The sequence below is a fragment of the Gaetbulibacter sp. PBL-D1 genome (assembly GCF_050509525.1).
In the GTDB taxonomy this organism is placed as follows: Bacteria; Bacteroidota; Bacteroidia; order Flavobacteriales; family Flavobacteriaceae; genus Gaetbulibacter_B; species Gaetbulibacter_B jejuensis.
Window position 1 is genome coordinate 1 of sequence record NZ_JBNWKB010000012.1, and the last position, 109056, is coordinate 109056.

The following is a 109056-nucleotide window of genomic DNA, read 5'->3' on the forward strand; positions in this document are numbered from 1 at the left end:
ATCTTCTACTGTTACTGTTGCACTACAAGTCGATACGTTTCCGTTATTGTCTGTTACTGTTAACGTTACTGTGTTAGCACCTATATTAGTACAATCAAAACTCGTTTGGTCTAATGACAAGCTTGCTATTCCACAGGCATCGTTTGATCCATTGTCTATATCTGAAGTCGTGATGCTTCCGTTTCCTGAGGCGTCTAATACAACTGTTGCATTCTGACAAACTGCTGTTGGTGCTGTGTTATCCTGAACGGTTACTGTTGCGCTACAGGTCGATACGCTTCCGTTATTATCTGTTACTGTTAACGTTACTGTGTTGGCTCCTACATTGGAACAGTCAAATGTGTTTGGTGACACACTCATCGATGCTATCCCAAAATCATCGGTACTGCCTCCATCTACATTAGCTGCTGAAATAGAAACATTACCAGAGCTATCAAGTTGAGCAACATAATTTGTACAGATAGCGATTGGAGGATCATCTACTCTAAAGCTAGATCTATAATAGTTACTTGCATTATCAGCAAAGTGAGTTCCTGATCCTCCTCCATTATCAGTCCATGTATAATTTGATGTCGTATAAACTTCAAAATAGTAATCTCCAGAAGCTAGTCCATTGACAATATTAATGGTCTGAGTATTATCTTCCCATGTTTGTCGAGAATCAGCAAATGGAGCTAAATTAGACTCACAATTAGGGTTATCTTCTTGGTTTATAACATTAATAGTCGAAAAAGAATTAAAACCAGTAGGCATATCGGATTGTAAGTATATTCTATAATGCAGGGTAGCATTTAATATATCATCCGTATTACATTTATCGGTTTTGTTTTGAAAACCTTTTAGGATTAAATCATTACCTATGCTAAAAATACCTAAGTCAAAATTATTAAAATCATCATTTCCTGTTGTAGCTTGTAAATCATAGTATTTACCTGATGGAGTTCCATCTTCGATGATAATATAGCTTTCATAAATACCTGACTGAGACTTCACGTTTTGACATATGAAGGTAAAGAAGAAAAGTAAAGCTAATTTTAAGTATCTTTTTCTCATAAATCTGTTGTTAATTAGAAAAAATAACAAGCAGCACTATCAGAGGGAAGAAATGATGCTAATAGTTTAAATACTACCAAATTAAATTTAATGGTAGACAGTAAAAATATCTTTACTCCCTGATTTTTAAGAATTTAATCGATAAAACGCAAAAAACAACTTCCAACGTTGGTTTTCAAGCAATTATCAATAATTAAAATTAGCTTCACAGCTATACTTTAACAAGTTTCCACTTGCCTTTTTTAAACCAGATAATTCCTATAACTGCTATTAAAACTTCAGCAGCTGTAATGGATGCAAAAACACCTATTGGACCAAAATCTAGAGTAATTGCTGTGAGGTAAGCAAATGGTAATTGAAATAACCAAAAACAAACAAAATTGATATAAGTTGGTGTTTTGGTATCTCCTGCTCCATTAAATGATTGAATAACCACCATACCATATGCGTAAAATATATAACCAGCTGCCAAAACACGTAAACATAGACTACCATATTTTACAACATCAGGCTGCGTATTGAATAATTCAATGATATGAGTAGCAAATACTAAATAAATAAGGGACACTAAGCCCATGAAATAAGCTGTATAGCGTCCTGTTTTCCAAACGGATTGTTCTGCTCTATCAGGTTTTTGAGCTCCAAGATTTTGACCTACCAATGTAGCAGCAGCATTACTCATTCCCCAAGCAGGCATTAGTGTAAACATCATTACACGAATAGCAATGGTATAGCCTGCTAAAACTTCGCTACCAAATTCGCTCATAATTCGCATTAAAAACACCCAACTAGATGTACCTATTAAGAATTGACCAATTCCACCAAGAGAGACTTTTATAAGGTTGAACATGACACCTATTCGTACGACTAAATCCTTAATACCAATCTTAATTTTGCTATAACCATAAAATAAGATTACCAGTTGAAATAATACTGCTGTCCCTCTTCCTATTGTGGTTGCTATTGCTGCTCCTTCTACTCCAAAAGCAGGAATTGGTCCAAAACCAAAAATAAACATAGGGTCGAGGATAATGTTTAATCCGTTAGAGAGAATTAATGTCCACATGGCTACAGAGGCGTTTCCTGCTCCTCTAAAAATGGCATTAATAAGAAACAATAACATAATGGTTATGTTACCTCCTAACAAAACTTGAGTATAACCATAACCTTCAGCAATGAGATCTGGTTCTGCTCCCATAAGCTGTAAAATTTCTTTAGGATACAGAATTCCAATACCGCTAATAAGTATTGATACTGCTATACCAAGAATAATGACTTGAACCGCAGCTTGCGAAGCGCCTTTTATATTTTTTTCACCAACACGTCTTGCTACAACTGCTGTGGCTGCCATACTTAATCCTATAGCTACTGCATACACTAAGGTAATAACCGATTCGGTTAAACCAATAGTAGCTACTGCATTGACACTTACTTTAGAGACATACATAATATCTACCAAAGCAAAAATAGACTCCATGAGCATTTCAAGAATCATTGGAATTGATAACATGAAAACTGCTCTTCGAATACTGCCTGAGGTAAATTCTTGTTCTTTACCTGTTACAGCTATTTTAAAATATTTAAGGAATTGTTTAAGGGTAATTTTGTTTGATTGCATTTTTAATACTTTTAAATGTAAAAACTAGTCTAAGCCACTTAAGTTTAGACAAATTAAAAGCCGAAAAAGAACTTCAGCGTTATCCTGTTTTTAAATTTATGCAATCATAATACCGCAAATATGCACAAAATTTTTGAAACTACAACCCTATTTTGACTCAATCCAGCTAATTACAGACTCGTCTGTTGGCAATGTTCTCGGAGAAATAACCTTTGCTAAATGTCCATTTTCGTCGATAAGATATTTTTGAAAGTTCCAGGCAACTTCAGAATCTTCCAACCCATTTTTAGACTTTTCAGTTAAAAACGTATACACTTCATGCATGTCATCTCCTTTTACTGAAATCTTACCCATCATAGGAAATGTTACGCCATAATTTTGTTTACAAAACGATGCAATTTCAGTATTGGTTCCTGGTTCCTGTCCTCCAAAATTGTTTGCAGGAAACCCTACAATTGTAAAGTTTTTATCTTTAAATGTTTCATACAACTCTTGTAGCTGCTCGTATTGTGGCGTTAAACCACACTCACTTGCTGTATTAACAACCATAATTTTTTTTCCTTTTAAAGTTGAAAAATCAAAATCGTCTCCATAAAGATCTTTTACTGTAAATTGATAGATGTTTTCTTTTTCCATGTTTGTTTTTGATGTTTCTAAACTAGTTGATGCTACTTCGTTTGTTGTTTCTTTTTTTTCTTTACAGCTACAAACTATAACCGCAAAAATTAGTAATGCTATCTTTTTCAAAAGTTCAAATTTTTAGTAATTAATGTTGACCGTTTAAGTTAACTCTCTTTTTCTCTATAAAGGTAAAGTTTTTTTAGTTTCAAGAGTCAACACCTAGTCTTTTAACCTAGATTTTAACAGCTTGTTTTGTTCTTCCATTAAAACAGTCAAGTTTGTTAACAGTTCAATATCCTTAGGAGTTGCAACTGTTTTATCATTAGTATCATGCGATTTGTTTCTTAATCGGTTTAAGAACTTAACTACCACAAACACCGTAAAACCTATAATAAGAAAATCTAAAAAGGCTTCGCCAAAAGCACCATAGCCAATAGCAACCTCATCGGTTATTATAGTTCCTGAAGTATCCTTAACTGCTTCTTTTAAAATTATGCTTTTATTCTGAAAATTAATTCCGCCAGAAAGCAATGATAATGGTGGCATAAATACTTTCTTTACCAAAACATCTATAACTTTGTTAAACGATGCTCCTATAATGATTCCTATTGCCATATCCATCATATTTCCTTTTACAGCAAACTCTTTAAACTCTTTTATAATTTTCATTTATCTTAAATTTTAAATACTGACCGCTAAGATAATTAGATATGGTTTTACTTTTATCTATATCTTTTCAAAAACAGATAATTTATTTTATCTGATTATTAGCAGATATTTTAAATTATCCTATATTTAGCAGATAATTTTGTTTTTCTGATTAAAAAATCATAGATTTGATTATAGACATTGAAAAAAATGACAAGTATTTTAACAGGTGATATTATAAATTCTAGAGAGAGCGCACCAAATGAATGGTTAACTGCACTTAAAGAGACTTTGAGCACTTACGGAAAACAGCCAGTAGCTTGGGAAATATACAGAGGTGATAGTTTTCAACTAGAAGTTGTTCCTGAACAAGCTCTTGAAGCTGCAACTTTAATAAAAGCCACTATAAAAACTTTTAAAGCTATTGATGTTAGAATTGCTATTGGTTTAGGCGAAAAAACATACACTTCGGATAAAATAACTGAGTCTAATGGTAGTGCATTTATTAATTCTGGAGAGTGTTTTGAAACTATGAAAAATAGTACGCTTGCGTTAAAATCTGAACATGAAGATTTTGATACTACCCTAAACCTTATGTTAGAGCTTGCTCAATTAACCATGAATAGTTGGAGCCCTACGTCTTCTAAAATTATTAAAGCATCACTCAACAATCCAGAACTGAACCAAAAGCAGATTGCTAAATTACTAGGTAAGTCGCAAAGTAATATTAGCGAAGGGCTTAAACGTGGTGGATTTGATGAAATTTCAAAAATGTTAACCTATTATAAAACCCAAGTTAAAGCACTATGATATCTTTATTTATAAAACTAGTACTTGCTCATATTGTTGGAGACTTTTTATTACAACCAGAAAAATGGGTAAAGCATAAAGAAAAATTTAAACACAAATCGAAGTACTTGTATTGGCACATCTTGGTGCACTTAATTGCGTTGGTTATTATATTTCAATTCAATTTTAAATATTGGCTAGGACTATTAATAATACTGATAAGCCATTATGGTATAGATGTGATAAAACTAAATCTAAAAAACAAACTGAATACACGTTTACTGTTTGGGTTAGATCAATTAGCACACCTTTTAGTAATTGCATTGGTTGTAAACATTTATGAACCTTACAGCATAAACACAGACAGTTTCTTCTCTAGTGAATTTTTATTGTTTGTTACAGGTTTGTTAGGTGTTACTGTGGTTTCATCGGTAATTATGAAAACACTAATTTCTAAATGGCAACTAGAAGAAGACCTTAAAGGCGAGTCTTTAGAAAATGCTGGAGCATACATAGGCATGCTCGAGCGCTTGTTTGTTTTTGCCTTTATAGTAATGGATTATTGGGAAGGCATTGGGTTTTTAATTGCTGCTAAATCTGTTTTCAGGTTTGGAGATCTTTCAAAAGCTAAAGACCGTAAACTTACCGAATATATTCTTATAGGAACGCTTCTTAGTTTTGGTCTTGCTATTGCGTTTGGTATGGCTTATAAGTATATTTTAAATGCAATATGAAAAAAGTAATATCAATACTGTCGATCGCTTTGATATTTCAAAGTTGCTTAAATTTTGGTGAAGAAATTGACTATCCTATTAATTCTAATGAAGCAAAAAATGATGTTGAATCATTACTTCAGATTAATTTCTACAATAAAATATCAAATCTACACTATTACAAAAACAACACAGGTATTGATCCTTATGCATGTATAAAATTTGAGACAAGTCCAAAACTTATAGATAGCATAATAAGTCTAAAAAACTTCGAGTTGGATAATTCAAAATATGAAAGAAACTATACCTTACCTAAGTGGTTTAATCCAGAATCTATAAAAAACCCAAAACACTATTCAAATACTAATGTTGATTATAAAACAGAACATTTAATAATTGATAAATCAAAAAATATGGTTTATTACTTTTACTCAACAAGGTAAATATTTTAAAACCTAATTATTTATCCTTACAAAAACAGGCTATTTCTTATAAAACCTCACCCATTTTCTATATGCTAAAACACCTAAAACAGCAACGACACCAACAGCTATTGCAATAATTTTAAAACTAGCTATTTGTTGACCCGATTGATACGAGTGTAATCCTGATAAATAGAAATTTACCCCAAAATAAGTGAATATAATACTTGCTATTGCAATCACAGAAGACAAGTTATAAATGTATCTACTTCTAAGACCAGGAACCAAACGCATGTGAATTACAAAAGCATAAATCATAATACTAATTAAAGCCCAAGTTTCCTTTGGGTCCCAACCCCAATATCTACCCCAACTTTCGTTCGCCCACATACCTCCTAAAAAGTTTCCTATAGTAAGCATTACTAAACCAACTGTTAATGCCATTTCATTAATGATGGTTAGTTCTTTAATATTAAGGTCCATTTTAAGCTTATTCTCTTTGGTTGTAAATACCATTAACAATAAACTTACAACTCCTAACACCATACCTAAAGTAAAAGGTCCATAACTCGCCACAATAATAGCAACGTGTATCATTAACCAATAACTGTTCAATACAGGTTGAAGGTTAGCGATTGAAGGATCCATCCATTGCCAGTGTGCAATCATTAACAACATAGCTGTTACAAAAGCTGTGGCAGCAATGGTTAAATTACTCTTTCTACCGAAAATTAAACCAAACAACATGGTAGCCCAAGCTACATAAATCATAGATTCATAAGCATCACTCCAAGGTGCATGACCAGAAATGTACCAACGTGCAATAAGTCCTGCTGTGTGAAGCAAAAACAGTAATATAATTACTCCTATAAGACCTTTTACGATATAATCAATCGTCTTGTTTTTGTCTTTAAAAATCTGAACGATCAATAGCACAAATAATACAGTTGAAGCATACATGTACCAACTAAACAACTTTTTAAAGATATCGTATTTATTATATTGAATTTCGGTATGTATCTTATCATCTGAAAGCATGACTTCACTACCAAACTTCTGCTGAGTTTTCTTAATACCATCAAGTACTTGTTCTGCAATAGTATAGTCTCCAGAGGTTTTAGCGTTGTAAACATTCACCAAATAAGCATTAAGTCCATTGTTAATAAAATTAGCATACAACGAATCTTTTATAGTTTCTCTATAGCCTTCTTCTCTAAACTCTATTGGAGAAATCCATTTATTGTTTTCGTCATCTGGTACAGGAAAAATCTTTAACGAGCGTCCTTCAATTGCATTGTATAATAAGTACACACGTTGTTCGGCTTCTTTAAACTCCTTTTGGTAAGCGTTTAAATCATTTACATTAGTAATTCTATCAAGATAAGGTTGCAGTTTAAAAGCTCCTGTTTCTGTGAAAAAATCGGCTAATGCCGCATAATCTTCTTCCTTTGAAATACCTATTACACTTCTGATAGTATCTGCCTTTCTTGGTTTTAAATAAATTACAGGAACGTTGTACCAAAGCAACGGACTTTCTTGAATTGACAACATTACTTGGTTGGCATCCAAATCTTCGTAAGTATCATGTTTACTTAATTTACGAAGCATCTCAGACGCATAGGTATTCATAGGTTTCATACGTCCGCTATAATCTTGCACAACCATGTGCCCAAACAAATCGGCGTGCTCTTTTGGAGCTACATTAGCATGAAGAATAGAATCAATTTGCGCTTTTGTAGGTTTTGAATGATTATGACCATCGTTTTCAGAATGTTCTTGTCCATAACCTAACATTCCAATGCATAGTAAAAGAACCGTTAGTACTTTTGCTTTTTTCTCTTTTACTTTATTAAGCATACGACGTAAATCTCCAAAACGAGAATACTTGCTTACAATAATACCTAACAAACCTAAATACAGTAAAAAGTAACCAATATAAGTTATCCAAGTTCCCCAAAAATCGTGGTTTACTGAAAGGATGGTTCCTTTTTCATCTGGGTCAAAACTCGATTGAAAAAAACGATAACCACCATAGTTAAGGATGTGGTTCATGTAAATTCTATAATTAAAATTTTCTTTAGCTTCATCAATAACAGTTACTTCACTAGCGTATGAAGAATAGTTGTTTTCAGTTCCTGGATAACGTTCAGCAATAAAATCGTTAAGTTTAATACTAAACGGTAGTTCAATACGCTTAGAACCATATTTTACAGCAACGTCCAATCCGCCAACTTTTATTTGTTCAAAAGCATTATCACTACCTTTACCTCCTAGCACTCTTACTCGTTCAGTTTCGCCGTTTGCAGTTACTTTTAGCACTAAACCGTCTTCATCACTTTTTAAGATTTCAGGTTTTTTAACCAAATCAAAAACTCCTTTTACAACAGGTTTTGGGAATACCATTTGCATATTACCAATTATATATCTTGAACGTAACATAAGTGGCTGAATAGAATCTTTCACCAAAATTCCTGTTTGCCCTGTAGCCATTGTTAAATACTCACCTTCAAAAGGAGATTCAACAGTTAACGAACCATCTTTATAAGTAATATTTACAGCTCCTTCTTGAGGCTTGTTTAAAGAAAATAATACATTATGAATACTTTGTACTTGCCCTACCTTTAAAAAGTGATTGTGTGGTTGCCCACCACCAGATTCTACTATTTTAAGATATTCTTCTCCATTCTCGTCAGGTACAATATCTTTTTCAGCACCAGCAATAAATTTTTCAAGCTCAATGCTTACTGGCATTTCATCATAAGTAGTTGAAGCATAAAAAGTATTGTTCATTCTTGGAGAAAAGTCTACTTCGCTTTCTAAAACCCTACGTTGGTTTTGTCCATTAATTACTAAATCTCCATCAATATAAGTTGTGATATACGTTTTTTGAGATAAAAAGACATTTTCGGTATCGCCTTCGCGAATAGCCATCATGCCTTCATAACTAATATATCGAGTAACAAATGCTCCTATTAATATTAAAATAAATGCTGCATGCAGAATAAAGGTTGCCCATTTTTTCTTTTGTAGTAACTTATACCTAAAAATGTTACCTATAAAATTGATAACAAAAATTACCATAATGGCTTCAAACCACCACGCATTATAAATCAGGTTTCTGGTATATGGCGTTGGTGATGTATCTTGGCTAGCATCTAAAAAAGTACCAGTAGCCATTGCTACAGCAAAAACAATAAATAAAACAGCAGTAAGTCTAGTAGAAAAAAGGATTTTGGAGAGTATATTTTGCATGATATTAGGACTCTTTTAATAAGTCGTGCAAATTTAAGGCTTTTAGTTTATTTACAGATGTTAAAACGTACTAATCTTTTTTATGCTTTTGTCGTTCTTCAAAAATTTTAAGATGTAAAAATGTTCCCATTTTTCGCGCTCTTCTTTTGGCAACATCTGCATACTCACCTACAAATAATTCATCGATAGTTTGATACCACAAATTCAACCAAACTCCAAAATGAAGTTCTGTAATACTATGGTTATTATCTTTATCAACCTTTACATGAGCTTCCATTGGGTTACCAATGTATTTCTGCTCTAGCTTTCGAGTCATAAATAAACTTGTTTCCCAAAAAGTAGTCAATCTATCTAAGTGCTCGTCCCAATCCTTTATGGCAGTATTAAAAATTGGGCCTAAAAGATCATCTTTTCTAACCTTTGTGTAAAATGATGATACTAGCAAGTAAACATCTTCTCTGGTACCTATATCTTTTTTCATTAACTCATGTATATCCAAACATTGACAATAATTAACATGATGTTTACCACAAGAGCTACTATTAATGAGTTAAAGACAAACTTATTTTTTAATTGAGCAAATATTGCTGCATTATAGCTCATTGAAACCACAACGCACAAAGTTAATTGAAAAAAATGAAAAGATGTTGCTGTACTATTCATTAAGATAAACATAGCTGCTATTGAGCCGATACAACTTTGAAGAATTATTGAAAGTGGGATGTACAGAATATAATTGTCGTTAAAGTCTTTGAATAAATTGTTATAAGTATTCATTATAAAATATGCTTTTAGTTATTGGTACAAATTTCAATAAGTTATCTTTGTTATTTTATGATTCAAATCATAACCAATGATCCCAGTAAATATCCTAGAAAGCTATAAACCTGTTTTAAAGACTTTTGTAAAAGATGATATTATCTTCAACGAGACTGAAAGCGCACGTTTTTATTATCAGGTAAAAAAAGGAACTGTAAAAATGTTCAATCTTAACCAAGACGGCAAAGAGTTTGTTCAAGGCTTTTTTAAAGATGGACAGTCTTTTGGAGAACCTCCTTTATTTGGAGATTTCAATTATCCTGCAAGTGCAATTTGTTTGTCAGATTCAGATATATATATTCTCCCAAAAGAAACACTGATAGAGCTTTTTAAAACACATTCTGAAATTCATTTAAACTTCACAAAGCTATTGTGCAATAGAATGTTATACAAATCAAAAATCATACAAGAAGTATCCATTCATCCTCCAGAGCATCGCATCCTTACACTTTTAAATCATTTAAAAACAACCAATGGTAATAAAGGGTTATTTGAAATCACTTTAACCCGACAACAAATATCCGATTTAACAGGTTTGCGTGTAGAAACTGTTATTAGAGCTATTAAACAGTTGGAGAAAATCGGCAAATTAACCTTAAAACGACATAAAGTTTATATATAAATATCTTTATTTTAGCATTATGATTTCTGTTATAATTATTGGTGCAGGCAATGTTGCTTCACATTTTTACAAAACATTTAAAACAGCTGAAACCGTTTCGGTAACACAATGGTACAACAGACGTTTAAGTGCAATTGAAACCTATCAAAATGAAGTTGAAATTACCGACGACATTAAAGCGTTAAAACCTGCTGATGTTTACCTCATTGCTGTAAAAGACGATGCAATTTCACATTTATCTTCTCAATTGCCTTTTGAAGATAGATTGGTTGTGCATACCTCTGGAAGTATAGGTGTTCATGACCTAGACAAAAAGCTTAAAAGAGGTGTGTTTTATCCGTTACAAACTTTCACAAAAGATGCTGATGTTGATTTTTCAACAATTCCTTTATGCATAGAAACTATTAACAAAGCCGATTATCAAACTTTAAAAACACTTGGTGAAGCTATAGGTTGTAAAACCTATAAAGTTAATGGCGACCAACGTAAAGCATTACACCTAGCAGCTGTATTTGTAAATAATTTTACCAATCAGCTGTATAGAGTTGCTCATGAAATCACCGAATCTGAAGGTGTAGAATTTGAAATTTTAAAACCTTTAATTACTGAAACTGCTAAAAAAGTGCAAGATATTTCGCCTTACATGGCTCAAACTGGTCCTGCAAAACGCAATGATAAAAAAACAATAAAAAAACATTTAAAATTACTGGATAACGAGCATCATAAAGCTATTTATAAACTCTTAACAGCTTCAATACAAAAAACACATGGAAGACAAAAGTTATAAAGAATACCTAGAACATATTACCACATTTATTTTTGATGTAGATGGTGTATTAACTGATGGCACCATAACCTTAACAACTTCTGGTGAAATGCTAAGAACCATGCATACCAAAGATGGTTTTGCCATGAAAACTGCCATTGATGCTGGTTTTAATATATGCATTATTTCTGGAGGTTCCAACGAAGGCGTTCGTGTGCGTTTAGAAGGTTTGGGTATTAAAGATGTTTATCTTGGAGCTCACAACAAAATTGAACAACTTAACGAGTTCCTTAACAATAACTCTATTAAAACCGAAAATGTACTATACATGGGTGACGATATTCCTGATTATCCTGTTATGAAATTAGTAGGTTTACCTTGTTGCCCACAAGATGCAGTTCCTGAAATAAAAGGAATTTCAAAATATGTATCTCATAAAAATGGTGGTAAAGGTGCTGTAAGAGACGTTATAGAACAAGTCCTTAAAGTACAAGGAAAATGGAATACCGATTTTAGTGCTAAATACGACTAATTTTTAGTTGGCAGTATGCAGCCATCAATAAAAAATCTAACAACTAACAAAAACACACATTGAATATACTCAACCTCATCCGCTATAAAAACCTTTTAATGATTGCCATAGTGCAGCTATTAATAAAATATGCACTTTTTGAGCCTTTTGGAGTAGCGATAACTCTTAATGGATTTGGGTTTTCTTTATTAGTTATTGCAACGCTTTGTTTAGCTGCTGGCGGAAATATCATCAACGATATTTACGATAAAGAAACTGACGCAATCAACAAACCAGATAAGGTAATTGTTGGTAAAACAGTATCTGAAAAAACAGCCTACAACCTCTTTATCGCATTTAACGTTATTGGTGTAGGTGTTGGGTTTTATTTATCTCATTTAGTAGGAAGAAGCGGATTTTTTGTACTTTTTGTTGGTATTTCAGGACTACTATACCTCTATGCTAGTTATTTTAAACAACTTATTTTAGTTGGCAATCTATTGGTTTCTATATTGGTTGCTTTAAGTATTATTATTGTTGGTCTTTTTGAGCTTTTGCCTGCTATTACTCCAGAAAATCAAGCAACTCAAGTCACGTTTTTTAAAATCCTTTGGGATTATGCATTGTTTGCATTTATTATAAACCTACTGCGTGAAATGGTTAAAGACATCGAAGACATTGATGGCGACCATAAAGCAGGAATGAACACATTACCAATAGCACTTGGTCGTGAACGTGCCAAAAAAATTGTGTTTGCTTTATCCTTTGTTCCCATTGCTGCAACGGTATATTATGTAGTCACTTACTTATTTAAGCAACAACTTGTGGTTGCTTACTTTTTACTGTTCATAATTGCTCCACTAATTTATGTGAGCATAAAAATATTTACTGCAGAAACAAAAAAAGACTATCACGCTATTAGTAATATTCTTAAATTAGTAATGCTTTTCGGTATGCTATCATTATTACTGTATAAATTCATTTTAATAAATTAATGCTTAACGACTTACTCAAAAACCATAACATCATTTTAGCTTCTGGTTCTCCTAGAAGACAACAATTTTTCAAAGAATTGGGTTTGGATTTTGAAGTACGTTTAAAACCTGTTAAAGAAGAATATCCAAAGCGTTTACAGCATTTTGAAATCAGTGATTACCTGTCACAACTTAAGGCTTTACCCTTTAAAGAAGAACTTAAGGATAATGACATTTTAATAACCAGCGACACCATAGTTTGGCATAACAATACAGCTTTAGGAAAACCTAATAGTGAAGCTGAAGCGTTTAATATGATTCAATCTATGAGCAATGCAACACACGAAGTCATCACCTCTATCTGCTTTACGACTCCTACACTTCAAAAAACGGTAAATGCAATTACCAAAGTGACTTTTAAAAGTTTAACCAACGACGAAATAAACTACTATATTAATACTTGCAAACCCTTTGACAAAGCTGGAGCTTATGGCATACAGGAATGGATAGGACAAGTTGGTATTACTAAAATAGAAGGCTCTTATTTTAATGTGGTTGGGTTACCTACTCACCTACTTTATAAAACACTAAATAGTTTAGTTGAAAACTAATGGTCTTATTAGTTTTCTGTTTTATCTTTGTTTAAAGAAACCCTATTCCAATGCTTTTAGAAACTTATAAAAACGAATTAATTCAATCTGCTATTTTAATCGCTATACTATTATTTATACGATTTATTTCTGCAGTAGCAGTACGAAAAATAGGAAAGAAAAGTGGTATTAACGATGCTCGAATTCATCTCATTAACCGTTACGTAACTGCTACTTTACTAATGATTGCAGTACTTATTGAGGCCTTTATTTTTGGTGCAGAGTTTAAAGATATGGCTTTAGTATTTTCTTCGGTGTTTGCTGTAATTGGTATTGGTTTATTTGCAATATGGTCTATTTTAAGCAATATTACTTCAGGTATTATTATGTTTTTTAACTTTCCTTATAAGGTTGGTGATAAAATACAAATCCATGATAAAGATTTTCCTTTGGAAGCCATTATTGAAGACATTGCTGCGTTTCAGTTACATTTAAGGTTAGATAATGGCGATTTAGTGACTTACCCAAACAACCTTATCTTGCAAAAACCTGTAACACTAGTTAAAAAAGATGCCATTGACGATTTTCTTGATGATGGGTCAGACGCTTTATAAACTTGAAACAATTCAAACTAAATAAAAAAGAGGTTTTTTGGTTGATAGGAACAGTTCTATTTGTTCTTTTTATAAATCTACTCATTTTTGGGTTTGAAGGATTAACAACTAATTCTACTCTAAATTTAAACTTTCACGATACTTACTTAGTAATTGAAAACACTCAATTCATTTTGTTTTGCAGTTCCATAATATTCTTTGGAGTATATTTAATAAGAGCATTACGTAGGAAATTCAATAATTTAGCTGCAAATCTAATCTTGATGATTTTTACTATCCTTTTAGTTTTAGTTCTAATCGAACTAATTTCTATACTAGAGCTATTAAACCAACAATCATCAAGTTGGACAGTGTATCCTCCTTTAAGCGACCAAGAAATTGAACCAGAAGTAAAACCTAAAGAAAATGGTTTACTCTTAATATCAAACATACTTTTTGGCATCCAAATACCATTATTAATTTTTATAGGCTATTGCGGATTTAAGACTGGACAAAATTATAAACTGAATAAATAAAACCTTAAATAAAGATTACCAACTCTTCCAAATCAAACTATGGAAATCTATAAAAAAGAAGTTGAAAAGTTAATTGAATTGAGAAAGAATGATACCTTCTTGAATCACTTGTGGAATGTGCTGACGCGAGATATTAGAACAATAGGTGAAATTAGCAAAGATGAAATAAAAATTTGGAAACAAAATAGTTGGAATACAACTTTCTATCCTGTTTTTAAATTTCAGTTTAACTCAAAAAATCACCTAATTAAAATTTCAGACAAATTAAATCCAATTGGCAAAACTTTAATTGGACTTTTAATATTTGGTTTTCTATACTTTGTATTTCCAGAAAATCTAACTGAATTTAACTTTATAGGGAATTGGCCAATAATAATATTTTTAGCTGTATTCGTTTCACTCTTTACATTCTTTGCACGAATGATTTACAGGTTTGAAAAGCAAAATCAACTTGACGAAATTTACGAACTATTGGATATGGAAATTGAAGAAAGGAAAATTGAGAAAGAATGGTCTACTAAAAACACTCTAATTCGTTTATTTACTTATCCATTTTGTTTATTTTTAATTGGACTCAATGTCTTTCTAATAATTCCTAATGGAGGTTACCTATTAGCAATTGGAATATTTGGGTTTGTTGGATTTTATTTAATAGCGGATTTAAAAATGATATTTAAAAAGAATAAACATGAATAACGGATGAAAACCTATAAATACTAAAACTCACACGTTAAAGAAACATTAAAACCAGCAAATGCGCTGGTTTTCTTTTTATATTTATTGCCCACAAACCAAAAAACCATGCATAAAAAACTACTGTTTTCTTTTTTAGCAATTGCAATTTCTTCTTACTCAACGTTTGCTCAACAACCTAAAAAGCCTAATAGTTCAGAAATATACGAATCCATACAAAAACTTAATTTTTTAGCTTCGGTACTCTACGTTGCTGCGCATCCTGACGATGAAAACACACGCTTAATTTCTTATATGTCCAACCACTTAAAAGCACGTACTGCTTACCTATCCTTAACACGTGGCGATGGTGGTCAAAACTTAATTGGACCCGAAATACGCGAACTTCTTGGAGTTATTAGAACACAAGAACTTTTAACTGCTCGTCGTATTGATGGTGGCGAACAACGTTTCACCAGAGCTAACGATTTTGGGTACTCCAAACATCCTGATGAAACCCATGAAATTTGGAACAAAAACGAAGTGTTAAGCGATGTTGTACTTGCTATACGCCAATTTCAACCAGACGTTATCATTAACCGTTTTGACCATAGAAGTCCTGGTAGCACACATGGCCATCACACAAGTTCTGCAATGCTTAGTGTTGAAGCTTTTGATTTAGCAAACAACGCGTCAGTTTATCCAGAGCAATTAAAAACAGTTAGTCCATGGCAACCAAAACGTCAATTTTTTAATACTAGCTGGTGGTTTTATGGTAGTCAAGACGCTTTTGAAAAAGCCGATAAAACCAATTTATTATCCATTGATACTGGAGTGTATTTTCCGTTAAACGGATTGAGTAATCCTGAGATTGCTGCACTTAGTAGAAGTCAGCACAAATCACAAGGTTTTGGGAGTTCTGGTAGTAGAGGCGAACAAATGGAATATATCGAACTAATTAATGGTTCGTTACCAACTGACAAAACCAATATTTTTGATGGTATTGACACTTCATGGAATCGTATTAAAGGCGGAAAAGCCATTGGAGACATTCTTTATCAAGTTGAAAAAGACTACGATTTTTCAAACCCTTCGGCATCCATTCCAAAGCTTGTTGAAGCCTATACCTTAATTCAGGATTTAGAAAATGAGCATTGGAAAACTATAAAATCTGAAGAAATCAAAAACATCATTGCTAATTGTGCTGGTTTATTTCTTGAAGTTGTTGCTAATTCTAACCACGCAACAGCAAATTCTAAAGTGCCACTTTCTATTGAAATGATTAACAGAAGTGACGCAAACATTATGTTTACTGGCTTACAACTAAAAGATAGCGAAAGAAAAAAACGCCTTTATAAACGCTTTCCTTTAAAAGATAATATTGAAGAAAACCTTAAAGATACTATTCTCATTTCTTCGCGTCAACTACCAACTACACCATATTGGTTAACAAAAAAAGGTACTTTGGGCATGTACAAAGTTGAAGACAAAGCGTTAATTGGGCATCCTGAAACACCTAGAGAATATACAGCAACTTTTAAATTAGAAATCAACCAAACACCTATAGAATTTACAAGACCTATAGTTTACAAAACCAACGATCCTGTAAAAGGTGAAGTTTATAAACCTTTTGAAATTATCCCTGAAGCCTCTGCTAAAGTATCTGAAAAGGTTATCATTTTTGAAAACGATCAGCAAAAAGACATTCAGGTTGTGGTAAAATCAGGAAAAGATAATCTTGAAGGTTATGTACAAATTGCACATCCACAAGATTGGAACATTTATCCTGAAAAACAAAAAGTATCAATTGCAAATAGTGGTCAGGAGCAAACATTAGTATTTACTGTTGTACCTCCTAAAAACCAAAGCGAAGGACTAATTACGCCAATGGTTCATGTTGGTGACCAAGTATTTACTAGAGAGCTTATTGAGATTGATTACGACCATATTCCGTTTCAAACTGTATTACTTCCTAGTGAAAGTAAAATTGTAAGATTAGACATTAAAAAGAGAGGTGAAAACATCGCTTACATTGAAGGTGCAGGTGATGTAGTTCCTGAAAGCTTACAACAAATAGGTTATAATGTAGTGATACTAAAACCTGAAGACATTAACACAGAAACCTTAAGCAGGTTTGATGCTGTTGTAGTTGGTATTAGAGCTTACAACACAGTTGAAGACTTAAAATATAAACAACAAGAACTGTTTGATTATGTGGCTAATGGTGGAAACATGATTGTACAATACAATACCAGCAGAGGATTAAAAACCAACAATTTAGCACCTTACAAATTACAATTGTCTAGAGATCGTGTTACTGATGAGTTTGCTGAAGTTACGTTCTTAAACCCTGAACACCCACTTCTTAATTACCCTAATAAAATCACTACAAAAGATTTTGAAGGTTGGACTCAAGAGCGTGGGCTTTATTTTCCTAATGAATGGGCTAATGAGTTTACACCTTTGCTTTCAATGCACGACAAAGGAGAAACTGCTAAAGAAGGCAGCTTACTCGTAGCAAAGCATGGCAAAGGGTATTACATTTATACAGGATTAAGCTTTTTTAGAGAGTTTCCTGCTGGAGTTTCTGGTGCTTACCGTTTATTTGCCAATATGCTTTCTATTGGAAAAGAAGATATTTCAACCGAAGAAAGTTTAAAAAACTAATGGAACAAGACAACTACAAATGGCAAAAAATGTACACCTTAATTTTGGTAGCTAATGCCTTGTACATTTTGTTTTTCTACTTAATTACACAAGCTTACTAATTATGCAAACAATAGACTGGATTGTACTTTCATTAACCCTTTTTACTATTGTTTTATATGGTACTTGGCAAACTCGTGGTAGTAAAAATGTTGAAGATTACATAAAAGGTGGCAATACTGCACATTGGTGGACTATTGGACTCTCTGTAATGGCAACACAAGCAAGTGCTATTACGTTTTTATCAACTCCTGGTCAAGCATTTAATGATGGCATGGGCTTTGTTCAATTTTATTTTGGACTTCCTATTGCTATGGTTATTATATGCATGGTGTTTATTCCATTATACCATCGACTTAAAGTATATACAGCTTATGAGTTTTTAGAAAACAGATTTGATTTAAAAACAAGAACTCTAACAGCAATACTCTTTTTAATACAAAGAGGTTTAGCTGCAGGAATAACCATTTTTGCACCTGCTATAATCTTATCGGTTGTATTAGGTTGGAATCTGCTTTTACTCAATATCATTATTGGTGTGTTGGTAATCATCTACACAGTTACAGGTGGTACAAAAGCTGTAAACGTGACTCAAAAACACCAAATGCTAGTTATTTTCTCAGGAATGATTGTCGCTTTTATTTTAATCATCAATAAGCTACCAGAAGATATCACCTTTAGCAATGCCATAGAAATTGCAGGAGCTAGTGGCAAAATGGATGTTTTAGATTTTTCATTCGATCTTAATAACCGTTATACCTTTTGGAGTGGAATTATTGGAGGTACGTTTTTGATGCTCTCCTATTTTGGAACAGATCAAAGTCAAGTACAGCGTTATCTTTCAGGAAAATCGGTTAAAGAAATGCAATTAGGACTCATTTTTAACGGCTTGTTAAAAGTACCTATGCAATTCTTTATTCTATTGGTTGGTGTTATGGTGTTTGTGTTTTATCAGTTTAATGAAGCGCCTTTAAATTTTAACCCTTTAGCAACTGAAACCGTTTTAAATTCAGAATATGCAGAAGACTACAAGCAACTTCAAACACAGCAACAAGAACTTTTTCATGTTAAAAAGGAAGCTATTAATTCGTTTAATACTACGGGAAAGTCAATTTCAAAATCTACAATTGCCAACTTCAATACCGAAAATGACAAACTAAGAGCCGAAGCAAGAGTTTTAATTGATAAAGCTGCTGAAGCCAAAAACCTAAAGATTGAAAGTAATGATAAAGACTACATGTTTATTTCTTTTATCTTGAAGAACCTTCCTCGTGGTCTTATTGGGTTGTTGCTTGCTGTAATTTTAAGTGCTGCAATGTCTAGCACTTCTAGTGAACTCAACGCATTGGCATCTACAACAACTATCGATTTATATAAACGAAATGTAAGTGAAAAATCTGAAGCTGAAATGGTAAAAGCCTCAAAATGGTTTACTCTAGCTTGGGGATTAATGGCAATAGGTGTAGCATGTGTTGCTAATTTAGCCGAAAACCTCATTCAGTTGGTAAACATCATTGGTTCTATTTTCTACGGAAATGTGCTTGGTATTTTCTTACTTGCTTTTTTCTTTAAACACGTTAAAGGAAATGCGGTTTTTATTGCTGCATTATTAACTCAAGTTATTGTTATTGCTCTGTTTTTCTTAAACCATTTTAGCCTTATCAACCTACCGTATTTATGGTTAAATTTTGTAGGTTGCCTTATTGTTATTGTATTAGCATTAGGTATTCAATTGAATCAAAAAACACATGTCACAACAAACTAAAACCATACGCTGGGGAATTATTGGTCTTGGAAAAATAGCCAATAAATTTGCCCAAGATATTTTAACTATTGACAATTGTCAATTATATGCTGTGGCTTCCCGAAGCCAAGAAAAAGCTAACGAATTTGCTAAAACTTATAATGCCGAAAAAGCGTACAACAGTTATGAAGATTTAGCTAAAGACCCAAATATTGACGCAGTTTATATTGCGACTCCTCATGCGCTCCATAAAGAAAACACCATATTATGTCTAAAAAATAAAAAAGCGGTGTTATGCGAAAAACCTTTTGCTATGGATAAAAATGAGGTTGAAGACATGATTACAATAGCAAAAGAAAACAATGTACTACTCATGGAAGCCCTATGGACGTATTTTTTACCACATTACAAATTTGCACTTCAACACCTTGAAAATAAAACCTTTGGTAACATCACAAAATTAGAAGCTGATTTTGGTTTTAAACCAACAGTTGACATGAACTCTCGTGTGTTTAAAAAGTCGTTAGGTGGCGGAAGTCTTTTAGATATTGGTATCTATCCTATTTTTGCAGCATTGTCTACTCTAGGTCAACCAAATACCTTAGAAACCAATGCTACTTTTTTTGAAAATGGTGTAGATTCATCTTGTACAATCACTTTTGATTATGATAATTCTATAAAAGCGCATTTAAAAAGCACACTTTTAGAAAAAACACCCACTGAAGCTATATTTTATTGTGAAAACGGAATTGTAAAAATAAACAGTCGTTTTCAAGAGCCTTCGACTGTGAGTTTAATTCCTAATGAAGGCAAAGAAGAACATTTCGATTTTGGATATACTACCAACGGTTATAATTTTGAAACCATACACTTTAACCAATTACTTAGAGATGGAAAAACAGAAAGTGATGTTATGTCGTTTGAATTTAGTAAAACTCTAATTACAATGTTAGATACTGTAAGACAAAAAATAGGTTTACATTATGAATAAAAAAAAGCGCAACAATTGTTGCGCTTTTTTTAGTATTATTATTGGTTTACAATTACATTGCTCCCCATTCTTTTAATGAGTCTGTATTCATTTTCACATAATCATCATTTCCTGCTTCTTTGGCTGCAGCTAAAGATTTTTTTGCTGCTTCAATAGCTCCTTTTTTATCGCCTGCAGCAGCATAGATTAACGACTTTTTTCTTAATTGCCAAAATCTAGGAGTTTCTGTCAAAGACATTGATTTGTCTATCCACTCTTTAGCTTTATTAATATCTTTACCTTCTTCTAAATAATAAACAGCAGCTGCATAATAATCATTAGCACTTGGTCCATTCATTACTCTGTCAATAGAAGAAGTTACTTTTGTATCTGTTGGTACAGTAAACGGTACAGCAGCATAAGTTTTTTCCCAAATAAACTCTAATGCAGCACCACTATTTGATATTTGATTAACATCAATTGTATACGTTTCAACATTAAATGGTACTTCGTAAGTTTTAACAGTAGTTTTAGCTGCTACTTTAGCATCATCCCAATTTTGAGGATTTCCCCAGTTATTTGTATCAGTGTAGAAAAATACTTCCCAAGAACCTTTCATAGGCTTAACAAAAATAGCATAAGAACCAGCCTTAAGTGTTTGTCCATCAATAGTAACATCATCACTAAATGTCACCATTGTATTTTTATTAGCTCCTGCTCTCCAAAGTTTATCATAAGGTACTAAATCTCCAAAAATAGCTCTTCCTTTTACTCCTGGACGAGAATACTCTAGAGTAACATCAGTTAAACCAACCTTTTGTTCAAGCTTACTAGCAGGACTAGATTGTGGTGTTTCAATTTGAGCATTTACGCTAAATGTAAACGCAATTGCCAAAGTGAGTAGTAATAGTTTTTTCATTTTGATTAGATTTTGATTAGAATTAATGTATCGCTTTTAAAAAATTAAAATTACAAATTAGAAAGCCCTCTAGATGTTAATAAAACCTTAAATTAAAGTACAAAGCAACCATCTTGACCACAAAAAAAGACTAAACATTCTACAAACTTTTAAAGAACAAATTAACTAACAACTAGACAATTATATAATAAAAACACTATATTTAATCACAAAAAAATCTCATCATGATAAAAAAATTACTTTTAAGTAGTATACTACTTTTTCCTTCTATTTATTTCGCACAGGTAACATTTACTAATGCAACTTCAAATCTGGTAAATCCTAATTTAACAAGTGGAGTAGCCATAGGAGTTTGCGATATGAATGGAGACGGTTTAGATGACATCATTAGACTGGATGATGCTAGATATCTTCAAATAGAATACCAAAACACTAATGGAGTATTTACCAGATTAAACTACGGTAATTTAGCTGGTAGTGGTAATGAATGGGGACTTTGTATTGCCGATGTCGATGAAAATGGCTATAACGATATTTTTACAGGAGGAGCTTACAATGGCAAAAAGCTATTAATTGCAAATTCAACTGGAACAAATTACACTTCAAATTCATTAAGTGGTTCAAATATTTTCATTCAAAACCTTAATTTTATTGATATTGACAACAATGGTACAATTGATATTTTTGCTTGTCATGATGAAGGTGTTTCATCTGCTTACAATAATGATGGCAATGGCAATATGACACAAGATAATGCTGGTTTAATAAATGCTGTTTCTACGATTCCTTCTGATAATTCAGGTAATTATGGTTCTATTTGGGTTGACTATGATAATGATGGCGACCAAGACCTTTACATCTCAAAGTGTAGACTTGGAGTAAGTAACCCAAACGATGGTAGACGTGTCAACTTATTATTTCAAAATGATGGCAGCGGTAACTTTACCGAAGTTGGTGTCGCAGCTGGTTTAGTGCCTTATGCACAATCATGGTCAGCTAATTTTGAAGACATAGACAACGATGGCGATTTAGATTGCGTGTTAATAAACCATGATGTTAGCAGTATTATATACGTAAATAATGGTAACGGTACGTTTACAGATATAACTGCAACTTCTGGGATTGCTACAGAGTTAAACGATTTAGGTAGTGGAGGAATTCAGGTTATTATGGAAGATTTTGACAATGACACTTTTATTGATCTTTTTATCACTAGTAGATATGCTTCTCATGCACTATTTAAAAACAATGGCGACCTTACTTTTTCAAAAATGCCATCACCTTTTGGTTTAGGCAATGACAATATACAAAGTGCTGCTGTTGGAGACCTCAATAATGATGGTTTTATTGATGTTGTAGCTGGTTTTGCTATAGGCTATAACAGCCCAACAAACGACCCAGACATTTTATTCTACAACAATGGAAACTCTAACAATTGGAGTGAAATACGTTTACAAGGAGGCCCAAGTAATATTAATGGTATTGGAGCAAGAATAGAATTACATACCGCTACTGGTATTCAAATTAGAGAAGTACGTTCGGGTGAAAGCTACGGAACTATGAACTCACTAATGACACATTTTGGTTTAGGAACACAAACTGCAATCACTAAGATAGTTGTTAAGTGGCCTTCTGGTATCGTTGATGAGTTATTTAACCCTAACATTAATGAATCTATATTAATTATTGAAGGTGCAACACTTGGAGACAATCAATTTACTAATACTGATATTAAAATTTATCCTAATCCAACAAAAAACAATGTAACTATTGAAGGCTTAAAAGATATTACTAATGCCTCTTATTCAATCTTTGATATTTCAGGGAAAATGGTAAAAAACAATAGCATGTTTTTTAACAATGAAGCTACTATAAATTTATCTAGTTATGATAGTGGTGTATACTTTGTACATCTTAAAACTGATAGTAAAAAACTTGTTTATAAGGTTGTAAAAGAATAACCTTGTATAGATACATACAAAAAAAGGCTTCGAAATTTCGAAGCCTTTTTTATACTTATATTTTAGGTTTAGTTACCTTCTACTCTAGTAATTTTTGCACCAATTGCTCTTAAGCGTTCATCAATATTTTCATAACCTCTATCAATTTGTTCAATATTATGAATTGTAGATGTTCCTTTAGCTGATAAAGCTGCGATTAATAACGACACTCCTGCTCTAATATCTGGCGATGTCATAGTCGTTGCTTTTAATGTAGATTTAAAATCATGACCAATAACAGTTGCTCTATGTGGATCACATAGTATAATTTTCGCTCCCATATCAATCAATTTGTCCACAAAAAACAATCGGCTTTCAAACATTTTTTGGTGTACTAATACACTACCTCTAGCTTGTGTAGCCACTACCAAAACAATACTTAATAAATCTGGTGTAAACCCAGGCCATGGTGCATCAGCTACAGTAAGTATTGAACCATCAATGTAACTTTGTATTTCGTAACCATCTGTATGCGCTGGTATATGAATATCATCTCCTTGTTTTTCAACAGTAATACCTAGTTTTCTAAATACATTAGGTATTTGTCCAAGGTCATCCCAACTTACATTAGTAATGGTCAACTCACTTTTTGTCATTGCAGCAAGTCCAATCCAGCTTCCTATTTCAATCATATCAGGAAGCATTCTATGTTCAGTTCCTCCTAAGCTATCAACACCTTCAATAGTTAACATATTAGAACCTACTCCAGTTATCTTTGCTCCCATTCTATTAAGCATTTTACAAAGCTGTTGTAAATAAGGCTCACATGCTGCATTGTAAATTGTAGTAGTCCCTTCGGCTAAAACTGCAGCCATAACAATATTTGCTGTTCCTGTTACTGAAGCTTCATCTAAAAGCATATAAGTACCTTTTAGTTTTTCGGCTTCAACACCATAGAAATAGTCTTCGCGATTGTATCTAAATTTTGCACCTAAGTTTATAAAACCTTCAAAATGGGTATCTAATCTACGTCTACCAATTTTATCACCTCCCGGTTTAGGAATATATCCTTTTCCAAAACGTGCTAAAAGTGGACCTACAATCATAATTGACCCTCTTAAACCTCTACCATCTTCTTTAAACTCGGCAGATTCAAGATATTTTAAGTTAACCTCATCTGCTTTAAACGTGTAAGACCCAGAACCTATTTTGTTGATTTTTACACCTAGCTTTTTTAATAATGCGATAAGTTTATTGACATCAACTATATCTGGTATGTTATTAATAGTTACTTGCTCTGGAGTTAGTAAAACTGCGCATAAAATTTGAAGTGCTTCGTTTTTTGCGCCTTGAGGTTGTATTTTTCCTTTTAATTGGTGACCTCCTTCAATTACAAATGTACCCATGAAATGTTAGTAGCGTTTTCTGTTACGATTAGAATTACTTTTTTTGTGTCCTTGTTTTTTAGAATACTTCTTTTTACCTCTCATTAAACTTGTTGAGTCCGAAAGGTCTTCATCACTATTCTTAAGGTTTATTTTACCACCTGAAAGTTCAAATAAATGATCAAAAATTACATCGTCTTCAACTGTATCTTTGTTCCAGTTTAAGAAGCATTTTTTCATGTGGTTTGCAATGGTATAGATTAAAGCGTCTTTTAGCTCTCCTTCTTCCCATGTATTAGCAACGTCAATCATCGTCTTTATATTGTTTCCATAAAAACGATATTTAGGATGATTTTGAGGGTATGTTAAAGGCTCTGGTCTTGCTTGCAACTCATCTTTTGATGGTTGTGGATATGGCGAATCAGCATCTAGCTCAAAATCGGCCATAATAAATAATTGATCCCAAAGTTTATGTTGAAAATCTGGTACGTCTCTTAAATGAGGTTGCAAATTTCCCATTACAGATATAATGGCTTTTGAGACTTTATTGCGCTCTTCTTTTGTTGGAAGTTCTTTAGCGTAATTAATCATTTTCTGCAAGTGCCTTCCATATTCCGGAATGATTAAATGCTCACGCTCTGTATTGTATTCTAAATCGTTTATCAAAATAAGATATAGGTATTTTATTACTGTGCATGTAGTTGTTTATGCACTAGCGCAAAATACAAAAAAATAATTAGTTCTATCTTAAATTATAATGAAATTACGCCTTCTACTTTTTCGGTAACTTCCTTGTATTTTGCAATAACAGCATCAGGATCTCTCATCAATAAATTAATCGAAACACTAGTATATTTACCGTTTTTAGATTCAATAGTATTTATAACTGCTCCCATATTATCAAAAAGCGCTTCTATTTCAGCTATTTTATCTAGTTCTGATTTTACTATAAATTTATATAAATACTCTGAAGGCCAACTAGCTGTATCGTATAATTGTTCTCTTAATTTGTTATAAAATTCCTCTGTTCTTTTATCTTCTGCCATAGTTTTCATTTAAGAATGTAAAAATACATTTTGCATTACTTTATTCTGTTATATTTTTTAGGTAATTGCTGCTTCAAAAATATTATGCAATTAAACCTTTGTTTTGTTAAAAAATAATTATTTTCGACCAAAACACATTATACGCTTTATATAGCTAAAATCTTGCCAATTTGAGTACGAAAACAATTGTTATTACTGGAGGACCAGGTACAGGAAAATCTTCTATAATTAACGAACTAAAAGAAAGAGGATATACTTGCTTTGATGAAATTTCGCGTCAAGTAACACTTGAAGCTAGAAAAAATGGTGTAGAGCAACTATTTTTAACTGAACCTTTACTATTTAGCGAGCTTCTTTTAAAAGGTAGAATTAAGCAGTTTGAAGATGCAAACGCTCACAGCTCCAATACTATTTTTCTTGATAGAGGTATACCTGACATATTAGCATATATGGACTATATTGGTGACACGTATCCTGAACCCTTTATTGAGGCTTCTCAAAACCTTGTCTACAATCATGTTTTTGTTTTAGCACCTTGGCAAGAGATTTTTATTAGCGATGCTGAACGCTACGAAAACTTTGAGCAAGCAGTAGAAATACACAAACATTTACTAAACACTTACAAAAGATTCAACTACAATTTAATTGATGTTCCTTTTGGTCCTATTGAAGAAAGGGCTAACTTTATACTAGAGTTGTTAAATTTATAGTGATGCAACATCCTATAACCATACTTGAACATTATTTTAACCACACTAGTTTTAGACCACTGCAAGAAGACATCATTAATGCAGTACTAGATAATGAGGATACTTTTGTATTACTCCCTACTGGTGGAGGAAAATCTATTTGTTTTCAAATTCCTGCGCTTATTAAAGACGGTATTTGCATTGTTATTTCTCCATTAATTGCCTTAATGAAGGACCAGGTTAATGCACTTAACCAAAAAGGAATAAAAGCAATGGCTTTAACAAGTGGCATTTCTTATGACAGACTAGATACGCTTTTAGACAATTGCATTTATGGCAACTATAAGTTTTTATACTTATCTCCTGAACGTTTGCAACAACAAATTGTAAAAGATCGTATACAGCAAATGAATGTAAACCTAATTGCTGTTGATGAAGCGCATTGTATTTCGCAATGGGGAAACGACTTTAGACCTGCTTATAAAAACATAAGTATTTTAAGGCAATTACATCCTTCTGTTAATATTATTGCACTTACAGCTACTGCAAAAGCAAACGTTGTTGATGAAATTATAACCGAACTGGATTTTATTTCACCAAAAGTATTTAAAGCCTCATTTAGTCGTCCAAACATTTCGTATCAAATCATTGAAACCGAGGACAAGTATTATAAACTTGAGCAAGCTTTACAAGCCAATAAAGGATCGTCGATTGTTTATGTAAGAAATAGAAAAGCGACCGTTGAAGTAAGTGAGTTTTTAGCAAAAAAAGGATTTAGTTGTACTTTTTTTCATGGTGGTATAAATACTAAAGAAAAGCAAGACCGTTTGTACCAATGGACCAACAATGCGGTTGAAATAATGGTTGCCACAACAGCTTTTGGAATGGGAATAGACAAAGCCGATGTAAAAAATGTTATCCACTTTAATTTACCAGAGAGTCTTGAAAGTTATTATCAAGAAGCAGGTCGAGCAGGAAGAAATGGTGATGATGCTTATGCAATTTTATTAAAAACAAATGCCGATGAACAACATTTAAGAAATCAATTTTTAAAAACATTACCATCAATAGACTTTATAAAACTGGTATATAGAAAACTATGCAATTACTTTCAAATCTCTTATGGCGAAGGTGAACAAACCCAGTACCAGTTTAGTTTTGTCAATTTCTGTAAAGCTTATGACTTTAAATCTTCATTAACCTTTAACGCTTTACAAATACTAGACAGAAATAGTGTAATTAGCTTATCGCAACAATTCAATTATAAAACCAAACTACAATTTATTGTAAGTAATGCTGCGTTGTTCAATTATCTTGAAACTCATGAAAAGCAAGCTGTAATTATAAAATCTATACTTAGAACTTATGGCGGAATTTTTGAACATTTACTTAATATTAATGTTTCAATAATCGCCAAAAAAGCATCAACTACAGAAGAACACGTTCTTAAAGTATTAAGCCAACTTAAAACCGATGAGATTGTAGACTTTCAATATTCAAACACTGATTCTGAACTTACTTTTCTACAACCTAGAGAAGATGATAAAACCATAAACAGGATTGCTGCAAATATTGAAAAACAACATCAACTAAAGCACGATCAAATTGAAGCTGTTTTACACTATACAAATACTAATTCTGTATGTAAAAACATTGTATTGCTGAATTATTTTGGCGAGAAAACCTCAACTAATTGCGGAATTTGTTCAGTATGCAAATCCAAAGAAAAATCTAAACATTCAACAGATACTAAATCCGTTAAAAATGGTATTATTGTTGCTTTAAAAGAACAAGACTTGTCGTCAAGAGCATTGATAGAATTGCTTCCGTTTGATGACTCCGAAATATTACACACTTTAAAATTATTGTTGGAGCACAACATTATAAGCATTACTCCAACAAACACATATAAATTAAATTAATCTATGACTGAAAAGTTACGAATAGTATTTATGGGAACTCCAGATTTTGCAGTTGCCACTTTAAAAACTTTGGTTGAACACAATTACAATATTGTTGGTGTAATTACTGCACCAGACAAACCTGCTGGCAGAGGACGAAAATTAAACGAATCGGCAGTAAAGGTATATGCACAATCACAAAACCTTAATGTGATGCAACCTACAAATTTAAAATCTGAAGCTTTTCTAGATGAGTTAAAAGCGCTAGATGCTAACCTTCAAATTGTAGTTGCTTTTAGAATGTTACCAGAAGTGGTTTGGAGCATGCCTAAATATGGAACGTTTAATCTCCACGCATCATTACTTCCTAATTACAGAGGTGCAGCTCCAATACATTGGGCTATTATTAATGGTGAAACTAAAACTGGTGTTACCACCTTTTTTATTGATGAAAAGATTGACACAGGAGCTATGATTCTTCAAAAAGAAACAACTATTTCTCCAAACGAAACTGTAGGTCAATTACATGACAAGCTAATGAGTATTGGCAGTGAATTGGTTATTGATACTGTTAAGCAGATTGAAAATAATGAAGTTACTACAACTATTCAACCTAAAAATGATAACCTAAAAACAGCCTACAAGCTTAATAAAGACAATTGTAAGATTGACTGGACTATGCCTTTAGATGCTATTTATAACAAAATACGAGGTCTTAATCCGTTTCCTTCTGCTTGGAGCTTTTTAGAAAACAACGGAGAAACTGTTAGTGTTAAAATTTTTGAAGTTGAAAAGGAGCATACAGTACATTCAAATACTTTTGGTTCACTAAAAATTGACCATAACAGCTTAAAAGTTTCAGTCAAAGACGGTTACATTATTATTAAAGAAATTCAGCTTCCAGGAAAGCGAAAAATGGATGTAAAATCATTAATAAATGGATATTCATTTAATGACGACGCTAAAGTGCTGTAAACCCTTATATTTACTGATATATTAAAAACATCGATAAAAAGCACCTTCTTTATTAACAAATTCTCAAAGTTATTAACAAAAAATTGCATTTCCCTTGCTATTACTTGCGTGAATGGATATTCCGTATAAATTTGTACGAGGATTAACAATAACGTTTAACCCAACTATTATTTTAATAATTAAAAATTTAAATTTATGAACAAAACAGATTTAATCAATGGAATGGCAGAAAACGCTGGAATTACTAAAGCTGCTGCAAAAAAAGCATTAGATTCATTATTAATTGATATCGAAGGATCTTTACAAAAAGGTAACAGAGTTTCTTTAGTAGGATTTGGTTCTTGGTCAGTTTCTAAAAGATCTGCTAGAGAAGGAAGAAACCCTCAAACAGGACAAACAATAAAAATAAAAGCTAAAAACGTAGTAAAATTTAAAGCTGGTTCAGATTTAAATAATGCTATCAACTAGTATTTTAATTTCTTTAAAAAAAGCCCACTCCCTAAAAGTGGGCTTTTTTGTTTTATAGAGTTTCCTAGTCAAAATGTTGGTTTTTATTAAAATATGTTTTAGTTTTAATACAAAATCATTTGCCTATGATTACTTTAAAGCCCGAAAAAGGATACTTACTCATTGCCGAACCTTCTATTATTGGTGACATGTCGTTTAACAGATCAATAATTTTACTTGCTGATCATGGAGATGAAGGCTCTATTGGTTTTATTTTAAACAAGCCACTGCAATACAAACTAAAAGACTTAATAACAGACACTGACGCCAATTTTAAGATTTACAATGGTGGACCAGTAGAACAAGACAACTTATACTTTATCCATAAAGTTCCTGACTTAATACCAGACAGTATTGAGATTTCTTTAGGAATATATTGGGGAGGAGATTTTGAAGTTGTTCTAGACCTTATTAATAATAACAAGCTTAAACCCTCTGATATTAAATTCTTTTTAGGTTACTCTGGTTGGGAACCTAACCAACTAGATATGGAGTTACAATCTAACTCTTGGGTAGTTTCAATGAACATGTATAAAAATGGTATTATTGAAAAAAGCTACGATAATTTCTTTTGGAAAGAAAAAATGCTAGAGTTAGGTGGTGACTATTCTATTTGGTCCAATGCACCTGAAAACCCTAGTTACAACTAAGATAGTCTTACCTTAATATTTAATTTTTCAACCAGTAAAGTAGCTACATCAGCTGTGAAACTTTTCTTTCTATAATTGGTTATAGGCTGTATTCCTGTGATTACGTTTGTTGTAAACAGCTCATCTGCTTTTTGAAGCTCAAAAGGAGAAATTGATGCTTCTAAAAGCTCGTAATCTTCTAGTTTTGTAATTATCTCAATAAGTTGTTTTCGCATTATTCCTTTTAAGCAACCATCTTCTAGTGGTGGTGTTTTAATGGTTTTTCCTTTTACTAAAAACAAGTTTCCATTAAGTGCTTCAACTACATTTTTATTGGTATTAAGCAGTAAGCAGTTTTCAAAACTGTTTTCTTGAGCGTAAATACTTCCTAAAACATTAATAATTTTATTATTTGTTTTTATAGTATTTAGTAAACCAGGAGACATATAGTAGTCTTTAAACAAATCGACAGTATAAGGTTTTGTATCTATAGTGTAAAACTCGTTTTCTAGTTCATCAACTACAATACTGTAATTTATGTTTTTAGTAATTGGTGTATACTTACCTCCTTCTCCTCTATCAATGTTTAATCTAACGCGAGCAGCAGACTTTGCTAAACCATTTACTGAAATTGTCTTGATAATTTCCTGCTCTAAAAATTCCATTGTAAACTCCATAGGAATTTCCATACGCAGAATACGCATAGAAGCCATAAGTCTAAAATAGTGATCTTCCCAAAAAAATATTTTGGAGTGCACCACTTTTAATGTTTCAAAAAGTGCGTCTCCATACTTATAACCTCTATTTTCTAGTGTTATATTTACTTCGTTTTGGTCTAAAATAGTTCCGTTTAAATTAACCATAAAAAAATCCCGATTAAAAATCGGGACAAATATATCAATTATAAAAGTGTTTGTCTAAGCAGAACCTAAAACTTGTTTTAAATCTGAAATTTGATTATCCCAAAGCATTTTGGCTTCGTCAATTTCATCTTCTTCAGTAAAATCTGTCACAATCAAAGACACGTCTTTAGTTATTTCATCTACTTGAATTTTAATTTCAAAAAAATATGATGCTCCATCTTCATCGTCACTCATCCATCTAAATTTAATACGCTCGCCACTTTTTTTACTTAACATTTTTGCTTTCTCCTCACTACCATCCCAAATAAAGGTATATATTTCTCCTCTAGAATTTACATTATCAGCAAACCATTCAGATAATCCTGAAGGCGTTGAAATATATTGATATAACAACTGTGGAGACGCGTGAATAGGGAATTCCATTTCAAACTTAATCTTTTCGTCCATAGGTAAATTTAATTATAGTGCTCAATATATACATTAATTGTTTAGTTTAAAAACTAATTTTTAAAAAATATTTTAAGTGTATTATGTTTGTTGACATTAATTTTGTTTTTATATTTGCAGCCGCATTAGAGCAAATGGCGAGGTAGCTCAGTTGGTTAGAGCGTCGGATTCATAACCCGGAGGTCTCGAGTTCAAATCTCGATCTCGCTACAAAATGTTAAATCAAAACAAATCAACGGTTTAGTTCACACTAAACCGTTTTTTTATGTGTATTATTTATGAATTAATTACCTTAGAGTTTTCAAATGAACACGATTTAGAACACGAATTGGAACACAAAAGAAAATTTTCAACTCCTAAAATTTTTGATGCTAATGGCGATTTAAAGAAACGTTGGTACGTTTATTTCTCATATCGAGACCCAAATACAGGAAAAATGAAACGAATGAAAAACATCTATGGTGGTGTTAATAAATTCAAGACAAAAGCTGAGCGTTATAGTATTTTAAGTCTTTATCGCAAACGGCTAATTTACTTCTTAAAACAAGGCTACAATCCTTTTGAAGACAACACACAGTTATATAAAAAACATACCCAGTTCAAGAAAAAAGAAAAGGAACATATTTTAGAAGAAAAACTCATTTCGAAACCAACAGTTTCTGAAAAACAAGTTCCAGCTAAGGAAATCGGCAAAGCACCAAAGCCTAAGTCACCAAAGGTTTTAAAAGCATTTGAGCGCGCAATAGAACTCAAGACCAATGTCATCAAAGAGAAATCACTTGAAGACTATAAATCACGTATTTTTGCACTTGAAAAATGGTTAAAAAAACATCATAAAGATGTCACACATGTTGAGCATATAACTAAAAAACATATTATAGAATATCTCAACGAGGTACAACTACGTTCATCCGCTAGAAACAGAAACAATTATAAAACTGTTTTTAGTGCTATTTTTCAAGTTCTTGAAGACAATGATATCATTGAAAAGAACTTTGTAAAAAGTATTAAATCATTAAAAACTAATCCAAAACGTCACAAAACTTATACTGATAAGGAGCAAGAAGCCATTTTTAAGCACCTTAAAGATAAAGACCCTTTACTTCTACTTTATATTAAATTTATTTCTTACAATTTTCTGAGACCGTTAGAAGTGTGTAGACTTCGAATTAAGGATATTAATATTGAAGAAAAGACTTTAAAGTTTGAGGCCAAAAACAAATTGTTAAAGACAAAACTAATCCCAAGTATTTTATTTGACGAATTACCTGATCTTTCACGATTCAATCCTAATGATTTATTATTTACACCCAAACAAATTGGTGGTGATTGGGATGCAACTGAAATCAATAGAAGGACCCACTTTGGCAAACGTTTTTCAGAAATAAAAAAGGAACTAGGTTTTACTAATAACTATAGTTTGTATAGTTTTAGGCATACATATATTACAAGATTATATAGAGCTATGGTCAAGGACTCCTCACCATTTGAAGCTAAAAGTAGGTTGATGTTAATTACAGGACATAGTGCTATGGCTGCTTTAGAAAAGTATCTAAGAGACATTGACGCAGAGTTGCCAAAAGATTATTCAGATTTATTAAAGCCGTAAAAGTATGCATAGAAAAATAGAAGAACTTATTGCCAGTGTTAAACAACCACTACTCTTTTTCATACCTAAGTCTAGTATTGAGAAATTTACTTCTATAAATTTGAATAATTTTGAAACTCACGATGTATTAAATAGGCTGTATATTTTCGCAACTGATGGTCGAGTGATACAAATTAAAAATGACTATGACTATTTACAGATATTGAAAAAGGAAAAAATCCTAAAATCAAACTTGTTTGAATTAATACAATTAAAATCAACTTTAGACAAGTTAGCTTTTGATTTTTTTATCAATGAATATTACAAGGAAGTTGCAACTTGGACTTTTACCACTGAAATTATTAAAAATGAAGCTGCAAATCATGCTAAAAATTATAATATCAGTTCACAGGAATATCTAAATTACCAACATAACATATTAAAAAAGCATTGCAACGACGTAGTACAACATTTTGCAACAATTGATAACCAACCTAAGCAAACCAACCGAATATTAAACCTACCTACATTTAATAATAAATTAGTTGTAGAAAAAAGTAGTACCACAACCACCCAAAAATCATCACTTAACAAAAAAGAAGATAAAACATTAATAAAACCTACAGAACAAGAGATCGATACATTCCTATTACAAAATGTATTTAATGTGAATTTATAGCCTACCTCTAAGTAGTTGCACTACCATTACTTCCATTCTATTAGATTTTCAGTAATTAATTGGTTCCATAATTAAAAAGTTGTACAACATAACTGAGAAGTTGCACCACCACCTCAACAATTACTGCATTTACTAAATTATCGAATAAAATGCTGTACCACCAACTAACTAAATGGTTGCACAACTACAAAAGACGAGTTTATTTTTGATCGAAATTCAAGGTTAAATCGGACTGCTTACTTTTTAAATGCGCTACAACCAACATAAAAAGTTGCACTACTATATTAAAAACTACAACTTTTATTTCAAAATAAATAAAATGTTGTACTACCCGAACACAAAAACATATATTAATCAACAATTAAAATATATTTGAAGTTAACAAAACTAGTTTTTGTAACTTGAACTTACAGCTACAAAAAAATCTGATTAACAGGTAATCGATTTATTAAAATCTATTGAGAGCCAAGTTACAATTGTTTACTCCATTAATAAATATTAAAATGGTAACATATCAAAATAAAGCTTTCCATTTGATTCCTTTATTTTAACATAGATTCGGCTATGCTTATGGTAATTATCATAGAAACAGTAATGCTTGTAACCCTCATCTTCCCATTCTGGATTTTCAATTTTTAATTGTAGCTTACCATTAGATCGCTTGTATGCAGATTTAAGCATAATGGTAAAAAACTCATAGAACCTCAACTTGTTTGGAAAAGTTGTTTCTACATTTTTGGATAATAGATAATATAGGAAAATACGCGGTTTATTCTTTAAAACCGCTATAACCAAACTCTTTTTAATTAGATTAAATGAATCCACTTATTCTTTGATAATAGAAAATTTAATAAATTTAAAAGATAAGTATTATTTATAATATCAAATGAGTGGAACATTAATACAATGGGAATATAAAAAAAAGAATGATTCTTTTGGAAGTAATTTAATAAGGCTTAATAATTTAGTTGTTTTTGAAGATGATCATTCCCTATATGCTATTGACCTAGATACTAGAGAAGAAATCTGGAGTTATCGAGATGGGCATTCTGTCACATTAATGGGGAATAGACTTTTTTTCTTAGAAAAAAATTACCTGTTAGAAATTGATTTCAATTCAGGAAAAATTTTAAGTAAAAGAAAGTTCGGAGAGGAGTATTTATTGAATTTAAGAATAGTTAAAAGTACACTCTCTTTCAATACATCAAAATTTAAATATTATTTCAACATTAATGACCCTGATAAAGTAAAAAAAATCAGTGGTCCATGGGAAGGACCAGATTATAGCAAATTAAGTGAAGATTATCTTTTTGATAATGGAGGTAAATCATTACTTATTTATTCATTTAATCCCTTCAGTAAAGCCCATAAATTAAAATGTGGAAGTTCAATAACCAGTAATATTTTTTTAATTGATAATCAGGTTTATGTTGGTTGTGAAGATGGTTCAATTCATGAATTTGATTTAATATCCAATGAACATATAGTAATTAAACATAAATTTAAAAAAACAGATGATCTAGAATTCATAGATGTTCATAGACTCATCATCTCAGGTAATAAACTTATCACTTGTAGCCTACTAGGTTTTTTAACAGTAAGGGATAAATATTCAAAAAGGATATTGTGGGAATTGAATTGTGAAACTCAAATCCATTCTATTGAAATTCAGGAAGACCTTATTATAATTGGAACACCTTTTGTTTTTTATATTATAAATATTGAGAATGGTTTTATTGAATGGAAATACGAAAATTATGATCGATTTGATGGAAATTATGTTAATACTGGAGGTCTTTTGATTTGGGCTTTGGAAGACGAAAGTGAAATAATCAAATATTATAAGGTGGAGAGAAGTAAAAAATCAAGAGAGTATAGTAGAATCACATATTATAAAAACCAATTGTTTTTTCTCAACGATTATAATAAACATGAAGAAGAAGTCGTTGGATGGGACGATGAATACAATACAGCACTATATGATATGTGGGAATCTAGGCATACATCACTAGCCGCATTAGAGGTTAATTTGGAGACAGAAAATATAACTTCTGAGTAGCTTAGCTTAATATCATTTCCTTTAATCACTCGCTCTAGTTAGTGAAAGACTTAACTATTAATATGAGTGAAAGTATTATGATTACAAGGCCGAATACCCAAACATTCTTTTTAAGTGATCTTTGGTTGATTTTAGATAATTCAAATTCGGATTTTACTGTTTCACTATTTTTTTTGAGTTCATCCAGTAAGACTCTTTCTGAATTGGCAATAGATGATTGCATGTTTTGAATACCTAAATTTATGGCGCTAACGGTATTGTCTAATTTATCCAATCTGTTAGGAAAATTTACACTTTCAATTGTTTTTGTAAGGCTCTCTACCTTGTTTACAAACTCACTATATAGTGTTAGATGAGATGCTATTTCTTCACTATTCTTCTGGTGTACTTTTTGGTTTTCTTCAACATTATCATTTAAAGCGTGCTTTATCTCTTCAATAGCTTTTTCTGTGTTCTGAACCAATTTGGAATTGGCTTCTTTATTATTTAACAACTGTTCTTTAAACACGTTATCATGCCCTTGAAGCACCTTTTTATTTTCCGAAGTTAAGGCTTGTAAATGCCCTTCATATTTATCTTGAAGGTCTGACATTGCATCAATTACTGATTTACCGATTGTCTTTACTTGTTCTATCTGCTGTGATGCGCTATCTAATTTTTCAAGCTGTTCTTGTAAAGCTACAAGGCCAGCATGTAAATCGTTGGTATTTTTATCTGTCATAACCTATAAGGAATTTATTATTGAATTGTATTAGCCACTCTTTATGATAATTAAAATATAGTTGTTCTATAAAGGTATCCATAACTTTTGCAACCTCAACTGGATCGTTTGAGAATTTCATAGTTAAGTCCCTAAATCTCTCTATATTATCTATAATTTCATTAAACTCTACTCGTGGTTCTATTTTTAAAAAGGACTCCACACCTTTAAAAAATGAGGTTTTTGTTTCTTCATATAAGTTTGCATTATCACCATAGCCCAACGCAAACAATGTAAAGGCTTTCAATAGTAATAAGGCTCCATTTTCAGGATTTGAACGTAGAAGTCGTAAACAAGCCCCTCTTAAGTGTTTAATGTTATCTTTTTCTCCTCCTCTATCTATTTCAATTGCTTTGATGAACTTCCAAACCACATTGAAATCGAAATCTCTTCCAAAATTCGTGTCTTCGGATAAAGAATATGGTTCTTCTTCGCCATCCACTTCGATTGTATAATCATTTTTAGCATATTTGGAATTGAAGTATAGAAATATGAAATCTTTTAACTCTTCATTTCCATTTTCTTGCAGACCTATTTTACACGCCAATATCATATCGTCAATCGCTCTTAACCGCTTTGTTTCTACCTCACGATAAATAAAGTCTGTTAAAAATCCTAAACACTTTTGGATCTCGGTATTCCCTTTATATTCTTGTACTTTTTGTATTTCTTGTTTAGCTCTGCTTTCTGAATAGTATCGCTTTATGTATTCAAATAACGCTTCGATATACTCACCTTCATTTTTCTTGGTTACTTTTAATGTGTATGTTTTTAAATTATAATCTACCGTATAATCATCAATAACGCCAATTGACATTAACCTAAATAATGCTTTATCGGTATCGTCTTTTCTTCTTGGACTGTAAAACAGTGTTTTTCCTTTATCTACTCTATCAGCGTCTATCGTATCAATTTGTAAATCAGGTCTCTTTGCTATGAGGTTTTTAATAAATTCAGAATAATCAGAACAGTGACATTCTTGAACATTATTCTCATTTATGTTAGGATGTAAAAGTGATTGAAGCTTACGTGTTAAGCTTTGGAAATAGACTTCTTTATCTGCATATCTATTAGAGAAATTAACTTCTATAGCTGGATTTACTTCCTGACCAATTTCACAATCCACTAATCGTTTTTCAATACCTGGTTGTGCCGTACGATCCTGTGTACTGTTTAGCCAGTTAATAAGCAATTTTGAATTGTTATAATCTGGGAAGTTTGATTGAATTAAATCTTTAGCAACATCCAAAATTTGTTTTGCTTCTTCTTGTTCAAAAGTGGTGAAATTATAAGAATAATTAAATGTATTAAGGTTAATAGCACCTACTCTGTTTCTAAAATTAGTATTTACGTTTAACCAATTTTGATTAACTCTAATATAAACATCTAATTCTCCTGTAATTTCTTCAATTTCTTCGGCAAGATTAAAGGTTACTCTTTGACTTGGATAGGTAATCTTATTAAGTAGCTCAAAGATCATCACCTTTTCTTTGTCTTCTCCCTTAAATGAGTTGTTGTGAAAATAAGCAAGGTTGTCTCTATCTAAATTTTTAATAATGATTGCGTCATTAAATGCTACATTTTGAGATAAATCCTCTATGTCTAAATTTTCACATAATACTGGAATATCCTCCTTTAAAAATTGATTTCCTTTTAACAACCTTAACTTATTGAAGATTTCTTCTGATACTTTTTCTTTTATTTCATCATAAAATTCAGTTTCAAAAGACACAATTTGTTGTTGGTTAAAGAGTATGGAATTTAACGCTAATTTCCTGTCTCTTCCTGCTCTTCCTGCTTCTTGTACAAAACTCTCAATAGACCCCGGATAATTGAAATGTATGGTATAACGCACATTGGGCTTATCGATACCCATACCAAACGCTTTGGTAGCTACCATTATGCCCTGTTGATTATTAATGAATTTATATTGATTGGCAAATGATTTCGCTTCAATTTCCTTGCCTACTTTCTCTGCATCATCTGAAGAGCCCATGAACATCCCAACTTTGATGTGAGACGCCTCACGCATTATTTTATCCGCGATTCCTTTTCGTCTATCTAAAGGCACTCTAACAGGATTTCCGTTATCATCTTTAATTATTTCTCCTCTACGGTGAATTATATTACCATAATCATCATACTCATCTTGATCATACTTATCCTCTTTAAACTGGTCAGTTACCCCTTGATACCAACTTTTATGTGGGGTGAATACAATACCTGCATTTTGATATAAAACGCTATTGTTTTCTTTGGTAGGTTGAAAGAATGTAGTGGTATTAAAATTTTCAATTTTTATATTTACGTCATCCCTTTGTGATAGATCGTTTACCCTCTCCAGTGCTTTTTCTTTAAGAAAATTGATTTGGTCATTAAAACCCGATAATTTAACAGGAATCTCATCAAGTAATGCAATCAGCTTTTCTTGTTTTGCTTCTGCTATTTTATTTTTCACCCCTGTTTTTAAAGGGGTTATTGAAAACTCTAAAGATTCGCCATTAGGAAGTGTTTTTGTAAAGGTCTCTTCTCTTTCAAAATTCACCTCAACATTAACCACATTGTATTGAAGTTCGTCTCTGTTACTGTTTTCAAAACGAACAATAGCTTCCGTATCCAAATCTGCTCTTCCATTACCAGACAATTCTCTTTCAACATCTGACAGCACATCGTAAGAGGCTGTAGCTGTTAGTCCAAAAACTGGCAGTAACTTATTAGGATACTCTTTTGTTTTACAATGCTCTATTGCGTTTTTACCTAAACTTAAATACGAGGTCCTGAAATCATGTCCCCATTCTGAAACACAGTGTACCTCGTCAATGACACAATAGCTAAAAAACACTTGATTATTGTACATGGCATCAAGTGCATCCCTAAAACTTTGAATTTGTAATCTTTCTGGTGAAATGAAACTAAATATGACTTCACCATCTGTTAGCTGATTTGTTGCAATTTCTTTTTCAAACCTATCTAATTTCGAATTAATGAAATTACAGGCATCAATATTAATTTTAATTAAACTATCGAACTGATCCTGCATTAAAGATTTAATGGGATCAATTGTCATGGTAACACCTGGTTGCATCATAGAAGCCAGTTGATAGGTTAAGGATTTACCTCCTCCTGTAGGCAACAAACCTATTACGCTTTTCCCTTGTAATGCTCTATTAAGTATTGGTAGCTGTCCTTTTCTGAAGTCGTTTTTTCGAAATATATTTTGAACAAAATACTTTAAATGTTCGCAAGCTTCGTTATAATTTTCATAGACATCATTATCCAGTTTTTTTGTAAGCTTCCTATATTTAATGGTATTAGAGGTTAAAATTGTTCTTTTAGAATCAATATAATGCACACTTCTTATTTTAATCCAGTTGCTGTGTGACTGTACTTTATTGGCCTCTAACTGTGAGCGACGCAACATAGATATATCTATAAATAAGTCGAAATTTGAAGTGTTTTGAATGTCATTTTCCAAAACCACCTTTTGATTTAAGTGTAGTTTTGAGTTTTTAAACTCCTTTGTAGATATTACCGTTAGATTGATTTTTGGAAAGTGGGTTTCTCTAATCGCTTTATCGCTACTCATTTGGAATAGCTTTGTTATTGTAGTTTTAAGGTCTTTTATCGCAACTACTGCACAAGGTATGTCTCTTTCAAAAACTGCTATGTTCCACTCTTTAACCTCAACACTTAAAACTCCTGAAATTAATTGATCAACTATTGTTTTTTGAAGCCTTGCTATTGCAAATGGTGCCAATGTCTGCTCTAAAATCTCTCTCCACTCATCCTTATTTAAAGATTTATTTGCATTTTCTTCAATAAGCGTTAAATAGTCACTTATGTCTTTATTTTGTTTATGTAGCCAAGGGATAATTGTATGCTCCTGTAGATTTTCAACACGTAAGGTTTCCCAATTGTTTAACTGTGAGTTATTATCACGGTAATTGTCCAATATTTTTTGAGAAAAAGCTGCGTGGTATTTTGCTCCATCAATTTCAATTATAGCACCTATATTTTTACGATATCCCGTTTTATCCTCTCCATATTTTTTATAGGCAAATGCATTTTTATAAGGTATTTCTATTGCAAAATCAACTTGTTGCCTATTGAACTCATTTGCTCTTTCTAAAGGCACAATAGTATCTATTGCTCTTTGTGGTTGGAATACTTGATTTAAATAACTTGCTTTTTTACTGTTTAAATAATTGAATAGGAATTGTTTTTCAAAATTACTACCCAAAAGCTGTGTGTTGTAATTTGTCTCATCATACCGTAATCTTGGATCAATAAGATGCAGTGCACTGTACACCTGGTCATTATTTTTACCACTAACAGGGTTATAGGCAATAAATCCTAATTGCTTTGCTAAATTAGAGTTATCCTTTTGTTGTTGCCCATACAACTCACCAAAGGTTTCTTCAATATAAATTGAGGGTTTGGTTGGTAAGCCTCTTACAATTTGATTGTGTATAACTTTAAAATAAGCTTCATATTTAGATTCATTTATTGCTTCGGGTATGTTTGATTCTGTATCAAAGCAGGACAAGTACTCCAATAAGCCTTTTATCCTGTTGCTATCAAATTCTTTCAGTTGTTTTTGAATTCCTTCTAATATGTAGCCTGCTTTTTGTTGATGCATTCTGTTGTATTTGACAAACTAAATATATTCAAAAATAATGGATTGACTTTTTGACCTTTGGGGCTAAAAAACACAACCTTGTTGTTATCTGTATATGATTCATAAAAATACTTTTCATGATTTATAAGGAAATTCCATTTGACATAGTCTCCAAAATTCTTGACCGTTGATTTCTGTTAGCTGTTCAGAGAAAAAACTTATAATCTCTTCTTCCATTGTGCTGCTTGCTGCCATAAATTTTTCTCTAAAATTTAAATGCGGCTCTGTCGGTTTTTGGTTTTTTGTCATTGCTAAAAATATCTCTTGTGGATGATAATGGTAATGGCATCCGCTTGGGCAATTCCCTATAAATTTTGGATAGCGTGTTAAGCCTTTAAATTTTTGGTAATATGGCTTATACTTTGAAAAACACATCATGTCTGCTAAAACAGTTAGAAACAAGGCTATTCCAAAATATTCTTTTCCTTCTTTATCCAAAAAATTAAGATGCCCCATTTCTGGTGTAAGTCTCTCATATTGAATTGAGAGTGTTTGTTTATATTTTTGGTCTTCGTGAAATTTGCTTTCATCAGGAATTTCCGAAAAGAATCTATTTATATCTTCTCGAAACTGTGATTTATAGTATTTCTTAAAGTCCATTTCTGTTGTTTCCTTTTAGCTGTTCATGTATTATTTACCCAAACCTCTTACTCTTGCATCGTACAACTCGTTAAACCACATGGTTTTGAAGAGGGTGTTGATCTTGTCTTCTGTCATCTTGTTGTAAAAATCCAACTTCTTGTCAATGAAGTTTAATAACTCGGAATCTACTTCTTCACTGAACTTATCCTTGATGTTATCCTTGGAATTACCTTTGTTGAAAAATGCCATCAACTCTTCGTTAGAGTAGATGTTTTGTTTCATTCTATTAAATTCAACCTTATCTTCTTCGGTCAGCTCCAGACCATAGGTATCGTTTAACACTTTAATAATTTTTGTTAGGAAATCCAATTCATCTTCTTGGTTTGCTCCTGCTCCTCCTGGTTTTAAGCCTTCCTTTTCGCCATCCACCGATTCTAATTTTAAACTGGTGGTGTATTTGTGTTGTATTTTGTAGCTATCCAACTGTACATCGTTAATGACATCGACTGGTAAAGTGGATTTTGCATAAGGTAGCTTTTTGAGTAATGCTGTGATGAATACGTATTTCTTTTCCAATTCGACATCGGTAAAACTGATGATTTGGCTTAAAAATCTGTATAACTTTACGTAGGATTTAGCTGCCGATTTAAAATTATGCTGTTCCTCCTCATTTAAATCGTCTTCAAACCTATTGGCTATGGTTTTTAAAATGGGCTGTAGTTTTTCGAAATCGTCTTTTGGTGAGAAAAATATTTGAGCAAATGTTTCTACTTCATTTTCATAATAGAGATTGAATTTTTCGACTTCATTCAAGCTGTCATACACTGCATTGGGATCGGTGAGATTCTCTTCGAGGATATAGTTTTTACCATAGTATTCCTGAAAATCGGCTTGTATGTCCTCGGGATCGTTTACAAAATCCAATACCATGGTGGCATCTTTCCCTTTGGTTCTTCTATTAAGACGTGACAAGGTTTGTACCGTGCTGGTATTTCCCAATTTTTTATCGACAAACATGGTGTGCATCAACGGTTCGTCAAAGCCTGTTTGGAATTTATTGGCTACAATAAGAATGCGGTATTTAGGTAGTTTTAAGGCATCTACAATACTGATTCTGCCACCTAAATCGTTCATGCTCTTTTCAGTGTACTCTTCTCCAGTTTCGGCATCTTTAACGGTTCCTGAAAATGCTACCAAGGCTTCATAAGGCAATTTCATTTCGCGCATCACGTCATCGAACTTACGCTTGAAACGTACTGCATGTAAACGCGATTTGGTTACTAACATCGCTCTTGCCTTTCCTTGAATTTCATTTTGGGTCTCGGATGCAAAATGCTCTAACATGATGCGTGCTTTCTTTTCGATGGCATGATCTTGTAAATCGACATAATTGCTCAACACCCGTACTGTTTTTTTCTTTTCGTACTCTTTATCTTCGATCTCTGATCGCTTGATGAGCTTGTAATATCTTTTAAACGACATGTAGTTTTCCAAGACATCCAAAATAAAGCCCTCTTTTATGGCCTGCTCCATACTATATTTATCGAAGGGTTCTTTTTGACCGTTAACTAATGTTCCGAATAACTCTATGGTTTTGGATTTTGGTGTTGCGGTAAAGGCAAATTGTGATAAATTGGGTTGTTGTCCTTTTTTGGCTATTTCATCGGCTATGACCTCATCCAAATCTTTTTCCGGAATGTCTTTTTCGGCTGCTTCCTCCAAGCTCAATGCCTTACGCATGTGTCTTGCTACTTCTCCAGATTGTGAGCTATGGGCCTCATCTATAATAATGGCGTATTTACGATCGCTGAACTGGGTGACTACATCTGATATGACTGGGAATTTTTGAATGGTGGTGATAATAATTCTTGTGCCATGTTCAATCTCCCGTTTAAGGTCTTGGGCTGTGGTTTTTTCATCCAGATAGGCTACCATACCAGGAACATTGTCTATTTGCCTGATGTTTTCTTGTATTTGGGTGTTCAGTACACGTCTATCGGTGACTACAATCACCGAATCATAGAGTGCTTTTTGATCGGTGTAGTGTTGGTAGAAATTTGCCAAACGGTAGGCTAACCAAGTGATAGTATTGGATTTTCCCGAACCTGCCGAATGCTGAATTAGGTAATTTTTCCCTGTGCCATCTATTTTTAATTGTGCCAGTAAGCGTCTTACCGCCTTTAACTGGTGAAACCTTGGAAAGAGTAATTTGGTGGATTTTTTTTCTGCCAGTTTTTTGGTTCTTGGGTCGTAATACTTTTCGGTGTCTTCTTGAAGATTGATAAAGTTTTGCACCAAATCCATGATGGAATCTTTACGTAAAATATCTTCCCAAAGGTAGGCTGTATCGAAGCCATTGGGGTTTGTATTGCGCAAACCTTGATTAAAGGGTAAAAAGTAGGTGGATTTTCCATCTAACTTGGTGGTCATAAATACTTTTTCTGTGCCTACTGCAAAATGTACCAAACATCGTTGAAACTCCAGTAAGGGTTCCCCTTTAGGATCACGATCCTGCATGTATTGCTTAATCGCGTTGTGATGGTTTTGATTGGTTAAGGCGTTTTTTAGTTCGGCTGTAGCGACAGGAATGCCATTGATAAAAAATGCCAAATCAATTTCGTTGTTGTTTTTATTGGAATAGGCTAACTGACGAATGATAGACAGCCTATTTTCTTTATACCATTGTTCGTGCTCTGGGGTTTTATTGTTTGCAGGTTGGAAGTAGGCCAAATCAAAATGCAACCCGTTCATTTTTATACCGGCACGTAAGGTTGCCAAGGTTTTATTTACTTTAAGGCTTTTTGCTACCCGTTCCAATAGTTTGATATCGGTGGCATTGCCCAATTGTACTTCCAATTGGTTGTATTTATCGGTTTGGGATTGTTTGATAAAGGTTAGCACCTCTATTGGAATGAGTGTGGTATCCTTATCGTACTCGTTTTTTGCGACTTGATGGTATTCGTTTACGCCACCATTGTCATTAGTGGTTAAATACTGTACTATATGGTCTTCAAAATGTATTTCTTTGGTTCCTCCTGCCATGGTATTATTTGTTAATCATTTTTTTATGTTTGGTTTCCAAAGCATTGGGGCTTGCGACACTTACTTTGTCAAACAATTCTATTTTTTCCCTAAAGGATAAATGTACTTCTTCTTTGTTATCGCACCACCACTTATAAAACTCTACGGGTTTATTTTTGTAAGGTACTAATGCTTTTATGGGTTTGCCATAGCCTTTGAATTTAATTCTTAAACCTAAACCCAACGACTTTTTAAAATAATCGTAATGATTATTTTTTAGCCTGTTTGCTAAAATGTCAAATACGCTTTTATCAATAGTAAATTGATGTTTTCTTTTTTCTTTGTCAAAAGCTACAGGGTTGTGGTTTAGCCATTCGCTTACTTTCATGGTTTCTTCTTTTCCATCCACTTCTATTGTCAATAGGTTATCCATATTGTAATAGGTCTCGGAACTTGCCTTAAAAATATGGATGCTACTGTCTTTACCCTCATTCGCCTTACCTTTATTGGTTTTTGGTTTCCTTACTTTTTTTTTAAGATACTTCACGATGTCCACATTATTAGGCTGACTGGATTGGTAATTTTCCAATAAGGTATCTATATCTTCACCCAAGAAAAAGTCTTCAATAAAATTCCATCGTTCTTCATTTTCAAAGCCATTTAGGAAGAAATGATCAAAGATTTGATTACTTAAATAGTGGCGTTCCAAGGTTTTTTCCAATAAGGTATTCTTATAGAAATTATCGTTGGCATCCCGTTCTATACGTTGCGGATCGTTGATACGAATGAATACCATAGGATTTTCGCCTCCTTTAATTTCAAAAGTGCCTATCTCCAACATTTCCATAAAGTAGCCTAACCGCACATAGGTAATGGCGTTGGACTCTTTATTAGTTATGTAACGGTTTACAATGTTTTCATTGGTGTTTTCAAACAAGCGGCTAAATCGTTTTGACATGGCTGCGAAGGCCTGTAAATACCTGTTGTTAAACACACGGTATCTGTATTGGTGTTTTTCCTTTTTGCGCTGTAAAAATGCCCCTTCTTCAATGACACCCGGTTGTATCATTCTACCAGAGAATGTTGACAAGACGAACTTGGACAGTTTTTCGGATTTCACCTCGTCTTGAAGTACGGCATTTAATTTGGCCTGTAAGTCTTCTTGACTAAAGAAACCTTCCATTTGTACAAAGGCTTGTTGTAATGCTTGAAATAATCCTTCTAATTGCTGATAAGCTTTGTTATAATCTATCGTTCTTTCAAAGGATATTTTTAATTGTGGCTTTATGTCCACATTAATTTGCCTAAACAATCTGCCCAAATAAAACTCGCGTTTTAGGCTTGGAAAACTTTTATCGCTAAAGCTCTGTTGCCATATTTTATCTAAATCGACCTCTATAATTATATTGCTATGCAGTTTGGTAATCTCCCTTATGGCCGTTGGGTAATGCCTGTTTAAAATGGCAAATTCCGCTTCGCTCACGCTGGCAAATACCAGTACAAAGAGTTTTTTAGGGCGCGCAATAAGCACGTTGAACCTGTTTTTGGCCAGATAGTCTTTTTCAATCATCATTAAGGCGGTAAGTACCTTTTGATCGAGGTCTATGGCGTTTTCAAAAATATGCCCAAAATCGTCTATGGATAACAGTAAGTTTCGGGATTGGTTTTTTATATAGGCCTTGTGTATTTTTTGAAGCACTTCCCTAATCTGGTATTGCCTTAATGCCGACATACCATGCAGTGCTTTACTGAAGCGTTGGTCTTGCGTGGAATAGTTTAAGGCTGCAAAACCCTTAATGTTAGGATCACGTGCCACCCTACCAATTTCTTGTACATAGTCTGGTAACAAGCCTGATGGTGCGTGGTGGTACACCACCTGTATATCGGAAATATCAACTCCCATACCGAAAGCTTTGGTAGATACCATGACGTTGCGATCGCTATTTTTAAACTGCCTGTATGCCAATTCCTTTAAATGGGAATCCAAAGACCCGTAATAGCCTGTAGCCGTTTCGGGTTGATCGTTTAGTTCTCCAAGGATTTGTCTTATATGCTTGGTATAAGGTGTATAGACCAAGGTTTTTAAACCTACTTCGTTGATGCCTCTAATAAATTCAACCGTTTGATTGAGTTTGCTGCGCTCGTAACGGGATTCGAACCTATCGTGGTTGTTAATGACAAACTCGATATCATCCCGTTTTACCTGACCAATGAAAATATGCGGGTTTTGCATCACCAAACTATCGATGCTATCGAACACCATATCGTTAGAACCTCCGTAAATAGCCGTAGCTGTTACCGCTACCATAGGGAATTGGATGTTTTTGTACTTTCTGATCTTGCGGATGTGATTCCCCAAAAACCAGTAATCTACCCTGAAATCACGTCCCCAAGTGGTAATGAGGTGCGCTTCGTCTATAACCAATAGCCCTAAATTACGATCACCAATAAAGTGAGATACATCGTAAGACAACAAGAGTTCTGGGGACATATAGAGTATATCGATCTCGCCTTCTTTACAACTGTCTATAATGCGTTCGCGATCTATAAGGCTTAACTCACTATTAAGGTAGGCTACTTTGTTGTAATTCCTATCCGCTACAATGGCTTTTACCTGATCTTTCATTAAGGCGATAAGTGGTGAAACTACAATAGTGACATCACCTCTTTTGGATACGTGAAAAGATGGTAATTGGAACAAGAGGGATTTTCCTGCGCCTGTAGGTGCGGTAAGGAACAAATCTCTAACTTCTCTATTGTCTTTAGCGTTTTCGTACTCTTGTATGATGGTATCTACAATCAAACCTTGAGAAATGTCTATCACCTCTTTACTGGAATTGGGGTTTTTATACACCTTTAAGTTTCTAAAACTTGCTTTTTCTCCCCAATACTGCTGTAAGGCAGCTATAGTTTCCGGTAAAGGTTGATAATCTTCCTCTACGGCTACTTCGGGTAAAAAGTAGAGTGCGCCACCCAAGGTCTTTAAAAAAGCGTTTACTTTTTGCAGTACCGTTTGGTGGTGTTGGTTGGCAGGTTGTTTGGTATGTAGCTTGATATAGGCTGTGGGTGCTTTACTCCCTTGCATCACTTCATTTACAAACACATCCAACTCGTAGGCATCGGACATATCAATTACTTCATGATCGCCGTTATGGTCTTTAAGCTCCAAGGGGCTTTCGTCCTGGTGCAGGTCTATGGTTTCTAGTTGTTGGGATACCGACTTTAGGGAATAGTAATAGTTATCGCCAATTTTTAATTGCTCTGCGTGGTGCAAAGGCATGAGGTCGCTGCGTTTTTCTATGCTTTCGTTTTCTTCTTTTTCAACATATAGCGTTTTATCCAATGGGTAGAGCTGACGTAGATTGTCTTGAAGTACGACCACTCGCTCCATAAAAAAGGACGGATCTATATAGCTGAACAGATAGGTTAACTGTGCATAGGAAATGAGGTGAAACTCTTTGGGCGTGTTTAATGCCGTAAAAAACTGGGTAAACCAGGCTTTTGAAAATGTGGTATGCTGTTCTGACAGGAAAGTTGCCTTATCGGTAATGATAGCCTCGTTAAACAAACTCAAACTTTCCGCATCCAAACCTTGTACCACAACTATGGCATTGGCTTTTGCATGGTCTTGTATGCTTGTTGTTATCCTATTGTAATAGTAAGTACTCATTTATTTCTTTTATGCTTTTAATTGTTGTAACCAAAGGTTTAACTCGTGGGCCACTTCGTATAGTTCTTTTTCTATGGATTCTTTAATTAAGTTTTCCAAAAGCTGAATAATGGTTTCTGGGTTTTCAAAATACCCATAGAGGTCTCTTTTTTCCTGCATGGTCTCATAAATGTACTTTATGATGTTGCCACGTTGTATGAGTTTTTGGTGCTCCTCTCTTTTATTATTTAGCTTTTCGTGGTTGTTATAGCCAGAATACACATGACTTATTAACTCATTGCGTTGTTGCCACCCCGTTGCATTTATTTTTGAATTGGTTGCCTCCAGTTCTTTTTCTAAACCCTGAAAGGTTTTTACAAAGCGCTTTTGTATGTCTAACTCTGCTTTATCCATAGTTAACTATTAGGCTGTTGCCAACCTCTTACATCTATTTTACCGGTTACTGTTTCGCTAATGAGCGATTGACGATAGTCTTTAAGTTTTTGGATTGAGGTTTTAATTAATAACATAGAGTCGTTTAATTTGAAAATATTATCCCTTAAATAGTTCATAATTTCAGTCTGCTCTTTTTCTGGCGGGCAAGGTATTTGAACATTCATCAAAGCATCTTGTGTCAATTTTGGTTGAGCTGCGCCTTCAATGATAGGCGTATAATCTATTAACTCAAGTAACTCTGTGTAATAGTCGATGTCTCCCTTTTTTGGATGTAAAATGTGCGCGTGATTATTTACCCAATATTTACCATCAGCAATAAAAACTAATCTTTTTGATCGTGAAATAAGATTTGCTCCATCTTCACCAATTAGAATGTTCTTTCCTTCAAATAAATAATCATCAACCTTATCGATTATACCTGAAGCACCGTAATAATCATATATTTTATTTTTCATCACTCCTCTTTGAGAGGAACTTAACGGAACTCTTATATTATTAAGATTATTCAAAACATGCTTCAACTTCACCACCTCCCAATGCTTTGGAATTTCACCTAACCACTCGATGCCACTTTCTTTTAATACTACATTTTTATTTAACCCTTTGGTTACGGCTTCGTTGATGATGGCTTGTCGTTGCTCTTGTAGTTTTTGTATAAGGGTTTCTTTTTTGGCAATAAGTGCATCTATCTTACTGGTGTGGTAATCGAGATAGGCTGCGATTTGGGTTTGCTCTTGGGGTGAGGGTAAAAGCATTTTTAAGCTTTTTAACACATCGCCACTAACGTGAGGAATTCCCATACCTATAGTATTATCTTGTATATGCCTTTCACCAAGTTGTAACAAATAATTCAGATAATTAGACTCAAAATCAGAATCGGTTATATCAATCTTTGCCATTGTTGATGATAACACTCCTTTTTTGGCTTTAACAATTTCTCCTGCTTTAGAACCATCCCATAAAATCAAAATATCGCCATCATCAACCAATACTAATCCCTTTTCTTCAATAGAAGCGTATGTAGGATAATCTGTTTTATCCCTTAAAAATTCCATTGATAGATATGGCAATAAGTTCTTACCACCTTCATCATAATCTACTTTTGGTTTTCTTCCTTTGGTAATATTGCTAATCCATTTTAAATTAACACTTTTCCAATCTTCAGGAATTTTTCCAATCCATTCTACGCCACTGTCTTTGTATGTACTGTATGCCTGTTTCATTAGTTAATGAGGTCTTTTAAAAGGTTGGCAATGTCGTTTTCAATATCTACAATTTCTGCTTTAATCTCGGTTGCAGGACGTAAGGGTGTGTAGTTGTAGAAATACTTGGTAAAGTTAATTTCGTAGCCAATACGGGTTTTGTCGTAGTCTATCCATGCGTTAGGTACGTGTGGTTTTACCTCGTTTTCAAAATAGGTTTCTACGTCCTCTGTTAAGGGTACGCTCTCGGTATCCCGTTTTTTGCTATCTGGTTTTGGGTTGCCGTTACGGTCTAACACTATCTTGCCTTTTTTGTCCAACTGTGGTTGCTCTACCGTAAGTTGGTAGTAGCCAAAGAAGTCGTTGTCGAAAATTTTGGAATGCTCGTTTTCCTCGAAGTTTTGGTAGAGTTCCAATAGCTGCGCAATGTGCGCTGTGGTGATCTCGTTACGCTTGTTACCCAAGCTTTTTTTGTTGGGTTGGCAGAATAGCTGTTGCTCTTTGTCTTTTCCGTTACCATCTACTTTAATAATTTTCTTGGCATCGCCATTAATGAGCTGTACCTTGCCCTTGCGGTGTGGGGCTTTGTTGTTGGTTAAAAACCAAATGTAGGTGTTAATGCCTGTGTTGTAAAAGAGGTCTTTGGGTAGGGCTACGATACACTCCAACCAGTCGTTTTCGATGATCCAACGACGTATGTCGCTTTCGCCAGAACCTGCACTACCTGTAAACAAAGGTGAACCATTGGTTACCACGCCAATGCGTGAGCCTTCGCGTTCCATTTTAGAGAGCATGTGCTGTAGGAAGAGTAACTGCCCATCACTTATCCTTGGCGTACCTGCATAGAAGCGGCCTGCTGGGTTTAAAGCTTCATTAATGATAAATTTTTGATCTTTTTTCCAGGTGACGCCATAGGGTGGGTTCGCCATCATGTAATGGAAAGTCTTACCTTGAAAGCGGTCTTCGCTAAAGGAATTGCCGTGTTTGATGTTGTTGGCATCCTCACCCGTGATGAGGGCTTCAGACTTGGCGATGGCGTAGGACTGCTCGTTGATTTCCTGCCCGTAGGTGACAATGGATGGTTTGTGTTCGGTATTGGCACAGACCTCGTCAAGGATGAATTTTTTACCCAAGTTAACCATACCACCCGTTCCGCACGCTGGGTCAAAAATGGTACGTATGATACCCGGTTGGGATAGTTTTTCCTTTTCGTTGACGAACATAAAGTTGTTCATGATCTCGATGACATCGCGTGGGGTGAAGTGCTCCCCAGCCGTTTCGTTAGATTGCTCGTTTGAGATACGTATGAGTTCCTCGAACACGTAACCCATACCGTGGTTGTCGATGGCTTCGGTATGCAAGTCTATCTTGCAGATGGCACTTATCATTTCGTAGAGTAACTTATTTTTTACTAAGCGTGCTACAACTTTATCAAACTGAAAACTCTCTAAAATTTCTTGTACTTCTGGGTTAAAATTTTGTAAGTAGTTATTAAAGTTAATTTCTATGTATTGCGGTTCGTCTTTTAAAGACTGAAGTGTGTGTTTAGAGGTGTTGTAAAATTTTAATCCACCAGCCGCTTTACGCAATACAGGAATAAGCTTTTCTGACGCTAATTTATCGTGGAATTTTTCATAGGTATCACGTACGTTGACATTTACAGGTTGTAAAATACAATCTAACCTGCGAATGACTACAAAGGGTAATAACACATCTCCAATCTCATTTTTTTTGAAGGCATCACGTAGTACATCATCGGTGATCTGCCAAATGAATCCTACTTCTACTTTATTATTTTGGTTGCTCATTTTTAGTGTTTATTGTCTTTTATATTGTTTGACATTGCAAATATGGAAATAATGTGTGCGTTTTTGGCGCACAGAGTGTTTTAGTTAATTTAATAGTCTATTTTTAATTGTTTTATCTCCATTACAACCAAAAAGACTTCTATCTATTTGGTTTTTATTTACTGCTACATAACCCGCAATACCATTACAATGCTTACTTATCTGACCTATCAATTTTATTGCTGATTGAAAATGTTTTGTGCCTGAATTATCTAAATTTGAGAATATCTCTAAATATTCAAAATCGTTCTCTTCTTTAACTTTCTCTAAATTATTTGAATAAAAGACATCAAAACCCTTGTCTGATTTATTGACTACATAGTTACTTACAATTCTTCTTTTATGAATTTCTGATTTCGCTAAAACAAGTTCAATATTTATTGGATATTCTCGTAATTGTTTAATAGCTAATACTAACTTACCATATTCTTTTATCCACCAATCGTTAGATTTCTTTTTACTATTAGGTGCAACGACAGTGATATGATATTCAATTTCTAATTGGTCTGGTAAATACGCATTTATAAAAGGTATCAAATTAATTAAACCTCTATTCAAGCCATTATCTTCATTTGTAAAGAAATAATTATCACAAATTACAAGACTGTTAGAAAGTGGTTTGTTAAAATGGATGATGCCTTTCCATCCATCTTTTATTTCAGCATTTTTATCAAGTTCTATAAAAAAAGTTTTAGAAAATAAATCTTCTGGAACATTTGCGCTTGAAAAAACAGCCATTCCCATCTTATTTTGAACATCTATAGCTGCATCATTATCAATATCTAAAACAAAAATACCATTTGGTTTTTCTATTGTTTGAGACAAATCTTCTTTAACCTGTTCTATATAACCACCTAAAGCAACAGGAAGCTTCATTGTACCTGAACTATTATAGGCAATATAAAGAGGGTCTAACTCATTAGTAATTTTAGCATCAAGTTCTTCATCGGAAATATTTAAACATAGATGAATACCACTTTTAATAATTTTATTCCAATGAGGCATTTCTTCTTCAAACAAAACAAATTCCTCTATTTTATTGGATTCAATATAGAGTGTTATCATTGTGCTTTATTTTTGCGAAGTTCTTTAATCATTTTTAGTGTTAGACTTCCAGCTTCGTCATAAAAACCAGGGCCAAAATCTCTATTAAATTTTCCTTGACTATTATATTCCATTTGATAAGGTCCGTCTTCTTTATGGAAGTAAAAAATTGAAAAAGGGTTAGGATTCAGTTCTTGATTAGATAAATAATCATTCTCTAAAGCTAATAGTTGAGAGCGCCTAACAATATATTCAGAATGTGTTTCTACTACAAACCTTACTTTAAAGGATTGATATGCTGCTAAAAACATTTCTGTTAATTGAGACTGAAACTTAGGATGCAAATTGGCCTCTGGCTCTTCTATTAGCATCAACTTATTGGAAGTACTATTTAAAGATAATAGGGCAATTTGTAGAATAATTGTGAAAATTTGCCCCGCTCCAAAACCTTTATCGGCCAAGTCTACCCAATGTCCTTTTTCTTTAACTTGTACTTGGCTTGCAGTATTAGAAATATTGATGATTTTAAAGTCTTCACCGATATCAAATTTTTTCAACCAAGTAATTACAAAATCTCTTTCTTCTGTGCCCTCTAAATCTAAAACAGGATTATTTTGATAATCTACTAAAAGCTTGTTGATATCATAATCGCTGTTTTTGTTTAAAAAAACTCTAGATTGACTATTTCTAATTGGACTAAGGTGACTGAGGTCATATGTTAAAACATTTTCTAAATCAGTGATAAAACTCGATAATTGTTCCGATTTAGTTTTGATGTTTACTTTGCCAATTTTATCTTGACTCTCATCAATATATTTTATTAATTGTTTTTGCAGTATATTGAATAGGTTATTTTTTGTTATTTCTATTTCCTTTTTATTAAAAGTTGGCATATATACGTTGTGAGACCCTAATTCTTTTTTATATGACTTTTCTTCTGATTTAATGAGTTTTTTTAATGTATTGATCTTTCCAGTTAAAAGATTTTTTTCTTGTATTTTAGAATCTAAGTTGCTTAGTAAATTTACAAGGCTTTTTACTGTATGATAATGTTTTACAAGTTCACGAAGCTTATCTAAGTTAGACAAAGCTTTAAATGCTGTTGTTTTATAATCATCTTCCTTATAATTAACACCAATAACCGACATTATGAGTCTACTAGGGAGATGGTTGTTAATCAGCTCCTTAAAATCTAAAAAAAGAGCTTCTATTTTATCATCTACACTATGAATTTCTAATTCCAATTCTAAAACAGCGCTTCTAAAATTGTCATTGCCATCTTCAGGTGCAATCAACAGTCTGTTATCAAATTTAATTGAGTAAAATTCAATATCATTTTTTATATCTAAAAAAGCAGAGTCTGACAGTCTTTTTACTTTTAACTGCTCTAATTGTGACTTCTTAAATAATAACAAGATATCAAAGCCTAGGTTTGAATAAGAAAATCTTAGCTCTTCACTTTTCACATGCCAATTAATGGCATTTCGATAATCTATAATTTTATGTTTTTGTTGAAGTGGCCCATCAAATTTTAGTTGAAAAAGGTTTCCTGAGCTCAAGTGGTCACTTAAAATCATTAAATACTTGAGAATACTTGATTTACCTGAATTATTGGGGCCAACCAAAAAAGTTATAGGATTTAGATTTAAATCCCACTCACCTTCTACTTTTCTAAAGTTAGATATTTTTATATTTTCCATTAATTTTGTTTTAATTTATATATGGTTTAATATTGGGCGGCTTATACCGCCCAATATTAAAACTCATAAGATTGCTACTTGTCAATCTTTACAGCACCTTCACTCTCTTCAATGATTTTGAAGACTATCGGCACAATTGCAGTAGCAATTGACCAAATTAATTTTGCACTTTGCATAAAATTAATTTTTTTGTTAAGCCTACTAGATTCTTTTTTTTGGCCATTTGGCTTATACCAATATCTTAATTTCTTAAGACGTTGCAATATTAATAGTAATGTGTGCATTTATTCTGCACAGTTGTATTTTTTTATTAGTTGTTCTACTCTGCTATATATTTTATCTTTCAGTTCTATTGGCTGCAACACTTGAATTTTTTCACCATGTTGCAGGATCAAAGCTTCCAGTTCATAATTAGGAATCAGTTCCAACATTATATCGGTGAATGCATTGGTTTTATTAACCACTTTTTGTGATCCGTGTAAAGGTTTGGTTTCTATGTATGGCCATAGGCTTTCATCGATCCTCAATACTATTTTACTTGGGCTTAATTGGTTATTAAAGGTGACGCCAATAATGTCTTCAAAATATTCTTTAAAATCAATATTAGTTGTTATAAACGGGGTGTTGGCTTGTTGAATATCCTGTATTCTATCTAAAGCCAAATTGGTTATGTTATCGAAGTTTGGATTTTTGCCAAACACGAACCAACGGTTGTTGTATTGTTTTAGGTAGTAAGGATGCAACTCGAACACCATGTTGCTATTTGAAGCAAAGCTTTTGTAGGTAATGTTTAGGGGTGTTTTGTTTGTGATAGCGTGATACAGCTCCTTGATGTACTCCTTACCTTTTAGGAATTCGTTTTGGTCGAACTCGATAATTTGGTTAGCTTCTGTACCGAATTGAAAAGATGCTTCCAAACGTGTGGTCATACTTTCGATCCACTCAAACTGGGGCAAGCCTTTGAACCTATTGAGGGTAATGAGGGTTTCTTTGAGTTCCAGTGCTTCTGATTCGGTAAGCGGTTGATTATTTATAGAGAAATTGACATCACTGTAGTAATAATATACCTTTCTACCCATTTTATCTTTTTCAATGGGTGCGTTATAACCGTTCTCACTCATCATAAAAGCTATATCATCATATAGTTGTCTTTTCTGAACTCCTTCTGCATTTCCTGTAAAGTTTTCAATAGCAGATTGACAAACATTTACTAAATCATTAATAAAATACCTCTTAGATTTATTTCTAAAACATTTATCTAGTGCTTGGTATCTGATTATAGCGTGTTTTGTATTTGGCATAGATTTAAACTATAAAATTACTTAGCTCTTCCAGACGCATACACTTTGTTAAATATCTATTACATAGATTTAGTTTAATATTAAAATAACTGGTTAGTTTTAGCTCCATAAACTTTTCTGCATATTTTTGTATTATATTTTAGATGATATTATTGGTTTTAGCAATTCACTTAAGTCTATTACATAAGAAAGCACCTCAAAATGAGTCGCATTTTTTTATAAGGGAGTGTCTAAAGATAATAAAACTTTATTTACAATCATTATCACAAAAATCATTACTCACAGTTCTACACATACAAAACCAAAAAAAACTCACCTCAAAACCTTTTCCAAAGCCTTTAACTCAACACCAAGCTCATTGAACATACTAAGAATACTACTAATTTTAAGCTCTTCCTCTGTATATTCTTGTGTATTTATACTACATGTAAATTCCCAGATTTCTAAAACCTCGTCTATAGGCACACTGTAATCGTTATAGGTTTTGTTATCAGACATCAATAACAATGACCCATTAAAATCTATATTGTTCATTACGCGTTTATACACCATACCATCATTAAGTGTAACCAGTACATAGGTACGTCCTGTCTTAATTTCATTTCTATCTTCTATAAATCTACCTACAACAAAAGCTCCATCTTTCATAGGTAACATAGAATCTCCTTTTATAGGAAAAGCTCTGTGCTTTCCAGTAGGTAAAAAAGGCAACTTTATCTTTTGCAGCTGTTCAATATATTCAGGATCATCATAGCCACTTAAATATCCAGCAGATGCTTTAGCAGGAACAATTTCGATTAAATCATCACTATCAGTATCTACAGTTATAGGGAATAAAACACGTTGATTACCAATTTCAATAAATGATGCATCCTTAGATTTAGTTAAATCATTTTTCAATAGTATATCTATAGGCAATTTAAAAAAATCGGATAGTTGTATTAAAAACTCTATAGTAGGCGCTGATCTATTTTCCTCATAAGAACCAATCCTCGACCTTGATACGTTTAGATGCTCAGCTAACGCTTCTTGAGTTAACCCTTTTAGCTTTCTAAGATGACGAATATTTTTTGCTACAATTTTCATAATACTACAAATATAAGCAATAATTGCTTTAATATGTAGCTAATTTTGTGTTATGGAAAAGAATATTTTACATCTGGATTTAGATACATTTTTTGTTTCATGTGAGCGTCTTATTGATAGGCGTTTACAAAACAAACCATTATTGGTTGGTGGTACTGGAGACAGAGGAGTTGTAGCTGCTTGCAGTTATGAAACTCGACCTTTTGGTGTTCACTCTGGGATGTCTATGAAAGTTGCTAGAAGATTATGCCCTGAAGCCATAGTTATTAGAGGCAATTCTTCCATTTACACTAAATATTCGCACACAGTAACAGAAATTATAAAGGAGAGTGTTCCTGTATTTGAAAAAGCTAGCGTCGATGAGTTTTATGCAGACCTATCAGGCATGGATAAATTTTATGGCTGCTACAAATACGCCTCTGAATTACGGAAAAGAATTATTAAGGAATCTGGACTTCCAATTTCATTTGGTTTGTCAACAAATAAAATAGTCTCAAAAGTTGCAACTGGAGAAGCAAAACCTAATAATCAATTAAAAATCGATACAGGCTTTGAAAAAGAGTTTCTTGCGCCTTTATCGATTCGAAAGATACCATCTGTTGGAGAAAAGACGTATCAAGTTTTACGTAATCTAGGAGTCGATACAGTGGGTGTTGTACAACAAATGCCATTAGAAATGATGGTAAGCGCTTTGGGTGTAAATGGAAAAACGATTTGGAAACGTGCACATGGCATTGACAATCCACCTCTAATACCATTTCATGAACGAAAATCAATATCTACTGAGCGCACTTTCAACAAAGACACAATCGATATTAAAGTATTAAAGACTACAATTTTTGCAATGGCTGAAAATTTAGCCTTTCAATTGAGAAGAGGCAACAAATTAGCTGGCACTATAAGTGTAAAGATTAGATATTCAGATTTTAACACCTACAACAAACAAGTAAAAATACCGTATTCAAGTGCTGATCATATTATAATCCCTAGAGTACTTGAGCTATTTGAAAAACTATACCAGCGTCGCTTATTAATCCGATTAGTTGGTGTTAAAATTAGTGATATAGTAAGTGGTCATTATCAAATCAATCTATTTGATGATACTGAAGAAATGATTAGTCTTTATAATGCCATGGATAAAGTAAGATTGCGTTATGGAGAGTTAAGTATAATGAGAGCTTCATCTATGGGAGCTAAAACTATTGGTCGTTTTAATAATCCTTTCAGTGGTGAACCTCCAGTGTTACTGGCACATCGAAAACAATAATGTATTTAAACTGTCATACATATTATTCCTTACGTTATGGCACGTTTTCTGAAATTGAACTTTTAGAGCTTGCCAAGGAGAACAATGTTGATGCTTTAGCTCTAACAGACATCAATAACACTTCGGCATGTTTAAACTTTATTAGAAAAGCAAAAGAATTTAACATTAAGCCTGTAATAGGAATTGACTTTAGAAACGGTAACGATCAATTATTTGTAGGCATAGCTAAAAACAACGAAGGGTTTAAGGAGTTAAACCAATTTTTATCTTACCATTCTGAAAATGATATAGAGTTACCTGATGTACCTACTAAAACACTAGATAATTGTTATTTAGTCTATCCTTTTGAAAAAGTCTTACAGCTTGAAAAAAATGAGTTCAAACCTAACGAGTTTATTGGTGTTTCGATTGAAGAACTTAAAAAGTTACGCTTCTCAAAGTTGTTAAACCTCAAAAACAAGCTGGTTGTACAACAACAAGTAACCATTAGAAACAAACGTGACTTCAATGCACATCGACTGCTTCGTTCAATTGACAAGAACTGTCTATTAAGTAAGCTAGATAAATCTGAAGAATGTTTAACAACTGATAAAATGCATCAAAAAGAAAGTTTAGAAGATGCTTTTAAAGATTTTACATTCATATTAAAAAACACAAAAAAGATCCTTGATAGCTGCACAATAGACTTTTCATTTGGCAATGAAAGAGTATCACAAAATTTAAAATTGTATACAGACTCATCTGAAACTGATTTTAAGTTATTAGAGAGCTTATGTTTTAAGAACTTAAACAAACGATACACCGATCCTACAAATGAAGTTTTGAAACGATTAAATACTGAACTTCACACTATCAAAACATTAGGCTTTGTTTCCTTTTTCCTTATCAACCATGACATTGTTAATTATGCAAAAAGTAAAGGGTATTTTCATGTAGGTCGTGGTAGTGGAGCTAATAGTATTGTAGCCTATATTATAGGTATAACTGATGTTGATCCAATTGAACTCGATCTTTACTTTGAGCGTTTTATAAATCCTTTTAGAGCTTCACCTCCTGATTTTGACATTGACTTCTCTTGGAAAGATAGAGATGATGTTACCGCATATATTTTCAAGCGTTTTAACCATACAGCTTTGATGGCTACCTACAACACCTTTAAATATCGTGCAGTGGTTAGAGAATTAGGCAAAGTTTTTGGTTTACCTAAAGAAGAAATTGATAAACTTAGTAAAGGAAATTATAGGCAATCCGATTTAGACGAACTATCTCAATTGGTTTTACGTTATGGAAAATTAATAGAGGGATTTCCTAATTACCTTAGTGTACATTCTGCTGGAATAATAATTTTAGATAAGCCAGTACATTATTATTCTGCAACAGATTTACCTCCTAAAGGCTTTCCTACTGTTCAGTTTGATATGATTATTGCTGAAGATGTAGGCATTTTTAAGTTTGATATATTAGGGCAAAGAGGTTTAGCTAAAATAAAAGATGCATTAGAAATTATTAAAACCAATAGGCCTGAAATTAATAATAATATTGATATTACTAATGTTGAAGCATTTAAGATTGACAAAAACATTAATCAGCTTCTAAAAACAGGTGGTGCAATTGGAGCGTACTATGTTGAATCACCTGCTATGCGAGGTTTAATGCAACAACTCCAAACCGAAGATTACTTGGGCTTAGTGGCAGCTAGTTCTATAATAAGACCAGGTGTATCTGGTTCAGGAATGAAAGACGAATACATTAGACGCCATAGAAACCCTGAAAAACGAAAAGATGCGCATCCAATTTTATTGCAAATAATGCCAGAGACCTATGGTGTAATGGTTTATCAAGAAGATGTATTGAAGGTCGCCAATCAATTTGCAGACCTCACCCTTGGGGAAGCGGATATATTACGTCGAGGTATGAGTGGAAAATATAGATCGCGAAAAGAGTTTTTAGAAGTAGAACAAAAGTTCATTTCAAATTGTAGAAGCAAAGGGTTTGAAGATGACTTAATTTTTGAAGTTTGGAATCAAATTAAAAGTTTTGCTGGTTACGCTTTCGCTAAAGGACACTCAGCATCTTATGCTGTTGAAAGTTATCAAAGTTTGTTTTTGAAGTGCTACTACCCTTTGGAGTTTATGACTGCAGTTTTAAATAATGGTGGTGGGTTTTACAGTACAGAACATTATCTACATGAAGCTAAACAACAAGGTGCAAAGATTTGTTTGCCATGCATTAATAGAAGTGACCATCCCAATAGATTAATTGGTAGTTCCATTTATTTAGGGTTTGGGTATTTGAAAAATTTAGAGACCTATACCATACAAAGAATCTTAAGTAATAGACAATTATTTGGCGCTTATAAGTCTCTTGATGATTTTATAGATCGCGTTTCTATTAGCATTGAACAATTAACCATTCTAATACGCATTAATGCATTTAGATTTACAAAAAAACATAAAACTGAATTGTTGTGGCAAGCTATTTTTAAACTAAATGCCCAAGGTTCTAAAACCAAACAAGCTCAGCTATTTAAAATTCAGCATAAACAATTTGAGCTACCTAAATTAAAAACTGATTGGATTGAAGATGCTTATGATGAAATGGAACTACTAGGTTTTCCATTATGCAATTACTTTAATTTAGTTAGTGAACAAATACATGGTGGTATTACAGCAAGTGACATGAAAAACCACATTGGTGAAAATGTAATTATATATGGGAGCCTTGTGACTACCAGATTTAATAGAACATCACAAGGTAAATTAATGCGGCTTAGCACATTTATAGATCAAGAAGGTAAATATTTTGACGCAGTACACTTTAGTGATATTGTAGATAAATTTCCTATTAACGGTCTAGGAGTCTACATGTGTTACGGTTCAATTAAAGACCGATTTGGCTTTTATAGCATGGTTGTCGTATCAAGTAAAAAAATGGGTATAATTACCGATCCACGTAACGCATCTTTAAAACATCTTAAATCAATATAGTCATAAACTTCGCCTAATCCATTTGATTTCTTAATTTTAAGAAAAAATAAACATGTGTTTTCATACTAGTACCACTAACAAGGTTAAAAAATTAGAGAAACATTTTAAAGTAGGTGTTGTTGACCCTTCAATGGAATCTTATTTTGACAAACCTACTTATCATCACAACGGTTTTTCACACCCAAACATGCTGGTAATACCACAAGAGCGTTCGGACTTATTAGCTCCTGGGATTTGGGGTATTGTCCCTAGTTATAAAACGAAAGATGACATAAAAGATTACCACAAAGAGGCAGTCCGTTATGGAGGAGGTCTAAACGCCCGATCAGAAAAAGCATTTGATCATTTTATATACAAAAATGCCATAATGGAAAAGCGTTGTATAATTCCTGTTTCTGGTTTTTTTGAACCACATGATTATAAAGGAAAAAAATATCCTTTTTATTTCAAAAATAAGGAAGACTATCCTTTAGCATTAGCAGGTCTCTATACAGTTATTGACACATACATAACTTTTACAATTTTAACCAAAAAAGCTTCTCCTCTATTTGCTAAAATTCATAACAAAAAGAATAGACAACCTTTAATATTGGATGAAGAATTGACCCACAATTGGCTATCTGTAGATTTAAGCGAATCTGAAATCGAGGACATACTACAATTTAGTTATCCAGAAGAACAGCTTAGTGTTTTCCCTGTAAGTAAAGATTTGTTTAGCCCTAAGGTTGATAGTAATAAAAAAGAAATAATTGAAGAGGTTACTTATTCTGAGCTACCAAACCTTGCTTAATTTTTTTCAAAACATCTAACAAAATTTACTATCTTCACCCTATAAATCAGTGAACACAAACCGAACACGTTTTGAACACGATTTAACATTTTGAAATTTTTTAAACAACTGAAAATCAGAATAAAACAAGCTGATTCAAGCAATTCATAACCCGGAGGTCTCGAGTTCAAATCTCGATCTCGCTACAAAATTTTAATTATTTGTAAATAAACGGTTTAGTTCGCGCTAAACCGTTTTTTTATGTGTATTATTTATGAATTAATTACCTTAAACTTTAACGCACTTTATTTTTTATATGAAAAGGGCACGATTTTAATACTAAAGTATTTAATCAAAAACTATAAATACTGTATAGCTTAAAAATAAGATTTTTACTACATTGCGACTCAAAACGATACCGCTTAAACTTAACACGTTTTAGTTAACATTAAACCTAAATTATCAAATGAAACAAACCTACTTATCACTTGCCCTATTTTTTTATTTATTCTATGCCAACACTGTTAATGCCCAAACCGATTTAATATACCATGTTGATTCTGGAGAAGGTATATTTACTACTCACTTAGATGGTACTTCAAAAAACTCATTAGTTTCTTACACAGCTAGCTCTTCTTCTTTAGCACATGATGTTGAATTAGATGTTGCCAACAGCCATATATATGTGCTTGACTTTAATGGCAGAAACTTAATGCGATATGATCTAGATGGTAACAACTCTACACTTATTTACTCCTACTCGACAACACCAAGAGATATGGAATTAGATACCACAAACGGTATAATTTATCATACTGTAAATGGTGAAGTATTCTCAACAAATTTAGTGGGCAACAACAAAAACTCTCTTATAACATATACACCATCAGCTACTAATTTATTGGACGAACTAGAGTTGGATGTCAATAATAATCATATGTATCTTTTAGATGTTAATGGAGATCATTTAACACGATACAATTTAGATGGTAGTAATAGTACTCTTATATATAGCTATACAGGTGGTACACAATACCCTAGTGACTTTACTACAGACCTCGCTAATAATTTAATTTACCACATTAGTAGAGATTTTACCGCTGGAGAAATTTTTACAACAGATCTATTAGGGAACTCGAAAACTGTATTAACGACCTTTACTGCAGGAGCTTCGCTTTTATATGTTGATATTGAGTTAGATGTTGAAAACAACCATATGTATCTACTTTCAACAAATGGAGATTTACTGGATCGTTATAATTTAGATGGTTCTAATAAAACTACAATACAGAGTTATCCTGGTAGTTTCCCTAAAGATATTGTTATTTTTAAAGTTGATTCTACATTATCTTTAAATGACTCTGAAGTTTTTAATGAGACACTCTCTCTTTACCCAAATCCGTCAAGTGATTTTATTCAAATTATGAATATAGAATCGAAGCTTTCTTATACTATTTATAATGCATTAGGTGCAGAAATTGAAAAAGGTAGTATTACCAGTGAAGATCAAATTGATGTTCGAGGATTCGTAAATGGATTGTATTTTATAACATTTGAGAATGGGACAGCGCTTCAGTTTATAAAAAAATAAGACTTCTTTTGTCTTTTAAAGTCGAAAGCCACAACGTGTATACTAGTTGTGGCTTTTGTTTTTTATAGTTGTTTTTAAGAAGTAAGCTCTACAAATGCCCTCAGTATTACCCGCTCTAAAAAATTACGATTCAAGCTTCTTTGAGCTCATTTTAATTTTATTTTTTCCTATTAATAGAAAGTTTCTATACTATCCTAAGACAGGTGTGTTAATAGATTTTGTTGCAATAGTGTCTCTTCAATTTCTAATGTTTTAACATGCTTTACTTCACTGCTTATTTTTTACTAAATCACTGGAAGTTGTAGTAGATTAGGCATAAAAGATGGTTTGGTATTGGTGGTGACCTGGGTTTGTATTAAGGTTAATGCAAGGTAAACCCGAATAAAACCTGAATATCACCTAGAGTTAACACGCTATATATACGCTATACCTATTGATTAACTCACTAATTTTCATTACCTTAGACACTTTATGGCACGACAAAAAGGCATATTGAAAATTAGTGGTACACTAGACGGTATTAATTATTACTTCATTAAAGGTGTTGGCTATGCTAGAAAGGCAGGTGGTGGTTTTAATAGCAAAGCTATACGTACACAACCCAATATGCAGCGCGTACGTGAAAACGCTAGTGAGTTTGGGCATTGTAGTCAAGTGAAAAAGTGTTTACGATTAGCTTTAATGCCTTTTTTACATGGGTATAAGGATAGTACTTTGCATGGTAGAATGATGTCTTTACTGACCACAGTAAAAGCTCTTGATTTGGTTTCGAAACGTGGGTTTCGACGTGTTGGTATTGGGCTACAAACTGCAAAAGGGAGGACCCTTTTGCGACAGTTTGCATTTACTCCTCATCACAAGTTGCTTGAAGCTGTTACAAAATATTGTCATTTTGATTGGGCCTCACAAAAGTTATCCCTTTCTGATTTAAAGGTTAGCGATTTTAAGTCTCCTAAACCTGCTACTCACATTGGAATTAGTCTTGGCGTTATGGATTTTGACTTTGAAGGTTTGACCTCTTCATTAGAGGTTTCGCCCACACAATTTTTTGCTATTGACTCTGACTCCATCTCTTTTGAATTGATTCCTGAGGTTGTTGTTGCTCCAACATATATTGGTCTTGTGGTTCTTGGTATACGCTATTATGAAGTCATTGACAATGAGGTTTATACTTTGAATAGCCAAATTGGTGTTGGGTTGTTGGATGTTAGGGTATAGTTATATAACTGTGAAGACTTTTGTTTGAGTCTGTTTTTTTTTTATATACACTACATTCCTAGGTTTTCTTATAGTATATTTGATTTAAAGTTAAAACACAATGAATATCTTATATCTACACGGATTAAATGGTAGTTTAAAACCAGAAAAGCGCAACATACTTGAGGCTTATGGAACTGTTATTGCGCCTTCTATTGATTATCAGAATAACTCTAATGCTATTTCATGGCTTTACGACTCATATGCAGACAAAAGTATTGATGTTGTTATAGGTAGCAGCATGGGTGGATTTACTGGGTTTCACCTTAGTAAACTGATGCAAATACCAGCACTACTTTTTAATCCTGCCCTAGCCTCTAGATCTGTTGTGCAACAACTACCAAATACGCCTTCTAATAATGGAAGTACTATTTCTATGGTGCTAGGTGCAAAAGATACTGTTATAAACCCCAAAGACACACTCAATTACATTGGTGAGCATCTTAATGCAGGACAGCCTATTGCTATTAAGATTCTTCCGCTTTTAGAACATAGAATCCCTGTTGCTGTTTTTGAGGAGGCTGTTGGATTGTTTATGAAAAGATTGGATAATTGATGTGCACAAAAAAAGAAAAGCAATACTTTGTATTGCTTTTCTTTTTTTGGAAATTTTAAACTCACACATATCATTTATCCAGTCTCAAAAACAGAATATCTATTTTGATTTTTTTGGTGGGTTATAATCACGTCCTTTACCTGAAGGTTTACCTGGGTTTTTACTTGGCCAATTAGGACTTACTTTTCCTGCTTTGCTAGTTTTAGATTTAGGTTTACTCATTGTCATCCTTTTTTTAGTTATTAATTTTCTTCTCTAGAATGCCAGTATTCGTCGTTATTTGGGTTTAACTGGTTGGCGTGATTGTCTAAATCTGCTTGTGTGTAATCATAATCTTTGTTTAATGACATCGTTTTTTGTTTTAAAATTAATACTCCTTGTTTAAAGCTCTTCAATTAAGTTTTTGCTTATAGTCCAAATTTCATCTTTTTATATTTTTCTTTTTACTATTTGTGACATACAGGTTATATTTGGGATAATATTACTTTGTTTTGTGACAGACTTTTTTCTCCTACTAGTTAATCATAAAAATTAGCCTATTATTTTTGAATATGAATTATCAATACGATTACATTTCATCATCAAATGAACTTGAATCTTTACAAGAAGATTTTGCAGTTTTATTTCTTGTTTGCCTCATTATATCAATTCTTTTTATACTCTTGCTTCTAAGAAACTGGTACAACCTTTATAAGAAACGAAGTTTTAGAAAAAAATATAATTCATTAAAAACTCAATTACTACAACTACAACCAATAGAGCAACAGCTAGCTAACAAAACCACAGAGGTTTTTCAACTTGAAAAACAACTAGAAGATTATAAAGAAAAGTTTTACAATACATTAAGTGAAAAAGACAAAGAAATAGCCTTAAAAAAAGAAGAACTTGATCATCAAAAAAATGCTTATGAAAATTACTTGAGATTCAAGAACATTGAACTTAACACCACACGATTAGGAGCCCATTTTTTAAAAAATATTATTAGTCAGATATATGAAGATTTAGAGGATACTGATATTAGCTATAGCTCCTTTTTAGGATTTCATTATAGATTTGGAAAAGTATCAAGTAAGTTACCTCCACTTAAAGCACTAAAACATATATTTAAACTCTTAGACTATAACGTGAACGCTTTAAACAAAAAAGATATTCATCTTAAAGAAGAACTAGAATATATAGATATGTTTTTGGAGTTAATAAAATACTTAAAACCACACACAAGCATTGAATTTAAAAACCAGTTAACTAAAAAACGTACCAAAGACATTGTTATAAAACCCACATTGTTATTTCCTTTTATAGAAAACGCATTAAAACATGGAAGTTTAAACAATAATGACTCTTTTATTAGTATTGTTCTTAAAGAAGATGACAACAATATGTTAAGTTACAGTTTAGTAAATAGTATTGAAGAACGAGAGGATTATAAAACTACATCAAAAAACAGTTTTGGTTTAACTGCGTTAAAACAGTTATTAGATGCCTATTACCCTAATAGCGAACTTTTAAATAAACCTTTGCCTAACAATCAATACCTTTCTGAGTTAACTATAAATCTAAGCTAAATGATAAGATATATACTGGTTGATGATAATTTAAAGACCTTAGAACGTGTAAAGTCTAAAATTGATAGTATTTCACAAGCCTATGATTTACAACACATAAAAAGTTATAGCAGTTCTAAAAAAGCATTTGAAGAAGCTATACCTGAAGACTTTGACTTATTAATAGTAGATTTTGAAATGCCCGTTTATAACGGATTAGAACTTGCTCAAGAAATTGGGGTAAATAAAAAAATAATTTTTTTAACCTCTACCACTGACAACGAAAAAAAAGTCATTAACAATCTTAACACCACAGGATATTTAAGCAAACCTTTTGATGTTGAAGAATTTAAAACAATCCTTAAAAATAAAATTATAGGTAAGATACATAAAGATAGTACAACTTCTTTAAATACACCCATTACATTAAAAGTAGGTGTCAATAAGGACATTAGGTTTTTACCCGAGCAACTCTATTACATCAGCACATCAAGAAACAGAAGTGGAGAACAACCCAATAAAAATCATGTTCATTTTTATGGTAAGAATGATGAATTATTAATTAAAAACGTACGGGTTAGTATTAATGAATTAATTAAAAAAATAACGCCCTATCATTTTGAGAGAATTAACCAAAGTACTATTATAAACCTAGCCCATCTTAAAGAAAGAGATAATACAAATATTAGCCTTTATAATACACAAGAAACCTTTCATGTATCATCAAAAGAAAAATCTGGTCTTGTGAATAAAATAAGAAGACATTTAGGAATTTAATTTTTAATAATACTCCTTAACATAAATGCCTTATCAAATAAAGCCTGTTCTTTATGTAATTTATATTTCAGCAACACCTTTCTTAATAACTTTTATAGCTCTCATTCACTTAAACTTGTTTTTTTGCCAACTTGGAAATCGTACAATTCTTACTACAGCATTTATATCTTCAACAATACGTTCAGCAACTATATGTGTTTTTTATGATGTATTAAGCACATTCTAGCTTTACTAATTCCATGAAATTTTAATTAATAATTAAAACCTAACAGGTCATTATTATATCTCTTAAAATTGAGGTTAAATAATTCTTTAACATTTAATGTATTTATTCTAAATTTCAATCACCACTATTTTTTTTAAAGTTCTCTGCTTGCGAGAATATCTCTTCATAGACTTCGTCTCGTTCTACTGGTGGATAGCCATGTTCATCTAATAGCAATATCAATCCCACTTTTAATGCCGCTTTTATATCTGCTCTTTTATTCCAATCTGGAAACTTAGCCTGACCATCTACCAAATCTTTCACGGCTTTAGCTAATTCTATTAGTTTATCTTCTGGATAGGTAAAATCATACTTTCTGCATAACTCCAAAAGAATATCATAAAAGGCTTTTTCTTCAAAGTCAATTCCTAATTCATCCCCTGCATTAAATTCATCTCTAACTTGCATTATCATTTTCGTTAGGGCTTCTGCCATTTCCTCGTAAACTTCACTACGTAGCACGTCATTTTCACTACGGTCATTATATCTTGCTACCAAAGCATCCATCTTCTTGGTGAAATCTACACCTTTGACTTTGTTTACCTTTTTTATCTCTCCAATTGCTTTAGCCAATAGCTTTTGAAGTAGTTTTATTTTAGTATTTGGTAGTTTAATCTTATCTATTTTGGCTAGATAGTCGTCATCAAAAATATCTTGCTCTGCTTCCGTGCTATCCCCAAGTTTAAAGATTTCCTCTACACCATCACTTTGCAATGCATCTTTTATCATATCTCGTACTTTAGCGTTCATTTGAGCCGTATCTGGAGCATCTCCTTTAGTGAGCTTAAATACTATAGAACGTACCGCTAAATAGAAATGCGTATAATTTCTTTCTTCTTGGGTCAGTTTTTCGCTACCAGCACATATATCATAGGCTGCTTTTAGCCTTTTGACTAATCCCACAAAGCGAGTTTCAGCTTCTTTGGTTACTTGTGCAAATTCGGCTGCTAGGTTTAAGGTATTTAGTTGATCTAACGCTGTACCTTTAAAGTATTTAGAACTATCAAATTCATGGAAGAACTTCCCTAATAAATCTAAATGATTACGAACTACAATTAGGGATGCTTCTATATCTTCAAAGTTATTTTGGTCTCCTTTGCCGTACTTCGCCAAGGCTAAGTTCATTGCTTTTTTAATACCAATATAATCTACTACTAAGCCTTTATTCTTGCCTGCAAATTTTCGGTTAACTCTAGAAATCGTTTGTATTAAGTTGTGTTGCTGAATTGGCTTATAGATATAAATACTATCCAAAAACGGCACATCAAAACCAGTGAGCCACATATCTACTACTAGCGCTATTTTAAAGTTGGACTTTTCGTTTTTAAATTGACGGTCTAACTCTTTTCGATACTCTTTAGTACCCAACATATTATAAAAGTCCTCTTCATCATCCTTACCACGTGTCATAATCATTTTAACACGTTCCATAGGCTTTATTTCCTTCTTATCTTTATCGGTTAGTTCTGCTCCCTCTTCGGCTTGCCTTATCTCTGCCCATTCTGGTCTGAGAGCAATTAAGTTTTTATATAACTCATAGGCAATTGGACGTGTTGGACACACAAACATTGCCTTACCTTTTACCGTAGCTCCTTCTTCTACTCTATTCTCATAATGGTTTACAAAATCTACAGCTATTTTTTGTAGCACATCTGGGTCTCCCAAAATAGCATTCATATTTGCCGATTGCTTTTTGCTTTCCTCTATTTGATATTCATTAGCGCCAGCTTCGGCAGCTCCCTCATAGTATTGTTCAATTTTTTGAAGTTCACTATTATTTAAAATCACTTTGGCTGCTCTACCTTCGTAAACAATTCTTACTGTAATTTCATCCTTAACCGATTCGGTCATGGTGTAAGCATCAACCACCTTACCAAACACATCTAAAGTCGCATCTATTGGTGTTCCCGTAAACCCTACATAGGTGGCATTAGGTAAAGAATCGTGCAAGTATTTAGCAAAGCCATAGGTTTTTTGAACACCTTTTTCAGTAATCTTAATTTTTTGATCCAGATTGGTTTGACTTCTATGGGCTTCATCAGAAATACATATCACATTTGTTCGTTCCGTAAGCAAATCCAAGTCTTCAGTAAACTTGTGTATAGTAGTTAAAAACACACCACCAGATTCACAGCCTTGCAATAGCTCGCGTAAATGGCTTCTACTTTCTACACTTACAACACCATTATCACCTACAAAGTTTTTAGCATTCGTAAATTGTGCTGAAAGCTGGTCGTCTAAATCGGTACGGTCTGTAATGAGTACAATGGTTGGATTTTTAAAGTACTCACTTTTCATAAGCAAGCGCGTTAAAAACAACATCGTAAAACTCTTACCGCAACCTGTGGCACCAAAATAGGTACCTCCTTTACCATTTCCTTGTGGCTTTTGAGCCAGCTTTATATTATCGTACAAGGCCCTTGCCGCATAATATTGCGGATAGCGACATACTATCTTCTCATCTTTTTTACTACTATCTGGCAAATAAATAAAGTTGCGAATAATATCTCGCAAACGGTTTTTATGTAGCATCCCTTGCACCAAGGTAAACATAGAATCTATACCATCTACTTCTTTGGCTAAACCTGCAATGCGTCGCCAAGCATAGAAAAACTCATAAGGTGCAAAAAAAGAGCCTGCTTTATTGTTAACACCATCTGAAATAACACAAAAGGTATTATATATAAACAATTGTGGAATATCTCTTTTGTAACGAGTCGTCAATTGCACATAAGCATTGTGAATGGTGGTATTTTCCTGTATGGCTGTTTTAAACTCAAACACTACCAAAGGTAAACCGTTGATATAGAGAATACCGTCTGGTATTCGTTTGTGAGAACCGACAATCTCTAGTTGGTTAACAAACTTGTAAATATTATAATCTGTACTTACCTCGTCAGCATGTAAGTAACTAGCTTCTGGTTCTGCTATAATCGTTTCTAAGTTATCACCCTGAACTTGTTTTTCTAGACCTGAATAGTCTATCAGGTTAATATAAATATCTTTTTGGGTTGGGTCTTCACGTTTTAAAATAAACCCATCAGATAACATTCGCATAAAGCGCTTATTACTTTCGTACAAGTCACTGGCAGGTAAGGTTTTTAATTGAAAAATAACACCCTCTATTTCTGTAGCCGTAATATTATACTTGGTATAACTTAGCTTTAAGAACCTGCGTAAATCATCTTCAATAATTACCTCATCATCAGCACGCTTTAGGGTATTGCCCAAATGATGCGGATACCCTTCGCTTGCCAATAACTCGGCGAATACGTTTTCTAATTGTGCTTCAGTGAATTTTTGCATTTTTTTATAAATTACAATTGCTCATAAAAGGCTTTAATTTTGGCAGCCATTAATTTACGCCTTTCTATTAGAAAATCGTTATAATCTATATGTGTGGACGTATAAATTGTGTTAGGTATGTCATTGTGCCATAAATTTTCTTCCAGGTCTTTTCTAGAATCTAGTGTACTAATATCATAAACCTTATTTAGAATTTGCTCCATAACTTTAGCCAAATAGTCATGTGGTGTCATCATACCAACTTTGATATTAGTAGCCTGTTCGGTATAAACAAAATTGGCTACTTGGTTATACTGTTTTGGCAAATAACTGTTTTTAGATAAGTACTTTTTTGGGAAAATATGATGTATGTCTCCACGCTGCTCAATTAGACTACTAATTTTCATACTTTTTGATAAAAATGCAGGCGCATTGTTATAACATTGCGCTGCTAAATACACATTGTATGCATTGTTATTAATACTAGAAGACTCTAATTGATTTACTAAAGCAAACTCCCAAAATCCTTGACCTAAATGGTTTTGTTCCATTTGTTTTAAATATACCTCTATTCCTTTTTCATTAATTTGTTTGATATCTTCATCTATCATAGATTCAGCAGACCCAGAATAACGCCCAATTAATAGAGACAACACCAACCAACGCTTTACGTAATGCTGTATTTCAGACTCTGGCATACCTTGATGACGTAATTTCAAGTATAAAGCATACGAGAAGTTCAAACTGTTTTTAGAGGATATCAATTTCTGATTGATTAGACCAGCAGACTTTATTAGCATGATAAACCGTTGGTAACTCGTTTGGTTTACCACATCCATTAATCCTTCTGATAGCATTTTGTAACTCTGTTCAGCTATTTCATTCTCATAAGTTCTGGCTTCAAAATTACGACCAGATAATAAGGCTACTAAATCACTAAACTTACCACGACTAAACTTATAGGTGTACGCCACACGAAGTACATCTATATAATCTGGCACAAACAAATCGTCACTGCCTGTAGCCATCCACTTAATAGCTTTGTAATACTCGGTATTTGCAAAGTTTGTATCGTTATCTAATATGTGTTTGTTAAAATCTTTATCTACCAACAACCTACAAAAGTAATCGACTTGCTTACGCATTTTGTTACCTTCATGTACTTCATCCGATGCAATTTTAGACATTACAAAATCGGCATTACTCAACACCACACCTTTTTGGTTGATACGAATAAAAATATCTGTAACTGTATCAATATCCAAAGAATGATCTAATTCTATGATACCAACCTGTTTGGTTTTTATCCCTTTTAGTTTTTCAATCACCTTAATTACATTCCGTTTATCAGCTTCAGGGTTTAAAGTCATATAATCATCAATGGCTTCAAATACTGAAATCTCATCATTGATGATTGGATTAATGTTGTTAATCCACTCTGGACTTTTTTCGAAAGCCTTATTTAGGACTTCAAATTTTTCGGTAAGCGGATTAAAAGCAATACGAATATTAATTTCCTTGTAGTTTTTATTTAACACCCTTTGGCCTACTACGGCAGCTGTTAAAGCCGTAATACGTTGTTGCCCATCAATAAGTACTTTTTTACCAGCTGATAATTCTCCATTTTTAAGCTTTACATCTGGGTTACGCCAAGTAATGATATAACCTACAGGATAGCCTTGATACAGAGAATCTATTAAATCTCTTACTTTAGAATTTTTCCAAACGAATGGACGTTGTATCTCTGGGATAGCAATTTCGCCAGATTTTATCCAGCTTAATAAAGTTTCTACAGGTTGTTGATGGACTGAGTATTTTGCCATGAGTCTTTATAAATTAATCATTTTTATTTACTGCCATAAAATTATGTTTCCAGATATTAATGTTTTTACCTGGATATAGATATTCTACAACTTCAATAAAAATCTTATTAAAGTCAGTTTTAATATTATGCTCAACAATTTCAGCAAACTTATCTAGGTCATTTAGGTCTATATCATATTCTTTTACCAAAAAGTGACAATGCATACCACGTGTTTGTCCTCTGAACTTATCATTAAATTGAGCATGATTCTCAAACTTTACGGATAACTCCTCCACACGATCTTTATCTTTCCTCATTAGCTCTAATATGATTTTATATCTAGGATACTTTCCTGAAACTAAATCTTGCGCATCAATAGTTATAAAGGTATCTAAGTGGTTCTCTTCATCCCAAATATTCCGCCAATTTATATCACTTCCATAAGTTTGAAGTCCAAGTTTCTCTGCAATAAGCTGATATTGTGAAATTAAGTATCCATGTCCTTCAACTATAGTGTCATACACTTTATTAACCTGAATAGCGTTATTGAAAAAGAATTTTGCTGAATTGTTCATTTTATAGGTTGTAGAAATATTTTCTATTGTGTTAAAAAAATCGGTAACATAACGTTTGTAAGCTTCATCTTTCAAACTATCAACATCAAGGATTTCTTTAACTTTAGAAATCCACTCCCAATGCGTAATGTTTATAAATTTACCCTGTACTTCAACAGGAATTGTGTGAGGCTTTAGGGTGAGTAATACCCCAACTTTTTTTGATTCATTAAGTTTAAAAAAAGTCCAATACTCTTTTAAGTCGTTATGTAGATTGTGATAAATTTTATTTTCGATAAGTATCGTATTAAGATTTAAATTGTCTTCTAATACAATATCTATTCTCCCTGTAGTTGTTGCTAACTCGGTTCTTACCTGAAATTGAGCTATTGATAGTTTTTTGGACGCCTTCTCTTCTATTAAATCGAGTAATGCATCTAAAAAAGCATGTTTTATAGGATTAATTTTACAGGATAAAAAATGCGCATACAAATTACTATTTATCGTTTCGTTATGCGATTTATTAATAATCTCTAAAAATCCAACATTCTGCTTTACAGTAGGTATCTCATTTTGGTTAAGAAAGGTTTGTAGTTGATAATCTAGCAGTTCTACAGCTTTTTGACTTATAATGTTTTTTGACATCAAATAATATATTTTTTACTACTTACTTAACTTTAAAATGTTTTCTAACTTGGTAAAAGTGCTTATAAAACCATCTTCATTAAGCTTATTAATTATCACTTGACTTAAACTCCTTATATCCTTTTGTTCTAATTGATAACTCTTTACAGCAAAATGTGCATAAACCTTATTTTTAGATTTATAAAAACTCTCATTGTCTTTTCCAGACAAGGTGATACCTCTATAAATTTCTTTATCCTTTAGCGCTTTTCCTTTTAACTCTATAATTAATTTTAAAGTCCTTTCCTCTTTTAACAAGCCATTATAAACTATGGTAAACATCAAGTTTTTATCTATTGTAGATTCAAAGTAACTCAACTTATTACCTAATTCTCCTTTAGACTCATAGAGTCTTATATTTAAATCTTGTTCTTCAAGCGTATTAAATGCTCTTTTTACTTCGTGCTCTAGGTGTTTCCTTGCTTCAACTCTATAAGTAACTAGGTTGTTGATTTTTTGTTGGTTTTCGAAATAAAAATTAAAATCATTTTCATTCATAAGTGGTTGGCTTAAATTAATAGTGTTTTGATAAAGGTCTTTTAAAAACACCACATATTTGTCTCGTGCCTCTAATAGGTAATTACCCAAGTTGCTCATTACTTTAGAAAGCAATTGTAGATGCGTAATGTTTATAAAATGCGGATGGTTAATGCTTGATATAGTATCTATGGATAATACAACTCCTATTTTAACAGAGGCAGCCACATCATTGTAATAGACATCTAAATCGTTATTAAGATGATGATAAACCTTATTTTCAATTATAATGGCTTGGTCTGTGTTTTGTAGTAGTATATCTATACGCTTTTGGTCGCTCACACTAAACTCAGTAAGTACTTCAAAATTTACAAATGTTTCTATTTGCTGATTACTCTCATTAATAACTTCCAATAAGCTACTAATAAACAAGTCATTTAATTTGTGCTCCTCGTTTACATCAAAATAAAACGCATAAATATTAGATAACACGTTCTCATAATGTGGTTGTTTGGCAATGCCTAAAAAGGTTTTGGGTTTGCTCTTTATTTTGGGTATCTCATTTTGGTTGAGAAAGGTTTGTAATTCAGATAAAGTAGGCTGCATTATTATTCAACTTTTTTAACAATCGCATAAGCATTATGATTATCTCTTATCTCAATCGAAACATCAATGAAAAATTTATGATTGTTTATGAAATTATCCCATGTTTCAGTTCTAATAAAAGAGCATTCACCTTCATTAATAATCGTTCCACTACATTCTCTAGTGGTTGGCTGTTTTATATTAAACATATTGTTTTTAAGAATGTTAAACAACTGTCCTGTATGATGTGTAGTACTATTACAAAGTGGGTTATGGGTATAATACCAATCGTAATTACCTGTCTCATCAGGAAGTACAATACCTAAAACCGCATTCATTCTACTAATTCTATCTGCTCTAGTTATCTCTTTTAGTGAATATGACACTTCCCAAGGAATCCATTGTTCATTTTCTGACTTACTACTATCTTTCATTCCCTTTGAAATCATAACTATTGTTACACTACTCCCAAATATTTTATCTTTTAAAGTTGTTTGAATTTGAGAATTAGTGAAATCTTCAAGACTTTCACCATCCTTTTCCCCTAAATTTATATTATCTCTTCCAATAGTTTCCTGTAATTTATTAACATAGTCTCTTACCCTTGTAAGTCTTTTGTTAAAAATCATTTTACCGTCTATCTCTTCATAATAATAATCCTGAAGCTTTGCCACTTTTACATCTTTATACTTATAGGACACAAATATTTTTCTTCCCATATATTACAATTTATCTATTAAAAAATCTTGGAACACAGACGAGAACGCATAATCATGTAGAAATCGCTCATTCATATTTATGTTGTTATCATAAATCATTTTAGCCGCAGCACCTGTACTAGCTAAAGGTATAGTTATAGCTTTGGGATGAAACTCTTTAAACATACTATATTCTTGCTCAATTCCTTCCATACCACCAATAAATATACCTGCTTCAAACTTTTTGTCACCAAACATTAATTCTCGCATAAGTCTAAGGCTTGTCTCTCTTCCTCCAGATATAGGTGTTTGTATTATATTTTTGAATTTATCATTGTCTTCTGGATAATACTCTTCGAAAAATTTAGATTGATATAACAAAACATGGTCTTGTATATCCATATTTAGCTTTAACAAGACATAATTTATCAAAGGTGTAATTGACGGATGCCCACCCCAAACTAACCTATAATTAGGTAATACAGATGTACACAAAGCGAGTACTGCATCACGTATAGCTATGACATCAGCTGTTTCGTAATACTTAGCATCTCTTTCTGGTAAGGGGATACTTGCTGATAGAAAAATATTTTTTAATTCACTTTTAGCCATTTGTCAAAGTTTTTTTTCTTAATCGTCTGTACTTTCAAATACTTATTTAACCAATCTAGATGATTTAGCCACTTATCTCGTATTTTCAAATCATCATAAATAAGATGCACACTATCTACCTCGTAATCTTTTATTTCTTTAATAATTTCTTCAGATTGATTACAATTTACTGATTGAGGGATACCTACGCTTGGAATAAATATTCGTCTCTTGTTATTAGCAAGTTCTTCTGTTATGAATCGTTCTGGTTGTAGATTGATTTTTTTTCCGTGTTTTAGAGCAAAATTTGAAAACTCCGTTATTAAGCTATCTTGTCTAGATGCCAAATTTCTAGCTCTCATAGATTCTACATTACTTACCAAGTTATCAATAAAGGATTCAGTAAGTTTAGAAGTATCCCCATCATCATAAACTCCGTTTTCAAAATCAGAACTATTGAGTTGTTTCGGAATACAAACGTGAGCCATAGATTCTAATTTATGATTTGGCCACACGAATTGAATAATACCAATTTGTTTTGCACTTGCTTCTGCAATTTCTTCTTTACACCAATAACTCTCTAAAAATTTAGGTGTATTAAGCAATACTATAACATCACAATCTGTCATTCTATGCCATAACTCTTCTTGAAACGGTTCTCCTTGTTTAATGGAATGTGTATCTAGAAATACATCAAAATTATTTCTCTCCAATGCCTCATATAACTGTATTGCCACAGAAGCAGATTCTGTTCTTTTATAACTCACAAATACTTTTCTAGAAGACCTCAATAACTCAAACGCTTCTAATGCGAGATTGACTATTTTTATGTTTTTGAATGAGTTATGCAATAACCCATTTTGATTCTCTAGCACTTTGGGTATTTCGCTTTTAAATTTTTTATCTGTATAATAAACAGGCAGTATCATTGTACCGTCTTTAAGAAGTGTATCCACAATATCAAGATGTTTAAAATCTCCTCGGGTATCACCAAAGTAAATAGCAAATGAAGGTTGATTTCTCTTGTAATCATTTGAAAAATTGTGCTCGTCAATCACAATAAAAGCATCCTTATTCAATTTTAATTCTGATACTTTTTCAAAAAACAAATCAATTACCGCTTCTGACAAACCGCCTAATGTCCCTATTGTTATTAATTGATATTTGTATTTCATATTTATATATTTATATCTACCGTTTTAGTTACCTGTGTCATTTTAGCTAATAATAGACTTTGCAGCTCTTTGAGAGATAATAATTCAGTAGATATTCTTTCTAGTTTATCATCAATTATTTTTTGATTAGTTGTATACAGATTCAAAATATTCTTATTGGATATAATTATTGGGAACTCTTTTAATATTTCAGTTTTTAAATTTTTAAAAACACTACCATTACTGTTAGATAATATATCTCTTTTGTTGGCAATCAAAAATTGTAATAAATATTCTCTAGTTATATTTTTATAATCATTAAAAATTAACCAACCATCGTGGACACAAGCTTTAATTTTCATAATTCTCGGCAAACCAGGACTTGCACTATTAGAAAGGATTAACGTTTCAGGTAATACAACTCTACTCTTTGAAACACCTATCTCTTTTATAAATTGTTTTGTTTTATATAAGAATTGATTAGAGCACGCAGTTGCATCAGAAATTTTGACCCAAGGTGCTCCTTTATTTGAAATATAATCCGCAATAGGTCTTGGTGATGCACCTCGTATTATTTTAACTGCATCTTCCAACCTCTCCACGCTCCACCCTTCAGGAATCTCCTTATCCAATTCCTCATTGTATACCATTTTACCGCCAGAAGATTTGTAGCCTTTGGTGAAATCTATTTTATTGAGAGTTTCTAAAGAGACCTCTCGCTTCTCGCCTCTCGACTGCGCTCGAGGTGACGTGCTCGAGGTGACGTGCTCGAGGTGACAGTTAGGGTCTTCGACAAGCTCAGACTGACAGAGGTCTATGGGAAACTCGAAATCTACAAACCAATGTTTGTATAAGGCTTGTGCAGTTGCTTCTAGATTGGTGTTTATTTTTTCGTTGAGTTCTATGCGATAGGTTACCGTGTTGTACTCGGCTACGATTTGTTGTTGTTTTTCTATGGATGGAATAGGTAGTGTTACTTCGCAAAGTTCATCCCAATCAAACGTTTCTCTTGCAGAACCGTGAGATTTAAATCGTGCGTAGCGGTCAAACTCTGGACGCCTAAACCACATCATTAAATATTCTGGTAACAATTTATCATCATCAACAACTTCAAAAACTGTATATGCTTGAGATACTATAGCTTCATTATGTTCTTCTAACAAAGCAATTGAAATTTTATCTCCGTTTCTAGAGGTTACAGGACCATAAGCAAACTGATTTTTGCGAATAATCTTATAGTTCTTCATATTCGTCCCAATAGTATTAGCAATGGATGGCATTAAAATCTTCTTAATACTAACACCAAGTAACGTCTCTACTTTGAGTTCTGTATTTCTAATATTTACAGGCTGTATATAATCCCCAAGTTTTTTATAACTCATAGCCTAATGCTTTAAACACGTTTTGTAATTCGGTTTTAGAGGCTTCCTCTTGTTCTAGCAAGTCTTTAAGCTCAGTTTGTAAGGTTTGCATCTTGGCATGAAAATCGATGTTTTCGTCTTGGTTTACAAACTCTATATATTTACTTGGCACTAAAGAATAGTCTTTTTTAATGACTTCGTCTTTGGTTGCTGAGTAACAGTATTCTGGCACATTTTTATATGCTTCCACATCTGTTTGCCACATATGATAGGTTTTGGCAATGGCCTCTATTTGGGTGTTTGAGAATTGGATGTACTTTTTCTCAAAAGGTTCTCCTTGTTGGCGTAAATCCATAAAGAGAATCTCTTCCTCACGATTGCGGTAGTGTCGCGTTTCGGTACCTTTGTTTACGGTTTTTTCGTTTTTGTTATTATTTAAAATCCAAAGGGTTACCGAAATGTCTGTGGTATAAAACATATTTCTTGGTAAAATCACAATGGCTTCTACGAGATTGTTTTCGATTAATTTTTTACGAATCTTATATTCATCGCCTCCACCAGAGAGTGCACCGTTTGCCAAGATAAAACCAGCCACACCATTAGTGGACAGTTTGCTTACCATATTCAAAATCCAACCATAATTGGCGTTACTTTTTGGTGGCACCTCGTAACCACGCCAACGTGGGTCGTCGGTGAGTTCGTTTTCGGCTCTCCAATCTTTTTGGTTAAAGGGCGGATTTGCCATAATAAAGTCTGCCTTAAGGTCTGGGTGTTGGTCTGCTCCAAACGTATCTGCTGCTTTCTCGCCTAAATTGGCAGCAATACCACGAATGGCAAGGTTCATTTTTGCCAGTTTGTAGGTGGTATTGGTATACTCTTGTCCGTACACCGAAACTTCCTTTTTGTTACCGTGATGATTTTCTATAAACTTTATGGACTGCACAAACATACCTCCAGAACCACAAGCTGGATCGTAAATGATGCCTTGGTACGGTTCTATCATTTCGGCAATGAGGTTTACAATACTCTTTGGTGTGTAGAACTCTCCCTTTCCTTTACCTTCTTTTATAGCGAACTTGGATAGGAAATATTCATAAACACGCCCTACAATATCATTTTGTTTATCGGCAATGGTATTGATTTCGCTTATCTTATCAATCAGTGATGCGAGTTTAGTTTTGTCTAAACCTAAACGTGAAAAATAGTTATCTGGTAATGCCCCTTTAAGTGCTGGATTGTTTTTTTCTATTTGGTGTAATGCTGTATCAATTTTAAGTGCTAGGTCATCTTGTTTGGCATTGGCTTTTATGTAGCTCCAGCGACTTGTGTCTTGCAAAAAGAACACGTTTTTCATGTTGTAGAAATCTTTCATTTCTACGTACTTTTCTTTGCCTTCAGCTATGAGCTCTTTTTTGCGTTCCTCAAACTTATCGCTTGCAAATTTTAGGAAGATTAAACCTAGCACAACGTGTTTGTATTCGCTAGGTTCTATAGAACCTCTTAGTTTATCACAAGATTGCCACAGCGTTTCTTCTATGGACTTGGTTTTGGTTTGTTTAGCCATTTAGTTAAAATTGTTTCATAAAGAAAGCGCCTCGTGGTGAGTCGCTATTAATTATTAAAGGAGATTAAAGATAGAAAATTAAGGTTGGATTAAACCCTTTTAGTTAATTATATTTTGACTCCTCATCCAATTCCAAAAACCACCATTAGTATTCCAAAAATTAAAGGCAATGCAACCAGCCACCAAACCAATACTGATGTGTTACTTCTAATTTTTTCTAATTTCTCAATTTGTAGTTGTTGCGCAAATAGAATTTCCTTAAGTGTTTCATGATCATTAAAGCCAGCATACGTTTCAATAAACTTTATTCGCTTTGGTGTCATTTTAATTTTGTCTGACATTATTGAAAATTTAATTAATAACTTATTTCAAGATACAAAAATTCAAATAGGTGAATTTGAGGTTTTCCGTAAAGGCAAAGAGGTAGTTGAGATACTACCTCTTTAACATATTTTAATTTAAAATAAGAACTGTTTCAATAACTTTATCTTTGGTATTTATATTAACTTTTTGAATTTTGCCTTTTTCCAAATATTCTGTAACGCTTACAGCATCTTTTGTTGTTGACTCTAAATCAACTTTTACATATTGAGTATCGACACGCTTTAAAGAACCAGTTAAAGCATCAATTCCCCAACCGATAATTGAAATTCCATTTAAAATTGCAACTAAATTAAACTTACTGTCCATTATCACCACTCGTTCTTTATATCCATCTAGTTTAAAGTTTATATGATCATCTGCCTTAACCTTAATTTGTGTAGGCGTTGTACCCTTTTCAAAACCATTGACATAAACTTTAGCGCCTGATGGGTTAGATTCAAACAAAACATTTCTTTTAGCTCCTGTAAATATTGAAGCACAACTTGTGCATAAAATTAAAACAGACAAACTAGATACCACAAATAATTTTTTCATTTTTAGTTGATTTATAATTAATATAAACCAAAAGTAAATGGAGATATTAAGTTTACTTTACGGGTTTCCTCAATACCTAAAAAAATTAATTATTTAAATATCGTAAGACTTTTAAAAGCTAATGCTGAAAACATCTGCCATTAGCATTTTTGGTTTTACGTTTACAGCTATTCGTTAATAGTAAACTCTAAAAAAACAGGTAAATGATCTGAAATTAACCTAGCAGCCTTTAAATTGGCACAGGTTTCTACGTAATCTATTACGCCAGACTTTAAAAACTTTATATCTTTTGAAAAGTATACATTATCAATTTCATGGCTCAAATATTTATTTTTTTTACATTTCTGTTTTAATGTTGTTTTAGAGTCATTAAGAGCTGATTTAAAACCCTGCTTATACAAGCCATTCCAAACTTTATGCTTTTCACTTAGATTAAAGTCTCCAGCTATAATGAGCTTTTGGGTACTCAATCTATCTAGATAATATTGAAAATGTTCAATCTCAATTTCTGGTTGATCATTATGCTTTCTTGAATGGAAATTAACTATATAGAAGGCTATATTTTTGCTCTTTAGCTTAAACTTCGAAATAAACGGTTCTCGAATTATTTTCGACGCTAATTTAGAATCTAAATAAGGACTTCCTACAATATCTAAACGGCTAGTTTTCCATATGTATGCATAGCGTTCACTCATTTTAGCAGAAGGACTGTTTGTAGGGTTACTAATTCTATAATCCCATTTAAACCCTTTTCTATTTAAACCCTCTGCAATTTGAGCAACCTTTTGTGCTCCTGCAGGATGCTTAGCTACCACTTCTTGGATTGCAACTAAATCAAAATCCTTAACCGCATTTACAATAAAATCAATTTCATCATCACTTTTAGATTGCCCCAAATCCTGAATATTCCAAGAAACAATTTTTAATGACTCACTACTATTAAAAACTACTTTACTTTTCAGGTTAGCTTTTATACTATCACATAGTATAGCATTAGCAACAGTAGATTCAACATCTAAACTAGCCGATTGTTTACTATTTGGATTACAACCAATAAAAAAAACGAAAAGTATAAATAAAATTAAGTTGCTGTAATTGGTTTTTATCATCAGAACTTATATGTCATCAAAAATTATAATATCTTTAGTAAATCGATTATGGTCTTGCCCATTAAACCAATCTAAGCTTACCCATATTCCAATTTGATCTTTTCTACAATCTAGTTGTTTTAATTGTAGGTTGGACAAGGCTCCTTTTGGCAATAAAAATTCAGCAAATGCATGTCCATCTCCTTTATCAAATCCACCTATCATACGAGATCTTAGCCCAATTTGTCTAGCCATAGAAGCCATTAATATTGCAAAATCATCACAATCGCCAGAGTATTGACCTTTATATTTTAACGACAATGTTGCTTCTGCTGATCGCCAAGTATCTTTTCCTGTTTCTGGATCAAAAATATAATGCCAATTAGCTTTAACATGTTTTTGCATGGCAAAAATTTGTTCTATTTGTGATTTACCAGAATTTAGTTTTATGTTTAATTCCATAACCTCTTTTAAAACAAGACCTTCTACTTGAATTAAATTACCTTGTGCTTTTGGTATTCTATCCCTAACTAAATTTTTATTAATCGATTGTTTTTCTGAAGGTGTTACAATATCCTCTAATTTAACAACTTTAGGTTTTACTGTTTTATCGATTGTATTAGGTACTGGTTTTGTTTTGCTTTTAGACGCTTCTTCCTTAGCTCTAGCTATTAACTGAGATCTCCCTGAATTTGAGCAACCTACACAAGATTGAAGCATCAATACTAACGCTAAACTCATAAAAGTACAAGTTGTTTTTAATTTCTTATACATCATCTTAAAACTTGTAATCAATCTTTTCTATTTTTGGTATAATTTGAATGGAGAACCTTTTGTTGTTTTTCTCATTTGAATCTCTACAGAGCCCGTTAAATCCACTTCCGCAAATTAATACTTCAACATTTCCTCCTCTAAAATTTATACCTTCTTTGTTCCATAAATTATAAACTGATAAGGCTCGCTCATAACTTTTTGAATATCCATAATTAGAATCTAAACTAAACCTTCTATCCCATGAATTAGCCATATTTCCTTCTATTACCAGCAGGTAGCTAAATTTAGCATTTTGCGCTCTGAGACTTTCTAAAAACTTATTTATTTTATATCCAACTTGAACTACAGTTTCTTTATGTGCTTCTAATATTTCGGTTTTATCTGGCTCAAATATTTCAATACCAATTAACTCTTTGGCTACATACTTCTCACAATCATCTAGGTAAAAGAAATCCTTATCATTTTGTAATGGCTGAAATTGTTCTTCTATTTGAAGTATTTTTTTTAACTGTTCGTTCTGTGCTTCTATTTTACCTTGTTCAACCTTTAAGATTACAAAAGTTATTACATACAAAACAAGCATTAGAAAAAACAAACTCGTCATTAAGTCAGCGAAACTTACCCAAAAAAAGCCTGTTTTTTTCATTTAAAGTAATTTATATAAACATAATAACAAGCGCCTGAAATAATAACAGTATAAGTCAATATACTAAGTGTGGATACAACATTTTGAAAAACACTAGGCTTAGGAAAGTTAAGCTCAGGAATTTTAGTTTCTGATTCTACTTTAATTGGCTTAATATTAATCGCTTCAATAGCTTTAACAATTGAATTATTCCCATTAGAAATGACCTGTGTTAACTCATTTTCTAAACTTTGTAATCGTTCTTCAATTACATCTAACTTATTTAATTTACTTAACAATTCAAATTTAGGTCTTGCAGTATTAAAAGCCTCTTCAGTTTTAGCAACTTGTTTTGTCATTACTTCTGTAAACGACTCTATAGACTTGTTAAAAGCTGTAGAAAGTTTTGAGTCATATTCTGAAATAACACTATTATATGCTTCGAATTGTTTATGAGCAGAACTTGTTAATTCTTCAATTGCTCTAGACATTTTAGAATCTGTATTTGCCACAGCTTCTTTAACAGCATCTTCATAATTAACAAAAGACTTTATATGGGTATTAAAAAACTCGGTTGATTGATTACTTTTTGCAACAGTACTTTTTATATCCTCTAATATTACATTAATATTATGTGTATTTGCAACGAACACCTGTAAGTTACTTAACAGATTGCTTGTATTCAACAAAGACTTATCTAAATGCTCATAATATTTTGCAAATTCTTGAAATGACCCCATCATCCCTTGTAGTTGATTAAACACATCTAAGTTTACTGACGCAACTTTTTTAACGTCTAGCTCTTTGATTTGTTCAATTAGATCTTGTTCTCTATTTATAGCTTGGGATGAATTTTTGACCACACTATCTAATTGAGCGACTACACCAGATGTGCTTCTTGCAAACGCGTCTAATTTATTCGATAGGGTTTGAACTTCTGGAAGTTTTGACTTATTCATTTTTGGCAAAAGCTCCGATTGTAAAAAAGATAAAAATTCGTTTTTACCATTTTCTACTTTTGATTTTGCACTTTTAAATATCAAAATCGAAAATATAGTTGTAATAATTAGTCCCGTAACAGAAGCTGTCATGGCAATTTTCACACCATTTATTAGAGGTTTTATAGCTTCCAAAGCTAATGTAGCACTTTCACTCGTAGGGGTATTAAAATTAATTGCAAATAATCCAAATATTATACCCAGCATAGTTGCTGCTAAACCTATATATAACGGAGCTGGAATATTATTATCTATTTCACCTTCTTTAATCTCTACATTTCTGTCCGTTATATCCTTCAAAATATGAAAATCTATAGCTGCACTTTTATTTTTAATAAGATATGTATTAATAGAATTGCAGATCTCACTTATAACAACATTTTTCGAGTTATTTACTAGGTAAGCTATTCTAATTGTAAGGCTGTCAAATTCTACATCTTCATTAAAATTTTCATCTAAAAGTATTTCATCTACATCACCCTCATTATAAAGACTTAATGACACATCTTTAAGACCGAGAAGTGGCGGATTCTTAAAAACATTTTTATACAAAACTATTTTTTGCCATAACTTAAATGCAAAATATATTTGAAACCCTATTAAAACAAAAATTACAGCAATCTCAACTTTCTCAATTCCCTCCATCACTAAATAAATTTGATTTTTACTTTTTGTACAATGAACCAATCATCATTCTCTAGTTTTACTTCACCTGCCTCAACGACTGCTATACCTTTGGATTCTATATTAAAAGCATTTACATAAACGCATGCTTTTTCAAGATAATGGTCTGGAGAGTTTAAAGCTCTTGACAAATCTGCATCTTCTAGAAAGGTTAAATCACCAAAGACTTTAGATGGGTTTAGTTTTATCTTATATAAAGAAAATGGTGTTCTTTCTTTACTCACATCTTCGGTTGAAAATTTTCTATCTTCAAAAGGAGATGGTAAAAACAAAACTTCTGGTTTTTCTATCTTAAAATTTTGGACAACTGGTCCCTCTTCTTCTAAAAACTCTTGTTTCTCCATTTTTATCTCTTCAACTTCATTTACCCTACCAGTTTTAGGTATTTGTTTTATCTCTGTAAGTTGTTGTTTTAATTTCTTATTGGTTTTTTCAAGGGCTTCTATTTTAGTTCTATCCGTATTTTGTTCTATATTTTTGAAATGAGAATAATCTGGCTTATTATTTAATTTTTTTACTCTAGAATTAGACTTTTTGAGCATTCGAAGTAAGGTCAGATTAATAATTACAAGAACTAAAATAGCTACTATCAGTATTACCGTTTTAAGGTCAAAAAAAACATCAGTTGTACCTACGACATCCTCATTAACTTGGCCCACAATATCTAGCTGTATTAAAAATATTAGATTCATAACACTATCATTATTGATTAATTGAAGAAGCCAAATCATATAGTAAACCTGTTAAAGGAAAAAAGAATAAACTTTGAGCAACAGGTTCTTCTGGTGTAGAATCATCAGACAACCCTTTTACTCCTTGCATCAAGTAATCAAGCTGATCGTATGATTTTATTTGATTAAATAATTCTATAGATTTATTAGATAATCCAAATTCTCCTCTAAAATCTAATTCATGGATAAGATCATTAAACAAATCATAGAAATTATTAACATTTTCAATAACCCCCTCTAAATATTTTTTATCTAGATCTTTGTATGTAATAACTTCTTCTTGGGAACGAGACTTAGATTGAATTTTCGGAGTATTTCCATTACCTATATTTATCTCAATTAAATCTGTGTGTTTAATACCATCTAAATCACTGTCTATACTAAAACCACCTTTACAGGTAACTTCTTTAGGATTATCCTTAGACTTCACATCTAAATTAATTAATTCATTGCCATATACTTTATTAAAAATTGCCTCAAAAACTTTTGTTAAGCTTGAAAGCTGAGATGTTACATCTAATATTTTTAAAGTTTTTGATCCTGTTCCACTAAAAACAACGTTTCTAGGTTGATCAACACCTTTTAACTTCATCATTTCAGCGATATGATAAATTATTGAAGAATAAAACAGTAAAAAGATTATTTTAAAATCATCATCATTAGCAAGGTGTTTATTAAGATCTAAATCAAGATGTTTTTCAACTACATTCTTATTCTCTTTTAGAGAAAATAGATAGTTAATGAGATCTGTAGAAGACATATAATCGCCATAAATTCTTTTTAAAATATTTGCTTCCTCTACAAGCTTGTTTTGGTTTAAAACATTTTCAAATACATCTTTATATTTTTGAACAAAACCATTAGACTTTATATTTCCATTAAAACCATTACCAAAAATGGCATTTCCAGCAAACTTGAATGATGTAATAAATTGTGGTTTCTCATCAAAATAGACCATAACATCAGTTGTTCCGCCTCCAATGTCTATAGATATTGATGGTCTAGCTGCTGTTCTAATACCTTCTTCGTTCTTATAATGATAAAATGGTGCAATACTTTCTGGAAAACTACTTAAATTTTCTTCGTTAGTATTAAATATGGCATTAAATGACTCTGACCAAATTCTTCTAAACCTATTTAAATGGTTTGTTGTCATACTAACAGGATAAAACCATATAATTTTTGTTTTAGCCAAATCACCATTGTTTTTAAGAACTTTGTTTTTACAAAGCATTAAAATTTCTTCAATGTAATGTTTTACTTGCTTATCATTATTAGACTCATGTGACCACTTTAAATTTGTAAATGTTTTAAGGTATGGTCTGATTGGTTTTTTCTCATATTCAAAACCTATATTAGCATTTGCAAACACAAATGTTGCTAAATCATAATTAACATTAGTATTTTGAAGTAGTGCAGATCTGAATGGCATTTTTACCATCTCATCTTTACCTATTCGCTTAGGTATTATTTCTTGCATTAAATGTGATTCACCATCATCTATTACTCTAACTGCATCTGTTCTTCGAGAAGCTGAAGCTGGTAATAAAAAAGCAATCTGCTCTTCAGTATCTAAAATATCAAATGCTTTTGCACTTCCTTGCCCCTCAATAGCATATTCTATATGTGTGTTAGTGGTTCCGAAATCTATTGCGAATTTGTATGCATCTCCTCCTGTAATTGTATAATTGTTCCAAAGAGGTATAATATAGTTCTGACTTTCTCCCATATTTAAACCTATTGCATCAAAATTTTGATCTAAAATGGTTTGACTAGTGATATATGGTTGATCAGATCGCTCCTTATTTTTTTTAGGTTTTAAAGGATTTTGAGAAGTATCGTTATATAAATTAACTGAAAGCTTATTTGAATTATTAGGAAAAATATCAGCTAAACCAATGGTATAATTAAGTTTTACCTCATTACTTTTATTAAATGGATAAATACACATTGCAAGTGACTTTTCTAAAATTACCCCTTTATCTAATTGAATTGCATCTGTCACATTAGAACGTGTATTATAAATCTTTGTATAAGAAATAAAACCTTGCTTTATTGGTATGTTTAATTCTACTTGAACACTACTACCCGCAAGCTCTTTTATTTTCAATAAACTTTTATTAATAAGATCATTAACAGAAAAATACTTAAAGAAAAAAGGTTTTAACGGAATTAAAAACTGACCGTTTCCTAAGGTTAAGAATTTTGATTCATCTATACTATAAGGCAGTTTTATAATTGTATTTTCTAAAAAATCATTCATTGTTAGATAAGGATATTTATCACCCTGATCTGGTAATAACCTTTCATTTAAAGGTTTACTATCTTGATATGGCACCTTCGTATTACTATCCCATTTATCTTCTGTATATATGTATGGTAAATTCAAGGTTTCTACAGGTAAAACCAAAGGTGTAAGCTCATCAATGTTTTTACTGGATTTTATAGTAAAATCACTTGCTTTTTCTATTAATGAAGGATCTTTTTTAAACTGTTTTAATAGTAAGCTTTGAATTACTTCAACAGGTTGACCTAAGTTATTATTAAATAGTATTGGTTTAAGAGAATCTAAATAAGATGTTGCATCTTGATTCATTAATTCTCCATGTAATGATGGATTATAACTATATAATTTATCTACCGTTTTTCTTATATAGCTATTAAACTCAGGAAAATATATATTAAAATTAGGTTTTTTAGAAAGTGCTACTAAATATTTTATATAATTTGGGTCTCTCCTGTAGAGAGGTAAAAGCATATCATCTAGCATTGTATCTTGACCAAATCTTATATCGGTTCCTATTGCATCTGGTGCAGCAAAAAAGAGTGTTCTAGGTGAAGTGCCTCCAATAATTTTATGTTTGTAAAGTAATATATATATATTATTAAATTCATTAAAATTGTATTGATTACTATCTTGATCAAAGAATAACTTTAATGTATCCCCTAAGTGCTTTTGATGTTGATTTGAATTTAAAAGTGTATTAATCCCTTTATCCTTATTCCATACAATTAAGCTTAAATCATCTTGATGTTTATCATAGTTAAAAAACAACTGACCTATATCTAAAGCATCTGAAACAAGTTTGTGATTATCGCTAGCTACAGCCTTACCATTTCTTGTTATACCATCTAAATTACCATTGGCTCCAATAGCACTGAACGCAGTTCTAACTAAATCTATTCTTGCAAATGGACTAGGTATAGAAGTTGGTAATTTTTTACCATCTCCACCATCAGTAACTATATTATCTATTAATGTGGCATTTATTTTATCTGAAGTAAACCAGTCTGTATTATGAGCGCCTTCATTGTGAATTCGAAAAACTTTTTTTGCCATTACTTTTAATTTAGAATTTTCGTTATTTGTGTAGTAAGAACTTCATCCAAAATTTTCAGGAATCTTGAAGGTTCTGATTCATCATCATGTTTTTTACTTTTTGCAATTGTATGAGCTTCTTTTATTATTTGATTTGCACTCGCTTTATTCTTCTTAAAAAAACCACCTCTTTCTACATCTTTTCCTTTTACAAAATCTAGAAGCGTATCGTGTTCTTGATTATCATGATATGGTGCGAAAGAAACATCATTATCTTCCATCTCATCCATCCATTCATCAAAGTAATGTATGAACTTCAAAAAATAACTTCTGTAAAATTCTTGATTATAAAATTCTCGGCTTATCCCATTATCCTTTCTGTTGAATTCTCCTAAATTTTGAAACAAAACATCTAAAGATTTATTAAGAAATTTTGATAAAAGAACCATTTTGGAAAGAGGGGCACTTATTTGATTCTTTGACCACTGACCCAAATGGTCTAACTTTAGTTTGCTTCCTTCATGAGGTTCTATACCGAATTCTTTTATTATTGTTGAATCAATTTCAGTTAGACTGTTAAAATCTTTAGTAAAGTCTATTACAGATAAAGCTCCTGCTAGTTCAAGAAAATGGGCATTGTTTCTCTGATCACTTTTTCCTTCTGAATAAGGCATATTATTATTTGAGTAATCTCCTAAATAATAAAAAGCATTAATGCTTTCCTTATTATCAAAAATTGCATGCTGATAATAACTCAGAGCTGCTTTAGATTTACTAAAGAAAGTAGTTGAATCTATAGCTTTATTATCATCATTTGAATTAGCTACTTTAAAGTATGGTAAATAAGATATGGCGCCAATTTTTGAACTACTAATTATATTACTATTTTCAATTTCGGGTTTGTTAAGTCTTAAATTTTTCAATAATAAAGGAAAACCCGATGCTCCAGTACCACCAAATATTGAACTAATAATAAAAATTGCATCACCTGGATTAAAGGATCTGGTAAACTCTTTGTATTCTGGTGAATCGGTAAATTTATTTAAGACAATACTACCAATATTAGGATTTCCTTTAAACCCAACTGTCATGTCAGACTCTAAATTATTCTTACTAAATAACAAGTCTATAAGTGCTTGATTTTCTTTATCCAATCCATTATAATCTATAAATTCTCCAAATTTCTGACCAGTATTAGTCATACCGAACTTAAAATGATCTGAAACACTTGGAAGTTTATCATTTAATAATTGTTTTAAGGTTAGGATTTTAGTTGCAAATAACTGATTATCTTCTCCTACCGAATTGTAAATGTTTTGATATTTAGTTAGTATATCTGCTGTTCTATTTAAGTCTCCATTTGCGGCATCTGGATCAATAATAATAGGCACTAACGTATCAAAATCATTTTGAAGTTTTACACCTGAAGCAAGTAACATTGTAAGAGATTTTAAAACTCTTGATCCAGTACCTCCTATTCCGAATACATATAATTTTGCCATATTTAAAAAGGATTTTTAGTATTTGCTGCACTTAAATATTTCATTAGCACAGATAAAAGCATTGCAGTAATAACACCGTATAAAAAAGTAATAGCAGCCATTTGAATAATAAAATATTCAGGATTAATAGCATTTGGTTGGCTTGGGCTATAACTTGCAATAGACATTAGGACTTCATTATTATTATACAATAACACACAACAAACTATAAGCATCAATATACCTGAACAAACCGTTGTTAATAACCATTTAAGGCGAGGTTTTTTAATAGGATCTAATACTTTATAAAACACTAACAAACAAACAATCGATACCACTAAGTATGCAATTCCAAGTTTTTGAAAATCAAAAGCATTAAATACAGCATCTAATAAATCAGAATACAATTCGTAATTAAACCAAGGGTCGTAAAGACTAGCTACAAAATCATTGAACATTATATTTTTATTTTTAGGTTAATAGTTAAGTAATTGGATTTATTGGATTTTTTTTGATAAGCTTTTGAAATACCTTGAATCAGTTGATCAAAAGCAAAGGTTGTTTTCTCTTCCCCTTTTATTTCACAATCGTTTGTTGTTCCTGATTCCTTTATCCATTCTGGCAAATTTTTATTTAAACTAATTTCTAATTCTCCAAACAAATTAGTTTGCGCACTAACAGTTATAATATGTGTAAATTCTACTTTGTTTGCTTCTTGAATTTTATTTAGCTCTTTATAAGTCCTGCTGGTTTTTTCAACATCATCAATATTTTGTATATCTAATATTTCATAACCCATTTCTTGAGATATACTATAATTCCCTAAATCTTCTAAATAAGAATTTGGCAGGTCTGTATTTGAAAAGTCTACAGCCACTCCAAATTGAAATATGTTCTCAATATTTTCTCCCTTACTATATCTAGAAGCCTTAGATTTTTCTACATCAATTATTTCTGTAAAAAGACTACTTCCTCTTTTTGCAGGTTTGAAATGCCCTATTTTTTCTTCACCTTGAGATAAAATTGTATAAATAGGTTTGGATTGTAACGAAGACAAAAATCTTGCTTGCTCATTATACCCAGGAAGTTCTGTAACATTAACTATGTCTTGTAAAGCTTTATCTACAACTGAGCTATCACCAAATAATAGCATGTAATAAGGACGATTTTGATTAATTTTAATCGCTTTTTTACCTGGTTGACAAGTTTCAGAATAGTATATTCCTTTAAAGTTTGAAGTTAATTTTAAAACTACAGTCTCTGTATTTTTGTGTTTTAATGATTTTTGAAAAGCTTGTTCTATTTTAATTGGAACAATATCAATATTTCCATCAGTAACTGAATAAATCCCATCTGTAACAACAATACTTAAACTATTATTTTCAGATGCAGAATTTATAGCGTTTGAAAAAATAAATTGATGATCAGAATTGCTTATATCTCCTACCTTGATTTGTTTTTTATTTATCTTCTCTAAGATATTTGATTGTTGATGCTCTTTAGAGTTTACAAAGAAGAATTTATTATCATAATTTTGAATGTTACCTACAACTCTATTCATTACTTTTCGAAACTCTGTTCCTTCAAGATAACCATTCATACTTGCAGAATTTTCGAAATAGAAATTTACTTTTAAACCAACACCTTCTGATTCTTTAAAAATTGCTTTAAAACGTTCCGTTAGCCCATCTATTTTTTGAACGTCTTGATTTGATAAACGGAATTTATCTTTTTGTTCTAAATAAAATTTAAAAGTCTCACTCTCTTTTAGTGAGTCAATATTTTTAGTCCTTTTCCTTTCCTCAAGCTCTTCAACAAAAATCTCAAAGTCATTAAAATACTTGGATTTATTATTTGGAGTTGAGCAACTAAAAAACAAACAGACTAATAAAATATTTAATCGAATAGCCATAGATTTAACATTGATTATAAAATTTTCATTGGTAAAGTTATCACTACATGATATTTAAAAATTACGGTAACCCGTAAAGACCGATATAAAACATAAAAAAAGCGCACCAAAAACACGATGCGCTTTTACTCCCTATATATTAATTTAATACAAACTAATAGTAAGACAAAGTTATAGTCAAAACACTAATAAGTATTACTGTTATCCGTAACAGTCCTTAAATTAATCCTAAATCTTTAGTAATTGCTACTAAATGGATTGTATTATTGGCTTTAAATTGAACTTTTAATTTATTAAGTCTTTTTTCGATAGTACTTAAGCTATTGGGTGAGATATTTTTCGTTTTTAAATCTTCGCTAATATCATCTTGAGACCATCCTTTGGACAGAAGGTTGATAAGCTGAATATCAAACTCATCTATCTCCATATTAGCATTTGGGTGTAAGGCTCTGTCTACTTGTGGAGATAAAAACAACTGGCCTAAAGCTACAGATTTAATAGCTTCATATAACTCTTTAGAGCCATTACGATCTTTGCAGACATATCCATTAACACCATATTGATTTACCAACAGCCTTACTTTTTGAAGCTGATCTTTCATGGAATATACTATGATGCTCATGTTTGGAAAGTCTTCTCTTACTTTTTGAATGAGATCTTCTCCATTTTCCAAATTAGCATTTCGATGATCTCTTTTAAAGGACAAATCGGTTATTAGCAAATCAAATTCTGCAGTTTCTAGCTGAGCCTTTTTTAGTTTTAAATATGCTTCATCACAATACTGTGCACGTTCTATCACATTAACTCCAGCGCTTTTCAGTATTTGTGTTATACTAGAAAGAATTGCATCGTGATCGTCATTTATTAAAACTTTTTGAAACATTATGAAATATTTATTATTGCTTTAAATCCTTTATTTTCTTTGGATTCAAAAGTAATTGTTCCATTAATTGCTTGAATACGGTTTTCCGTATTTTCTAGTCCATTTCCTTTTTTTATAGTACAACCCACTCCATTGTCGCTATATTTTATTTCAAGTTTACCCTTAGTTTCCAGAAATGAAATAACTACCAAAGAAGCCTTACTATGTTTTTTCATATTAATTAATAACTCTTGTAGCACCTTGTAAACTGTGATTTTATTTATTTCAGAATATCCCTTCCATACAATGTCTTTTACACCTTTAATAATTACATTAGTATCAGTATCATTGTAACTATTCATTAACTCTATCAAACTATCTTCAAATGAGTTTTTCACATCTATGACACTGTGTTGTTTAGATATATCTCGTGCTTTATAGTATAAATTGTTTAACTCCTTTATCAGTTTACTTTTTTGTGAGTTCTCTTCCTGATTATCGAACTTTATCATTACTTGAAACACTTCATTTGCAATTTCATCATGGACTTGATTTGAAATGCGCGATTCAGTTTCGACAACCTGTAAGAGTTTGTCTTTGTTATGTTTTGTTTTTAGAAAAACGTATAAAATTAAAGATAGTAGTACTACACCAATAGCTACTAGAGAAGCAATAACGGTTTTTGACTTTTGTTTTTGTTCTTGTAACTGACTTAATAGTAGTTTTTTTTCAAAATTAGAATAATCATATTTGAGCAAAGCGAATTTATTTTTTGTCTCTTTTTCTGCTTTATTTATACTATCATTTACTTTTTTATATTGCGTAACATAAGGATCTTCACTTAATGTTATTAATAACCCTAAAGCATCTTGTTTATAGGATACTGACTTCATTTTTTCAGATATTTCAAATGCTTTCAACGCATTTTCTTTAGCCAAACTAATATTATCTGTATTAAAATAGTATTGTGCTAAATGCGCATAACTTTTATACTTAGAAACTGTATCTTTAACAAAGCTCCTCATTTTTAAAGCTTGCTTCATTAACCTTAATCCGTCATCAGTATTAGATAACTTTGAATTTATAAATCCTAAATTATCCATTACAAGCGCAATAGTTAATGTATCGTCTATTCGCTTTGTTAAATCATAAGCCTTAGACAATGCTTGTTTAGCCTCATTAAAATCATTATGTTTTTTATAAGTATTAGAAATATTATTATAGACAATAGCACTATCTTTTGCATTTACCGACAACTCTAACACCTTATTATAAAGGCTTAAAGATTTCTTTTTATTTTGTTGCTCATAATAAAGCATTCCCAAAAGATTATAAAAGCTTTTTTGATAATGTATACGATTTGGAATAGTTGAATGCTTGTTCAAAACACCTATAGCTTTAACTGATATTTGCTCGCTTTCATCATAAGCTCCCAGTTTATAATTGATACTAGACAAATAATACATGCTATTTAATTGGCTAGGTATATTGCTTTTTAATTCAGCCTTTTTTAGTCTTTCATTGAAGAATTTATACGATTGAAATACATCTGTAGCGTTTTTGGGATAGAGAACTTTATTTTGGTAAAAATATAAGCTATCCTGTGCTTGTTGTGAAAAACAGGAACTTAATCCAAGACATAAAAAGAGAAATGAAAATAGTATCTGTTTCATTCCTCTAAAATAACAACTTTTTTATTTAATCAACTGGGTCGATTGGAGGTGTTGCTATTGGGTGTATTGTACTTTTCTTTCTATTTTTTTACAACAAAACTGAGCCAAGACTAATGGTATGGGATATAGACCACTATAAAGAAGTTAAACTTAATTTAGAACTATATGATTTAAAAGATTTAAAATACTACAAACAAGAACGTATCGATCATTTTAAAAAGGTTCTTCCGGATTGTAATTATGCTTTTTTTAATGATGATGGTAGTGTAAAAATTTGGTATGGAAAAAACCGTGCTAAACAATTAGAATATTTTACTGATTTGGGATTGCATCCTGAAACTGGTAAAACCCTAAAACCCATTACAAAATACATGATAAAAACTCATATTTGTGAATAGTCTAATCTTTTCTGAGTATCGCTATAAAAGGAAACCCCACATTATAATTTGGGATTTTTATTTGATATACTAATTTATTTCTCAAGCATTATCTTTTTCTGCCTCTTTGGGTAGTACAACTACGACATCTTGATAAGTAGGTGACTGACAACTCATATACTCCATTTGTTCTTCCTATTTGAGATGTATTGAAATCGTAAGACACTCCAAATCTAAAATCAGTGTACTCCAAACCAAAAAACGCGTTTACTGAAGTTAACAAATGACTATTAGAGCTACTCCCATTTGGGTTTGAAACCGCAGTAATTGCAGCTAAAAACTGATTGACCTGAAACATCGCACCTAAATCTAAACGATTGTACTCGCCTTGTTGCATGTAATTGGTTGTCATCATTATACTATAATCGTTTAAAAAAGGAAAACGATAAGTCGCATGAAGTGAATAAAAAATATCTAACGGAAGATTTTCACCTTGTACAAAAGAAATATTAGGTCTATTAAGATGCTTTACGGAAGCCCCAAACCAATAGGCAATTCCATTATGCTCTTCTTTTTCAAAAACAATTCCTGAAGAGATATCTAAAAAGAAGACGTTGTCATTATTTAATGCTAAAGGATCTACTGATGTTGAGCTTACTGTTCCTGTATTTATATTGATTTGGTCAGCAAGAGTTAGAGAACTAAACCTAAAGTCTTTAAAACCTGCTCCTACCTCAACTGCAGGTCTAAAATACCAACCTCCATTAAGGTTAACTCTATGCGCATAATTAGCATTGATTTGATGGTGTGAATAATTGGTAAACGACTCGTGGTGTCTTAATCCACTGAGTCCAAAACCAAACCCTTGTCCTGAACCGTACTCTATAGATTTATTCCAAAAAAAGTACTGCGTGTTGATTTTTAAGTCCAAATTAGGCCATTGTGTTCTGTGTAACAGCCCTAAATGGGTTCGACCGTTATCTTCAAACCCTGAAAACGCAGGGTTTAAGGTTTCTTGCACAAAAAATGATTGTGTAAAAATAGGATCTTGTGCACGTGCAACATATCCAAATAAAAACAATAAAATAGTTAGTAGTGATTTTTTTTTCCTCATTATAACGCTCTATTTAATAAATACAAATGCACCTTGTTTTGTAACCGTATCGCCATAAAATGTTTTGGCAGAAAAGGTGTAGTAATAGTTTCCGTTTTCGGCTTCTTCTTCTTTTACTTTTCCGTCCCAACCTCTAATATCGTCTCCAGACTCTGAGTAGATAAGGCTTCCCCAAGTATCATATATGTTAATTTCTAAGGTGTTTAAGCCTACATAAACAGGTCCAAAATAATCGTTTAAAGTATCTTCATTAGGTGTAAATGCATTAGGCATTATAAGTTTATAACCAGGTTCAACAATAAGCGTTATTGTATGGGTGTATACACATCCAAACGGATAGGTTACTGTTTGCGTAACCACATAGTTTCCTACTTCTAAATAGGTATGTGTTGGATTTTCTTCAGCTGAAAAATTGCCATCTCCAAAATCCCACAGAATGCTTTCAAAATCGCCAGTTGCAGTATTTGTAAACTGTATAGGATCGCTAATAGCATACACTCCATAGTTTTCAAACCCAAAAGACGTAGTCTCGAATCCTGGGTTTCCTAAAACTGGGATGTCTACATTAAAACTATAACTGGTCGTACAACCCTGACTATCTACAACTTCTAAAAGCACTAGTCCGTTAATATCAGTAGTCATTAATTCATTGTTTGCTCCACTAACTGTACCGCTTGACCAATTGTATTGAAATGGTGGTACTCCTCCGCTTGCCATAGCTACAAATGTTTGGTTAACAGTTTGTGCTTCACAATCTACATCAGACTGTGTTTCGACTTGCAACTCCAGAGGTTCAAACCTTGTTACGTCCCAGCTTCCTTGAATTTCGCAACCATTAGCGTCAGTAACTACAACTGTGTAGGTATTTGGAGGTATGCTATCTAAATCTTCGGTAGTTGCACCATTAGACCACAACACATCAAATGGAGGCGTACCTCCTTGAATGAGTAAATTTATTGCACCACTGTTGGTATCATCACAATCAAGCGCATTAGTAATGTTGGCAGATAGTACTAAAGGATTGATATCGAAAATTGTAAAACTTTCTTGAATGACGCATGGTGTTCCATCAGTAATAGTAACTGTATACGTCCCAGGTGCTAAATTATTACGCTCCACTCCTGCTGTTGGGTCGTCATTCCAATCGACCGTAACAGGGTCAATTCCTCCAACTAAATTTAAAGCTATACTTGCATCGTTTTCTCCTGCACACGACATTTGAGTAACAACAGGGTCTATTAGAAAAACTGGAGCTTCTTCAATTTCTATCGGAACATCTCTTTGGCAGTTTTCAGCATCAGTAATTGTAATAGTATAAATTCCTGCAGAAAGGTTTGTTTGACTATTACCTGTACCAAAATTACTCCAAGCGATGTCGTAAGGCGGAACACCTCCTGAAATGTTATTGATTGTAATTGATGCATTATTATCTCCATAGCACTCTATTTCGGTAGTTGTTACATCAATATTTATTTCATCATTTTGAATAATAGTAACTTCTAAAACAGCAATACAGTTAGAACTATCTGTAACCGTTACTGTATATAAACCAGCAAATAAAGTATCAATATCTTGGTTAGTACTCGCATAACCGTTTGGTCCAACCCAAGAAAAAGTATAGTCTGGTCGACCACCTGAAGCTTCAATTGTAATCGCACCTGTATTATCTCCAAAACACAACACATTGGTTTGGTCTAGTAAACTTACCGTTAACAAAGGAGGTTCATCAATAACAAACTCTTGAGTTATTGGTCCACAGCTATTACCATCGGTTACTGTAACTTCGTACACTCCAGGACCTAAATTTGTTAGATCTTCATCCATTGAAAAAGGACCTCCATTAAGCGTCCAGTTATAGGTGTAAGGCATTGTTCCTCCTGAAATATCAATACCTATTGACCCATCATTTGCACCAAAGCAAGATATTGTATCAGGATCAAAATTGACAGCACTAAATACAAGCTCATCTGGCTCAATAATTTCAAAAGTTTCGGTATAAGGACAACCTCCATCATCTTCTATATTAAGCACATAAGTTCCTGCTTCTAGATTAAAAATATCTTCGTTAGTACTTGTAAATCCGTTAGGTCCTGACCAATCGATATTATAAGGATTTCCTGTTGAAAAAGGCACACCTCCAACAATATCGATTTCTATTGACGCATTATTAGACTCAAAGCAGGTATTATTAATAACTGTTGTAGTTACAGAAATTGAAGGATTTACAGTAACTACCACTTCAAAATCTGCTCCTACACAATTTCCTGAAATAGGTGTAACTGTATAAGTTACAGTAGAAGGATTAACTGTTGTGTTTTCTAAAAATTGTGTTATTGAAGCTACAGGCGTTAACTGCTCAGAAGCACCAACACTACTTCCTGCAGGAGTAACCGTTGGCGTAGACCAAGTATACATTGTATTTGCTGGCACTGTATCGCCATTAGTAGCATCTGGATTATGTACAAACGCGTTACCACTACAAATTAACACTGCTGCATCGCTAATATCTGGGGTTTCGTTAACAGTAATTTCAGCAACTGCAGAAATCAACTCTGAACAACCACCTGAATTAAACGTTATAATACAGTAATAAAATGTGGTTCCCACTGAAGACACATCAGGTAAATAACTTGCTGTTGTTGCTCCTGCAATAGCTGTTCCTGTTGTAGTGTCATTAACTGTATTTTCATACCATTGGTATGTTGGAGTTCCTGTTCCGCCTACGTAAGCTACTTGAAGCGTTGCTGTTGTTTCCCCTAAGCATAATACGTCAGATATTGGTTGGGTTGTAAATTGCGCGCCTGCACTAATTTCAACTTCAGCAGTATCACTTACCACCTCACAACCAGATACATCTTGCTGCACCACGCAGTAATAGTAAAACGTGCCTACAGTATCAACTGGTGGTGTGTAAGTGCTACTTGTTGCTCCTACAATTAGGGTTCCTCCTGTATTACTATTTACAGTATTTACATACCATTGATAACTCACTGTTCCTAAACCTCCATTAGCAACAACTTCTAAATTTTGTACACTGGTATTTTGACATAAACTTTGAGATGCAATAGGTTGCGTTGTTACTACAGGATCATCAACCACTACCACTTCTGCTACATCGCTTACCAAACCTGCACATCCACTTGCTGTAAACACAACCTCAACATAATAGTAATAATTTCCAGCTGTTGTATATGCTGGAGGTGTATAATTTGCCATTGTCGCACCTGCAATTGGTGTTCCTCCTGTTGTACTACTAGTAGTGTTACTAAACCATTGGTATGAAATTGTTCCTGTTCCTCCTGAAGTGACTACAGACAACTCATCTGCTAGTCCTCCAACACAAACAGATTGCGTAGCAATAGGCTCAACATCAATTTGAGAGGTATTAACGACTTCAACCAGAGCTGCATTAGACGTTATTTCATTACAACCACCAGTTGAAAACGTAATTATGACATAATAATACACCTCTCCCACAGTATCTGTTGGTGGTGTATATGTTGCTGAAGTTGCACCTGCAATAGGTGTTCCTGTTGTAGTATCGTTAACCGTATTTTGATACCATTGATAGTTTGGTGTTCCTGTTCCTTGAATGGTTACCGACAAATCATCAGGTGTTCCGTTTAAACATACCGAATTTGGTATGGGTTGATTTGTGATTAATGGTGCTGGTTCTACAGTGATTTCAAAATTTACTGGAGCTCCATTACAACCATTAATATCAGGTGTTACTGTATAAATAAGAATGATTGGATTAGCTGTGTTATTTACAAGTGTTTGAGCAGGAATTACATCAGAGGTTCCTGATGGCACATATCCTGTTAAACCTGCAGGATTGTTTGACACCCAACTGTATGTTGTAGCACTATTATCAGACGTTAAATTAATAGCTGCGGTTTCGACTCCAGAACAAATGGATTGTGTTACATTGGTATTTGTAATTGTAGGTGTTTCATTAACCGAAAAATCTTGAGTTACTGTTGTTGTACCACAACTATTAGTAACACTGAATGTTATTGTGTAGTTACCTATTGTATTATAAGCAATGGTTCCTGGGTTAAGTGTATTGGACGTTGCAGGAACACCTCCAGGAAAACTCCAACTGTAAGTGACCGTTTCAGATGCTGGAGCACAAGATACAACCGTTGCTACAGGGTTTACAGAAGCCGTACCACAACTATCAGCAACTGGATTTAAGGTCGCTGTTGGAGGTTGTTTAACTTCAACTATTTCAGAAATTGTGCTACTACCACAAGCATTAGTTGCAGTTAGTGTTATTGTATATATTCCTGCATTATCAAATTGGAACGATGGGCTTTCAGAATTTTCATCTGTACCATTAGTAAAGCTCCAGGATTCAGTAGTGCCACAGAACTCAGGTGTATAAGCTATTTCCCATAAATACGTTTCAGCACTACAAGTCATAGATGTATCTGTAGTGTTTGTAGCCGCTACTATAAATGGAGCACAACCATTATTATCATCTAAAGTAAAGTCGGCTACCAGTTCTGGTTCTACACAAATGGTTTTAATTATTTCATCGGTTTCACCACAAAAATTTTCGGCATATAAGGTAATGTCATAAGTTCCTGCTGCAGTGTAAGTATGTGACGGATTTTCATCGGTAGACGTGTTGCCATCTCCAAAATCCCAATAATATAAGGAGTTTGTCGTACAGTTTTGATTATAGCCTCCTGTTGTTAAATTAGTAAATTGAACAGGTACATCTACACAGGCAGGCGATTCAAATTCAAAATCTACATCAGGCTTACTTAATATAATAATTGGTCCTGCTGTTAAATCGGTTTGTCCGCAAGAGGTCACAATACTTAAAAAGACTGTATAGTTTGGACTTGGACAATTAGATTCAGTATAGGTATGTGGTATTGGATAATTTTGTGATGCCGCAGGATTTGAGGCATTATAAAATGTAGATGCTTCTAACTGTGTTTGCGTGTAAGTAACTTGAGTGCCATCTCCATAATTAACATAGTATACAGTGTCTGGTGGGTTAATTCCCCAAGACCCAATAGCAAAATCTATTGGAGACACAGGCAAACAAAGGTTTACTGTATTTCCAGGAATTTCAATCGCTCCTACTGGATTACTTGAGTTTTTAATTAAAATCGTTTCGGTATTTACACATCCTGTATCGCTATAACCCGTAACAATCATATTAAAAGACCCTAACTCTAAATAAGTATGCGAAAGCGGAAACGTCACGTTAGTTTCTGTTGTGCCATCTCCCCAATCAATGTCATAAGATACGATACAGCTATCTGAAGGTGAGGTATTCCCAACGTTTACAGTATATTCTGGATCTGATGTGTTATTTCCACAATTATCAAAAGGTGGACTAAATTGTGCATCTAAATCTTCAAAGCTCATATTTGGCTTTTGTTCTACACTAATGGTTTTAGAAATAGACGCTGTACATCCATTAGCATCGGTTACAGTAAGAGTTGCTGAAAAAGTAGAAAACCCACAGCCTTCAGCTACATATTCGTGAGATGGATTTTGAGCAGTTGAAGAATCTCCATCTCCAAAAGCCCAATCGTAAGTATAAGGTCCATTTCCTGTTACATTAGGCGTAAATACAACAGGTGTTCCTGAGCAAGCTCCATTGTTACTAAATGTGAAATCTACTGTAGGAGGTGTCTCGACAACTATTGTTACTGTGCCATTTTCGTTAGTTGTATCTCCATTAGCATCAGTCACTGAGATTAACTCATAAACAAACGTTCCTGCTGTTGCTGTACTTGCATTAAGAGCTACCGAATTATTGCTACCAGTTGTAGAAACCGTTAAAGACGCTCCACCATTTATAGTATATGTAAAGGTATAAGGTGTAGTTCCATTAGAGCCTGTAAATGTAACTTGCGGATTAGGACTATCGTTAAGACACACTTCAGCATCTCCTTCAATAGTAGCGTTTGGCATCATTGCATTGTTTAAACTAATTAAATCTTGATTATACAGTGACTGTGTAAAAACGTCTTTATTCATATTAAAGACACTAAATAAACAACACACTATGCAAAGCGCTATTGCAAGTAAACGGAATGTATTTTTGTTCATAAGCAAATGATATTAAATGGCTTAGAAAAAATAAATGTAGTTAAATTCTTATTAAATTTACATTTGTTGTATATTAATTTTAAGTCAATTCAACACTTTGACTATAGGTTTAATTTTTAAATTCTCACAAAACGTTTTTCGGTATCGCTATATTCAAATTCATAAATATCATACTTACCATGATTAGAATCTTTTTCAAGCTTTTGGGCCACAATCATTTTATGTCCATCGCTTCTTAGGTTAATCATACCGTGTCTTGTTAAGTAAGAATTAATCTCTTTATATTTTTTTGTGGCATCCTCTTTAAGCTCCTTTATAGCTTGTTCATTTTCGGGTGTATCAATAAAATTATTGAGTAAGTTTTCATAATCTTTTTGAGCTCGCTCCCATGTTTGGTATTTTAAAACCAGTTCTGGTATTGTAGCTGTTGAGAACTCTTTATTGGATCTAGCCAACTCAGTACTAAAAATCAAAGGTTTTTTACTATATCCTGTTTTTCCTATTGCACCTAAAGTATCAGGTCTTGGGTGACTATAGTTTTCATCGTCACCACTAGAGATTACAGTTCCTAATGCATTAACATGCTCTAAAAATTCATAATTGAACAAATGACTTCCATGATGGCACGCTTTTGCAATATCAACTTGAAGTTTATCAGACGCTTCATCACCCAAACATGCATTAATATACTCGCCAGCTTCTTCATTTATATCGCCACCTAATAGTACTTTGAGCTTTTTGTACTTTAGCTTTAATAATACTGAATGTCCGTTTTTGGTTTTTCCTTGACTACCAAAGTATGGCAATGCTTTTTTTCCGTCAATATTTGTAAGAATTGGACTTAACACTTCTAATGAAAAACTTGTATCAGAACCATCACCTACTATAAATCCGTCACTACTATTTAACCCTATAAACTCTGGGTCTTGTAGTTGATTGAGTGTTTTAAAAATAGTTTTACAATATTGTGAACCGCTGCCACTTAGGTTTTCATCATCACTCAATACACTTTTTACTTCATTATCTGAAAACAGCAACGTCGTTATGTAGTCTTTACCATCAGAAAGTTCTTCTTTTTTGCCTAATTGAGTGTTCCAGCCTTTATCAATACGCTTTGGTCTTTGAACTATGCCACTGTGATAAATTTTATCAAACTCAACCGCTGGAGCATCAAAAATTTGTGAAAACCCTAAAAAATGATCATTATCAGGATGGCTCAACAATGCTTTAAATTTAAAGGGCAACGCTGTGTTTTTATCTAAGTTAAATCGCCAATACAAATAGCGATACATATTATCGCCTTTACCAGCATCGATGAGATAATGTTCGTCATTAGGAGTGATTAAATGACACCCATCACCTTGACCTATATCTACAAAATTGACTTCTAGAACACGTTCTTTTTGAAGATCGTTAATGTGTATCCAACCTAATTTATTTCTTGATTTTACTTTAACATGATTATTAACAACTTCTAAATCGACTATACTTATATAATCACCAAAAAGAAGGTGCTGTGACCATTTTCCATCTTCATTTTCATCAGGATAAATTTTCGCATCCGGAAACGCTGCAAAAGAATAATTGGAGTTATTTTTTACATTATACTTTGAAGTATCTAATTGAGCCATAATTAATATTTTAGAGTTTAAAAATGAAGTTAACTAAACTCCATGCTATTAACCCATCATTTAAAATGACTATTAGTATATAGGGAAGGGATTATAAATTTACAAAAATCTTTTTAAGCTCCTAGTTTTGCAGATTAATTAAGTATTAAATTATCAAATCACGTTAGTATTTTAACTCAATTTCGTACTTTAATACAGTTTAACAAACCTACCCTACACTACTGATTGACAAATAATTACCTTCTTGATAATCATCGGGTAAAATTGCATTTTATCGAAGAATAGTTTTTCTCTATTTTTTTTAACAACCGTCAAAGTATAAATAAGCATTTCAACGAGTATTTTTCATGTAAGGCTATATTGGCAATAAATTTGCCCATTCCCTTTTATTTATACAATTAATAGCTATTTAACAACTAAACAATTAGCCCCATTTTTTAAAACAAAGACACATAGTTTATACAAATTATAGCTAAAATGAAAAAATATTTACTTCGCATCATTGCAATTGTAATTGCTTTGATTTCTAATTTAAGCATTGGTCAATCCAACATATACGAGAGTTATTTAATACTAGATATCAACAGTGCTGGAAACACCTTTTATAATTTACAAGCAAATACAGGAAACCAAGATTTTGATGGTTTAAATCTTGGAACTTTTACCTCATCAAATAGTTTAATACTTAATGGTGCTCAAAATCAAACTTATAAATGCTTTAGTGACAATATTTTAAATAGCTGGTTGGACTATAGGATTTATTTGATAAGTGATGCTCCTTCAGCTTTTATTCCTCACGAAATTTTATTTAACACTGATGACGGAACTTCTAATCATTGTGGCGGAAACAGTATAGATCAAACTTGGGAATCTTCAGGTGCTAATATTAATATTTTAAACGGATTACCTTCTGGTGATTATTACCTTGAAGTTTATACTAGGTCAGAATACGATACAAATAGTGACAATATTCCTGATGGAACTCACTACGCTAGTAATGGAGGCGCTAACTACAGAGCTACTTTTAGAGCAGATAATCCGCCAACAGCTAACTGTATTGCTACACTAACAGTTTATCTAGACGCTACAGGTAACGCATCAATAAACACTACTGATATTAATAATGGTTCTACTGATGACTTTGACACGCCTACTTTATCAATTGATGTCAACTCATTTGACTGTTCCAATATTGGAAGCCCTGTAATAGTTACCTTGACCGCTGAAGATTCTTTAGGTCAGACTGACACTTGCACTACAACAGTAACAGTTGTGGACACTATCAATCCTGACACACCTGCATTAACAGATATAACTGCTGAGTGTAGTACTACAGTTACAGCTCCAACTACAACCGATAACTGTGGTGCTACCATAACAGGAACAACTTCTGACGCAACAACATTCAATACTCAAGGAACGTATACTATAACTTGGAATTTTGATGATGGTAATGGAAATGATATAGATGTTATACAAAACATAGAAATCGATGATGTTACTGCTCCTGTTCCTGATGTAGCGACGCTTGCCGATGTAACGGATCAATGTGAAGTGACTGCTTTAACACCTCCTTCAGCTACTGATAACTGTGGTGGCGCTGTAACGGTAACACATAATGCGACTTTACCAATTACTGTTCAAGGTACAACTGTAGTGACTTGGACTTATGATGATGGTAACGGAAATACATCTACTCAAACCCAAAACGTGGTTATTGATGATGTTACTGCTCCTGTTCCTGATGTGGCGACGCTTGCTGATGTAACGGATGAATGCGAAGTGACTGCTTTAACACCTCCTTCAGCTACTGATAACTGTGGTGGCACTGTAACAGTAACACATAATGCCACTTTACCAATCGCTACTCAAGGTACAACTGTAGTGACTTGGACTTATGATGATGGAAACGGAAATACGTCTACTCAAACTCAAGATGTAGTTATAAATGATATTACTGCTCCTGTTCCTGATGTGGCGACGCTTGCCAATGTAACGGATGAATGTGAATTGACTGCTTTAACACCTCCTTCAGCTACTGATAACTGTGGTGGCTCTGTTTCGGTAACGCATGATGCCTCTTTACCAATTGCTACTCAAGGTACAACTGTGGTAACTTGGACTTATGACGATGGAAACGGAAATACGTCTACTCAAACTCAAAATGTAGTTATAAATGATATTACTGCTCCTGTTCCTGATGTGGCGATACTTGCTGATGTGACGGATGAATGTGAAGTGACTGCATTGACACCTCCTTCAGCTACTGATAACTGTGGTGGCACTGTTACGGTAACGCATGATGCAACTTTACCGATTACCACTCAAGGTACAACTGTAGTGACTTGGACTTATGATGATGGAAACGGAAATACGTCTACACAAACTCAAGATGTAGTTATAAATGATGTTACTGCTCCTGTTCCTGATGTGGCGACACTTGCTGATGTAACTGCTGAATGTGAAGTGACAACTTTAACACCTCCTTCAGCTACTGATAACTGTGGTGGCTCTGTTACGGTAACGCATGATGCCACTTTACCAATTACTGTTCAAGGTACAACTGTAGTGACTTGGACTTATGATGATGGAAACGGAAATACATCTATACAAACTCAAGATGTAGTTATAAATGATATTACTGCTCCTGTTCCTGATGTAGCGACGCTTGCTGATGTAACTGCTGAATGTGAAGTGACTGCTTTAACACCTCCTTCAGCTACTGATAACTGTGGTGGCTCTGTAACAGTAACACACAATGCGACTTTACCGATTACCACTCAAGGTACAACTGTAGTGACTTGGACTTATGATGATGGAAACGGAAATACATCTACTCAAACTCAAGATGTAGTTATAAATGATATTACTGCTCCTGTTCCTGATGTGGCGACACTTGCTGATGTAACTGCTGAATGTGAAGTGACTGCTTTAACACCTCCTTCAGCTACTGATAACTGTGGTGGTGCTGTAACAGTAACACATAATGCGACTTTACCGATTACCACTCAAGGTACAACTGTAGTGACTTGGACTTATGATGATGGAAACGGAAATACATCTACACAAACCCAAAACGTGGTTATTGATGATATCACTAACCCAACTATAAGCTGTCCTTCTGATATTACAACTACTAATGATGCTGGACTATGTTCTGCTATCGTAACCTATGCTGCTCCTACTGGTGCTGATAATTGTGGCTCAGTTACTATTACTCAAACTGCTGGTTTACCTTCAGGAAGCACATTTCCTGTAGGAACAACTACAAATACATTTCAAATTGAAGATACTGCTGGTAATACAACATCGTGTTCGTTTACTGTAACAGTTAATGATAATGAAAACCCAACTATAAGCTGTCCTTCTGATATTACAACTACTAATGATGCTGGACTATGTTCTGCTATCGTAACCTATGCAGCTCCTACTGGTGCTGATAATTGTGG

The 109056-nt window shown here is 32.7% G+C and carries 84 protein-coding genes, 1 tRNA gene and 3 pseudogenes; 34 read left to right on the forward strand and 54 right to left on the reverse strand.

All coding sequences use genetic code 11. From position 1 onward, the window contains the following. From ACQ0RB_RS11065 to mscL, 4 genes and pseudogenes are all read right to left on the reverse strand, one after another. Positions 1 to 1053 (reverse strand): annotated as a pseudogene (locus ACQ0RB_RS11065) (hypothetical protein); the annotation flags it as partial. A 211-nt stretch (positions 1054 to 1264) separates the two neighbouring features. Further along, complete coding sequence (locus tag ACQ0RB_RS11070; RefSeq protein ID WP_430498454.1) at positions 1265 to 2671, reverse strand: MATE family efflux transporter; 1407 nt, start codon at positions 2669 to 2671, stop codon at positions 1265 to 1267. Between the two features lie 147 nt (positions 2672 to 2818). After that, the gene (locus ACQ0RB_RS11075; protein WP_430498456.1) at positions 2819 to 3418 is read right to left on the reverse strand and encodes a glutathione peroxidase; all 600 of its coding nucleotides are present in this window, start codon (positions 3416 to 3418) and stop codon (positions 2819 to 2821) included. A 93-nt stretch (positions 3419 to 3511) separates the two neighbouring features. Beyond that, positions 3512 to 3961, reverse strand: a complete 450-nt coding sequence (gene mscL, locus ACQ0RB_RS11080) for a large conductance mechanosensitive channel protein MscL (RefSeq protein WP_430498458.1) — start codon at positions 3959 to 3961, stop codon at positions 3512 to 3514. 189 nt (positions 3962 to 4150) lie between these two features. Here mscL and ACQ0RB_RS11085 point away from each other — a divergent pair, with 189 nt between their 5' ends. The 3 genes from ACQ0RB_RS11085 to ACQ0RB_RS11095 are packed head-to-tail and all read left to right on the forward strand — an operon-like array spanning position 4151 to position 5885. Beyond that, entirely contained in the window at positions 4151 to 4750 is a 600-nt protein-coding gene (locus tag ACQ0RB_RS11085; protein ID WP_430498460.1) for a SatD family protein, read from the forward strand. Further along, positions 4747 to 5463, forward strand: coding sequence for a DUF3307 domain-containing protein (locus tag ACQ0RB_RS11090; RefSeq protein WP_430498462.1), 717 nt, complete (start codon positions 4747 to 4749; stop codon positions 5461 to 5463). Before ACQ0RB_RS11085 ends, ACQ0RB_RS11090 begins: the two co-directional genes overlap by 4 nt. Before the next feature lie 29 nt (positions 5464 to 5492). Next, the gene (locus ACQ0RB_RS11095) at positions 5493 to 5885 is read left to right on the forward strand and encodes a hypothetical protein (RefSeq protein WP_430498464.1); all 393 of its coding nucleotides are present in this window, start codon (positions 5493 to 5495) and stop codon (positions 5883 to 5885) included. Positions 5886 to 5924: 39 nt separating this feature from the next. Here the strand turns inward: ACQ0RB_RS11095 and ccsA are convergent, their stop codons facing one another. From ccsA to ACQ0RB_RS11110, 3 genes are all read right to left on the reverse strand, one after another. Then, a complete protein-coding gene (ccsA, locus tag ACQ0RB_RS11100) occupies positions 5925 to 9116 on the reverse strand; it encodes a cytochrome c biogenesis protein CcsA (RefSeq protein ID WP_430498466.1) in 3192 nt (1063 codons plus the stop codon). Between the two features lie 70 nt (positions 9117 to 9186). Next, entirely contained in the window at positions 9187 to 9597 is a 411-nt protein-coding gene (locus ACQ0RB_RS11105) for a group III truncated hemoglobin (protein ID WP_430498468.1), read from the reverse strand. Further along, positions 9597 to 9893, reverse strand: coding sequence for a hypothetical protein (locus ACQ0RB_RS11110; RefSeq protein WP_430498470.1), 297 nt, complete (start codon positions 9891 to 9893; stop codon positions 9597 to 9599). The genes ACQ0RB_RS11105 and ACQ0RB_RS11110 overlap by 1 nt, the downstream gene beginning before the upstream one ends. Before the next feature lie 76 nt (positions 9894 to 9969). Between ACQ0RB_RS11110 and ACQ0RB_RS11115 the strand changes: the two genes are divergently transcribed. From ACQ0RB_RS11115 to ACQ0RB_RS11165, 11 genes are all read left to right on the forward strand, one after another. Further along, positions 9970 to 10557 carry a Crp/Fnr family transcriptional regulator gene (locus ACQ0RB_RS11115; protein WP_430498471.1) on the forward strand — a complete coding sequence of 196 codons (588 nt, stop codon included), beginning with the start codon at positions 9970 to 9972 and terminating at the stop codon, positions 10555 to 10557. Between the two features lie 19 nt (positions 10558 to 10576). After that, positions 10577 to 11344: a Rossmann-like and DUF2520 domain-containing protein gene (locus ACQ0RB_RS11120; protein ID WP_335976347.1), complete on the forward strand. Its 768-nt coding sequence runs from the start codon at positions 10577 to 10579 to the stop codon at positions 11342 to 11344. Continuing rightward, positions 11325 to 11855 (forward strand): KdsC family phosphatase, encoded by a 531-nt coding sequence (locus ACQ0RB_RS11125; protein WP_335976350.1) that lies wholly within the window; start codon positions 11325 to 11327, stop codon positions 11853 to 11855. The genes ACQ0RB_RS11120 and ACQ0RB_RS11125 overlap by 20 nt, the downstream gene beginning before the upstream one ends. A 59-nt stretch (positions 11856 to 11914) precedes the next feature. Continuing rightward, positions 11915 to 12829, forward strand: coding sequence for a geranylgeranylglycerol-phosphate geranylgeranyltransferase (locus tag ACQ0RB_RS11130; RefSeq protein WP_262733824.1), 915 nt, complete (start codon positions 11915 to 11917; stop codon positions 12827 to 12829). Then, the gene (locus tag ACQ0RB_RS11135) at positions 12829 to 13419 is read left to right on the forward strand and encodes a Maf-like protein (RefSeq protein WP_134199928.1); all 591 of its coding nucleotides are present in this window, start codon (positions 12829 to 12831) and stop codon (positions 13417 to 13419) included. Before ACQ0RB_RS11130 ends, ACQ0RB_RS11135 begins: the two co-directional genes overlap by 1 nt. 50 nt (positions 13420 to 13469) lie before the next feature. After that, positions 13470 to 14012 carry a mechanosensitive ion channel domain-containing protein gene (locus ACQ0RB_RS11140; protein ID WP_131509063.1) on the forward strand — a complete coding sequence of 181 codons (543 nt, stop codon included), beginning with the start codon at positions 13470 to 13472 and terminating at the stop codon, positions 14010 to 14012. Between the two features lie 2 nt (positions 14013 to 14014). Then, entirely contained in the window at positions 14015 to 14527 is a 513-nt protein-coding gene (locus ACQ0RB_RS11145; protein ID WP_430498475.1) for a hypothetical protein, read from the forward strand. A 39-nt stretch (positions 14528 to 14566) separates the two neighbouring features. Then, complete coding sequence (locus ACQ0RB_RS11150) at positions 14567 to 15223, forward strand: hypothetical protein (RefSeq protein WP_343799221.1); 657 nt, start codon at positions 14567 to 14569, stop codon at positions 15221 to 15223. A gap of 105 nt (positions 15224 to 15328) precedes the next feature. Further along, positions 15329 to 17866, forward strand: a complete 2538-nt coding sequence (locus ACQ0RB_RS11155) for a PIG-L family deacetylase (RefSeq protein WP_430498477.1) — start codon at positions 15329 to 15331, stop codon at positions 17864 to 17866. 103 nt (positions 17867 to 17969) lie between these two features. After that, entirely contained in the window at positions 17970 to 19670 is a 1701-nt protein-coding gene (locus ACQ0RB_RS11160) for a sodium:solute symporter (protein ID WP_262733832.1), read from the forward strand. Continuing rightward, entirely contained in the window at positions 19654 to 20640 is a 987-nt protein-coding gene (locus tag ACQ0RB_RS11165) for a Gfo/Idh/MocA family protein (protein ID WP_430498479.1), read from the forward strand. Before ACQ0RB_RS11160 ends, ACQ0RB_RS11165 begins: the two co-directional genes overlap by 17 nt. 52 nt (positions 20641 to 20692) lie before the next feature. On the opposite strand, the gene ACQ0RB_RS11170 is transcribed toward ACQ0RB_RS11165, so the two are convergent. After that, the gene (locus tag ACQ0RB_RS11170; RefSeq protein ID WP_262733835.1) at positions 20693 to 21538 is read right to left on the reverse strand and encodes a DUF2911 domain-containing protein; all 846 of its coding nucleotides are present in this window, start codon (positions 21536 to 21538) and stop codon (positions 20693 to 20695) included. Between the two features lie 224 nt (positions 21539 to 21762). Here ACQ0RB_RS11170 and ACQ0RB_RS11175 point away from each other — a divergent pair, with 224 nt between their 5' ends. Further along, positions 21763 to 23499: an FG-GAP-like repeat-containing protein gene (locus ACQ0RB_RS11175; protein WP_430498482.1), complete on the forward strand. Its 1737-nt coding sequence runs from the start codon at positions 21763 to 21765 to the stop codon at positions 23497 to 23499. Between the two features lie 68 nt (positions 23500 to 23567). On the opposite strand, the gene murA is transcribed toward ACQ0RB_RS11175, so the two are convergent. From murA to ACQ0RB_RS11190, 3 genes are all read right to left on the reverse strand, one after another. Next, entirely contained in the window at positions 23568 to 24884 is a 1317-nt protein-coding gene (gene murA / locus ACQ0RB_RS11180; protein ID WP_129761673.1) for a UDP-N-acetylglucosamine 1-carboxyvinyltransferase, read from the reverse strand. A gap of 6 nt (positions 24885 to 24890) precedes the next feature. Next, the gene (locus ACQ0RB_RS11185) at positions 24891 to 25529 is read right to left on the reverse strand and encodes a DUF4290 domain-containing protein (protein WP_131508596.1); all 639 of its coding nucleotides are present in this window, start codon (positions 25527 to 25529) and stop codon (positions 24891 to 24893) included. A gap of 86 nt (positions 25530 to 25615) precedes the next feature. Continuing rightward, entirely contained in the window at positions 25616 to 25909 is a 294-nt protein-coding gene (locus tag ACQ0RB_RS11190; RefSeq protein WP_262733838.1) for a DUF493 family protein, read from the reverse strand. A gap of 170 nt (positions 25910 to 26079) precedes the next feature. On the opposite strand from ACQ0RB_RS11190, the gene ACQ0RB_RS11195 reads away from it, so the two are divergent. The 5 genes from ACQ0RB_RS11195 to ACQ0RB_RS11215 all read left to right on the forward strand — a co-directional run bounded on the left by ACQ0RB_RS11195 (position 26080) and on the right by ACQ0RB_RS11215 (position 30631). After that, on the forward strand, positions 26080 to 26619 hold the full coding sequence (locus ACQ0RB_RS11195; RefSeq protein ID WP_134199911.1) for an AAA family ATPase: 540 nt from the start codon (positions 26080 to 26082) through the stop codon (positions 26617 to 26619). A gap of 2 nt (positions 26620 to 26621) precedes the next feature. Beyond that, entirely contained in the window at positions 26622 to 28520 is a 1899-nt protein-coding gene (locus ACQ0RB_RS11200) for a RecQ family ATP-dependent DNA helicase (RefSeq protein ID WP_430498485.1), read from the forward strand. Positions 28521 to 28523: 3 nt separating this feature from the next. After that, entirely contained in the window at positions 28524 to 29474 is a 951-nt protein-coding gene (gene fmt, locus ACQ0RB_RS11205) for a methionyl-tRNA formyltransferase (protein ID WP_430498487.1), read from the forward strand. Positions 29475 to 29669: 195 nt separating this feature from the next. After that, positions 29670 to 29942, forward strand: a complete 273-nt coding sequence (locus ACQ0RB_RS11210; RefSeq protein ID WP_129761679.1) for an HU family DNA-binding protein — start codon at positions 29670 to 29672, stop codon at positions 29940 to 29942. Between the two features lie 125 nt (positions 29943 to 30067). Continuing rightward, positions 30068 to 30631 (forward strand): YqgE/AlgH family protein, encoded by a 564-nt coding sequence (locus ACQ0RB_RS11215; protein ID WP_129761680.1) that lies wholly within the window; start codon positions 30068 to 30070, stop codon positions 30629 to 30631. On the opposite strand, the gene ACQ0RB_RS11220 is transcribed toward ACQ0RB_RS11215, so the two are convergent. Both ACQ0RB_RS11220 and ACQ0RB_RS11225 read right to left on the reverse strand, forming a co-directional pair. Then, on the reverse strand, positions 30628 to 31473 hold the full coding sequence (locus ACQ0RB_RS11220) for an aminotransferase class IV (RefSeq protein ID WP_430498490.1): 846 nt from the start codon (positions 31471 to 31473) through the stop codon (positions 30628 to 30630). The genes ACQ0RB_RS11215 and ACQ0RB_RS11220 overlap by 4 nt on opposite strands. A gap of 54 nt (positions 31474 to 31527) precedes the next feature. Beyond that, positions 31528 to 31920: an START-like domain-containing protein gene (locus ACQ0RB_RS11225; protein WP_129761682.1), complete on the reverse strand. Its 393-nt coding sequence runs from the start codon at positions 31918 to 31920 to the stop codon at positions 31528 to 31530. Positions 31921 to 32056: 136 nt separating this feature from the next. On the opposite strand from ACQ0RB_RS11225, the gene ACQ0RB_RS11230 reads away from it, so the two are divergent. The 3 genes from ACQ0RB_RS11230 to ACQ0RB_RS11240 all read left to right on the forward strand — a co-directional run bounded on the left by ACQ0RB_RS11230 (position 32057) and on the right by ACQ0RB_RS11240 (position 34187). Continuing rightward, a tRNA-Met gene (locus ACQ0RB_RS11230) sits at positions 32057 to 32130 on the forward strand. 55 nt (positions 32131 to 32185) lie between these two features. Further along, a complete protein-coding gene (locus ACQ0RB_RS11235) occupies positions 32186 to 33529 on the forward strand; it encodes a tyrosine-type recombinase/integrase (protein ID WP_430498492.1) in 1344 nt (447 codons plus the stop codon). 4 nt (positions 33530 to 33533) lie between these two features. Beyond that, positions 33534 to 34187 (forward strand): hypothetical protein, encoded by a 654-nt coding sequence (locus ACQ0RB_RS11240; RefSeq protein ID WP_430498494.1) that lies wholly within the window; start codon positions 33534 to 33536, stop codon positions 34185 to 34187. A gap of 498 nt (positions 34188 to 34685) precedes the next feature. Here the strand turns inward: ACQ0RB_RS11240 and ACQ0RB_RS11245 are convergent, their stop codons facing one another. Further along, a complete protein-coding gene (locus ACQ0RB_RS11245; protein ID WP_430498496.1) occupies positions 34686 to 34868 on the reverse strand; it encodes a hypothetical protein in 183 nt (60 codons plus the stop codon). A gap of 205 nt (positions 34869 to 35073) precedes the next feature. On the opposite strand from ACQ0RB_RS11245, the gene ACQ0RB_RS11250 reads away from it, so the two are divergent. Further along, a complete protein-coding gene (locus ACQ0RB_RS11250; protein WP_430498498.1) occupies positions 35074 to 36246 on the forward strand; it encodes a hypothetical protein in 1173 nt (390 codons plus the stop codon). 34 nt (positions 36247 to 36280) lie between these two features. Here the strand turns inward: ACQ0RB_RS11250 and ACQ0RB_RS11255 are convergent, their stop codons facing one another. The 14 genes and pseudogenes from ACQ0RB_RS11255 to ACQ0RB_RS11320 all read right to left on the reverse strand — a co-directional run bounded on the left by ACQ0RB_RS11255 (position 36281) and on the right by ACQ0RB_RS11320 (position 57572). Then, positions 36281 to 36967: a hypothetical protein gene (locus tag ACQ0RB_RS11255; protein ID WP_430498500.1), complete on the reverse strand. Its 687-nt coding sequence runs from the start codon at positions 36965 to 36967 to the stop codon at positions 36281 to 36283. Positions 36968 to 38783: 1816 nt separating this feature from the next. Next, positions 38784 to 39038: pseudogene (locus ACQ0RB_RS11260) on the reverse strand (helicase-related protein); the annotation flags it as partial. A gap of 645 nt (positions 39039 to 39683) precedes the next feature. After that, a pseudogene (locus tag ACQ0RB_RS11265) lies at positions 39684 to 41645 on the reverse strand (DEAD/DEAH box helicase); the annotation flags it as partial. Positions 41646 to 41759: 114 nt separating this feature from the next. After that, a complete protein-coding gene (locus ACQ0RB_RS11270) occupies positions 41760 to 42284 on the reverse strand; it encodes a hypothetical protein (protein WP_430498502.1) in 525 nt (174 codons plus the stop codon). A 30-nt stretch (positions 42285 to 42314) separates the two neighbouring features. After that, complete coding sequence (locus tag ACQ0RB_RS11275; protein WP_430498504.1) at positions 42315 to 45308, reverse strand: type I restriction endonuclease subunit R; 2994 nt, start codon at positions 45306 to 45308, stop codon at positions 42315 to 42317. Positions 45309 to 45312: 4 nt separating this feature from the next. After that, a complete protein-coding gene (locus ACQ0RB_RS11280; RefSeq protein WP_430498506.1) occupies positions 45313 to 48957 on the reverse strand; it encodes a DEAD/DEAH box helicase in 3645 nt (1214 codons plus the stop codon). A gap of 9 nt (positions 48958 to 48966) precedes the next feature. After that, complete coding sequence (locus tag ACQ0RB_RS11285) at positions 48967 to 49350, reverse strand: hypothetical protein (RefSeq protein ID WP_430498508.1); 384 nt, start codon at positions 49348 to 49350, stop codon at positions 48967 to 48969. A 2-nt stretch (positions 49351 to 49352) separates the two neighbouring features. Then, complete coding sequence (locus ACQ0RB_RS11290; protein WP_430498510.1) at positions 49353 to 50615, reverse strand: restriction endonuclease subunit S; 1263 nt, start codon at positions 50613 to 50615, stop codon at positions 49353 to 49355. Next, the gene (locus tag ACQ0RB_RS11295; protein ID WP_430498512.1) at positions 50615 to 52402 is read right to left on the reverse strand and encodes a type I restriction-modification system subunit M; all 1788 of its coding nucleotides are present in this window, start codon (positions 52400 to 52402) and stop codon (positions 50615 to 50617) included. The genes ACQ0RB_RS11290 and ACQ0RB_RS11295 overlap by 1 nt, the downstream gene beginning before the upstream one ends. Before the next feature lie 84 nt (positions 52403 to 52486). After that, positions 52487 to 53506 carry a hypothetical protein gene (locus tag ACQ0RB_RS11300; protein WP_430498514.1) on the reverse strand — a complete coding sequence of 340 codons (1020 nt, stop codon included), beginning with the start codon at positions 53504 to 53506 and terminating at the stop codon, positions 52487 to 52489. Next, positions 53503 to 55185, reverse strand: coding sequence for an AAA family ATPase (locus tag ACQ0RB_RS11305; RefSeq protein ID WP_430498516.1), 1683 nt, complete (start codon positions 55183 to 55185; stop codon positions 53503 to 53505). Before ACQ0RB_RS11305 ends, ACQ0RB_RS11300 begins: the two co-directional genes overlap by 4 nt. 74 nt (positions 55186 to 55259) lie before the next feature. Next, on the reverse strand, positions 55260 to 55469 hold the full coding sequence (locus ACQ0RB_RS11310) for a hypothetical protein (RefSeq protein ID WP_430498517.1): 210 nt from the start codon (positions 55467 to 55469) through the stop codon (positions 55260 to 55262). After that, the gene (locus ACQ0RB_RS11315) at positions 55470 to 56486 is read right to left on the reverse strand and encodes a helix-turn-helix transcriptional regulator (protein ID WP_430498519.1); all 1017 of its coding nucleotides are present in this window, start codon (positions 56484 to 56486) and stop codon (positions 55470 to 55472) included. Positions 56487 to 56798: 312 nt separating this feature from the next. Further along, positions 56799 to 57572, reverse strand: a complete 774-nt coding sequence (locus tag ACQ0RB_RS11320) for an XRE family transcriptional regulator (RefSeq protein ID WP_430498521.1) — start codon at positions 57570 to 57572, stop codon at positions 56799 to 56801. A 52-nt stretch (positions 57573 to 57624) separates the two neighbouring features. On the opposite strand from ACQ0RB_RS11320, the gene dinB reads away from it, so the two are divergent. The 6 genes from dinB (at position 57625) to ACQ0RB_RS11350 (ending at position 65999) form a co-directional block, all read left to right on the forward strand. Next, positions 57625 to 58839, forward strand: a complete 1215-nt coding sequence (gene dinB, locus ACQ0RB_RS11325; RefSeq protein WP_430498523.1) for a DNA polymerase IV — start codon at positions 57625 to 57627, stop codon at positions 58837 to 58839. Beyond that, positions 58839 to 61826 (forward strand): DNA polymerase III subunit alpha, encoded by a 2988-nt coding sequence (locus ACQ0RB_RS11330; RefSeq protein ID WP_430498525.1) that lies wholly within the window; start codon positions 58839 to 58841, stop codon positions 61824 to 61826. The genes dinB and ACQ0RB_RS11330 overlap by 1 nt, the downstream gene beginning before the upstream one ends. A 52-nt stretch (positions 61827 to 61878) precedes the next feature. Next, positions 61879 to 62616 (forward strand): SOS response-associated peptidase, encoded by a 738-nt coding sequence (locus ACQ0RB_RS11335; protein WP_430498527.1) that lies wholly within the window; start codon positions 61879 to 61881, stop codon positions 62614 to 62616. Positions 62617 to 63061: 445 nt separating this feature from the next. After that, entirely contained in the window at positions 63062 to 64186 is a 1125-nt protein-coding gene (locus ACQ0RB_RS11340) for a T9SS type A sorting domain-containing protein (protein ID WP_430498529.1), read from the forward strand. A gap of 471 nt (positions 64187 to 64657) precedes the next feature. After that, positions 64658 to 65404 carry a hypothetical protein gene (locus tag ACQ0RB_RS11345; protein WP_430498531.1) on the forward strand — a complete coding sequence of 249 codons (747 nt, stop codon included), beginning with the start codon at positions 64658 to 64660 and terminating at the stop codon, positions 65402 to 65404. Positions 65405 to 65504: 100 nt separating this feature from the next. Next, complete coding sequence (locus tag ACQ0RB_RS11350; protein WP_430498532.1) at positions 65505 to 65999, forward strand: YqiA/YcfP family alpha/beta fold hydrolase; 495 nt, start codon at positions 65505 to 65507, stop codon at positions 65997 to 65999. Positions 66000 to 66098: 99 nt separating this feature from the next. Here the strand turns inward: ACQ0RB_RS11350 and ACQ0RB_RS11355 are convergent, their stop codons facing one another. Next, positions 66099 to 66221: a hypothetical protein gene (locus tag ACQ0RB_RS11355; protein ID WP_262733849.1), complete on the reverse strand. Its 123-nt coding sequence runs from the start codon at positions 66219 to 66221 to the stop codon at positions 66099 to 66101. Positions 66222 to 66550: 329 nt separating this feature from the next. Between ACQ0RB_RS11355 and ACQ0RB_RS11360 the strand changes: the two genes are divergently transcribed. Beyond that, a complete protein-coding gene (locus ACQ0RB_RS11360) occupies positions 66551 to 67564 on the forward strand; it encodes a hypothetical protein (protein ID WP_129761709.1) in 1014 nt (337 codons plus the stop codon). Continuing rightward, positions 67565 to 68320: a LytR/AlgR family response regulator transcription factor gene (locus tag ACQ0RB_RS11365; protein ID WP_430498535.1), complete on the forward strand. Its 756-nt coding sequence runs from the start codon at positions 67565 to 67567 to the stop codon at positions 68318 to 68320. It abuts the gene before it with no gap. A 340-nt stretch (positions 68321 to 68660) separates the two neighbouring features. On the opposite strand, the gene ACQ0RB_RS11370 is transcribed toward ACQ0RB_RS11365, so the two are convergent. The 22 genes from ACQ0RB_RS11370 to ACQ0RB_RS11475 all read right to left on the reverse strand — a co-directional run bounded on the left by ACQ0RB_RS11370 (position 68661) and on the right by ACQ0RB_RS11475 (position 96407). Next, on the reverse strand, positions 68661 to 71891 hold the full coding sequence (locus ACQ0RB_RS11370) for a type I restriction endonuclease subunit R (protein ID WP_430498537.1): 3231 nt from the start codon (positions 71889 to 71891) through the stop codon (positions 68661 to 68663). An 11-nt stretch (positions 71892 to 71902) separates the two neighbouring features. Next, entirely contained in the window at positions 71903 to 73693 is a 1791-nt protein-coding gene (locus ACQ0RB_RS11375; RefSeq protein ID WP_430498539.1) for a GmrSD restriction endonuclease domain-containing protein, read from the reverse strand. Between the two features lie 13 nt (positions 73694 to 73706). Beyond that, positions 73707 to 74873 (reverse strand): hypothetical protein, encoded by a 1167-nt coding sequence (locus ACQ0RB_RS11380; RefSeq protein WP_430498541.1) that lies wholly within the window; start codon positions 74871 to 74873, stop codon positions 73707 to 73709. Positions 74874 to 74891: 18 nt separating this feature from the next. After that, positions 74892 to 75995: a PD-(D/E)XK nuclease family protein gene (locus ACQ0RB_RS11385; RefSeq protein WP_430498543.1), complete on the reverse strand. Its 1104-nt coding sequence runs from the start codon at positions 75993 to 75995 to the stop codon at positions 74892 to 74894. Positions 75996 to 75997: 2 nt separating this feature from the next. After that, positions 75998 to 76693 (reverse strand): TIR domain-containing protein, encoded by a 696-nt coding sequence (locus ACQ0RB_RS11390; RefSeq protein ID WP_430498545.1) that lies wholly within the window; start codon positions 76691 to 76693, stop codon positions 75998 to 76000. A gap of 3 nt (positions 76694 to 76696) precedes the next feature. Then, positions 76697 to 77284, reverse strand: a complete 588-nt coding sequence (locus ACQ0RB_RS11395) for a hypothetical protein (protein WP_430498547.1) — start codon at positions 77282 to 77284, stop codon at positions 76697 to 76699. Then, a complete protein-coding gene (locus ACQ0RB_RS11400) occupies positions 77266 to 78438 on the reverse strand; it encodes a toll/interleukin-1 receptor domain-containing protein (RefSeq protein ID WP_430498549.1) in 1173 nt (390 codons plus the stop codon). The genes ACQ0RB_RS11395 and ACQ0RB_RS11400 overlap by 19 nt, the downstream gene beginning before the upstream one ends. A gap of 2 nt (positions 78439 to 78440) precedes the next feature. Continuing rightward, positions 78441 to 79697: a restriction endonuclease subunit S gene (locus ACQ0RB_RS11405; protein ID WP_430498551.1), complete on the reverse strand. Its 1257-nt coding sequence runs from the start codon at positions 79695 to 79697 to the stop codon at positions 78441 to 78443. A gap of 91 nt (positions 79698 to 79788) precedes the next feature. Continuing rightward, on the reverse strand, positions 79789 to 81342 hold the full coding sequence (locus ACQ0RB_RS11410; RefSeq protein WP_430498552.1) for an N-6 DNA methylase: 1554 nt from the start codon (positions 81340 to 81342) through the stop codon (positions 79789 to 79791). Between the two features lie 122 nt (positions 81343 to 81464). Next, positions 81465 to 81683 carry a hypothetical protein gene (locus ACQ0RB_RS11415; RefSeq protein WP_262733861.1) on the reverse strand — a complete coding sequence of 73 codons (219 nt, stop codon included), beginning with the start codon at positions 81681 to 81683 and terminating at the stop codon, positions 81465 to 81467. 112 nt (positions 81684 to 81795) lie between these two features. Beyond that, positions 81796 to 82260 (reverse strand): PEGA domain-containing protein, encoded by a 465-nt coding sequence (locus ACQ0RB_RS11420; protein WP_129761719.1) that lies wholly within the window; start codon positions 82258 to 82260, stop codon positions 81796 to 81798. Between the two features lie 167 nt (positions 82261 to 82427). Beyond that, positions 82428 to 83369: an endonuclease/exonuclease/phosphatase family protein gene (locus ACQ0RB_RS11425; protein WP_430498555.1), complete on the reverse strand. Its 942-nt coding sequence runs from the start codon at positions 83367 to 83369 to the stop codon at positions 82428 to 82430. 6 nt (positions 83370 to 83375) lie between these two features. Then, positions 83376 to 84089 (reverse strand): transglutaminase-like domain-containing protein, encoded by a 714-nt coding sequence (locus ACQ0RB_RS11430; protein WP_430498557.1) that lies wholly within the window; start codon positions 84087 to 84089, stop codon positions 83376 to 83378. Positions 84090 to 84126: 37 nt separating this feature from the next. Continuing rightward, positions 84127 to 84768 carry a hypothetical protein gene (locus ACQ0RB_RS11435; RefSeq protein WP_430498559.1) on the reverse strand — a complete coding sequence of 214 codons (642 nt, stop codon included), beginning with the start codon at positions 84766 to 84768 and terminating at the stop codon, positions 84127 to 84129. Beyond that, positions 84765 to 86390 (reverse strand): hypothetical protein, encoded by a 1626-nt coding sequence (locus tag ACQ0RB_RS11440; protein WP_430498561.1) that lies wholly within the window; start codon positions 86388 to 86390, stop codon positions 84765 to 84767. The genes ACQ0RB_RS11435 and ACQ0RB_RS11440 overlap by 4 nt, the downstream gene beginning before the upstream one ends. 2 nt (positions 86391 to 86392) lie before the next feature. Continuing rightward, complete coding sequence (locus tag ACQ0RB_RS11445) at positions 86393 to 87160, reverse strand: hypothetical protein (protein ID WP_430498563.1); 768 nt, start codon at positions 87158 to 87160, stop codon at positions 86393 to 86395. Continuing rightward, positions 87132 to 90500 carry a cell division protein FtsA gene (locus ACQ0RB_RS11450; protein WP_430498564.1) on the reverse strand — a complete coding sequence of 1123 codons (3369 nt, stop codon included), beginning with the start codon at positions 90498 to 90500 and terminating at the stop codon, positions 87132 to 87134. The genes ACQ0RB_RS11445 and ACQ0RB_RS11450 overlap by 29 nt, the downstream gene beginning before the upstream one ends. Positions 90501 to 90505: 5 nt before the next feature. Further along, positions 90506 to 91981, reverse strand: coding sequence for a hypothetical protein (locus tag ACQ0RB_RS11455; protein WP_430498566.1), 1476 nt, complete (start codon positions 91979 to 91981; stop codon positions 90506 to 90508). A gap of 2 nt (positions 91982 to 91983) precedes the next feature. Then, the gene (locus tag ACQ0RB_RS11460) at positions 91984 to 92418 is read right to left on the reverse strand and encodes a hypothetical protein (protein WP_430498568.1); all 435 of its coding nucleotides are present in this window, start codon (positions 92416 to 92418) and stop codon (positions 91984 to 91986) included. After that, positions 92418 to 93872 carry a hypothetical protein gene (locus tag ACQ0RB_RS11465; protein ID WP_430498570.1) on the reverse strand — a complete coding sequence of 485 codons (1455 nt, stop codon included), beginning with the start codon at positions 93870 to 93872 and terminating at the stop codon, positions 92418 to 92420. Before ACQ0RB_RS11465 ends, ACQ0RB_RS11460 begins: the two co-directional genes overlap by 1 nt. 217 nt (positions 93873 to 94089) lie before the next feature. Then, positions 94090 to 94755 (reverse strand): response regulator, encoded by a 666-nt coding sequence (locus tag ACQ0RB_RS11470; RefSeq protein ID WP_430498572.1) that lies wholly within the window; start codon positions 94753 to 94755, stop codon positions 94090 to 94092. After that, complete coding sequence (locus ACQ0RB_RS11475) at positions 94755 to 96407, reverse strand: tetratricopeptide repeat-containing sensor histidine kinase (RefSeq protein WP_430498574.1); 1653 nt, start codon at positions 96405 to 96407, stop codon at positions 94755 to 94757. Before ACQ0RB_RS11475 ends, ACQ0RB_RS11470 begins: the two co-directional genes overlap by 1 nt. A gap of 113 nt (positions 96408 to 96520) precedes the next feature. On the opposite strand from ACQ0RB_RS11475, the gene ACQ0RB_RS11480 reads away from it, so the two are divergent. Then, complete coding sequence (locus ACQ0RB_RS11480; protein ID WP_430498576.1) at positions 96521 to 96805, forward strand: hypothetical protein; 285 nt, start codon at positions 96521 to 96523, stop codon at positions 96803 to 96805. A gap of 88 nt (positions 96806 to 96893) precedes the next feature. On the opposite strand, the gene ACQ0RB_RS11485 is transcribed toward ACQ0RB_RS11480, so the two are convergent. From ACQ0RB_RS11485 to ACQ0RB_RS11495, 3 genes are all read right to left on the reverse strand, one after another. Further along, entirely contained in the window at positions 96894 to 97898 is a 1005-nt protein-coding gene (locus ACQ0RB_RS11485; RefSeq protein WP_430498578.1) for a PorP/SprF family type IX secretion system membrane protein, read from the reverse strand. Positions 97899 to 97907: 9 nt separating this feature from the next. Further along, entirely contained in the window at positions 97908 to 103904 is a 5997-nt protein-coding gene (locus tag ACQ0RB_RS11490; RefSeq protein WP_430498579.1) for a PKD domain-containing protein, read from the reverse strand. A gap of 188 nt (positions 103905 to 104092) precedes the next feature. Continuing rightward, positions 104093 to 105607 carry a hypothetical protein gene (locus ACQ0RB_RS11495; protein WP_430498581.1) on the reverse strand — a complete coding sequence of 505 codons (1515 nt, stop codon included), beginning with the start codon at positions 105605 to 105607 and terminating at the stop codon, positions 104093 to 104095. 477 nt (positions 105608 to 106084) lie between these two features. On the opposite strand from ACQ0RB_RS11495, the gene ACQ0RB_RS11500 reads away from it, so the two are divergent. Then, positions 106085 to 109056, forward strand: a 2972-nt coding sequence (locus ACQ0RB_RS11500; RefSeq protein ID WP_430498583.1) for an HYR domain-containing protein, incomplete at its 3' end; no start/stop codon positions are given.

Excerpts from the sequence above, each read along its gene's own strand:
- ACQ0RB_RS11285 (WP_430498508.1), bottom strand. The coding sequence starts at position 49,350 with ATGGATAAAGCAGAGTTAGACATACAAAAGCGCTTTGTAAAAACCTTT.
- ACQ0RB_RS11420 (WP_129761719.1), bottom strand. The coding sequence starts at position 82,260 with ATGAAAAAATTATTTGTGGTATCTAGTTTGTCTGTTTTAATTTTATGC.
- fmt (WP_430498487.1), top strand. The coding sequence starts at position 28,524 with ATGACTGAAAAGTTACGAATAGTATTTATGGGAACTCCAGATTTTGCA.
- ACQ0RB_RS11275 (WP_430498504.1), bottom strand. The coding sequence starts at position 45,308 with ATGGCAGGAGGAACCAAAGAAATACATTTTGAAGACCATATAGTACAG.
- ACQ0RB_RS11160 (WP_262733832.1), top strand. The coding sequence starts at position 17,970 with ATGCAAACAATAGACTGGATTGTACTTTCATTAACCCTTTTTACTATT.
- ACQ0RB_RS11380 (WP_430498541.1), bottom strand. The coding sequence starts at position 74,873 with ATGTCAAAAAACATTATAAGTCAAAAAGCTGTAGAACTGCTAGATTAT.
- ACQ0RB_RS11105 (WP_430498468.1), bottom strand. The coding sequence starts at position 9,597 with ATGAAAAAAGATATAGGTACCAGAGAAGATGTTTACTTGCTAGTATCA.
- dinB (WP_430498523.1), top strand. The coding sequence starts at position 57,625 with ATGGAAAAGAATATTTTACATCTGGATTTAGATACATTTTTTGTTTCA.
- mscL (WP_430498458.1), bottom strand. The coding sequence starts at position 3,961 with ATGAAAATTATAAAAGAGTTTAAAGAGTTTGCTGTAAAAGGAAATATG.
- ACQ0RB_RS11280 (WP_430498506.1), bottom strand. The coding sequence starts at position 48,957 with ATGAGTACTTACTATTACAATAGGATAACAACAAGCATACAAGACCAT.
- ACQ0RB_RS11215 (WP_129761680.1), top strand. The coding sequence starts at position 30,068 with ATGATTACTTTAAAGCCCGAAAAAGGATACTTACTCATTGCCGAACCT.
- ACQ0RB_RS11375 (WP_430498539.1), bottom strand. The coding sequence starts at position 73,693 with ATGGCAAAATACTCAGTCCATCAACAACCTGTAGAAACTTTATTAAGC.
- ACQ0RB_RS11155 (WP_430498477.1), top strand. The coding sequence starts at position 15,329 with ATGCATAAAAAACTACTGTTTTCTTTTTTAGCAATTGCAATTTCTTCT.
- ACQ0RB_RS11400 (WP_430498549.1), bottom strand. The coding sequence starts at position 78,438 with ATGAAATACAAATATCAATTAATAACAATAGGGACATTAGGCGGTTTG.
- ACQ0RB_RS11190 (WP_262733838.1), bottom strand. The coding sequence starts at position 25,909 with ATGGCAGAAGATAAAAGAACAGAGGAATTTTATAACAAATTAAGAGAA.
- ACQ0RB_RS11245 (WP_430498496.1), bottom strand. The coding sequence starts at position 34,868 with ATGCTTAAATCTGCATACAAGCGATCTAATGGTAAGCTACAATTAAAA.
- ACQ0RB_RS11335 (WP_430498527.1), top strand. The coding sequence starts at position 61,879 with ATGTGTTTTCATACTAGTACCACTAACAAGGTTAAAAAATTAGAGAAA.
- ACQ0RB_RS11250 (WP_430498498.1), top strand. The coding sequence starts at position 35,074 with ATGAGTGGAACATTAATACAATGGGAATATAAAAAAAAGAATGATTCT.
- ACQ0RB_RS11210 (WP_129761679.1), top strand. The coding sequence starts at position 29,670 with ATGAACAAAACAGATTTAATCAATGGAATGGCAGAAAACGCTGGAATT.
- ACQ0RB_RS11470 (WP_430498572.1), bottom strand. The coding sequence starts at position 94,755 with ATGTTTCAAAAAGTTTTAATAAATGACGATCACGATGCAATTCTTTCT.
- ACQ0RB_RS11200 (WP_430498485.1), top strand. The coding sequence starts at position 26,622 with ATGCAACATCCTATAACCATACTTGAACATTATTTTAACCACACTAGT.
- ACQ0RB_RS11345 (WP_430498531.1), top strand. The coding sequence starts at position 64,658 with ATGGCACGACAAAAAGGCATATTGAAAATTAGTGGTACACTAGACGGT.
- ACQ0RB_RS11315 (WP_430498519.1), bottom strand. The coding sequence starts at position 56,486 with ATGCCAAATACAAAACACGCTATAATCAGATACCAAGCACTAGATAAA.
- ACQ0RB_RS11485 (WP_430498578.1), bottom strand. The coding sequence starts at position 97,898 with ATGAGGAAAAAAAAATCACTACTAACTATTTTATTGTTTTTATTTGGA.
- ACQ0RB_RS11355 (WP_262733849.1), bottom strand. The coding sequence starts at position 66,221 with ATGAGTAAACCTAAATCTAAAACTAGCAAAGCAGGAAAAGTAAGTCCT.
- ACQ0RB_RS11225 (WP_129761682.1), bottom strand. The coding sequence starts at position 31,920 with ATGGACGAAAAGATTAAGTTTGAAATGGAATTCCCTATTCACGCGTCT.
- ACQ0RB_RS11445 (WP_430498563.1), bottom strand. The coding sequence starts at position 87,160 with ATGATTTGGCTTCTTCAATTAATCAATAATGATAGTGTTATGAATCTA.
- ACQ0RB_RS11350 (WP_430498532.1), top strand. The coding sequence starts at position 65,505 with ATGAATATCTTATATCTACACGGATTAAATGGTAGTTTAAAACCAGAA.
- ACQ0RB_RS11320 (WP_430498521.1), bottom strand. The coding sequence starts at position 57,572 with ATGAAAATTGTAGCAAAAAATATTCGTCATCTTAGAAAGCTAAAAGGG.
- ACQ0RB_RS11360 (WP_129761709.1), top strand. The coding sequence starts at position 66,551 with ATGAATTATCAATACGATTACATTTCATCATCAAATGAACTTGAATCT.
- ACQ0RB_RS11395 (WP_430498547.1), bottom strand. The coding sequence starts at position 77,284 with ATGGCTAAAAGTGAATTAAAAAATATTTTTCTATCAGCAAGTATCCCC.
- ACQ0RB_RS11270 (WP_430498502.1), bottom strand. The coding sequence starts at position 42,284 with ATGGACTTTAAGAAATACTATAAATCACAGTTTCGAGAAGATATAAAT.
- ACQ0RB_RS11365 (WP_430498535.1), top strand. The coding sequence starts at position 67,565 with ATGATAAGATATATACTGGTTGATGATAATTTAAAGACCTTAGAACGT.
- ACQ0RB_RS11140 (WP_131509063.1), top strand. The coding sequence starts at position 13,470 with ATGCTTTTAGAAACTTATAAAAACGAATTAATTCAATCTGCTATTTTA.
- ACQ0RB_RS11435 (WP_430498559.1), bottom strand. The coding sequence starts at position 84,768 with ATGAAAAAAACAGGCTTTTTTTGGGTAAGTTTCGCTGACTTAATGACG.
- ACQ0RB_RS11135 (WP_134199928.1), top strand. The coding sequence starts at position 12,829 with ATGCTTAACGACTTACTCAAAAACCATAACATCATTTTAGCTTCTGGT.
- ACQ0RB_RS11240 (WP_430498494.1), top strand. The coding sequence starts at position 33,534 with ATGCATAGAAAAATAGAAGAACTTATTGCCAGTGTTAAACAACCACTA.
- ACQ0RB_RS11085 (WP_430498460.1), top strand. The coding sequence starts at position 4,151 with ATGACAAGTATTTTAACAGGTGATATTATAAATTCTAGAGAGAGCGCA.
- ACQ0RB_RS11220 (WP_430498490.1), bottom strand. The coding sequence starts at position 31,473 with ATGGTTAATTTAAACGGAACTATTTTAGACCAAAACGAAGTAAATATA.
- ACQ0RB_RS11495 (WP_430498581.1), bottom strand. The coding sequence starts at position 105,607 with ATGGCTCAATTAGATACTTCAAAGTATAATGTAAAAAATAACTCCAAT.
- ACQ0RB_RS11070 (WP_430498454.1), bottom strand. The coding sequence starts at position 2,671 with ATGCAATCAAACAAAATTACCCTTAAACAATTCCTTAAATATTTTAAA.
- ACQ0RB_RS11310 (WP_430498517.1), bottom strand. The coding sequence starts at position 55,469 with ATGCACACATTACTATTAATATTGCAACGTCTTAAGAAATTAAGATAT.
- ACQ0RB_RS11430 (WP_430498557.1), bottom strand. The coding sequence starts at position 84,089 with ATGAGTTTAGCGTTAGTATTGATGCTTCAATCTTGTGTAGGTTGCTCA.
- ACQ0RB_RS11290 (WP_430498510.1), bottom strand. The coding sequence starts at position 50,615 with ATGAAACAGGCATACAGTACATACAAAGACAGTGGCGTAGAATGGATT.
- ACQ0RB_RS11460 (WP_430498568.1), bottom strand. The coding sequence starts at position 92,418 with ATGTTCAATGATTTTGTAGCTAGTCTTTACGACCCTTGGTTTAATTAC.
- ccsA (WP_430498466.1), bottom strand. The coding sequence starts at position 9,116 with ATGCAAAATATACTCTCCAAAATCCTTTTTTCTACTAGACTTACTGCT.
- ACQ0RB_RS11465 (WP_430498570.1), bottom strand. The coding sequence starts at position 93,872 with ATGGCTATTCGATTAAATATTTTATTAGTCTGTTTGTTTTTTAGTTGC.
- ACQ0RB_RS11305 (WP_430498516.1), bottom strand. The coding sequence starts at position 55,185 with ATGGAAAATATAAAAATATCTAACTTTAGAAAAGTAGAAGGTGAGTGG.
- ACQ0RB_RS11120 (WP_335976347.1), top strand. The coding sequence starts at position 10,577 with ATGATTTCTGTTATAATTATTGGTGCAGGCAATGTTGCTTCACATTTT.
- ACQ0RB_RS11170 (WP_262733835.1), bottom strand. The coding sequence starts at position 21,538 with ATGAAAAAACTATTACTACTCACTTTGGCAATTGCGTTTACATTTAGC.
- ACQ0RB_RS11175 (WP_430498482.1), top strand. The coding sequence starts at position 21,763 with ATGATAAAAAAATTACTTTTAAGTAGTATACTACTTTTTCCTTCTATT.
- ACQ0RB_RS11450 (WP_430498564.1), bottom strand. The coding sequence starts at position 90,500 with ATGGCAAAAAAAGTTTTTCGAATTCACAATGAAGGCGCTCATAATACA.
- ACQ0RB_RS11415 (WP_262733861.1), bottom strand. The coding sequence starts at position 81,683 with ATGTCAGACAAAATTAAAATGACACCAAAGCGAATAAAGTTTATTGAA.
- ACQ0RB_RS11235 (WP_430498492.1), top strand. The coding sequence starts at position 32,186 with ATGTGTATTATTTATGAATTAATTACCTTAGAGTTTTCAAATGAACAC.
- ACQ0RB_RS11110 (WP_430498470.1), bottom strand. The coding sequence starts at position 9,893 with ATGAATACTTATAACAATTTATTCAAAGACTTTAACGACAATTATATT.
- ACQ0RB_RS11385 (WP_430498543.1), bottom strand. The coding sequence starts at position 75,995 with ATGCAGCCTACTTTATCTGAATTACAAACCTTTCTCAACCAAAATGAG.
- ACQ0RB_RS11255 (WP_430498500.1), bottom strand. The coding sequence starts at position 36,967 with ATGACAGATAAAAATACCAACGATTTACATGCTGGCCTTGTAGCTTTA.
- ACQ0RB_RS11295 (WP_430498512.1), bottom strand. The coding sequence starts at position 52,402 with ATGAGCAACCAAAATAATAAAGTAGAAGTAGGATTCATTTGGCAGATC.
- ACQ0RB_RS11455 (WP_430498566.1), bottom strand. The coding sequence starts at position 91,981 with ATGGCAAAATTATATGTATTCGGAATAGGAGGTACTGGATCAAGAGTT.
- ACQ0RB_RS11090 (WP_430498462.1), top strand. The coding sequence starts at position 4,747 with ATGATATCTTTATTTATAAAACTAGTACTTGCTCATATTGTTGGAGAC.
- murA (WP_129761673.1), bottom strand. The coding sequence starts at position 24,884 with ATGGGTACATTTGTAATTGAAGGAGGTCACCAATTAAAAGGAAAAATA.
- ACQ0RB_RS11330 (WP_430498525.1), top strand. The coding sequence starts at position 58,839 with ATGTATTTAAACTGTCATACATATTATTCCTTACGTTATGGCACGTTT.
- ACQ0RB_RS11115 (WP_430498471.1), top strand. The coding sequence starts at position 9,970 with ATGATCCCAGTAAATATCCTAGAAAGCTATAAACCTGTTTTAAAGACT.
- ACQ0RB_RS11490 (WP_430498579.1), bottom strand. The coding sequence starts at position 103,904 with ATGAATAAAGACGTTTTTACACAGTCACTGTATAATCAAGATTTAATT.
- ACQ0RB_RS11390 (WP_430498545.1), bottom strand. The coding sequence starts at position 76,693 with ATGGGAAGAAAAATATTTGTGTCCTATAAGTATAAAGATGTAAAAGTG.
- ACQ0RB_RS11405 (WP_430498551.1), bottom strand. The coding sequence starts at position 79,697 with ATGCCATCCATTGCTAATACTATTGGGACGAATATGAAGAACTATAAG.
- ACQ0RB_RS11410 (WP_430498552.1), bottom strand. The coding sequence starts at position 81,342 with ATGGCTAAACAAACCAAAACCAAGTCCATAGAAGAAACGCTGTGGCAA.
- ACQ0RB_RS11425 (WP_430498555.1), bottom strand. The coding sequence starts at position 83,369 with ATGATAAAAACCAATTACAGCAACTTAATTTTATTTATACTTTTCGTT.
- ACQ0RB_RS11125 (WP_335976350.1), top strand. The coding sequence starts at position 11,325 with ATGGAAGACAAAAGTTATAAAGAATACCTAGAACATATTACCACATTT.
- ACQ0RB_RS11165 (WP_430498479.1), top strand. The coding sequence starts at position 19,654 with ATGTCACAACAAACTAAAACCATACGCTGGGGAATTATTGGTCTTGGA.
- ACQ0RB_RS11370 (WP_430498537.1), bottom strand. The coding sequence starts at position 71,891 with ATGCAAAAATTCACTGAAGCACAATTAGAAAACGTATTCGCCGAGTTA.
- ACQ0RB_RS11475 (WP_430498574.1), bottom strand. The coding sequence starts at position 96,407 with ATGAAACAGATACTATTTTCATTTCTCTTTTTATGTCTTGGATTAAGT.
- ACQ0RB_RS11440 (WP_430498561.1), bottom strand. The coding sequence starts at position 86,390 with ATGGAGGGAATTGAGAAAGTTGAGATTGCTGTAATTTTTGTTTTAATA.
- ACQ0RB_RS11300 (WP_430498514.1), bottom strand. The coding sequence starts at position 53,506 with ATGATAACACTCTATATTGAATCCAATAAAATAGAGGAATTTGTTTTG.
- ACQ0RB_RS11480 (WP_430498576.1), top strand. The coding sequence starts at position 96,521 with ATGGTATGGGATATAGACCACTATAAAGAAGTTAAACTTAATTTAGAA.
- ACQ0RB_RS11340 (WP_430498529.1), top strand. The coding sequence starts at position 63,062 with ATGAAACAAACCTACTTATCACTTGCCCTATTTTTTTATTTATTCTAT.
- ACQ0RB_RS11150 (WP_343799221.1), top strand. The coding sequence starts at position 14,567 with ATGGAAATCTATAAAAAAGAAGTTGAAAAGTTAATTGAATTGAGAAAG.